This window comes from Dictyobacter formicarum, assembly GCF_016587435.1.
In genome coordinates, this window is sequence record NZ_BNJJ01000007.1 from 57,672 (window position 1) to 173,014 (window position 115,343).

At 52.1% G+C, this 115,343-nt stretch carries 96 protein-coding genes and 3 pseudogenes (2 of these 99 cut by a window edge); 47 read left to right on the forward strand and 52 right to left on the reverse strand.

The genetic code is table 11. The features are described 5' to 3' along the window. Both folE and JMI88_RS13465 read left to right on the forward strand, forming a co-directional pair. Positions 1-236: the 3' portion of a GTP cyclohydrolase I gene (folE, locus tag JMI88_RS13460; RefSeq protein ID WP_201362381.1), read on the forward strand. It extends 478 nt beyond the left edge of the window; the window shows 236 of its 714 coding nt (coding positions 479-714); the start codon falls outside the window, past its left edge; the stop codon is at positions 234-236. A gap of 148 nt (positions 237-384) precedes the next feature. Continuing rightward, a complete protein-coding gene (locus JMI88_RS13465) occupies positions 385-1,605 on the forward strand; it encodes an MFS transporter (protein WP_236022914.1) in 1,221 nt (406 codons plus the stop codon). A 72-nt stretch (positions 1,606-1,677) separates the two neighbouring features. Here the strand turns inward: JMI88_RS13465 and JMI88_RS13470 are convergent. The 4 genes and pseudogenes from JMI88_RS13470 to JMI88_RS13485 form a co-directional block, all read right to left on the reverse strand. Then, positions 1,678-1,944, reverse strand: a pseudogene (locus JMI88_RS13470) (alpha/beta fold hydrolase); the annotation flags it as partial. Positions 1,945-2,041: 97 nt separating this feature from the next. Beyond that, positions 2,042-3,421 carry an MFS transporter gene (locus JMI88_RS13475; protein WP_201362383.1) on the reverse strand — a complete coding sequence of 460 codons (1,380 nt, stop codon included), beginning with the start codon at positions 3,419-3,421 and terminating at the stop codon, positions 2,042-2,044. A gap of 174 nt (positions 3,422-3,595) precedes the next feature. Then, positions 3,596-4,318, reverse strand: a complete 723-nt coding sequence (locus JMI88_RS13480) for an SDR family NAD(P)-dependent oxidoreductase (protein ID WP_201362384.1) — start codon at positions 4,316-4,318, stop codon at positions 3,596-3,598. Positions 4,319-4,589: 271 nt separating this feature from the next. Beyond that, positions 4,590-6,116, reverse strand: coding sequence for an MDR family MFS transporter (locus JMI88_RS13485; protein ID WP_201362385.1), 1,527 nt, complete (start codon positions 6,114-6,116; stop codon positions 4,590-4,592). A 243-nt stretch (positions 6,117-6,359) separates the two neighbouring features. On the opposite strand from JMI88_RS13485, the gene JMI88_RS13490 reads away from it, so the two are divergent. After that, positions 6,360-6,902 carry a CGNR zinc finger domain-containing protein gene (locus JMI88_RS13490; protein WP_201362386.1) on the forward strand — a complete coding sequence of 181 codons (543 nt, stop codon included), beginning with the start codon at positions 6,360-6,362 and terminating at the stop codon, positions 6,900-6,902. Positions 6,903-6,994: 92 nt separating this feature from the next. Beyond that, positions 6,995-7,996, forward strand: coding sequence for a zinc-dependent alcohol dehydrogenase family protein (locus JMI88_RS13495; protein WP_201362387.1), 1,002 nt, complete (start codon positions 6,995-6,997; stop codon positions 7,994-7,996). Between the two features lie 181 nt (positions 7,997-8,177). Here the strand turns inward: JMI88_RS13495 and JMI88_RS13500 are convergent, their stop codons facing one another. Next, positions 8,178-8,759, reverse strand: a complete 582-nt coding sequence (locus tag JMI88_RS13500) for a TetR/AcrR family transcriptional regulator (protein WP_201362388.1) — start codon at positions 8,757-8,759, stop codon at positions 8,178-8,180. A gap of 298 nt (positions 8,760-9,057) precedes the next feature. Further along, positions 9,058-9,696, reverse strand: coding sequence for an acetate uptake transporter family protein (locus JMI88_RS13505; RefSeq protein ID WP_201362389.1), 639 nt, complete (start codon positions 9,694-9,696; stop codon positions 9,058-9,060). Positions 9,697-10,215: 519 nt separating this feature from the next. Between JMI88_RS13505 and JMI88_RS13510 the strand changes: the two genes are divergently transcribed. From JMI88_RS13510 to JMI88_RS13550, 9 genes are all read left to right on the forward strand, one after another. Next, complete coding sequence (locus tag JMI88_RS13510; RefSeq protein WP_201362390.1) at positions 10,216-11,307, forward strand: LacI family DNA-binding transcriptional regulator; 1,092 nt, start codon at positions 10,216-10,218, stop codon at positions 11,305-11,307. 197 nt (positions 11,308-11,504) lie between these two features. Beyond that, the gene (locus JMI88_RS13515) at positions 11,505-12,833 is read left to right on the forward strand and encodes an ABC transporter substrate-binding protein (protein ID WP_201362391.1); all 1,329 of its coding nucleotides are present in this window, start codon (positions 11,505-11,507) and stop codon (positions 12,831-12,833) included. 515 nt (positions 12,834-13,348) lie between these two features. After that, positions 13,349-14,248, forward strand: coding sequence for a carbohydrate ABC transporter permease (locus JMI88_RS13520; protein ID WP_236022922.1), 900 nt, complete (start codon positions 13,349-13,351; stop codon positions 14,246-14,248). Further along, the gene (locus tag JMI88_RS13525; protein ID WP_201362393.1) at positions 14,245-15,165 is read left to right on the forward strand and encodes a carbohydrate ABC transporter permease; all 921 of its coding nucleotides are present in this window, start codon (positions 14,245-14,247) and stop codon (positions 15,163-15,165) included. Before JMI88_RS13520 ends, JMI88_RS13525 begins: the two co-directional genes overlap by 4 nt. Positions 15,166-15,259: 94 nt before the next feature. Then, positions 15,260-17,266: a glycosyl hydrolase 2 galactose-binding domain-containing protein gene (locus tag JMI88_RS13530; RefSeq protein ID WP_201362394.1), complete on the forward strand. Its 2,007-nt coding sequence runs from the start codon at positions 15,260-15,262 to the stop codon at positions 17,264-17,266. A 510-nt stretch (positions 17,267-17,776) separates the two neighbouring features. Next, entirely contained in the window at positions 17,777-18,436 is a 660-nt protein-coding gene (locus JMI88_RS13535) for a hypothetical protein (protein WP_201362395.1), read from the forward strand. Between the two features lie 139 nt (positions 18,437-18,575). Continuing rightward, positions 18,576-20,717, forward strand: coding sequence for a GAF domain-containing sensor histidine kinase (locus tag JMI88_RS13540; RefSeq protein ID WP_201362396.1), 2,142 nt, complete (start codon positions 18,576-18,578; stop codon positions 20,715-20,717). Between the two features lie 14 nt (positions 20,718-20,731). Further along, positions 20,732-21,379 (forward strand): response regulator transcription factor, encoded by a 648-nt coding sequence (locus JMI88_RS13545; protein WP_201362397.1) that lies wholly within the window; start codon positions 20,732-20,734, stop codon positions 21,377-21,379. A 736-nt stretch (positions 21,380-22,115) separates the two neighbouring features. Next, entirely contained in the window at positions 22,116-22,727 is a 612-nt protein-coding gene (locus tag JMI88_RS13550) for a hypothetical protein (RefSeq protein WP_201362398.1), read from the forward strand. A gap of 106 nt (positions 22,728-22,833) precedes the next feature. Here JMI88_RS13550 and JMI88_RS13555 read toward each other — a convergent pair whose 3' ends face one another. The 3 genes from JMI88_RS13555 to JMI88_RS13565 all read right to left on the reverse strand — a co-directional run bounded on the left by JMI88_RS13555 (position 22,834) and on the right by JMI88_RS13565 (position 26,231). Further along, complete coding sequence (locus JMI88_RS13555; protein WP_201362399.1) at positions 22,834-23,979, reverse strand: FAD-dependent oxidoreductase; 1,146 nt, start codon at positions 23,977-23,979, stop codon at positions 22,834-22,836. 19 nt (positions 23,980-23,998) lie between these two features. Continuing rightward, on the reverse strand, positions 23,999-24,604 hold the full coding sequence (locus tag JMI88_RS13560) for a hypothetical protein (protein ID WP_201362400.1): 606 nt from the start codon (positions 24,602-24,604) through the stop codon (positions 23,999-24,001). A 154-nt stretch (positions 24,605-24,758) separates the two neighbouring features. Continuing rightward, the gene (locus JMI88_RS13565; protein WP_201362401.1) at positions 24,759-26,231 is read right to left on the reverse strand and encodes an MFS transporter; all 1,473 of its coding nucleotides are present in this window, start codon (positions 26,229-26,231) and stop codon (positions 24,759-24,761) included. Positions 26,232-26,539: 308 nt separating this feature from the next. On the opposite strand from JMI88_RS13565, the gene JMI88_RS13570 reads away from it, so the two are divergent. The 3 genes from JMI88_RS13570 (at position 26,540) to JMI88_RS13580 (ending at position 29,341) form a co-directional block, all read left to right on the forward strand. Then, positions 26,540-27,727 (forward strand): hypothetical protein, encoded by a 1,188-nt coding sequence (locus JMI88_RS13570; RefSeq protein WP_201362402.1) that lies wholly within the window; start codon positions 26,540-26,542, stop codon positions 27,725-27,727. Positions 27,728-28,311: 584 nt separating this feature from the next. Further along, entirely contained in the window at positions 28,312-28,470 is a 159-nt protein-coding gene (locus JMI88_RS13575; RefSeq protein WP_201362403.1) for a hypothetical protein, read from the forward strand. A 274-nt stretch (positions 28,471-28,744) separates the two neighbouring features. Beyond that, complete coding sequence (locus tag JMI88_RS13580) at positions 28,745-29,341, forward strand: HNH endonuclease (RefSeq protein WP_201362404.1); 597 nt, start codon at positions 28,745-28,747, stop codon at positions 29,339-29,341. Here the strand turns inward: JMI88_RS13580 and JMI88_RS13585 are convergent. Next, positions 29,338-30,135, reverse strand: a complete 798-nt coding sequence (locus tag JMI88_RS13585; RefSeq protein ID WP_201362405.1) for an alpha/beta fold hydrolase — start codon at positions 30,133-30,135, stop codon at positions 29,338-29,340. The two genes, JMI88_RS13580 and JMI88_RS13585, sit on opposite strands and share 4 nt — an antisense overlap. Positions 30,136-30,287: 152 nt before the next feature. On the opposite strand from JMI88_RS13585, the gene JMI88_RS13590 reads away from it, so the two are divergent. Further along, positions 30,288-30,890: a PadR family transcriptional regulator gene (locus tag JMI88_RS13590; protein WP_201362406.1), complete on the forward strand. Its 603-nt coding sequence runs from the start codon at positions 30,288-30,290 to the stop codon at positions 30,888-30,890. Between the two features lie 494 nt (positions 30,891-31,384). Here JMI88_RS13590 and JMI88_RS13595 read toward each other — a convergent pair whose 3' ends face one another. The 4 genes from JMI88_RS13595 to JMI88_RS13610 all read right to left on the reverse strand — a co-directional run bounded on the left by JMI88_RS13595 (position 31,385) and on the right by JMI88_RS13610 (position 35,956). Further along, positions 31,385-31,804 (reverse strand): VOC family protein, encoded by a 420-nt coding sequence (locus JMI88_RS13595; RefSeq protein ID WP_201362407.1) that lies wholly within the window; start codon positions 31,802-31,804, stop codon positions 31,385-31,387. 84 nt (positions 31,805-31,888) lie between these two features. Beyond that, on the reverse strand, positions 31,889-32,731 hold the full coding sequence (locus JMI88_RS13600) for an AlkZ-related protein (RefSeq protein WP_201362408.1): 843 nt from the start codon (positions 32,729-32,731) through the stop codon (positions 31,889-31,891). Positions 32,732-32,822: 91 nt separating this feature from the next. Further along, entirely contained in the window at positions 32,823-33,758 is a 936-nt protein-coding gene (locus JMI88_RS13605; protein WP_201362409.1) for a helix-turn-helix transcriptional regulator, read from the reverse strand. 218 nt (positions 33,759-33,976) lie between these two features. Beyond that, positions 33,977-35,956 carry a YjhG/YagF family D-xylonate dehydratase gene (locus tag JMI88_RS13610; protein WP_201362410.1) on the reverse strand — a complete coding sequence of 660 codons (1,980 nt, stop codon included), beginning with the start codon at positions 35,954-35,956 and terminating at the stop codon, positions 33,977-33,979. A 295-nt stretch (positions 35,957-36,251) separates the two neighbouring features. Here JMI88_RS13610 and JMI88_RS13615 point away from each other — a divergent pair, with 295 nt between their 5' ends. Both JMI88_RS13615 and JMI88_RS13620 read left to right on the forward strand, forming a co-directional pair. Then, entirely contained in the window at positions 36,252-36,500 is a 249-nt protein-coding gene (locus JMI88_RS13615; protein WP_201362411.1) for a heavy-metal-associated domain-containing protein, read from the forward strand. Further along, entirely contained in the window at positions 36,497-37,276 is a 780-nt protein-coding gene (locus JMI88_RS13620; protein ID WP_201362412.1) for a DUF2182 domain-containing protein, read from the forward strand. The genes JMI88_RS13615 and JMI88_RS13620 overlap by 4 nt, the downstream gene beginning before the upstream one ends. Positions 37,277-37,314: 38 nt before the next feature. Here the strand turns inward: JMI88_RS13620 and JMI88_RS13625 are convergent, their stop codons facing one another. From JMI88_RS13625 to JMI88_RS13640, 4 genes are all read right to left on the reverse strand, one after another. Beyond that, entirely contained in the window at positions 37,315-38,001 is a 687-nt protein-coding gene (locus JMI88_RS13625) for a hypothetical protein (protein ID WP_201362413.1), read from the reverse strand. Positions 38,002-38,099: 98 nt separating this feature from the next. Next, complete coding sequence (locus tag JMI88_RS13630) at positions 38,100-38,564, reverse strand: response regulator (RefSeq protein WP_201362414.1); 465 nt, start codon at positions 38,562-38,564, stop codon at positions 38,100-38,102. Positions 38,565-38,603: 39 nt separating this feature from the next. Beyond that, positions 38,604-40,793 (reverse strand): sensor histidine kinase, encoded by a 2,190-nt coding sequence (locus JMI88_RS13635; RefSeq protein ID WP_201362415.1) that lies wholly within the window; start codon positions 40,791-40,793, stop codon positions 38,604-38,606. A 115-nt stretch (positions 40,794-40,908) separates the two neighbouring features. Beyond that, positions 40,909-41,121, reverse strand: a complete 213-nt coding sequence (locus JMI88_RS13640; RefSeq protein WP_201362416.1) for a hypothetical protein — start codon at positions 41,119-41,121, stop codon at positions 40,909-40,911. A 130-nt stretch (positions 41,122-41,251) separates the two neighbouring features. On the opposite strand from JMI88_RS13640, the gene JMI88_RS13645 reads away from it, so the two are divergent. Then, positions 41,252-41,455, forward strand: a complete 204-nt coding sequence (locus JMI88_RS13645; RefSeq protein WP_201362417.1) for a bacteriocin — start codon at positions 41,252-41,254, stop codon at positions 41,453-41,455. A gap of 250 nt (positions 41,456-41,705) precedes the next feature. After that, positions 41,706-42,803, forward strand: a complete 1,098-nt coding sequence (locus JMI88_RS13650) for a serine hydrolase domain-containing protein (protein WP_201362418.1) — start codon at positions 41,706-41,708, stop codon at positions 42,801-42,803. 64 nt (positions 42,804-42,867) lie between these two features. Here the strand turns inward: JMI88_RS13650 and JMI88_RS13655 are convergent, their stop codons facing one another. Next, a complete protein-coding gene (locus tag JMI88_RS13655) occupies positions 42,868-44,127 on the reverse strand; it encodes a glycosyltransferase family 4 protein (protein WP_201362419.1) in 1,260 nt (419 codons plus the stop codon). 763 nt (positions 44,128-44,890) lie between these two features. Here JMI88_RS13655 and JMI88_RS13660 point away from each other — a divergent pair. Then, positions 44,891-45,658 carry an alpha/beta fold hydrolase gene (locus JMI88_RS13660; RefSeq protein ID WP_201362420.1) on the forward strand — a complete coding sequence of 256 codons (768 nt, stop codon included), beginning with the start codon at positions 44,891-44,893 and terminating at the stop codon, positions 45,656-45,658. Between the two features lie 189 nt (positions 45,659-45,847). On the opposite strand, the gene JMI88_RS13665 is transcribed toward JMI88_RS13660, so the two are convergent. Together JMI88_RS13665 and JMI88_RS13670 are read right to left on the reverse strand one after the other, a co-directional pair. Further along, positions 45,848-46,564 carry an N-acyl homoserine lactonase family protein gene (locus tag JMI88_RS13665; RefSeq protein ID WP_201362421.1) on the reverse strand — a complete coding sequence of 239 codons (717 nt, stop codon included), beginning with the start codon at positions 46,562-46,564 and terminating at the stop codon, positions 45,848-45,850. Between the two features lie 341 nt (positions 46,565-46,905). Next, the gene (locus JMI88_RS13670) at positions 46,906-48,621 is read right to left on the reverse strand and encodes an ArnT family glycosyltransferase (protein WP_201362422.1); all 1,716 of its coding nucleotides are present in this window, start codon (positions 48,619-48,621) and stop codon (positions 46,906-46,908) included. A gap of 580 nt (positions 48,622-49,201) precedes the next feature. On the opposite strand from JMI88_RS13670, the gene JMI88_RS13675 reads away from it, so the two are divergent. From JMI88_RS13675 to JMI88_RS13710, 8 genes are all read left to right on the forward strand, one after another. Continuing rightward, positions 49,202-49,588 carry a FixH family protein gene (locus tag JMI88_RS13675; RefSeq protein WP_201362423.1) on the forward strand — a complete coding sequence of 129 codons (387 nt, stop codon included), beginning with the start codon at positions 49,202-49,204 and terminating at the stop codon, positions 49,586-49,588. Positions 49,589-49,790: 202 nt separating this feature from the next. Continuing rightward, positions 49,791-50,879, forward strand: a complete 1,089-nt coding sequence (locus JMI88_RS13680) for a HAMP domain-containing sensor histidine kinase (RefSeq protein ID WP_201362424.1) — start codon at positions 49,791-49,793, stop codon at positions 50,877-50,879. Between the two features lie 7 nt (positions 50,880-50,886). Further along, positions 50,887-51,621, forward strand: a complete 735-nt coding sequence (locus tag JMI88_RS13685) for a response regulator transcription factor (protein ID WP_201362425.1) — start codon at positions 50,887-50,889, stop codon at positions 51,619-51,621. A 29-nt stretch (positions 51,622-51,650) separates the two neighbouring features. After that, a complete protein-coding gene (locus tag JMI88_RS13690; RefSeq protein WP_201362426.1) occupies positions 51,651-53,027 on the forward strand; it encodes a glycoside hydrolase family 32 protein in 1,377 nt (458 codons plus the stop codon). Positions 53,028-53,598: 571 nt separating this feature from the next. Then, positions 53,599-53,862 carry a hypothetical protein gene (locus tag JMI88_RS13695; RefSeq protein WP_201362427.1) on the forward strand — a complete coding sequence of 88 codons (264 nt, stop codon included), beginning with the start codon at positions 53,599-53,601 and terminating at the stop codon, positions 53,860-53,862. A 583-nt stretch (positions 53,863-54,445) separates the two neighbouring features. Next, the gene (locus JMI88_RS13700; RefSeq protein WP_201362428.1) at positions 54,446-54,628 is read left to right on the forward strand and encodes a hypothetical protein; all 183 of its coding nucleotides are present in this window, start codon (positions 54,446-54,448) and stop codon (positions 54,626-54,628) included. Positions 54,629-55,166: 538 nt separating this feature from the next. Beyond that, on the forward strand, positions 55,167-56,510 hold the full coding sequence (locus JMI88_RS13705) for an MFS transporter (protein ID WP_201362429.1): 1,344 nt from the start codon (positions 55,167-55,169) through the stop codon (positions 56,508-56,510). A 132-nt stretch (positions 56,511-56,642) separates the two neighbouring features. Further along, positions 56,643-57,413, forward strand: a complete 771-nt coding sequence (locus JMI88_RS13710; protein ID WP_201362430.1) for an SDR family oxidoreductase — start codon at positions 56,643-56,645, stop codon at positions 57,411-57,413. Between the two features lie 79 nt (positions 57,414-57,492). Here JMI88_RS13710 and JMI88_RS13715 read toward each other — a convergent pair whose 3' ends face one another. Next, positions 57,493-59,742: a glycosyltransferase family 39 protein gene (locus tag JMI88_RS13715; protein WP_201362431.1), complete on the reverse strand. Its 2,250-nt coding sequence runs from the start codon at positions 59,740-59,742 to the stop codon at positions 57,493-57,495. 446 nt (positions 59,743-60,188) lie between these two features. Between JMI88_RS13715 and JMI88_RS13720 the strand changes: the two genes are divergently transcribed. After that, on the forward strand, positions 60,189-60,887 hold the full coding sequence (locus JMI88_RS13720) for a CTP synthase C-terminal region-related (seleno)protein (protein WP_201362432.1): 699 nt from the start codon (positions 60,189-60,191) through the stop codon (positions 60,885-60,887). Between the two features lie 117 nt (positions 60,888-61,004). On the opposite strand, the gene JMI88_RS13725 is transcribed toward JMI88_RS13720, so the two are convergent. The 5 genes from JMI88_RS13725 to JMI88_RS13745 all read right to left on the reverse strand — a co-directional run bounded on the left by JMI88_RS13725 (position 61,005) and on the right by JMI88_RS13745 (position 69,616). Continuing rightward, the gene (locus tag JMI88_RS13725) at positions 61,005-62,168 is read right to left on the reverse strand and encodes a sensor histidine kinase (protein WP_201362433.1); all 1,164 of its coding nucleotides are present in this window, start codon (positions 62,166-62,168) and stop codon (positions 61,005-61,007) included. Positions 62,169-62,419: 251 nt separating this feature from the next. Further along, entirely contained in the window at positions 62,420-65,404 is a 2,985-nt protein-coding gene (locus JMI88_RS13730; RefSeq protein ID WP_201362434.1) for a winged helix-turn-helix domain-containing protein, read from the reverse strand. Between the two features lie 214 nt (positions 65,405-65,618). Next, positions 65,619-66,605 carry an aldo/keto reductase gene (locus tag JMI88_RS13735; RefSeq protein ID WP_201362435.1) on the reverse strand — a complete coding sequence of 329 codons (987 nt, stop codon included), beginning with the start codon at positions 66,603-66,605 and terminating at the stop codon, positions 65,619-65,621. Positions 66,606-66,875: 270 nt separating this feature from the next. After that, entirely contained in the window at positions 66,876-67,871 is a 996-nt protein-coding gene (locus JMI88_RS13740) for a homoserine kinase (protein WP_308438820.1), read from the reverse strand. A 713-nt stretch (positions 67,872-68,584) separates the two neighbouring features. Then, positions 68,585-69,616, reverse strand: coding sequence for an energy-coupling factor transporter transmembrane component T family protein (locus JMI88_RS13745; RefSeq protein ID WP_201362437.1), 1,032 nt, complete (start codon positions 69,614-69,616; stop codon positions 68,585-68,587). A gap of 194 nt (positions 69,617-69,810) precedes the next feature. Here JMI88_RS13745 and JMI88_RS13750 point away from each other — a divergent pair, with 194 nt between their 5' ends. Further along, on the forward strand, positions 69,811-70,140 hold the full coding sequence (locus tag JMI88_RS13750) for a hypothetical protein (protein ID WP_201362438.1): 330 nt from the start codon (positions 69,811-69,813) through the stop codon (positions 70,138-70,140). Positions 70,141-70,186: 46 nt separating this feature from the next. On the opposite strand, the gene JMI88_RS13755 is transcribed toward JMI88_RS13750, so the two are convergent. The 8 genes from JMI88_RS13755 to JMI88_RS13790 form a co-directional block, all read right to left on the reverse strand. Beyond that, entirely contained in the window at positions 70,187-70,966 is a 780-nt protein-coding gene (locus JMI88_RS13755) for a TIGR01458 family HAD-type hydrolase (RefSeq protein WP_201362439.1), read from the reverse strand. Between the two features lie 39 nt (positions 70,967-71,005). Further along, complete coding sequence (gene def, locus JMI88_RS13760) at positions 71,006-71,524, reverse strand: peptide deformylase (RefSeq protein ID WP_201362440.1); 519 nt, start codon at positions 71,522-71,524, stop codon at positions 71,006-71,008. Between the two features lie 24 nt (positions 71,525-71,548). Then, positions 71,549-71,842: a helix-turn-helix domain-containing protein gene (locus JMI88_RS13765; RefSeq protein WP_201362441.1), complete on the reverse strand. Its 294-nt coding sequence runs from the start codon at positions 71,840-71,842 to the stop codon at positions 71,549-71,551. A 382-nt stretch (positions 71,843-72,224) separates the two neighbouring features. After that, positions 72,225-73,133, reverse strand: coding sequence for an energy-coupling factor transporter ATPase (locus tag JMI88_RS13770; RefSeq protein ID WP_201362442.1), 909 nt, complete (start codon positions 73,131-73,133; stop codon positions 72,225-72,227). Further along, positions 73,126-73,992: an energy-coupling factor transporter ATPase gene (locus JMI88_RS13775; protein ID WP_201362443.1), complete on the reverse strand. Its 867-nt coding sequence runs from the start codon at positions 73,990-73,992 to the stop codon at positions 73,126-73,128. Before JMI88_RS13775 ends, JMI88_RS13770 begins: the two co-directional genes overlap by 8 nt. Continuing rightward, positions 73,989-74,741 carry a YybS family protein gene (locus JMI88_RS13780; RefSeq protein ID WP_201362444.1) on the reverse strand — a complete coding sequence of 251 codons (753 nt, stop codon included), beginning with the start codon at positions 74,739-74,741 and terminating at the stop codon, positions 73,989-73,991. Before JMI88_RS13780 ends, JMI88_RS13775 begins: the two co-directional genes overlap by 4 nt. A 260-nt stretch (positions 74,742-75,001) precedes the next feature. After that, the gene (locus JMI88_RS13785; protein WP_201362445.1) at positions 75,002-75,343 is read right to left on the reverse strand and encodes a hypothetical protein; all 342 of its coding nucleotides are present in this window, start codon (positions 75,341-75,343) and stop codon (positions 75,002-75,004) included. Between the two features lie 182 nt (positions 75,344-75,525). Beyond that, positions 75,526-76,581, reverse strand: a complete 1,056-nt coding sequence (locus tag JMI88_RS13790) for a GNAT family N-acetyltransferase (protein WP_201362446.1) — start codon at positions 76,579-76,581, stop codon at positions 75,526-75,528. Positions 76,582-76,957: 376 nt separating this feature from the next. On the opposite strand from JMI88_RS13790, the gene JMI88_RS13795 reads away from it, so the two are divergent. Continuing rightward, positions 76,958-78,193, forward strand: a complete 1,236-nt coding sequence (locus tag JMI88_RS13795) for an ankyrin repeat domain-containing protein (protein WP_201362447.1) — start codon at positions 76,958-76,960, stop codon at positions 78,191-78,193. Positions 78,194-78,338: 145 nt separating this feature from the next. Here JMI88_RS13795 and JMI88_RS40375 read toward each other — a convergent pair whose 3' ends face one another. Both JMI88_RS40375 and JMI88_RS13805 read right to left on the reverse strand, forming a co-directional pair. Beyond that, positions 78,339-78,884 (reverse strand): peroxidase-related enzyme, encoded by a 546-nt coding sequence (locus JMI88_RS40375; RefSeq protein WP_201362448.1) that lies wholly within the window; start codon positions 78,882-78,884, stop codon positions 78,339-78,341. Continuing rightward, positions 78,881-79,222 carry a hypothetical protein gene (locus JMI88_RS13805; RefSeq protein ID WP_201362449.1) on the reverse strand — a complete coding sequence of 114 codons (342 nt, stop codon included), beginning with the start codon at positions 79,220-79,222 and terminating at the stop codon, positions 78,881-78,883. The genes JMI88_RS40375 and JMI88_RS13805 overlap by 4 nt, the downstream gene beginning before the upstream one ends. Positions 79,223-79,555: 333 nt before the next feature. On the opposite strand from JMI88_RS13805, the gene xylB reads away from it, so the two are divergent. Beyond that, positions 79,556-80,998 (forward strand): xylulokinase, encoded by a 1,443-nt coding sequence (gene xylB / locus JMI88_RS13810; protein WP_201362450.1) that lies wholly within the window; start codon positions 79,556-79,558, stop codon positions 80,996-80,998. A gap of 201 nt (positions 80,999-81,199) precedes the next feature. Then, positions 81,200-83,473 carry an ATP-dependent helicase gene (locus JMI88_RS13815; protein ID WP_201362451.1) on the forward strand — a complete coding sequence of 758 codons (2,274 nt, stop codon included), beginning with the start codon at positions 81,200-81,202 and terminating at the stop codon, positions 83,471-83,473. A 184-nt stretch (positions 83,474-83,657) separates the two neighbouring features. Here JMI88_RS13815 and JMI88_RS13820 read toward each other — a convergent pair whose 3' ends face one another. Further along, on the reverse strand, positions 83,658-83,828 hold the full coding sequence (locus tag JMI88_RS13820; RefSeq protein ID WP_201362452.1) for a hypothetical protein: 171 nt from the start codon (positions 83,826-83,828) through the stop codon (positions 83,658-83,660). On the opposite strand from JMI88_RS13820, the gene JMI88_RS13825 reads away from it, so the two are divergent. The 5 genes and pseudogenes from JMI88_RS13825 (at position 83,766) to JMI88_RS13850 (ending at position 88,610) form a co-directional block, all read left to right on the forward strand. After that, positions 83,766-84,395, forward strand: a complete 630-nt coding sequence (locus JMI88_RS13825; RefSeq protein ID WP_373323845.1) for a DNA glycosylase AlkZ-like family protein — start codon at positions 83,766-83,768, stop codon at positions 84,393-84,395. The genes JMI88_RS13820 and JMI88_RS13825 overlap by 63 nt on opposite strands. Continuing rightward, a pseudogene (locus JMI88_RS13830) lies at positions 84,355-85,035 on the forward strand (helix-turn-helix domain-containing protein); the annotation flags it as partial. The gene JMI88_RS13825 and the pseudogene JMI88_RS13830, both read left to right, overlap by 41 nt. 830 nt (positions 85,036-85,865) lie before the next feature. Further along, on the forward strand, positions 85,866-86,942 hold the full coding sequence (locus JMI88_RS13840; protein ID WP_201362455.1) for an ABC transporter substrate-binding protein: 1,077 nt from the start codon (positions 85,866-85,868) through the stop codon (positions 86,940-86,942). Between the two features lie 11 nt (positions 86,943-86,953). Continuing rightward, on the forward strand, positions 86,954-87,820 hold the full coding sequence (locus tag JMI88_RS13845; protein WP_201362456.1) for an ABC transporter ATP-binding protein: 867 nt from the start codon (positions 86,954-86,956) through the stop codon (positions 87,818-87,820). Continuing rightward, complete coding sequence (locus JMI88_RS13850) at positions 87,801-88,610, forward strand: ABC transporter permease (RefSeq protein WP_201362457.1); 810 nt, start codon at positions 87,801-87,803, stop codon at positions 88,608-88,610. Before JMI88_RS13845 ends, JMI88_RS13850 begins: the two co-directional genes overlap by 20 nt. Before the next feature lie 84 nt (positions 88,611-88,694). Here the strand turns inward: JMI88_RS13850 and JMI88_RS13855 are convergent, their stop codons facing one another. From JMI88_RS13855 to JMI88_RS13895, 9 genes are all read right to left on the reverse strand, one after another. Further along, entirely contained in the window at positions 88,695-89,402 is a 708-nt protein-coding gene (locus JMI88_RS13855; protein ID WP_201362458.1) for a DinB family protein, read from the reverse strand. A gap of 100 nt (positions 89,403-89,502) precedes the next feature. Beyond that, positions 89,503-90,402 carry a LysR family transcriptional regulator gene (locus JMI88_RS13860; protein WP_201362459.1) on the reverse strand — a complete coding sequence of 300 codons (900 nt, stop codon included), beginning with the start codon at positions 90,400-90,402 and terminating at the stop codon, positions 89,503-89,505. Positions 90,403-91,195: 793 nt separating this feature from the next. Continuing rightward, positions 91,196-92,023 (reverse strand): M55 family metallopeptidase, encoded by an 828-nt coding sequence (locus JMI88_RS13865; RefSeq protein WP_201362460.1) that lies wholly within the window; start codon positions 92,021-92,023, stop codon positions 91,196-91,198. Between the two features lie 143 nt (positions 92,024-92,166). Next, on the reverse strand, positions 92,167-92,403 hold the full coding sequence (locus tag JMI88_RS13870) for a hypothetical protein (protein ID WP_201362461.1): 237 nt from the start codon (positions 92,401-92,403) through the stop codon (positions 92,167-92,169). A 39-nt stretch (positions 92,404-92,442) separates the two neighbouring features. Further along, complete coding sequence (locus JMI88_RS13875) at positions 92,443-93,207, reverse strand: class I SAM-dependent methyltransferase (protein ID WP_201362462.1); 765 nt, start codon at positions 93,205-93,207, stop codon at positions 92,443-92,445. A 103-nt stretch (positions 93,208-93,310) separates the two neighbouring features. Then, positions 93,311-94,147 (reverse strand): alpha/beta fold hydrolase, encoded by an 837-nt coding sequence (locus tag JMI88_RS13880; protein ID WP_201362463.1) that lies wholly within the window; start codon positions 94,145-94,147, stop codon positions 93,311-93,313. Positions 94,148-94,482: 335 nt separating this feature from the next. Next, complete coding sequence (locus JMI88_RS13885; protein ID WP_201362464.1) at positions 94,483-96,948, reverse strand: valine--tRNA ligase; 2,466 nt, start codon at positions 96,946-96,948, stop codon at positions 94,483-94,485. A 476-nt stretch (positions 96,949-97,424) separates the two neighbouring features. Then, positions 97,425-97,805, reverse strand: coding sequence for a nuclear transport factor 2 family protein (locus JMI88_RS13890; protein ID WP_201362465.1), 381 nt, complete (start codon positions 97,803-97,805; stop codon positions 97,425-97,427). Positions 97,806-98,087: 282 nt separating this feature from the next. Continuing rightward, positions 98,088-98,483, reverse strand: a complete 396-nt coding sequence (locus JMI88_RS13895; RefSeq protein ID WP_236022918.1) for an immunity protein CdiI family protein — start codon at positions 98,481-98,483, stop codon at positions 98,088-98,090. A gap of 344 nt (positions 98,484-98,827) precedes the next feature. Here JMI88_RS13895 and JMI88_RS13900 point away from each other — a divergent pair, with 344 nt between their 5' ends. Then, complete coding sequence (locus JMI88_RS13900) at positions 98,828-99,856, forward strand: phosphotransferase enzyme family protein (RefSeq protein ID WP_201362467.1); 1,029 nt, start codon at positions 98,828-98,830, stop codon at positions 99,854-99,856. On the opposite strand, the gene JMI88_RS13905 is transcribed toward JMI88_RS13900, so the two are convergent. The 5 genes from JMI88_RS13905 to JMI88_RS13925 form a co-directional block, all read right to left on the reverse strand. Further along, positions 99,853-101,076: a glycosyltransferase gene (locus JMI88_RS13905; protein ID WP_201362468.1), complete on the reverse strand. Its 1,224-nt coding sequence runs from the start codon at positions 101,074-101,076 to the stop codon at positions 99,853-99,855. The genes JMI88_RS13900 and JMI88_RS13905 overlap by 4 nt on opposite strands. 49 nt (positions 101,077-101,125) lie before the next feature. Then, complete coding sequence (locus tag JMI88_RS13910; protein ID WP_201362469.1) at positions 101,126-102,862, reverse strand: lipopolysaccharide biosynthesis protein; 1,737 nt, start codon at positions 102,860-102,862, stop codon at positions 101,126-101,128. Beyond that, on the reverse strand, positions 102,849-104,318 hold the full coding sequence (locus JMI88_RS13915) for an O-antigen ligase family protein (protein WP_201362470.1): 1,470 nt from the start codon (positions 104,316-104,318) through the stop codon (positions 102,849-102,851). The genes JMI88_RS13910 and JMI88_RS13915 overlap by 14 nt, the downstream gene beginning before the upstream one ends. Positions 104,319-104,411: 93 nt before the next feature. Continuing rightward, positions 104,412-106,073 (reverse strand): polysaccharide biosynthesis tyrosine autokinase, encoded by a 1,662-nt coding sequence (locus JMI88_RS13920; RefSeq protein WP_201362471.1) that lies wholly within the window; start codon positions 106,071-106,073, stop codon positions 104,412-104,414. A gap of 35 nt (positions 106,074-106,108) precedes the next feature. After that, positions 106,109-107,563, reverse strand: a complete 1,455-nt coding sequence (locus JMI88_RS13925; protein WP_201362472.1) for an exopolysaccharide biosynthesis polyprenyl glycosylphosphotransferase — start codon at positions 107,561-107,563, stop codon at positions 106,109-106,111. A gap of 169 nt (positions 107,564-107,732) precedes the next feature. Here JMI88_RS13925 and JMI88_RS13930 point away from each other — a divergent pair, with 169 nt between their 5' ends. The 6 genes and pseudogenes from JMI88_RS13930 to JMI88_RS13955 form a co-directional block, all read left to right on the forward strand. Further along, positions 107,733-108,068: a DUF2171 domain-containing protein gene (locus tag JMI88_RS13930; RefSeq protein WP_201362473.1), complete on the forward strand. Its 336-nt coding sequence runs from the start codon at positions 107,733-107,735 to the stop codon at positions 108,066-108,068. Between the two features lie 460 nt (positions 108,069-108,528). Continuing rightward, positions 108,529-109,644 carry a sigma-70 family RNA polymerase sigma factor gene (locus tag JMI88_RS13935; protein WP_201362474.1) on the forward strand — a complete coding sequence of 372 codons (1,116 nt, stop codon included), beginning with the start codon at positions 108,529-108,531 and terminating at the stop codon, positions 109,642-109,644. Positions 109,645-110,109: 465 nt separating this feature from the next. After that, a pseudogene (gene iscB / locus JMI88_RS13940) lies at positions 110,110-111,397 on the forward strand (RNA-guided endonuclease IscB); the annotation flags it as partial. Between the two features lie 36 nt (positions 111,398-111,433). Then, a complete protein-coding gene (locus JMI88_RS13945; protein WP_268905996.1) occupies positions 111,434-113,158 on the forward strand; it encodes an ArnT family glycosyltransferase in 1,725 nt (574 codons plus the stop codon). Positions 113,159-113,161: 3 nt separating this feature from the next. Then, entirely contained in the window at positions 113,162-114,313 is a 1,152-nt protein-coding gene (locus JMI88_RS13950; RefSeq protein ID WP_201362477.1) for a mannosyltransferase family protein, read from the forward strand. A 104-nt stretch (positions 114,314-114,417) separates the two neighbouring features. Next, positions 114,418-115,343, forward strand: the 5' portion of a protein-coding gene (locus JMI88_RS13955) for a mannosyltransferase family protein (protein WP_201362478.1). The gene runs 217 nt beyond the window's last position; 926 of the gene's 1,143 nt are visible here — the first part of the coding sequence; its start codon is at positions 114,418-114,420; its stop codon lies beyond the right edge, outside the window.

Sequence of the window (115,343 nt, forward strand, 5' to 3'; positions counted from 1 at the left end):
GCTTCGCGGTGCAGGAGCGCCTGGGTGAGCAGATCGTCAACACCTTCGAGACGATGCTTGCACCACATGGAGTGGCTGTCTATCTTGAGGCTCATCATCTCTGTGTCGCGATGCGTGGTGTGCGCGATACCAGCCCACTCACACATACGATGTTCTGGCGTGGGGAATATGCAAAAAACGATGCGCTGCGGGCTGAGTTTTTGCTCATATGCCAGGGAAAATCGAAGGAGAATTAAAACGCAACAGAAGCGGCAATGAAATTGATGGGTTTGCAGGCGGTATCCTTTTGATGCTACGTTGCAGTTTTGGGGAACGGGCGCGCCCGGGCACGGGGTCTCCTGTCCGCTCCAAGCCGGGGCAAGCCCGGCACCTACGGAAGCGCGCATGCATGTGAAAGGAAACTCATTGATGAAAATTGCCCTGAAAGCACCTGTCGGGCGTCATCCTGGCTTTGTGTTGGTCTCCTATGCCTTCGCAGTAACTATGATGGGTACGACGTTGCCCACGCCGCTCTATCCGATTTACCAGCAAGGGATTGGCTTTTCGAGCTTGTTGGTAACGGTGATCTTCGCGACCTATGCAGTTGGGGTGATAGCGGCGTTGCTCCTGTTTGGTCAGCTTTCAGACGAGATTGGGCGTCGTTGGGTACTTCTGGCTGGCCTGCTGCTATCGGCAGCCAGTGCGCTAGCCTTCCTGTTCGCAGGTGACCTGACCCTTCTGTTCGTGGGTCGTATGCTCTCCGGCTTGTCGGCAGGAATATTTACAGGCACCGCGACGGCCGCGCTCGTGGATCTCGCTCCACAGGAGGAACAACGCAAGGCAACATTGATCGCCGCTGGCGTAAATATGGGCGGCCTGGGTCTTGGACCACTACTCTCCGGAGTGCTCGCGCAGTATGCAGTGCAGCCGTTGCGGCTCGTGTTCATTATCAACCTCATTCTGCTCGTCCTTGCTATCGCAGGTATTTTGATGATACCTGAGCCGGTCGAGGTCAAGACAAATGTTCGGTTACGGCTGCAACGCTTGCGCGTACCCGCCCAAGTGCGAGCTACGTTTATCCACGCGGCGATCCCCGGGTTTGTAGGGTTTGCTGTGCTCGGCCTCTTCACAGCGGTGGCACCTGAGTTCTTGAACCAAACGCTCCACATCCCCAACCACGCGCTCACGGGACTGGTCGTGTTCGCTGTGTTCGCCTCCTCCACCGTTGGCCAGCTTCTCCTTGAGCGTTTCCCCCAGCGCCTCACGCTCCCCGCGGGGTGTATCGGGCTTATTATCGGGTTGGTGCTGGTCGCCAGCGGGCTACAAGCGCACTCGTTGGCACTCCTCGTCACTGGAGCTGTGGTTGCTGGTCTCGGACAGGGCCTGAGTTTCCGTGCCGGGTTAGCTGAGATCAATGCCCGGAGCCCTTCCACGCAACGCGGCGAGATCGCATCGAGCTTCTTCGTCGTCCTCTACGTCGCAATCTCCATCCCGATCATCGGCGTGGGCATGGCTGCACAGATATTTGGATTGCAGGTGGCAGGTATCGCGTTCAGCGCCATCATGGCCATACTGGCGCTTATCGCGCTGATCATCCTGGTCACCCGCCCAGATGCACAAAGCTAACGGATCTATAACGGCTTCTTTATTGCTAACATTCTCATCCATTCAGTCGGTTACATAAACTACCTCGAAACAGTAATGTCCCATCACGGTCGCAATGTTGTCGAAGGTGTAAGCGAATTTCTTACGATCTGGCCAATCGCTATGGCCGAAACCCGGATAATCCGGGGCAATCAGGTGATAGCAGTCGGACAGACGCGACAAAAGCGGCTCATACATCCGCGAAGAGGATGGTAGTCCATGAAGCAAAAGCAGGGTAGGGGCGTCTTTCGGCCCGGCCTCCCGGTAGAAAATGGACAGGCCATCGACCTGCACGGTGCGATAATACACAGGGTTTTTCATAGGTTTCTCCTTTTTATTTTCGTGAGTCAGAACCCGACCCGCAGCCAGCAGTGCAAGGAAAAGCACTGCAGCGATGAGAGGGATTGCTCTTTGTGGACTAAGTGATTGAGGTCAGCACGCTGCCCAGCAGGAACAGCAGCGCGACAAGCAGCAGCGCGATATGCATACCAGCAAGAAACGCGCTCCTCTCACTCAAAGAACCAAGTATTGAGCCTAAGATCGCAACGCCGAGCACACCTCCCAGTTGACGGCTCGCATTCAGCAGTGCTGAAGTGACACCCACCTGGCTCCGGGGAACAGCATTAAGAACAGCCGTTGTCATAGCAGGGACCGTCATACCACAGCCGAGGCCAATGGCGATTTCTCCGGCCGTCAGCAAAAGGATAGCACCGCCAGTTTCACCCAACAGGAGCAAGAGTGTACCAAGATAGCTTGCCGCCAGTCCCCCGATCATTGGTCGGCGCGTGCCCAGGCGTGCAGTGATCCTTCCTGAGATCAAAGCTGTACTTCCTGTTGCAACGGTGATCGGCAGCAGCGCAACACCCGCCAGGGCTGCCGGGTAGTGATAGATATCCTGAAAGAACAAAGAAAGGACAAACAGGATACCATACAGGCCGAAGTTGAGGATGCACCCAACCAGTATTGGCACGCTAAAGGCTGTCGATGAGAAGAAGTGCAGGGGAAGCATAGGCGTGCTGTGTCTCGTTTCGATGAGCAAGAAGCCGCCAGATGCTCCTATGCACAGCAGAAACAGGCCGACGATCTGAGGAGAGATCCATCCCTGGCTTCGCCCCTCGATGAGTGCATAGGTCAGCGTGGCAAGGGCAACGATCACGCATGCCTGTCCCCACAGATCGCGTTTCTGCGCTGTTGTACGTGGCGTCTCGCTGACAAAACGCATGGTGAGAGCAAGAGCGAGAAGACCAAGAGGCACGTTCAGCAGAAATATGCTGCGCCACCCCAGCATTTCAACAAGCGCCCCACCGATAACAGGACCTCCTGCCAATCCGATGCCTGAACTTCCTGCCCAGATACCGACTGCCCTGGCTCGTTTACCAGGGTTTTGAAAACCGTGAGTGATCAAAGCGAGAGAGCTCGGAACCAGCAGAGCGGGTCCCACTCCCTGAAGCACCCGCGCCGCTATCAAGATATTGAGCGAGGGAGCAAGGCTACAGAGGAGCGATGCTCCTGTAAACAGCAGGTAACCCGTAAGAAATGAGCGCTTATGTCCAAGTCGATCCCCGAGCGTGCCCGCGCTGAGCAGCAAGCTCGCAAAGATCAGGGTATAGCCGTTGACCACCCATTGCAATCCCTCAAGCGAGCCATGCAGATCGTGCTGCATAGCCGGGAGCGCCACATTGACGACTGATGTATCGAGAATAACCATGAAGAACCCGAAACAGATGGCAGTCAACCCAAGAGCATGAAGAGCCCCATTCTCTGAAGGGACCGGCGTGGTCTGTCGTTCTGTTAGCATACTTTTGTTGCAACCTTTTGATGTTCTTTATGCGTCTTCCGTTTTGAAGAAGCGCTTCTGCCATTACTCTAGCACGAACGTAGCGGGGCATTCGCCCATATTCTTGCGGGAGAGCCACATATTCTTGCTCAGTGCGCATCTAGCCTCTCACGATACTTTCCCGAACCGTTTCGATCACCATTTGCCTGCATGTGCACCTCCATCAACGTGGATAATTTCTCCGGTTACAAAGGTTGCTGCGTCCAAGTACATAATCGCATCTACGATTTCAGATGCCTGCCCCATACGTGCGATCGGATGCATGTTTCTGAGGAAATCATAATCATCGTTTTTGTGCAGAGGGGTTTCAATGTTGCCTGGCGCAACAGCATTGAAGCGAATACCTTCACTCGCATACTCAATGGCCAGCGCTTTTGTCACCGCGTTTAAGCCACCTTTGGTTATAAGAGGAATGGATGCTGGAACGCCTGCGACAGGATGATCGGCCAGCGTGGTTGTGATATTTACAATATGCCCTTCATGCTGTTTTTGCATCTGATCAACGGCATATTGCGTCACAAAGAAGAAGCCAAGCAGGTTCGTCCTGACCAGGCGCTCAAAATCCTGAATGGTATAGTCCGTAAAGGGTTTCGGGATAAAGATCCCGGCGTTATTCACGAGCAGATCAACCCCGCCAAACCGTTGGACGGCTGTTTTTACCACTTTTTTGGCGGTTTCCTGGTCGGCAATATCACCGTCAACGAGGGCGAGACGATCAGAAGCGGTCAGTGTGCCCGCACTTGTAAGAGTGCGCGAGTTGGCGACGACCTGATATCCCCGGGCAAGTAAGGTATTCGTAAGTTCAAGGCCGATCCCCGATGAAGCTCCGGTCACAATAGCGGTTTTTTGCTCAGGCATTGTTGTTTCCTTCTTTCAAGCTATATAGCGATGGTTGCAGATGGAAAGCAGTGCGTCCCTGTTTCCATCTGCCCCCTACACGTTTCTATTGCTATCAAAGTACCCCAGAGAGAAAATACAATCGCCTATGTTCTTGCGCAATTTGGATAGAATCTTGCGCCGCACACGCAAGATTCGAGCCTTGCGCCCATATAGGCAAAAGCACCAAGGAAAAAAGACACGATGCGTCGGTGCCTGGCGTCGCTTGACCAAAAGAGCAAATTATACGATCCTACTCTACCATCATGGCTGAGCGTAAAGTGAGCTCTTCTTCTTTGCTCAGATCATGGACCCGGCGCGAGCGGATAAAAGCTCCGGCTAGCACGCCAACCAGAGCCACAACGACGCTCAGCCAGAAGGCATCCTGAAGCGCCTGCATCATTGCCTGGTTCTCGATGAGGCGCATAGCGCCACTGCCGCTATGATTGCGTAACGCTTGCTTGATGAGTTCGCTGGCATGTGTCTTCGCCTGCGATTGTATCAATGTAGCCAGAATTGCAATACCCAATGAGGTAGAAACAAAGCGGACGACAGTGTAAAGCGAAGAGGCTTGCGCAAACTGATGAGGACGCATATCCTGCAAGGCCGAGGCGTTTAAGGGTTGAATAATCAGCCCCAATGCCACTCCACGCAGGAGGTAGAGCACGATGAGCCACCAGAATGATGTCGAAAGCTGTAGATTTGCGCACTGCCATAGGGTGAAGGTCATAATGAGTAGTCCTGGGATGACGACTGGCCGTGCCCCAAAGCGATCAACCAGTCGTCCCCCAAGCAGGGCCATGCAGATTGAGGCAAATGCTTGCGGGAGCAGCAGCAAACCGGATTGAAGAGCGCTCAGTCCACGCAGGTTTTGCAAGTAGATCGGGAACAGGAAGAGTCCGCCAAAGAAAACGAAGGTGATCAGTGCGCTGGCAAGGTTGCTGAAGAGAAACGGACCGTTGGCAAAGAGCCGTAGATCGAGCAGGACGGTACGGCTTCGCCTGGCGCGCCAGAGTTCGGTCACCACAAAAGCGCTCAGCAACAGCAGACTGACAACCAGCAAGCCCACGATCTTCTGGGCCCCCCATCCATCTGTGCTGGCATCGGACAGCGCGTAGAGTAATGCTGTCAGACCGGAAGCGGCCAGCAAAAAGCCAGCGAGATCAAAACGTGTCTGTGTCTCCGAACGGATCTCACGCAAGAGCCAGATCCCCAGAATAATACCGATGATACCCAGTGGAACATTGATAAAGAAGATATAAGGCCAGTCTGAATAGGTAACCAGGTAGCCGCCGAGGGTTGGCCCGATGGCCGGGGCCAGCAACGCCGCCACGCCCAGCGCCGCCGAGGCAATACCGCGCTGCTGTGGTGGAAACTCGCGATAGACCAACGTGATCGCGACAGGATAGAGGAATGCCCCTCCCACTCCTTGTAGGATGCGGAAAATGATGAGGGTTGGCAAGCTCCAGGCCAATCCGCAGAGCGCGGAACCGATGGTGAAAATGCCGAGTGCCAGCAGATAGAAGCGCTTGCCACCTATGCGATCAACAAAAAAGGCCGTGGTCGGTGTCATCACTCCTTGCGTTAAGATGTAGGCCGTAATGGACCACTGCACTATGTTCAACGGCGCATGAAAGGCCGTTTGCAGACGTGGTAAGGCAATATTGATAATAGTCTGGTCCAGAATGGTCATAAAGGCCCCAAAGACAACGACCAGAATAACAATCCATTTATAGGGAAGCCCCTGTCGTGATGTTGATGCCTGGGTGGGAAAAGTCATAATCCTCTCACTCTCCGGAATTGCTGGTAGAGCACATTTATTACAATATGGGATACATTCAGATGTCACACCTCAACGTGTATTCATTCAATTGGAACGTAGTATAGCCAACCTATTCTAACCTGTCAAGTTGTTTTGATGGTAAATTATAGATATTTTAGCGCTTTATTTTTCCCTATGAACATGCTATACTGGTGACAAACAATGGTGATAACCATCTTAAAAAAATAAGAGGCAACAACTATGATCCCTGAACCACTCAGGCTCCTGCAAGAATGTATTAACACACGCTTTGGAAGGCGTGCAGATGAATGGAGCAATCCAGAACAACTTCGTGCCTGGTTGCTGCAACGGCACTGGTTGACCGAAGAACAAGTTGTGACCCAGAGTGACTATCACCGCATGATCGAAGTGCGAGAAGCCATACGGGGGCTCTTATATATGAATACCGAGGATGGAGTAGAGGCAATCCATATCGACGCGCTCAATCATCTTAGCCAGCGTGCGCCATTACAGCTCTCATTCCAGCAAGATGGACAGGCTAACCTTACATCCGAACTCGCCGGTGTTGATGGAGTGATTGCGAAATTGTTTGGGATTGTCTTCACCGCCATGGCGAATGGAAGTTGGAGCCGGCTCAAAGTGTGTCACAACGATAGATGTCAACGCGTGTTCTACGATGTATCGAAGAATCGCTCAGGAACATGGTGTTCGATGAAAATATGCGGAAGTCGTGCCAAAGCCCGCGCGTATCAACAACGTCACCAGAAGAAGGAAGTCGTATAGGCTCTCTGTTCATTGATCAACGACTGTTTCACAAGGGAATGCTTATCATCCACACAGTAAACCAGACTATTGAATAGGAGGGAAATTTGAAGATGAAAGCAATTCGATTGAATCAATATGGTGACCCGGCAAAGGTTCTTAGCATGCAAGAGGTTCCGATACCGGAACCTGGCACTGGGGAAGTACGCATACGTATTCTTGCCAGCCCCATCAATCCATCTGACCTCTTGTTTGTACGAGGACACTACGCGGGCGTTCAGCCGAGTTTTCCTTCCCCGGCGGGATTTGAAGGTGTTGGTATTGTTGATGCTCTTGGGCCACAGGTGCAAAACTTTGTCCCTGGACAGCGTGTCATAGCCCTTAATACTAAGACGGGCGGCAATTGGGCCGAGTATGCCGTTCTGCCCAGCGACTTTTTAATTCCGGTTCCAGATGATATATCCGATGAGCAGGCAGCCTCCTTTTTCATTAACCCGGCATCAGCCATTATCATGGTTCGTCGCCTTCTAGCGGTCCCTAGAGGCGAATGGCTGCTCCAATCAGCTGCCGGTTCCGAAATAGGGCGTATGATCATCAAGCTCGCCAGGCGCGATGGCATCCGCACCATCAATGTTGTCCGTCGTCGTGAAGCGGCAGAAGAACTGAAACAATTGGGAGCCGACGCCGTCATCGTGTCCACAGAAGGACCCATTGATGAACAGGTGCGAAAGATCGTTGGGCCTGAGGGTGTCAAATATGCCATTGATCCGGTGGTTGGGGAAACAGGAACACAGATATATCAATCCCTCGGAGATGACGGCAGGATGCTGGTCTATGGCTCCTTGACCGGCGAACCAATCCGCGTTGGTGCTGATCCACGCTTCATTCTGGCAGGTCGCCGCATTTTAGAAGTCTTCTGGCTTGGCTATTGGTTCCCGAGGCTTGACGCTGCAGCGAAACAGGATCTGTTCAATGAAATCGTTGAGCTCATGCGCGAAGGAATCCTGAAGACCTCAGCAGCGTTGAAATTCCCCCTTCATGACGTTGCTGCTGCGGTCAGACAAGCTGAAGAGAAAGGCAAACAGGGGAAGGTATTGCTCGTACCCGGGACATAAATGTTCATCGAGTAACAGAGAAAGAACAATATGCCGCTATTTCCTCCGGTGATCAGCGCCGTCTTGTTCTTCAATTTCATGACAAATCTCCTTTATACCCTTTCTGTTGTCTCTCTCATGAGAGAGGTAATCACTTGCGCGCTGTCGTTGGAATGATCATTCCAACATCAATGCAAAAAAATCAGTGAAACACGGATAATGCCGTCCGCACAATGTCCTGGAGTGTCTCACGACCGGCATTGGTACGTGCAAGTACACGAATGCTCACCAGTGTTCCCAGCAGGAAACGGGCCAGTTGATGAGGGTCACGTTTCCAGTCAAGCTCACCTGTAGTCTGTGCTTTGATAAGAATGGCATAGAACGCCTCCTCAATATCCGCGTAAGCCGCCTGTACTTTTTGAGAAACGTCTGGATCATGGGGAGCCATTTCTAAGGATGCATTCACCAGAAAACATCCACGATGCGCCGGGTCGCTCAGCAAGATGTCAATATACTCCTGGAAAACGCGCTCCAGCACCTCTTGCAGTGTTCCTCCTTGATCCAACAAGGCGCTGCTTTGTACTCTGGCAGAGAGAATATAACGATCGAGGGCAGCAAGATACAACGAGTGTTTGTCGCCAAAGGTATCGTAGAGGCTCCCGCGTCCAATGCCGGTACACTGGACGAGGTCCTCGATCGATATCCCCTCGTATCCTCGCTCCCAAAATGCGTTCATAGCTTTTTCCAGAACCTGCTGTGGATGAAATGCTTTCTTCCCTGCCATAAGACGGTCTTCTGCTCCTCCTTGTGAAGGAATATACACCATGTTGGAATGAAAAGTCAAGGATGGATCTTCACCTGGTTCCCGCGCCGTCAGAATCCGCTCCTCGTGGAACCACTGTTCCGGTTAGCATCCGCATGTTGAGAGTGTCTAATGAGTATGGTCATCACCAACGGTCAGCGTGCGTTTTCACACTTCTGATGCTCCGGGGTCACGTTAGTGTTGATGCAGAAGGTACGCGAATGCGCACCTTCTGCATCAACACTAAAAAGGACGTGGGGACGCCTGCGTTCCCCAGATCTTAGGGCGCGTGCTGAAAACCACCGCGTGGTAATTCAATCTTCGCGGGCCCTGTCTCTAGTAAACGCGACAACATCCCATACCAGGCAACCAATCCCGAGACAATCGCGATCCATCCTCCAATTAATGAGAGCACAGGAACGCTTATCAATGATCCAAGGGTTACACCAAGAGACGCGAGAAACAACAAACCTAAAACGCTTAACCAGACCGGATTTGTTCTTACAGCCGTCACAATATAGAGAGCGTTAAAAACCGTCCATGTGAGGAATAGGAATCCCACCGCAACGTTAAGATTGCCCCCAAGGTAAGCGGCAATACCAAACGTTGGAGCGACCAGCGCGCCTAATGAAATGAGAAACACGCCATAGGATTCAAAGAACGTTCCCATTTCAGGATTCTCCCGGGCCGACTCGTTCATGCCACCCAGAAACAAAGCAAGGCCTCCAAAAAAAGCGACAACTGCGAGTAATCCAATGCCAACAACAAAAGGACGAATCAGAAAACCGGCAAAAACAGCACCCCAAATGATCGTCGTAAATGCAAAAGCTTGCATATTAGGGATGGCCAGTCGCGCGTCGCGTGTGGCAACATCAGTAGCACGGGTTTCCTGATCATGAGGCATTGCATATTGGGACATTTCATCTACTCCTTTCGTTTGTTCCTTCTAGCAAACTTCAGCTTGCATCTACACTAAACACCGCAATAGGGAAATAATTGCTACGATTATTTAGCCTGAATTTAACTCTATCTATAATTATTATACACACCTTAAGTTAAATATTGGTAAAAAAATTTTTCTTTTTCTATATATTATTATCGAAATTCTCGCCGTCAGGCAACCAGGACGATAGAGAAATGTCCCTCATTCTCTGCTTTAGCGTTTGTGGTCAGGTCATGAAAAAGTCAACCAATTTCATGATATCAGGCGTAAATTTCATAACGTATTATGTCTCACACCTGGTAAGTATAACCACAGAACTTCGTGGGAAAAACAATAGAACAGGTAACTATGTTCTAAAAAGAAATCTTCCTTTTTAAGTTTTTTCAATAAAAATTGACTTAATGAAAAATCTGGAAAATTATTGACATATTTCATGAAATACTCTATATTTTAATAAGTGTAGTTGTTTTTCACAGTGTAGTGGAGTCAATGCAGATGGACCAGCGAGTGGCGCATTCTGTAACAATAAAAGATGTGGCGCAAAGTGCCGGGGTGTCGATAGGCACCGTTTCACGCGTGCTTAATCGTTATGAAAATGTAAGTGAAGACCTGAAGCAACGTGTGCTTAAGGCTGCGGCAGAATTGGGATATTCCAAGACAAATGCACCGCATCTTCCTTCGCGTAATGGAGATGGCAAACTTAAAGAAATTGGGTTTCTCCACACATCCATTAATCCAGAAGCGTCACTTCATCCTTTCTGGGCTCATATTTTACATGGAGCCGAAAGCGAGGCTAGTGCCTCTGGATCTCGTGTGACATACCGCAATATTCAACCATTCTGCGGAACACCAAACACATTACAAAGTAAACTCTATGAAATGCACCTGGATGGTATTCTCCTGGTCGGTCCAATTGAACCTGATATCATTCATACCCTTCAGACTGCTCATATCCCCATGGTACTGGTTGATAATTGCCTTTCTGATCAATCTATTGATGCTGTACTCTCCAATAATTTTGAAGGAGCTCAACAAGCTGTTACGTATTTGATCGAACAAGGTCATCAACGTATCGCGTTCATCGGGGGCCCGCTTGTTCCCGGACAACGACTTCGCAACAAGGTCTATACCATCGAGAGGCGCGCTGCTGGCTATCGCAATGCCCTTTATCACGCAGGTCTTCCGCTTGATGATACGCTCCTGGAGGAAAGTAACCTTACGCCAGAAGGAGGTTACGAGGCCTGCAAACGCTTATTCGATCGACAGGTATCCTTCAGCGCTATCTTTTGTGCAAACGATCCCGTTGCAATGGGGGCAATGAAGGCTATTTTTTATGCTGGCAAACGTGCACCCGAAGATATTTCCATCGTTGGCTACGATGACCTTATGGCAGAACATTTAACTCCGGCATTAACCACGGTACGCGTAAATAAAGAGGCTATGGGGGCTGCGGCAATCCGTGCCTTGCTAGCACGCATGAAAGATCCTCAAGCTGAAACAATCACCATTACCGTTCGCACTGAATTGATCAAACGCGATTCGGTACTACCCTACACACGCGAGCAGGTTAATAGCCATTTTATATAGCTTTTGGATCAGAGAATTTTTGCGAAGAAAGGAGGGAATACAAAATAACGAGAGCTGCATCTCTAACCTGTATCTTATTATTTTGTTGCACAGGAGTGGGAATGTGCAAGTCACAATACATTTGACGGACTCAGCTTGAGACATTGCGCTGTTATTCCAACGCAGTTGTTGGCATTATTTACACAATGGAGGATTTTATGTCCCTTCAACGCATGAGCCATTCTAAGCTTCTCCTCGCTAGTTTTTTGTGTTTTCTTTTTATCCTGCCGGGTCTGGCAGCCTGCGGTAAACAGCCAGGACAAACAGGTTCATCCGGTCAGACAACCCTCAAACTTATCATGCATACAAATGCACCAGCAGTCCAGGCTATCAAGGATCTTGATAATGCCTTCCATCAGAAATATCCCGATATTACGGTCAGTGTGACAACCGCTAACAGTAATGATTTTTCTACCCTGCAAACAACGCGACTGAGCGCCAAAGATGTAGATATTGTTGAAGAGCCCATGGCGCTGGTTGGTGCACCAGCCAGTTACATGCCTTCCACAGCTGAAAAACCATCCTGGCAACAGCAAATCGATGCAGGTGATTACGTTGATCTTACAGGGCAACCATTCCTGAAAAACTTTTACCAGAGCGCGCTTCAGAATGCCGACACCTATAAGGGCAAAGTATGGGGCGTTCCCTCCGGAGCCGTTGCCTATACCGGCATTTTCTACAGTAAAGACGTTTTTCAAAAATATCATTTGCAGATTCCCACGACCTGGAATCAGTTGGTAAGCCTTTGCCAGACCCTTCAGTCCCATGGAGTTACACCATTCACGATTGGTCAGAAGGATAGCTGGCCTGCCGGTCTACCAACATCGGCATTGACAATGTCGCTTAATTCGAATCTACAAACACTGGATCAAGGACTCTGGACTGGTAAGATCAAATATACAGATCCCAAAGAGGTTGAAGTGCTGAAACGAGCACAAGTTCTTTGGGGCTATACTGAGAAAGGCTTTGGGGGTATCGACTATTCAACAATCACTGCACGTTTCGCTGCAGGCAAAGCCGCGATGCTACCTGATGGAACATGGCAAGCGCCATCTATCCAGCAAGCTGATCCTAATTTCCAGTTCGGTTACTTCCCTCTTCCAGGCAGTGATAACGCCAGTGATAACGATTTCCTGGGTGGTAAATACGACCTCTCCTGGGGAATTGCCTCCAGCTCATCCCATAAGGATGCTGCTATGAAGTGGTTAGCATTTTATTCTGACCCGGCAAATTACAGCAAATTCATTAATGCGGTTGGCTTTATCCCGACGCAACCAAACGTCACAACAACTCCTTTCTTGCAGTCAATTTCTCAATGGACAACAGATAAATTTCGCCTGGCCAACGATCAGGTGATGCATCCAAAAGCGCAGGCTGGTAAATACGCGACCTTCGCCACCATGTACCTGTCACCACTTGGATCATTCCACGATCCGGTTGCACTGGCTCAACAAGAGCAAAAAGACTGGGATGCGGCTAAGCAATAGGTGAGATAGATCTCACAGAGTGTCTTGATGCCCAGGATCCTGGGCATCACGTTATGCGCCAGCCTGGGGGCGCTGACGCCTTACAGGTGTAGGTTTTTCAGGGGCGTAGCCCCTGAGACCCCTGATGCCGCCCTGCGGGCGGCACGGAGAGGGAGGAGGAGTTGGGGGCACAGCCCCCAATCCCCCAGTCAAGGGGCTCGCCGCCCCTTGCATCCCCGCTTTTCCGGCGCGAATCCAAAAAACCTATACCTGTAAGGGCGCAGGCGTCCCCAATCTCTTTTTACACCAATATAAAAAACCTCTTTTGAGCACCGCAGGAGTCATTTCAGTGTTGGTGCAACAGGTGCGCGGATGCGCACCTGTTGCACCAACACTGAAAAAGAGGGTGGGGACGCCTGCGTTCCCCAGACCCCGGGACACACATCTGTGAATGATGAGTTATAGGTAGGGCCAGATGGTCAGGTTATCTGGCCCTTCTTGCGAAACTACAGGATGGAGTTATTACCTTGAAAGAAGTGACTGCATACAATCCATTTGGCGGAAAACGTGCCTGGTGGGTCCCCTATCCTGGGATGATACCTGGTCTTGTGCTTTTCGTACTGTTCGCCCTGGCACCTTCTATCGCCACAGTGTTTTTGTCATTTACCGACATTTCTGGCGTAGCGAACGGTTCCTGGCACTTTATTGGCTTTCAAAATTATATAGAATACTTCACATCGGGTGCTCTACGTGACAACATTGATGCACTCCAGCGAACGATCATCTTCTGTCTGTCGGTGACTTTTATCCAGAATGCTATTTCTCTTGGTCTGGCCATTCTGCTCAACATGAAACTTCGTGGCCGTAATTTTTATCGGTCCATTATTTTCATGCCGGTTATTCTGGGTGTTACCGTCATTGGCTTGATCTGGTCATTAATTTTTGATCCTGCAAACGGGCCGGTTGCTGCGCTCCTGGCCCATTTTGGACAGAGTTCAGCCTTCTTCGGTTCTAATAGTGTTGCCTTCCCTCTGGTAATTGGTGTACAAATCTGGTCCGCTATGGGTTATTCGATGGTGATTTTCCTGGCGGGACTACAAGCAATTCCATTAGAACTGCATGAAGCAGCCACTGTTGATGGAGCGACATCCTGGCAGAATTTTCGTCACATAACCTATCCTCTGCTGGCTTCCAGTGTCACTGTAAATATGCTGTTAGGGATTATCGGTTCGTTACAAACCTACCAGATTATGTATGTTTTGACACATGGAAACTTTAATACGTCCGTTCTGAGCTATCAGATTTTCGTGATTGGCTTTAGTGGATCCATGCGGCAAGGATATGCTTCGGCGCTGGCAATGTTGCAGTTCATCCTGGTGGCAATTGTCGCACTCGCAGCGTTGGTATACTTACGACGGAAAGAGGTGCAAATATGAAAAAATTTGATGAGGCTGCTCAGGCACCGGCCCTGGTCGCGACACCAAATGAAATGGCGCAATCACCCCTATCTACCCAACATCGTCCATCGCGAGGGCCTTCCAAATTTCGCCCCAGCGTGATAATAAGCTACGTCCTGGTTCTGCTGACAGTTGTTCTTTATCTGTTCCCAATTCTCTACCTGGTCAATATCTCATTAAAAACACCAATTGGCTTTATTCAGGACCCGATTGGCATCACGAAAACGTTTCACTGGCAGAATTTTGTCGATGCGTGGCAAAAAGGAGACTTCGGCACCGGTCTCTATAATAGTTTGCTCTATACGATCGTATCGAGTATCATCTCAACGGTGCTCTCATTGTTCCTGGCCTTTCCCATTGCTCGTGCATACATTAAATATAGCAATTTCTGGTATGTGCTCTTCGTCATTTCACTCTTTTTGCCTTCGGCATTGATTCCCCAGTTCCAATTAATTGTGAACATGGGTTTGTATGACACTCAGATTGGCTACATCTTGTTGCAATCAGGAGCCGTCGGGCTGGGCCCATTTCTTATCATTGGCTACTTACGCTCTATACCCAAAGAGCTTGATGAGGCAGCCGCGGTTGATGGTTGTGGCTACTATCGTTACCTCTGGTCAGTTATCACACCGCTGGTCATGCCTGTACTGGTGACAACATTCTTACTCCATGCGATTGCAGTTTGGAATGACATCATTGGCCCCACTATCTACCTCGCCGATGAACAGCTCCACCCGATTACACTGGGATTGTTTGCCTTTTATGGGCAATATGGGAATGAATGGGCTGAACTCTCCGCAGCGACCTTAATCGTTGCGTTCCCGCTCATTTTGCTCTACTTCTCGTTGCAACGGTACTTCATTGAAGGGGCTCTTGGCGGTGCATTTAAGAGTTAAGTGAGGGATTACACGTCATCACAAAAATGCTTTATCAGATCGTGAATACCCACTCGCAAACTATACGACTACGTGAAAGGAACTTTTTCTAAACATGCGTACCTACAATTTACAGCAACTGCCCTGGACCCTCACCGGTTGGAGTCCCTTTGAATGGCGTTTGCCGCGTTCGGGAGATATTGCCACCGGGCATGATGCGCAGATTCCTCCTATCAGAGCCAGTGTGCCAGGATCAGTCCAGAAGGCATTGTTAGAGGCCAGCATAATTCCAGATTGGAACGTTGGCCTCCAGGCACGCGAATGCGAGTGGATGGAAAATCGACATTGGGTCTTTACGACACACATTCCATCTCAATGGCTGACTGGTAAACACGTGCGCTTACGTGCTCTTGGATTGGACCATGCTGGTTGGGTTATCGTTAATGGACAGGAAGTCGCAACTTTCTCCAATGCCTTTGTTCCACATATATTTGATCTGAGCGAGCACATTACTGCTTGCGCGGCTGCCGGAGATGATGTCACCCTGCACATTGTCTTTGACTGCCCTGCACGTTGGCTGGGCCAATTTGGTTATACTTCGCAAATGACCAGCTGGGAGCCGCGTTTCAACTATACCTGGGATTGGACATCCAGAATGGTCCAGATCGCCGTCTGGGACGACTTACTGCTTGAAGTGGTCGATGATTATGAGATTATTTCTTTTCAATGCCAGACTCAGGTAAACAGTGCGCATGCATTCGAAAAGCTCAGCGGAGAAGGATTGCTCCAGATACAGGGGGAGGCCCGGGGGAGCGAAGAAGCTCATATAGAGATATTCCTTACTCAACTGCTAGAGGAGGGCAAGGAGGCTGACAACGCACTTGTGCGGCAGGGGCGTTATAGTCTGCGCGAATTTGCTACCGGAATTACGTGGTCCGATCTGAATGTCGAGTACTGGTGGCCCAACGGATCTGGCAAACAACCTCTCTATGAGATGAAAGTTGAACTTCGTGATGCAGATGGTGATTTGCAGGCGCAGACGACCAGGCGTATTGGCTTTAAAGCGGTAACCTGGCAAGCCTGTGAGGGTGCGCCGCAAGAGGCTGATCCATGGATTTGTGTTGTCAACGGCAATCCCATCTTCCTACAGGGAGTCAACTGGACCCCTATCCGCACAAATTTCGCTGATGTTGCAGTTGATGAATATCAACTACGGCTTGAACGATATTGTGACATGGGGTGTAATCTCTTGCGCGTCTGGGGGGGAGCATACCTGGAAAAGACGTGCTTCTATGATCTCTGTGATGAGCTTGGACTGCTCGTCTGGCAGGAATTACCGCTCTCATCCTCTGGAGTTGAGAATCGTCCGCCAGAGGACCCGGCCAGCGTACAAATATTGAGTACAATTGCTCGATCCTATATTGAACGTCGCCGGCATCACGTATCATTGTTACTCTGGTCTGGCGGCAACGAAATACAGGAATATCCTGGTAGCGGGCGTCCCATTAGCACGACAACTTCGGCCCTGATGGCCACATTACAACAGATCGTCGCGACATCAGATCCTGGAAGGCGCTTTCTGCCCTCGTCTCCGAGCGGCCCACGGTTTGACGCCAGAGAGGATGAGATGGGGCAAGGCCTGCACTGGGATATTCATGGTCCCTGGACCGCTAGTGGCGATCTGTTGCAAGAGTGGACTCGCTACTGGCAAAAGGACGACGCACTGCTCCGTTCAGAGGTTGGAGCCCCGGGAGCCAGTTCAACTGGCATGATTATGACGTACGCAGGTAAAGAGGAAGTAATGCCCGCAAACTGGGATAATGCACTCTGGCGGCGCACTGGATGGTGGATTGAGTGGCCACGTTTCCTTGAAGAGCATGACCGCGAACCCTATGACCTGGATGAATATGTCCAGTGGAGCCAGCAACGCCAGGCCGAGGCGCTCTCGATCGTGGCTCGTGCTTGTAAAAGTCGTTTCCCACGCTGTGGCGGATTGCTCATATGGATGGGGCATGATGCCTTTCCCTGTACCGCGAATACGTCGCTGTTTGACTTCCATGGCGAGCCAAAACTAGCGGCCAGGGCACTGCGCGAGATTTTTCATGCTGATGCGCCCCTCTGAGGTGTACCCGTAGGCGGACAATACATTTCATGTATCTGGCTTTTCGCCTCGAAGATCGCATTCGGTAGGGAACGTGACGTGCGAGGAGGTATAAATCGGACGCAAGGTCCGAACCTATGGGTTTCGTGTGCGTTGGTGGATTCGCGGTTCCATTATCACATTGGGCCGAACGAGACATGGGCCATCGAAACGCATCAAGAAAAGGGATGTCCATAGGTTCGGACCTCGCGTCCGATTTTCCCACCGCCATATGAAAACGGGGGTGATTCAAGGTCACGTTTCACATCACGAACCATCAGCTCAGGAGTCATTTCAGTGTTGGTGTGTCGGAACAAGGAGTATGTCCTAAAAAATGTCCCAAATGCTTCAGGACACTTTTAAGGACATGCTCAGAAGACGGTGGGACACGTGAGCTGGTACAGTTGAGAATAAGCAATGGGGGTAAACGTCATTCCCCCGATCTTGCGTACATGTTATTCTCGACGAGCCTTTTAAAGGAGGGACTGTCTCATGTCGTCAACTACTTCGTACCGCCTGAGTGGAGTAGCTCTGCTCGTTGGCAGCCTGCTCTCGATTGCCTACTACCTCTCTGAAGCTTTCGTCCCTGGCAATGATCTGGCATCACTTACCAGCCCACTGGTCTTTATTGGCAGTATCATTGGATTTATCGGGGCGGTGCTCACGCTACTTGGCTTACCGGGGATTTATCTCCGTCAAAGGCAGCAAGCAGGCATTATAGGCTTGCTTGGCTTCCTGTTCCTCTGGTATGTCACGCTATTCCAGGGAGTGATCATTCCATTCACGAATATAACTTTTATTCCACTACTTACCTCCCATCTTGTAGGGCCTGCAGTAGTACTGACTCCCCCCTCAACATGGATTCCATTCAATATCTTGAGCATGGTCAGCGAAGTGCTGGGCATTCTCTTGCTGGCCATTGCCACGCTACGCGCCAGGGTTTTCCCGCGCTGGACTGCCTGGTTGTTGATTGCGACACTGGTCATAGGCATTGTCAGTTTCGTCCCGTTCATCCCTCAAGCCCTATCCAATCTTGTTGCCATCATCGCAAGTATAGCGATTGCTGGTTTTGGCTATGCTCTGCTTCAGCCAGAGCGCCAGGAAGGCACACAGTTCATGTTAGGAAACATAAAAAAAGAAGCCCATGCCTGAAGCAACCGGGGCTACCTATCTATACAGGTAGCCCCTTTTTCAGCTAGAATAGAAGAGTATAAACATAGACTAAAGGTTCTTTACGTAGAACGCAGCTTCGAATAAGAAAAGGAAGCTTTTCATCGAAAGGGAAAGCTCCATGAGTCGAGCGAAGGCGCAGCAACAGAGCATTAGCATCACAATTATCCGCATTATCTGGTTGGCGCTGGTGCTTCCCAGCGTAAGCCTCTTTATCGCAGCGCTCCCGATCTACTTTGTGCGACTACAACAACCATGTGTTGACAGCACTACATGTAACATCCCCTTTGCTTTGACTGCCAAAGGGATGAAAGCGATGAGCATGCTTGGTTTCTCCGAGTACGGGTATGCTGCTTTTGTTACCATTTTCTGGGCGATCATTTTCATGATATGGAGTGGTATGGGCCTGCTCATCTTCCTACGCAAATCCGACGATAGGATGGCCCTGCTGACCGCCTTTTTGCTCGTGATGTTTAATATGGGCACATCCACCCTGGTGCTGCCACTCGTTTACCCCGCGCTCACGTTTCCAATCATGCTCATAAGTCTGCCTGGGCAAATCGCCCTTGGTTTATTCTTTCTACTCTTTCCCAATGGACGACTGATACCGCGCTGGATTGGATTGCTTGTGCCACTTACCGTCTTCCAGGCAATCGCATTTGTTGCGCCTCCCTCCTCACCATTCAACGTAAATAGTTTACCGGAATGGTTCAATGGCCTGATTGCACTTAGCGTCTATGGCGGTATTATCATTGCGCAAATCTATCGCTACCGAAAGGCGTCCAATGCTATCGAACGTCAGCAGACGAAGTGGGTAGCCTTTGGTATCATCATTGTAGCAGCAGGTTTTGTGCTCTTTGGCCTCCTTTTCGGCGTCTTGTTCCCAGAGGTCAATCGGCCTGATAGCCCATATTCCCTGCTGCAAATTGCTTATCCACTCCTGTTACTTGTGCTTCCTATCACCATTGGCTTCGCCGTTCTGCGCTATCGGTTGTGGGACATCGACCTCATCATCAATCGCACACTGGTCTATGGGCTGCTGACCGCGTTTGTGATCGGCATGTATGTCCTCGTGGTTGGCTACCTGGGGGCGTTGCTGCGCACAAATGGAAACCTGGGAATCTCGCTCATAGCCACGGGCATCGTAGCTGTACTTTTCCAGCCCCTGCGTAACCTCCTGCAGCGTAGCATCAACCGGCTGCTGTACGGATTGAGAGACGAACCATATGTGGTCCTGGCTGGTCTTGGTCAGCGCTTAAAGGCAACGCTCGATCCTGATGCTGTGCTAGCTACGATTGTGGAGACAGTCAGGGAAGCACTCAAGCTTTCATATGCAGCCATTGAAGTCAAAGAAGGTGCAGCGTTTGTGCTAGCTGCCTCTTCCGGTCCCCCTCTCGTCAAAGAGATGCCGCAACTGCCATTGATTCATCAAGGGGAAGTGGTGGGGACATTGATAATCGCGCCACGTAGGCGCGATGAGACGCTTACACCCGCCGACCTGCGCCTATTAGATGATTTGACGCACCAGATCGGCAGTGCCGTCCACACAATACGCTTAACTAGCGAATTACAGGCTCTCACTCAGGATTTAAAGCGCTCACGCGAACATTTGATCACGGCACGGGAAGAGGAGCGGCGTCGATTGCGGCGTGATCTGCACGATGGATTGGGACCGATGTTGAGTGCCATCATGCTTAAGGTTGGTCTGGTGCGTACCCTCTATCAACGTGATGCGAAGGTAACCGATAAATTACTGAAGCAGATAGAAACGGAGATCGAGTCGGTAATTGATGATATTCGTCGCCTCGTTTACAACCTGCGCCCCCCGAAGCTAGATGAACTGGGCCTCATCGATGCAGTGCGTGAATATGTAGATCTGCTCGGTGCGGAAGAGTACGCAGACAGTGTCGCGCTCAAGATCACGGTAGAGGCTCCCGAAGCGCTGCCAGCTCTTCCAGCGGCAGTGGAGGTCGCAGCCTATCGTATTGTACAAGAGGCCATGACGAATGTGATCCGCCACGCCCATGCTCAAACATGCTGTGTGCATTTTCTGGCGCAGGAAACGCTACAGATCGAGATATGTGATGATGGCAAAGGCATTGAAGAAGTCGAGCGCATCAGAGGGCTTGGCCTGACCTCAATGCGTGAGCGAGCCGAGGAACTTGGTGGCACATTGTCAATCAAGAAAATCAGGTCAGGAGGAACTCAGGTCACGGCGTGTCTGCCGCTGCCTGCTGTGGTAGAAGTCGACGCACGGGAGTAAAGGAGGAATGCGACATGGAGCCTGTTACAGTACTCATAGCTGATGATCACCAATTCTTTCGCGATGGGGTGCATGCTTTGCTGGACGCACAGCTGGATATGGAATGCGTGGGAGAGGCCGCTAACGGCAAAGAGGCTGTGCGCATGACCATTGAGACGCAGCCAGATGTGGTTCTGATGGACGTGCAAATGCCGGACATGAGCGGGGTGGAGGCCACGCGCCAGATCATGAACAACAGTCCGCATATTCGCGTGCTTATGGTGACGATGTTCGAGGATGATTCGCTGGTATTCGCGGCCATGCGAGCAGGTGCGCGCGGCTACCTACTCAAAGGAGCCAGGCATGAAGACATGGTGCGCGCTATTCGCGCTGTCAGCAGCGGTGATGCTATTTTTAGCCCGGCGATTGCCGCCAAACTGGTTAACTATTTTGCGGCCCTACAGCCGAGTCGCCCCACTACAGTCTTTCCCGAACTCAGCAGCCGCGAGCGCGAGATCCTCGCGCTTCTAGCCCAGGGCCTCAAAAATATGGAAATTGCTGAACGCCTGGTTATCAGCCCGAAATCCGTGCGCAATTATGTTTCCAACATTATCAGCAAGCTCCAGGTTGCTGATCGTACACAGGCCATTCTGCGGGCGAAGGAAGCCGGCTGGGGAAGATAAGATCTGCCCCAAACGAGCATGGCCCACCGCTGATACGCCCTTTGAGCAAGCGTGTTCGTAGGTGCGTCCGCAAGGGGCAATACTTTTCACAGAAGCGGGAAACAAAGCGATCGAGAGGGTGTTATGCTGATGGTTCATGATGTGAAACGTGACCTTGAATCGCCCCCGTTTTCATATGTCGGTGGGAAAATCGGACGCAAGGTCCGAACCTATGGTCATCCTTTTTCGTGAAGCGTTTCGATGGCCCATGTCTCGTTCGACACCATGTGATTCACGAGATCCATAGGTTCGGACCTTGCGTCCGATTTCACCCTCCTCGCACGTAATGTTCCCTACCGGATGCGATCTTCGAGGCGAAAAGCCGGACACATGAGATGTATTGCCCCTTGCGGGCCTCCCTGCATGAAAAAGCGACAATAATGATATTATTCATCGCATAAATCTACTCCAAATTGCTTTTTTTATGCATTTTCGAGCGGCGTGGACAAGTAAGCGCTCACAAGGGACGCATCGACAGCGAACTCACACGGCCCAATTTTCCACACGATCGGCTCCTTATATCGTTTTATCTCGTTACATCAATAATCCCTGTAGAACAAATTTGTGATATTTGATACGCGAATGATACGAAGTTGCTATCTTATTCTCAGGAAAAAACCACTAAACTAGAACAAGAGCAAAACAGTAAAGCATGGTTTTCTTCATTCAGTCTCATATGCGAATAAGGAGCAACAAAATGGCGCAGACGCAATCTTCAACAGTGGCCCCACAAAAAGTTTATAAGCCGACCAGCACATCGCAGATGATGAGCCTGCTTATTCCGGTACTCGGTCTTGGCATGGGAGTGATGCTCCTTATATCGGCTTTGAGCACACCTCATCTCGATACAGCGACGCGCGCAGTGCTGCTTGTTGGGGCAGGCATCATAGCACTGCTCGGTATACTGGTCTTCCTTGGCTTTCGGCGCGTGCATCTGGTAACCTCTTCACAGGGCGTGGTGCTGTATGGCCTTGGTTATAAGGTGTACACTCCCTGGAGCAACATCAAAGAGCTAGGCACTGACTGGTATGGTGGCAACAATTTGTATGGTACTCGTTTTTATCGGTCAGGAAAATCATCTGAAGGCTTCCTTTTTTATAAGCCTGCTGTTTTCGGGATTTCGATTGAGGAAGGTATGCGGCGAAACGTCGCTGTTATTCAAGGGTGGGCCTTGCTGGCTGTCCAGTTGAGCCGCTATGCCAATATGCTTCCGTTGACAGGGTTTCTGAACGATGACACACGTCAGGAATTGATCGACGACGCAAAAAAGTATGCACTTAAAACATTTCAGGCAACAAAACAAAAGTAAGATGAGCGCTTGTCTGCGCATAAAGACGCTTCATACAAAAAAATTTCGATATGATGATGTGCAGTGAACCACAACTGAGCACGGCCCATCGCACATCATCTTGCCGTTATATGGTGCTTTGCAAGAGCCATTTTAGTTCTTTAGAAAGTGCCCGGGTATATAACGCTTTGACGAGGATATTGCGCACAGGATACAACTGAGGATTGTTGACCTGTGAAAGTTGACCGATGCGTCGAGATTGCCTGGCTACGCGCGAGGTGCGCGGCTTGCGTCGTGCTTCATAGGCGTGCAAGGCCGTTGGAATATCGGCGCTGGCCTGTATGCATTGCGCAAGAACGGGTGCATCCTCAATAGCCTGGCAGCCGCCCTGTCCCATATTAGGAGACATGGCGTGTGCCGCATCACCAACCAGGACTACTCGACCCTGACTCCAGTGCGCAAGTGGAGCGATATCATAGACATCGTTACGAAGGATGCGGGACCTATCTGTTGCCTCCAGGATGGGCTCAATGGGATCATGCCATCCCCGGAAAAGTTCCTGCACCTCCTGCTTGCGTTCCGCCGATGACTGATCCTTGCCCTGTCCTTCAGGTGTGGTGTATGCCGCAAACCAATACATGCGCCCATTTCTGAGTGGAATGAGGCCGATCCTGCGTCCCACTCCCCATGTCTCGCTTGAGATCCCCAATGGGATATAGCGTGCGTCCACCTCGGCAATGCCACGCCATGACGTATAGCCTGTATAATGAATGTTCGGAATCCCAAAGAGCTGTCCCCGAACAACCGAGCGGATACCATCCGCGCCAACGAGCAGGTCGCCATCAGCCGTACGTCCATCGGCAAACTGCGCATGTACGCCGTTTTCATCTTGTGAAAAACCGGTGCAACGCGCCCCAAGCTCCACTGGTATAGAGGCATCGCGCAGGGCATTAAATAACGCACCCTGCAGATCTGCCCGATGCATCAGCCGCATAGGACTACCCGCAATAGCATCTACCTCGATCTGTGAGAGTAACGCTCCCCGCCAGGTGCGAATCGTGCGATAATGCGCCGGCATACCAATTTCGGGAATGACATTGGTCAGTCCGAGTTCCTGGAGAACGCGGATGGCATTGGGCCAGATTGTCAATCCGGCACCTACCTCCTGTATCGCCTGGGATCGCTCAAAGACAGTTACTTGTTGACCAGTACGATGCAGAGCGAGCGCAACCGCAAGGCCACTAATACCGCCGCCAATAATCAGTATTTTCATGAGAATATCTCTCCAGCATTTAGAAGCTAATGATATTGGAAGTGTACAGTTCTTTCAGGATCTGCGCGATATCGTCACGCGACAAATGAGGCAAAAGCTCGTAGATACGTTCTACTGTATTGACACCGTTGACGAGTGCATAGACTATCCTATGTTGGCGAGGCATTGTCGCCAGTGTGTCTGCGGTTAGATTCTGCTTGCGATAGGGAATTTGCGCTCGACCCCGAGGACCAGACGGGGACATACCTTCACGTGACCCGGGATAAGACTGCCCAGACGATTGATATGAGGGAGAAGCAGGAGAATATGGAGCAGGTGCATTTGATAAGGTTGACTGCTCAAGTGGTTGCTGTACAAATGTCCATTTAATTCTTTGCTGGGCGTAAAAGCGCAACAGTGTATTAATATTACGCTCGTTACCAGCCAGGATTTGTTGTCTATTCGCCCCTACTAAGGTCCATGCATAAATATGGCCAGCTTTCACCCCTATGGTCAGGTGGCCCGCGGGCAGATTTTCCTTACCCCTGATCGAGGCAGCTGGCAAGTCACCCTCAATTTGTCCTGTTTGTCCTAGTGATTGAAGAACTCCCATCATTGTCGCTAGATCTAGATAATACTCAGCCACTTTCGTCTTCTCTCTTATCTCACCTTATTTTTTGTGTATCTCATTGCCTCTTTTCCTTCGGCAAATTGCCAACGGTACAGATTACGTGTACATCAACCATACAACATATGGCGCAATGGAAACGCAATCTATACCGAATTATCAGATCATGATTTTAACGAACACGTTGTATGGGTAGGATTAAGCCCGCCGCAATCACACTGGAGAACGCAGCAATCAGGAACAACAACGAAAAGTTGTTGTGGGAAAGATTGAGAATGAATGCTCCAATAATCGGGCTGACAATGAGCGGCAAGAAAATTGCCGTATTGATAATCGCCAGGTCTTTGCCATTGTCCGTTGTGGTTGGCAGGACACGGATAGCCAGAGCCATGTCAACAGCAAGGTAGATACCAAAGCCACAGCCAAAGAACACAGCGGTAAACAGCATCACAGTCCACACATGTACCAGCGCGATGATAACAAGGCTGACTGCCATGAGCAACGCCCCAAAGATCACAAATGGTTTGATGCGCCCAGAAGCTTTCCCTGAAATACTGCCCACAAGAAGTGATGCGACCAGCAGGCTAGCGGTCGAAATCAATTGGAAATTGGCGACCCCGGTGGCTGCCAGGGGAGCGGTAAAATGCAAGACACCGCGCAAATAGAAAAGGGTGTATGCACCGAGGATCTGGAAACTTAAAAATACCAGGCAGCGCGAAATAAGTGTATAGACGAAGTCGCCTGATTTGAGCGGCCGCACAAAACCGGCGAGAAAGGGTCCCAGCTGAAACGCAGGTGCGCCTGCCTGGCGGACACGAGGCCGGTCGCGAAATACGAGCAGGAACAAGGCAATAAAAAGAACCGAAAGAATGATCAGAACTGTATAGCCTTGAGCTGGCACATGCGTGTTGGTGAGTCGGGAGACTGCAAGCAACCCGAGTACACCACCCACGATAGGAGCCATGCCATTCAAAGCACTGAAAAAGGCTCGCTTTTGGGATGGAACCTGATCAGGAATGATGGCCGCAACCGTCGAGAGCACAGTATCGACGCCAATCTGGGCAATAATCTCACCCAGGAGCAAAACTGGAATGCTCGCGGCAAAGGCCATGATGGATAAACCTGCAACGCCAGCAAGAAGACCAAACACGATCCACACGCGGCGTGGTCCCCATTTTGCCACACTACGATCACTGAGCGCACCTGTAAAAGGAGAAACAATCAGGCCAGCAAACGCGCCAATCGAGGCAACCACAGCAAAGGATGTATTGGTCGTGGTGGGTGCCAGCATACTGACTTGCAGTGGTAGGAGAAGCTGTTTAATCGCAATACTGGAAAGTCCACCAACAGTGCTTGCCAGAGCAAAGACAACACGAAACATCCATCCCAGGTTTGTGTATGTTACAGCGGTATCGGTAGTGCTTACAGCTTCGGCGACCAGCGCATCCCGAACATTCTGGGTGCTCTGGGCCTCCGGCTCATCCTGTGATGCTGTAGCGCTTTCAGGTGCTCCATCATCGACATCGGATGTCGGGTTGAGTGCACTAGATATGGTATCAGAATTGTGGAGATGTGATCCGTCATCTTTCGAGGTTGTACTGATGCTCGAAAGAGCCTCGGTAGCCTTGCCTTCATTAGGCGTCATACTTTTCCCTGCCTCCAAAAAATACATTATGAGATCGACTACTCTACGCGCAGGAACAAACGAGAATGAAGATACACCCTTTTCTATACAGCACTCTTCGCAAATAAACACATCAAATAAATTGTAACTCTATTTACGGAGAAGAAAACTAGTATATCTCCAAAGAAACCTTCTAATCTCCCAGATAGTATAACATCAAATATTATAATCGTACTATACCGTTGTATATACCTTTCCTAAAAAGTATAATTCCTGTTAACATAGGAGAGTTATGTACGTGTTTCGTTCTCAAAGGAGTCACATCCAATATGATGAGTCCAAATTATTCATTTACTGAGCCCGCATATATACAGGCGGGGGAGGAAAAGCCGCGAGGATTCAATAAATTGCTCGCTCCCTGGTATCGCTATACTGCACCACCTGCAGTCAGCTCGGGGGCGAGCTTCGAACAGCGCGAACTCGTACGACGGGGGCGCCTGGCCAGTACTATCCTGCTTGTTCTTTGCTTTATTCTTATCTTCCTGGTTGGTCCAATCGGTTTTCTGGGTCCTAATCACCAGATCTTGTTTGTTGCCCTTGGTATTCTAGTACTTATAGTTGTTTGCGCTCCCCTTAATCGAAAGGGGTATGTAAATGCTGTTGGTTTGATCATTTCGCTATCAGTAAATCTAGGTATTTTTTCTAGTATTCTGCGCAGCCCAGGCGGACTGGCTCCTGACACAATCGCGATATTTGATATGCTTGTTTTCTCTGAAGTATTTGTCGTATCGCTTCTTCCTGTAAACTGGGTGATACCAGATGCACTGATGAATATCATTTTTTCGTACGTTGTGTTGACGTATTGGCCTCGTACCCCATTGCTGGCAGAAGCCATGAAAGGTGGGGGATATTTTATCATTGTCTCACGACCCATTCAGATCCATCTCATTGTGACCGTGGTCCTCTATCTATGGGTGGTGAGCGCAACCCGTGCGATTCAACGCGCGGATCGTGCAGAAGAGATCGCCAAACTGCAACATGACATTGCAGCGCAAGAGCATATCATCGCTGATGAAAAGAGGGCGCTTGACGCAAGCATTCAGGAAATTATGATGGTCCATTCTGCCGCGAGTAATGGTAGTCTATCGGCACGCGTTTCCTTACAAGAAGGGGCTCCTTTATGGCCAGTCGCTGTTTCATTGAACAACTTGCTATCCCGTTTACAACGACTGCAGCATAATGAGGAAGAGTTGCAGAAATTGGCTCCACGTCTGCGACAGGCGACACAGATTGATCATGAATATAAACATTTGCAAGCAGCCGTTATGCAGCTTGCGGATGCCATACATGAGTCAAACGTGGGGCTCAAACCAGTGCAGGTCACAAACAATGGGACCGCGGCCGATGCTATTGTGATGGAATTACTGGGTAAATATGTGCTTTCTCTGCCTCCCAGGCTGAGAGAACCTATCGTTTCTACTATCCAGCGTGAACGAATGCAGGCACCATGGGAATAATCTCCACCCGCAGGGGATATATGTTTACCTCCTTGCGGTTATCGCTGCCTGCGGCAGCAAACATGTTAGAGCATGTCTGAAAGTCATAGGGGGTCGCGCCTTCGGCCCCTGACGCTACGCGCCTACGGCGCTCAATAGATCTTTTATGTGTTGGTGCAACCTGTGCGCAAAGCGCACAGGTTGCACCAACACATAAAAATGGCAGAAATCCCTGCCCTCCTCCTTCATACCCCTGCTTCTCGTCCGAACACCATTATTACTGTAGTGCTTATATGCTTGCAAAAAGTCACATTACATAACCTGTGGTATAGATCACCTTACATATGTGATATGTATCATGGCAGCTCATCTTTGTTCAGGGTAGACTAAGCACATAAGAGAAAGAGGTCGAGACCTCCACAGAGTGAAGGATCGACGCAAGAGAAACAAACAAACAGCGAAACAGCAAAGACACAAACGAGAACACACAGAAAGGGAAACAATCATGAAATTCTTCCGCTCCTCCAACAACCGTGACGACGTTCGGACCCGTGAAGTTGAGCTCAACGAGCAAGAGTTAAGCGCCGTTTCCGGTGGCTGCGGCTATGACTACGACGACTGCGACCATGATGATGACGACTGCTACGATTATGATTGCCATCATCACCATCATCACCATCATCATCACCACCACCATTGCTACTAATTTATTCAGAGACCAATCAATAGAATACGAACCAACCTGGGCATGGTCTGACGGGTAGCTGAGAGGAATCGAGGCTATAAAAAGGAAGTTCTCCGTCAGGCCATGTCATTTATATATATACTTCGCAATCCTTGATTAGCGGAAAGTAATCTCGTATGATTTTTTGTCTCCCAGCATCCAATTCATATTCTCTCTTCTTGACACATTTCCCTTTGGGCAAAAAAATGAGCGGCGGTTTGGAGTCACCAGAGAGATTGCTTTTCTGGCACAAACGGCGGATACTACAATGCAAAGAACATTCGATAACAAATGCATGGTAACGAGGAAGATTGATGAAAATTTTGCGTCCATCAGTGATGGCGGCACGCGAGTGGTTCAAGGAGCGCGATCCCGAGGAGTGGCGGCGCATTCGGAAACAAGCCCTGGAGCGCGATCACTATACATGTGTCTACTGCGCCTTGAGCTGCCGCCGCTTTATGCAGGTCAACCATATCGGGGCCGAGGACGACCATCGCCTGGAGAATCTGGAAACGGTCTGTCCAGCCTGCCATAGTGTGATGCACCTGGGAATCAATGCAATGCAGGGCGTGATCACGCTCTTTGAATGCAAACCAAAGGTGACAAATATGGCTGAAATCGTGCGAGCGACACGCTCGATGGTCAATGAAGGATATGACTGGGACGAGATCGAGATCCACACTTATGGCCGCTTTCGAAGAACGGCTGGACGAATATATGAAAAGGAAGGCTCGTTGGAGATAGCCAACCAGCTGGTCAGCTCCATCCAGGCGCCCGTCTTTCGAGCTTACTTGCCTGAGGGGCTGGCCATAGTTTTTCATGAACAGGGCGCCTGGAATAACTTTCCAGAGCGCACCTGGAAGTGGCAGTGTATCGCCGGCAGTCGCTATCGCAAAGAGCCGCAGGCTTAAGCAAAGAAGCGCTCCAGGCGCTGAGCTACAATCTCAGGAGCCTCAAGGGGCAACCAGTGTCCATTCTCGGGAAAGTGCTCAACGTTGCTGGTACCAAAGCTCTCCGCGTAGTCCGGCGTGATAAAAGGATCTTTGTCGCCCCATAGAACCAGCGTCGGCACGCGCGCGGTCAGCTCATGCAGGCGCTCTTCCCAGCCAATAAAATCTTTGGGATCAATCGAGCGGTAGAGCTTGAGCATCATGCGGCGCGTCCGTGGCTTGCTCAGCGAGAGCTCATATGAGGAGCGCACATAGTCGGGACTGACCAGCGGCGCGTTCTGCCGCATCATCTTCTCCTGCGACGCCAGACTTACCGCAGCCATACCGAGATCACCCAGCACAGGAGTACGCAGCAGGCGAGCAGCACCATGCCACTGGTAGCGCGAAGAAAAGTTCGAGCCACCCACAATTGCCAGGTGCGCAACTTTCTGCGGATGGGCCGCCGCCCAGGCCAGTCCATAGGTGGCACCAAAATCCATCACCACCAGGTTAAGCGGCGTGGCAATCGCGTACCGCTCAATCAGCTGATCCACAAAACGGGACATATAGTCCAGCGAAGCCTGGAAATCAGCCGGCACAGCTGAACGACCAAATCCGGGCAGATCCGGCGCATAGCAATGATAGTGATCCTGCAGGCGCTCAATAATTCCATTCCACATCTCACCCGTGTCGGGGGCACCATGCAAAAACAACGTGGGCGCGCCCTGCCCCCGTTCGCTCATATGGATAGCAACATCCTGTGTTTGTAGTGCCATCGCAATGCTCCTTTATGTTTTGCACTCATATGACTTCCAGTCATATACCTACAAAGAGTATAATGTGGAAGGAGCAAGTTTGTCAAGAAAGAATATGACATGATATCATGATGCTCAATCATTTTTAACAGGGCAGGAAAGAGTGAAAATATATGGATCGACCGGAAGCCTATCCAATCACGTATGGAGTACTAGGGCTGCTTGCTTACTGGGGACCTCTATCTGGCTATGACCTGAAACACCTGTTTGATCATGTGCTCTCAGCCATGTGGTCAGCGGCTCACAGCCAGATCTATAATGAGCTAAAGCGCATGAAGGCACTGGGATGGGTAGAGATGGAGCGCGAGGAGCAAGAGGCGCGCCCCGATCGCAAGGTATATTCTATTACGCCAGCCGGGCAGGCGGCGCTGGAGGCCTGGCAGCAGCAGCCACCAGCAGTCTTGCAGTTGCGCGACGAGCTCTTGCTTAAGATGATCTTCGGATCGTTCGCGCCGCCCGCCGCCATCGCCGATAATATTCGCGCAGGCATTGCCATGCATGAGCAACGCCTGCTTCAATACAGGCAAAGTACCCAGTATCTACCGGTGCGCGACCAGCCACGCCAGGCCAGCGGCCGGCCCAATCCTTACGCCAGCCAGGAAGAAGAGGACATCTATTTCCGCCTGGTTTCACGCTTCGCCATTGATTTTGAGCAGACCTATCTGAAATGGCTCTATGAGGCCCTGGAGGTTATAGAAGAGCATAGGGAGCGCTGAGGCTTATCAAATAGGGAGAACATGACATCGCCTCTTGAACATTTTTCATGCGTGAGCGAAAAATCGGGCGCAAGGCCCGAACCTATGGGCGTCATCATCCTTTGTGCGTTTCGATGGCCCATGCGATGGAACCTTCACAAAACATGATCCCAATAGGTTCGGGCCTTGCGCCCGATTTGCCCCACCGTTTGTGGGGCCCTGTGTCCTTGCCGCATAGTCCCTCGTGACATCACACCTCTGCCCACGCGGTGCCCAAAAGGAAGGTCCGCGTTTGGGCACCGCGTGCGGCGACGTGATGGTGAAAAGCAGAGTCGCGTCGTAGGGACACAGGGCCCCACAAACGGTGGGGCAATCGAGGGCAAGCCTCGAACCTATGGGGTTCCGCTTTTCTTGTTGCGTTTGGTTCTTCGATGTTCTCATAAATGAGATGTATTGGCCCGTGCGGGGCGCCTGTCTTCCCGTAGGAATGAGCTTCAGATGCTTTCTTGGACCTTTTATTCCAGTAAGAGATAGGGATTCCAGACGACTTCCCATAAATGATCATCGGGATCTTGAAAATAGCCGGAATAGCCGCCCCAAAACGTGTCCTGGGCAGGCTTGACAATCTTTGCGCCCGCCCTTTTTACCTGTTCCATCACCACATCAACTTCTTCTTTACTGCTGACGTTATGTCCAATGGTAAACTCGGTAGGACTGTGGGCCATTTTGGAAAGGTTCGTGTCGTGAGCGATGTCGGTTCGAGCCCAGATAGCAAGCCTCAAGCCAGGTTGCAGATCAAAAAAGGCAACAGCTCCATGTTCAAATTCTGTCCCGATGATGCCTTGTGTTGGGAAGCCCAGGCCGTCTCGATAGAAGGTGAGCGACTTTTCCAGATCATCTACGCCTAATGTCAGGACTGTAATACGTGGTTTCATAGAGGTAGTATTCCTTTCTACGTGATGATCGCCAGGTCAGCCTACTGGCCTGGTCACCATCGCCTGAGTGAGAATTTCCTGATTTTATCGAGTGATAATCGCTGCATCGCGCCAGAGGTAGCCTGTATGCTTACCATCCAGGGGCAGCGGGACCACCTGCTGCTCGTTCAGCAGATCCTCAAAGGCCGCGTTCAGGGTGGCTAGCGGCAGCTTGAGATCCTTCGCTAGCTGAGCTGGATTGACGTAGACGGCCTGCGGCACATAGCTATGCAGGAAGGCGCGCAGGGCGTCCTGCTGAGTCAGGCGCTCGGCGCTGGCAACGTGCTCCGCGTAACGCTGGCTCACCAGGGTGTGGTACATGGTATGGTCATCGCCCAGGAAAACCTTGGCCAGCAGCATCTGCGACTCCAGTTCTTCGACTGCCTTGAGATAGAGGTTGCGCGAGGCGGTTCCTCGTGGGAAGCCCGCTTGTTCGCGCAGTTCACTGGTGGGCATCGGTGCCGCGACCGCCTCCAGCGTCTCGACGATGCGATACGCATGCGCAGAGAGCTGACCCGCATGGTAAAGCTCGTGAGGACTCCGCAGCTCACCACACAGGCGCAACATGGTGGGAAACAACGACCAGGAGATCCAGGTTGGCCGCCGCCGAATCAAGACAGAGTAGTAGGCGACCGCCTGGCGGCCCAGCGTCCAACGCCAGGTATATATCTCGCCGCTGGGCGTATCCCAGGCCGAATCCGTTTTGGCGTCGGGGTCCCCCACATAGGCTGAAAAGAGATTAGGGAACTCCGGAGAGGCGGGATAAAGCGTGACGATACCCATGCGCTCAATAAAGTCTGGTGCCTGCTCGCTTCCTGATAAATGGCCTGCGGACGTCTGGCGCCAGTTGTGCAGACGCTGCTGTACATAGGAGGATTCAACCATCATAACAACTCCCTTCAACTCAACGATGACGGGCAGTTCACTGCTGCCGATAAATAGAGTTTACAGGAGTGATGGTGACAACCTTATGTCACTATTATGAATAGCGTTGAGCAATAGCCAGCGCTGCCTGGCACAACTGGCTTTTCAGCGCATCAGGAGCCAGCACTTCGGCATCGGGACCCAGGCTAAGCAGGGTACGCAGCAACCAGGGATATTCAGCAGGTGGGCAGCGAAAGCGTAACATAGCACCATCGTCCTCCGCAGGCTGAATGGCATCGCCTAGATGGGGATCGCGCTCCATGATCATCACACCATAGGCAGTCAGGCGAATGCACACTTCTGGGAGCGATGGATGCCCATAGGGGAGCGACTGAGGGACTGGCGCATCATGCGCCTCGGTCGGAGCAGGCGCGCTGGTAGGACTCACGCTGATAAAACGGTCCACGCGATAGGTACGTTCCTCCTGCCGCTCGTGCGAATACGCCCGGCAATACCAGAAGCCGCCAGACGAATAGAGGCGCTGCGGCCTCAACGTCTGCCGGGAAAGACGTTGTCCTGAACGATACTCAACCGCCAGCCACTCTCCCTCGCGAGCACTGGCGATCAGCTGCTCGATAAATGGCGTAGCATAGTGGCGCGTCGGCACCTCAAGCTGAATAGTTTGCAGCAGATGCTCGGCCTCGACCGAATGCTGAGCAGGTATCACAGCCGCCATCTTGGCCAGCAAAGACTCACGCTCCTGCTTGAAAGGGGTATCAGCCAGTTGCACAACGCTACTGAGGGCCAGGCGCAGCAGAAAAGTCTCACTGGCCGTCAGTTGCAGCGGAGACAGCGAGTAGTCGGGCATCAAAGTATAGCCGCCCAGCGGCCCGCTAGTAGTTATGATAGGAATCCCCATCTCGCACAACGACTCGATATCGCGAAACACGGTGCGCCTGGAAACCTCAAAACGCTGCGCCAGCTCGCGGGCAGTCCGTCGGCCGCCCTGCAACAACAGAACAATAGCAGTCAGACGATCAATGCGATTCATATGCCCGCTCCCCTCCTTCTCTCCCCCAAAATAGGTTCGGGGCTTGCCCCCGATTGCCGCCCGCCGCAGCGTGGCGGCCCTGTGCCCAAAAGCGAAGGTTCGCTTTTGGGCACCGCGTGGGCCGAGGCGTGATGTCACGAGGTACCGAGCGGTGAGGACACAGGGCCCCACAAACGGTGGGGCAAATCGGAGGCAAGCTCCGAACCTATGGGGTTTCATTATATGCCGAGGGCTTTCTTGCCGGCTTCGATGACTTCGATGATGCGATCCACGTCGTAGATGGCGCCTCGCCAGACGCCGCCGCTGGCTGCCTGCAGCGCGGCCCACAGCCGGGTGTCGTCCGGCAATTGGGGATCAGGGGCCAGATCGGGATGGGGCTGGCGCTCCTTGAGCAGGATCGCCCCCTCCTCAGGGGTGAAGGTGCGGACGCCATCACCAATCACGTTGAGCTCACCATGCAGGTTCTCGCGGTCCAGCGTAATCTGGATGATGTCGCCATCGCGCACTTTGCCGATGGGTCCCCCGGTCAAGGCTTCTGGTCCAACCAGGCCGATGCAGGCCCCCGTTGAGACACCCGAGAAGCGAGCATCAGTCACCAGAGCCACATGCTTGCCAAAGGGCAGATGCTTGAGCGCAGCGGTCAATTGATAGGTCTCTTCCATACCAGTCCCGGCGGGTCCACGCCCCATCAATACTACAATGTCGCCGGACTGAATAGCGCCGTCTTTAATGGCAGCCATGGCTTTACGCTCGCTGGTAAAGACACGGGCGGGCCCGGTATGGCGGTAGACGCCATCCTCATCCACGACACTGGAATCGATCGCCGTGGCTTTGATGACAGAGCCCTCAGGGGCGATATTGCCCACCGGAAACATGACGGTCGAGGTCACACCGCGCTCCCGGGCAACCTCTGGTGTCATAATGACATCGTCTGGCTGTATGGCATCAGCCTCCAGCAGGCGCGCACGCACTTTCTGGCGGCGCTCCGACTGCTCCCACCAGTTGAGCACATGGTCCAGTGTGTGGCCGGTGCAGGTTTTGACGCTGGTATCGAGCAGGCCGTGGCGCCTCAAATGGAGCATGACTTCAGGCACGCCGCCGGCCAGGAAGACGCGCACCGTCGGATGGTCCACAGGTCCATTGGGCAGCACGCTAACCAGGCGTGGCACCAGACGATTGATTTCCTGCCAATCAGAGATGGTCGGGATGCGCAGTCCAGCGGAATATGCGATAGCGGGAATGTGCAGCAAGAGGTTGGTAGAACCCCCAAAGGCGGCATGCACCACCATCGCGTTACGTATAGAGGCGTCGGTCAGGATGTCTTGCATGCCCATGCCCAGTTGCACCTGGTGCAGCAATGCGCGGGCGGATTGGGTGGCCAGGGCCTCCCAGATTGGCTCGCCGGATGGCGCCAGAGCGGAGTGAGGAATGGCCATGCCGAGCGCTTCGGCCACCACCTGGGCCGTCGCGGCCGTACCCAGGAACTGGCAGCCACCGCCGGGTGTGGCGCAGGCCCGACAGCCAAGCTGCGCCGCGTCCTCGAGCGAGATCTCGCCATGCACATAGCGCACCCCAATCGTTTGAATCTTCCCGGCATCCTCTCCATGCTCTGGCGGCAAGGTTACGCCTCCAGGAACCAGGATGCCCGGCAGCCGACGCAACGAGGCCAGGGCCATCATAGTCGCGGGCAGCCCCTTGTCACAGGTCGCCACACCCAGCACAGCCTTACGCGTAGGCAGTGAGCGAATCAGACGCCGCATCACCATGGAAGCATCGTTACGATACGGCAGCGAATCAAACATACCCGGCGTCCCCTGGCTCCGGCCATCGCACGGATCGCTCACATACGCAGCATAGGGGACCGCTCCCGCGTGCTTAAACTCGCTCGCGGCGGCCCGCATCAAGCGTCCAACTTCCCAGTGCCCGGTGTGATATCCCAGGGCAATCGGGCTACCATCCTCGGCCCGAATGCCACCCTGAGTGCTCAGCATCAAAATATGTTTATTTGCTACTTTCGCAGGCTCCCAGCCCATTCCAACATTCTGTGTCAACCCAAATAAATCGCCACTGGCCCACTCGCGCAACATTTTGGGTGTAAGAGGAAGTTCGCCCTGCGGACCCCGCGCATGCGTTGGGATTGTATATAGCTCTGGCTCCTGTGCCTGCAACAGCGTTGACAATACATCAAATTCTTCCATCGTCTCTCGCCTTCTTCAAACCATACACGACATCATCGAATACAAAAAGTATACCTGTCAAATAAGTCGTTATCAATGTTTACAGTATTGCAAACATTGATAACGACTTATTTGACTATTCCAATCACTTGTTATACAGGAAAAATAGGTATATATACTAATAGACATGTATAACTCCTGTCGTTTATACTTTGTTCGTTACATGTTCTTCAACAGAAGCAGCTCGTAGAATATTTTTCGTAGCGTAGTCGGGGATGTAAAGTTGAGTTCTGGACAAAGCGAAAGGAAGATTGCTATGTCTTACCAGCAACGTTTTCTGGTTGAGGATGTGACGTGCGAGAAATGCGATGCGCGAGTGCGCAGTGCGCTACTATCGCTACCGGGAGCTGAACAGGTGGAGTTGACACGCGTCCCGCGCGATAGGGCTGCGGTGGTGTTGACCAGCAGCGAGGTCATTCCTGCCGCGCAGATAGAGAGCGCGATCGTCCAACAATCCGCTGGTACAGATCATCATTATCAGGTCGTTTGGAACGAACAGACATGATGGGCCTGATACCAATGCGAGACATCCATCCAGCAGGTCAGGCCGGGCAAGATACGAGTAGACAGGCATCGTGGCGTGCATTTATATTGCCCTGGCTGCTGCTGGCCGGAAGCTGGGGATTACTCGGGTTGGCATTCTTGACGGGTAGGAATAGCTGGCTGGATCACGATTATCTCATCAGATCCAGCCACTGGCCCTGGCTGCTATCCTTGCTCGTTTTTCTGACTGGCTGGCAAGTAATGCTGTTAGCGATGATGCTCCCCGCCTTGTTCCGTCAGTTGCTCTCGCTGGCCCATCATCTTTCACGCTACTGGTCCACGCAGGCTCTTTTTATCGCTGGTTATGCAGCTAGCTGGACCATGTTTGCCTGCGCAGCTTTTGTAGGCGACACGCTGCTGCATAACCTCGTAAATCAGTGGCGATGGCTCTATCTACATCCACTATGGATCACGGCGCTTCTCTTCTTATTGGCTGGTATCTTCCAGTGGAGTCCGATCAAATGGCACTGCCTGCTGCACACGCGCTGCTATGAACAGAACACCACGGTTCCCCCCTGGCGACGGGGATATCGCTATGGCTTGTGGTGTGTGAGCAGCAACTGGGCACTAATGCTGCTCATGGTTGGCGTCGGGATGCGTAATCTGCTGGCACTGGCAATACTAGCGCTAGTCATGTGGCTGGAACGCGAATTACCGCAGGGTAAAATGCTCAGTTGCTGCGCCGGCAGCGCTTGTCTGCTGTACGCATTGCTCATTTTATCGCTGCCGTTATTTTAATGCGCTCCCATTTTAATGCGCTCCCATAGGGAAGGGGATCATTCGTCGAGGAGAAAATCGGGCGCAAGGCCCGAACCTATTATTATCATGTTTTTTGAAGGTTCCATCATATGACCATCGAAACGCATCAAAAATAATGATGTCGGTTGGAGGACAAAGTTATCCACCACAAGAGATTCATTGGCTACGGTTTGAAGCGTAACCGTAAGCGTATGCTTTCCGCTGGATAAAGAGAGAGGGCTTCCGAGCTGGATAAGAGTCAGATAATCACTATCCGGTGATTGAGGAACCTGTACTGCGCTGACAGAATGGCCATCTACACCTATCTGCAGCGTAATCACACCTGATACCGTGTGTTTCTTGACCAACGCAGCGGAGAGAATGTATTCACCCTGGTGTGCAACATCGATCTCTTGTTTAAGCTGATCATTATTGGACATCTGCACGATCTGTCCACTGTATAAGGCATCACCAGTCCAGCTGCTTGCAGGCGTAATAACCTGTGGATGACCCGCAGCCACCGTGAACGATTCTGCTTCATAGATGCTGGCTGTGTGCCGCTCTACGGCTTTAGCATTCACCATATTCAGGGCGGCGGCGTTTTGATGGATCGCTTGCAAAGCCATTAAGGCTTCAATGGTCGATTCGGCACCCGAATTCAGATTGACTTTTCCGGTTGTACCGTCTAAACCGTCATAGCCGCGACCGTTTGCGGGGTCATACATCGCAAAATGGGCGTCATTGTTCCCTGTAAACCAGGAGGCGGCGAGACCGGCATACTGCGCATATTTTTGCTCGTGGTCAGAAAGCCTTGATAAAACATCTATTTTTCACTGAGCAGATCTGTAGCGGGAGAAACAGAGACGCCGAACCAGTATTTATTAAGCGTCTCAACGACCTCCAGCAGTTGCTTCATATTCATAGGCTTTAATATATAACTGTTGGCGCCCAGTTGAAAGCTCACATCGATATCTTTGGGGTCCTCAGAGGAAGTCCAGATAATTACCGGAATCCTGCGCAGGTCAGGATCGCTCTTTACTGCCTGCAAGACATCGCGGCCATCCACAGAGATCAAATTCAGGTCCAACAGGATCAAGGCCGGGCGTGGAGACGTCTCGGGGCGGGCAAACTCTTGCCGATGATAGAGATAATCTAACGCCTCATCCCCATCGATACAACGTGTAATAGGAATTGACAACGACAGCTTTTTCATTGCCCAAAGCACAACTTCAAAGTCATCATCATTATCTTCAATAAACAAAAGCGGGCTTTCGACATCTGTCATCATTGTTATCCTTTTATACACATCCCTCCACCAAGAAATGTGCTACTCGCGTGCAAGAGGAAGCGTAAACCAGAAAGTTGACCCCTGGCCAGGCTCACTCTCAATCCCCACCTGTCCAGCATGTTGCTGAATAATATTCTGGCAAATATAGAGCCCCAGGCCCAGACCCCCTGATCCACTGTGTACCTGTCGATCAGTCGTCTGGTAAAAACGCTCCCAGATACGGCGCTGATCCTCAGGCGTCAATCCAGGCCCTTGATCCTTCACAGCTACACGGACCTGGTGATCTTGCACAACCAGGCGAACCTCAATCGGCTTATCTTCAGCAGAATATTTGATGGCATTTGTTAGATAATTAGTTAACACCTGCCCCACCCGATCAATATCCACTACCACTGGCACCATATCCTCTTGCGGCAAGCGTATATTTATAATACGGGACTGGGCAAGAGAAAGTTGATCGGCAACCACCCTTTGTACTAGATCGATCAGATTACAGAATTGCACCTTGAGTTCTAGCTTTTGTTCTAAAATACGCGAAACATCCAGTAAATCATTTACCAGTCGAGTTTCAACAGATACCTGGCGTTCAGCCCGCTCAACCAACTCCTGAATGCGTGCCGCTACATCGGACACAGCTATTGTATCGTTATCCAGAAGTTTCAACTGGCGTCGGATAAGCTGCAGGCTCGCCTTCATGGTAGCCAGTGGATTACGCAGTTCATGATTGGTCATGCCCAGGAAGGCATCCATCTGCTGCCGCGCCTGCTCGCTGGCGACTTCAGCCTTCCGAGCTGCAGAGCGCTGATCGATCAATTTTTCCCTCTCAAACACTAATGAGGCCAGCTTCCCGATGGCCGTAATCAAACTAAACTCTTCCGGTTGCGAGAAGTGATGCTCAGCGGTACCATAGTCGAGCGAGAGAAATCCTACTAATTGGCCACACAAACGGATAGGCGCGCCCAGCACTTGCTCTACGCCAAAGGTGGGTACATCGCTGGAGGGCGCATTGGCCAGGGTGAACAATACAGGCTCGCCGCGCTGCAAACGAACCAGATCGGGAGCATGAATATAAGTGGATAAAGAAATAGATGGTGTCGTTTCCCAGAATTTCTGGCGCAGTTCGGGAGACATGCCTACACTTGCAATCGGCCGAATTAAGTTGGTTTCAGGATCAAGATCTATCATTGTAGCCATCTGACAACCCAGCAGATTACAGGTCAGATGAAGCAGCTCTTCGGCGGTCTCACGCCTGGAGGCATGGGCGGAATATTCATCGGATATCGGCAGGCGAACCAGCACCTCGGACATAGACAGCAGGGTCTCCAGCGCTTTGCTGGTACGCCATTGCTGATTGCGGCGCGCTGTTACATCGCGGCAGACCAGCACGGCCCCCATCAATTTATTCAGCGTATCATAGATAGGAGCGCCACTCACGCTGAGGACGATCCGACGACCGGTCAGTGTCGTAATCCATATATCCTCAACCGTTGTTCCTCGCAATATCTCTCCTCGCAAAATGCGACACGGGGGCAGCTCATCCAAAGTCAGCAAACGGCCCTGGGCATTCATGACCTGCATCGTCCGAAAACGCTCGGACAGCTGCTGCACGGTGTACTCAGGATGTTGATCAAAACCCAATAAAGCCCCGGCCGCCTCATTATACTGAATCAAGCGACCTTCGTGATCATACATGATAACCGCATCAGCAATCGAATCAAAAGTAGCAGAGAGACGCCGCTCTATCTGCAATTTCTGTAATTCCACCTGCTTGCGTTGAGTAATATCGCGCACGATACCATAGACACGAAGCACAGGCACATCACCATGCTGGCAATCCACAATCGGATGACAGGTATCCTGCAGCCAGCGCACCTCGCCGCTGCGCGTAATCACGCGCCACTCGCGTGTATCCTGCCGCCCCTGGCGCATCGCCTCGATGCGGAGCTCAAACATCCACCGATCATCGGGATGCTGCAAATACTCCCACCCACGCTGATCAAATTCTTCAGGAGCAAAGCCTGTAACATATGTAAAAGCATCAGTCGTCCACTCACGTTGAATTGAGCCGTCCGGCAGCAAGCGATACATATATGCATAATCTGATGTGAGATGTAAAAGAACGCGGCCGCGCTCCTCCCGCTCATGTGCATGCTGCAACTCAGCCTCAAGCTGCTGCACACGCTCTTTCAGATATTTCTTCTCTTGATCCTGATCTGTCACTTGATCCATCCCGCAAGTCTATCCTCACTGGCTTAACAAAATCTACTGCTAATCCGCTATCCCAGGCGACACAACCAACCCGATCAATTACACCCGGGCCCCGGCATCTATCAACACATCCCTATTATAGCAGATGCTGAGATTGCCCATGCTTCTCAGGGCCAATAGTTCTAATCAGGCCGGCAAAAAAAACAGTGGATCTCGTGGTGTCGCCGCCGTTACCGCCGCGATCGCTGCAGGTAAAGTTTAAGCGCGTCCCTGTATCGTTGGTGATCAGGCAACCATACAAAGTACCCGTTATGATAATAGTGACGCTGGTGATGGCAATAATCGTCACCAGCGCTACTGCTACATCCAGATGGCTTCACTCTTCATGAGTAACTTTCGCCTCACAGAAACGTGCCATTGTATGGAAGGACATTTGCAATACTTGAACCGTTCACGCTGAACCAGAAAGGAAGACTGAAATGAAACAGCTTCATTGTAGCACTGCTGATCAGCCAGATGAGTATGTTGAATTGAACGAGCAGGAACTGGCAAATGTATCTGGTGGCCGCAGCATCGGCCAGTGGCTAGAGGATGATAAGCCAAAGAGCCGCTGCTATTATGACAAAAAAACCCACCGCCGTTATTGTTATGACCGTCATGGTCGCAGATATGAGAGTAAGTGAACATGATAGTCACAATTAAATCCAGATGTTCATTCTAAATGTACAGCTTCATTACGTTCTTTTGAGTGCTTCTCACAGACATCAGGCCTGGAGAAGCACTCATTCTTGTATAGGTACAAGCAAATAGAGAACATTGAGTGATCTTGATTTCATTCGAATAAATAGATACTATTTATGTTATAAATAAAATAAGCTTATTAGTATCTGCTTTTGAGATAAATCCAGCTAGATACAATAAAAGAGGGCAAGCATGGACAAGCAGCAGGCAACAGGCTCCTGGCCGGCCCTGGCATGGAAGACGGCCGCTCCACACATCTTGAGTGCTGACATTGAACGTTTAAAACAACTAGACGAATACGCTCAGCAGACACCGGCATTGCTTAGCATTATAATTGTACGTTCGGGCATCATTATTTTTGAGGAATACTATCACGGCTGGGGGCCGCATCATTACCATAATGTCAACTCCGTGACGAAAAGCGTAACTTCAGCATTGGTTGGAATCGCACTACAACAGGGATTTTTACATAGTATCGATCAACCCCTGCTCACATTCTTCCCCGAATATCATGCCAGCCAGCCAGATCCCAGCAAAGAGGAGATCACGCTCCGCCACCTTTTGAGCATGACCAGCGGCTTTGCGCTGGCGCCAGGTGGCATTGAGACGTTCCTGGAAGATACCTCATCCGTGGAAAAGATGCTGGATCGCCCGCTAGAATATGAGCCGGGCACACACTATAACTATGATGATATCGGGGCACACCTGGTAGCCCTGGTACTGACACGCTGCACAGGTATGCCCTTGCACGAGTTTGCCAGGCACTACCTGTTTGATCCTCTGGGAATCTGGCAAGATGACGAGCACGAACGTGATCCCTGGAAAAGTGGCCAGGCAAAAGTTGAAACGCCTCATCCCTATGGTAAATGGTCAGCCCAACAAGCGGGATTATGGAGTAATGATGTCCGAGGCAATCAAATCGGCAGCTTCGGCCTGCAGCTCACCACACGCGAAATGGCCAGGTTAGGCTACCTCTATCTCAACCAGGGCATCTGGAATGAGCAACGTATCTTATCCATAGACTATATCCAGGAATCCTGGCGAGCACATAGCATGACCAGGCGTGGCGAAAAGTATGGCTTATGCTGGTTTCTGCCTGAATATCATGGAAAGCAAACCAACTGCGCAGTTGGTTATGGAGGCCAGCTCATCGGAGTTATTCCTGAAATCGACATCGTCGTTGCCTCCACCTGTGCTCCTGCACCAGAGCCTGTAGCCAGCAGATTGATCCTCGACGACTTTGTGATCCCGGCCATACAAATCAAGCCAAACATTGATCCAATCTTGTGAGCACAACCGACCTCTTCCCTCGCCGCCGCTGGCGGCGAGTGGAACAGTCAGGTAGATGAATGGTCTAATGCCACATCTCCGGATCAACCTCACGACTTTGTTGGGGTAGTAGAGATAGGGGATAATTGGTTGTTGCCCTGGGTTCTACAGGAGGCAACAGCGGAGGAGCAGACATAACCTGAGGCATTCTGGTCGCCAGTGTATCCACGACCGAACGCTTGATAGAGGCGCTCTTCATCAAATGGATGGTACGGATCTGCTGATAAATACGTACATATTTCTCTACCATGACGCGAGCAGAAAAATTCTGTTCCACGTGGTCACGTACCAGCTCCCGGTCAAGCTTATCAATCTGGCCCAGGGCACGCTTCATCTCTTTAAGGTCATTCACCAGGTAACCGCTTTTATCATGCGCTACCACCTCTGGGGCCGCACCGCGCGCGAAAGAAATGACCGGGCAGCCGACAGCCATAGCTTCAATCATGACCATCCCAAAGGGCTCTTCCCACTCAATAGGATTCAGGAAGACACGGGCACGACTGAGTAGATCGATTTTTTCTCTGGTATTGACCGGACCGATATATTTGATGTCATAACCGTTCAACTGCGGCTTAATAACCTTCTCATAATAATGAACCGAGGTTTGAATGTGCCGATCGATCGTGCCGGCCAGAATCAGCGGCATATTGATAGCTTTCGCCAGCTTGATCGCGTGGTGAGCTCCCTTTTCTGGCACAAAACGTCCCAGCCAGACCAGGTAATTCTCTGGCTGCTTGACCGTTGGCTTAAATTGCTGCATTGGCAAACCATGATGAACCACACCAGCAAAGTTCAGCGGCAATTTGACCTCCGCACGTGCATTCTCACTGATCGCGATCAATGGCACTTGCCTCATCCACTCCAAAAAATATACATCAGCATCGCCAGTCCAGTTCTGGACACGGTCAAATGGGAAACGGCTATGCAGTGTCGACACATGTGGGGCACCCAATTGCTGGGTCAATGGAAAGGCATACATATCGGCGCTAGAGGAGAGATGGGTGTGCACTATATCGAAATGGTGCTCTTTAATATATTCAATGGCCTTATATGTGTGATAGAAAGCTTTGAGATGAGCCTGCCAGGGAACCCCGGCATCGATTAATGAATGAGGAAAAAATGAGATCAGTTTTGCGGATGTACGGGCATCACCCGGGGCAAACAAAGTGACGTCGTGCCCTTGAGCTACCTGCTCCTCGACTATATTATATATAACATTCTCGGTACCACCATAATTCTTTGGTGGAATAGAAATCCAGGGCGGTGCTATATGTGCTATTTTCATGCTAAACCCTTCACTCTAACTTTTTACCCCGCATCGCACTTCGATTGACAAACTATGTGGACCATTCCACATAGGTACACGATTTGCGAGGAAAAAAAGTTACATACTATTAAACCAGAGACTACGCAAAAAAAATATGTCGTACTTGCTATAAACTATAGCGATGCTATAATAATTGCTGAGTGTAGACATACATTTTACCCACATACGATACTGTTATACAAATAATCACCTAAGATGACAAAAAACACTATAAGCAAATAAAGCTGCTTATAGCTGTTAAATCACAGCACAATACAGCCAAAACTCATCAATTAAAGCGAGGTCCGCAAGTTACTACACTAGCAATGCATCAGGGCATCTGCCTTCAAAGACAAGAAGCGGCAGACGTATGAAAGAGGGCAAAAATGGTGCTTCCCACAACGTTATAGATTCAATCTGGGTCTATCATACCGTTCATCGCTATATACAGTATACACTATAAATACCATTTTTGTCCAAAAAACGCGAAAAGCATAAAAGATAAAACGCAAATAAACATAAGAAATGTACTTGATCGCCGCGGTAGTACAGGATTGGTCTTCAATTCGCGTGCTTCATGAGCATAAGCATCAAGCGAACCTGCAGCAATACATGGGGCGTGAGGGGACAATATATTATCTTCGGCAAGCAGGTAGAATTTATGTAGTTGGATACCGCACATGATATACTACAAAGGTATGTGCTTACAAACCTTTACATACAAAAAATGGAGCAAGAATAGATGTTTCTTACTGCGACTGATGGCACAAAGATTGCCTATGATATACAGGGTGAGGGACCACTCCTCATCCTGCTACAGGGATTTGACGAGGCGAGGCAGATCTGGCACGAACTCGGCTATGTCGAGCGTCTGCGCCAGCATTTCCGCGTGGTTACGATGGATCGCCGAGGCATTGGCGAGAGTGATAAGCCAACCCAATCCAGCGCTTATCGTTTGGAGCAGATGTTCGCAGATATTTTTGCAGTAGCCGACACCTGTGAGGCCGAAAAGTTTCTGGTCTGGGGCCACTCTTTTGGCGCGTCGCTCGCCCTGCTACTTGCCTCACGCTCATCGCGCGTTAGCCGCGCCATCGCAGCGGGCAGCTTCTTTGGTCGCATCTATTTTGAAGAGCGTATCAACCAGATCATTTCGGAGCTGAACATACTCTACAAAGCCCAGCGAGAAGGAACCCTCAAGCAGTTGGGGATGGACAATGAAGACATACGCTGGGTAGAGGAACGTTCGCTACCCGCGCTGATGGCTTGCTGGCAAGCTACGGTCTCCTGGCCGGTAGTCCAGCCACGCGAGATTCGTTGTCCACTTTATGTCTATGCTGGTTCAGATGATCGGCGCATCACCCAACCACTGCTGGCGCGGCAGGAAGAGATCGATGCCGAAGGCATTATCCTACGCATTTTTGACCATCTCGACCACCCCCAGGAAATCAGCGAAATTGAGGTCGTCTACCCGGCCGCCGAAGCCTTCTTACGCAAAACAACGGAGGAATAACAGTTCTGCAGGAAGCGCGCATTGCGCGCTTCCTGCAACAACACCGTTGTATGTGATTGTGAAAAAGTGCGCCAGGCGCACTTTTTCACAATCACATACAACATTTTGAGCTCCGAAGGAGCGTAGTGTGAGGGGCCGAAGGCGCGTACCGTCTGGCATTCAGACACTATCTAACACGCTCTAAGCGTATTAGCCATAGTATTCAGGCGCTTTGGTGAGTTTGGGCCATTGCTGATCATCGTGACCAAAGATAACCAGAGCCACATGCTCGCGCTGCACCACGTCAAGCAGCTTGCGCGTACTGGCTATGGCCTGCTCGCCATCCAGATCCAGCGGTCCAATCTGGCGGTCTGATCGAAAGGCATCCTGCCTGGCAACAGCATCAATAGTCAGCAACACCGGACCCGTTTCAGGTAGACGCACAAGGACCGACTGATGGCCGGGCACGTGTCCACCGGTAGCGATCAACTCAAGACCTGGCAAGAGTGTGGTATCGCCATCAACGAGACGATAGCGCTCGGCTGGCAGGTCCCAGTGAGCACGATGGGATGCAAAACGCGGATGCCCCCCGCGAGCTACTTCGTAGTGCTCGCGCTGCACTACCAGCTGCGCGTTGGGAAAATCTTCATGATGTCCACAATGGTCCAGGTCAAAATGGGTGCAAACAAGAATATCTATATCGCCTGGCTGTAAACCAAGTAGCGCCAGTTGCTCAACAACATTCTTCCCCATCACCGGCTCAGGTCGACCCGGAGTGGTCTGAAAATGAGCCGGCAGGCCGCTATCGATCAATATATTCTTCTCGCTGGTCTGTACCAGATAGCAAGGGATTGGCACATTCATAGGAGCAAGGGCCGCAACCTGCATCAAGTAAAGTCGCAGTGGAGTAGTTTCGTCGGCTGTCATCAACAATCCTTTCTTGCTAAATCAACACATGCTTCCAATTTTATACGTTGGTGCAGCATTCGCGCAAAAGCGCGAATGCTGCACCAACGTATAGAAGACTTTTGAGCGCTGTAAGCGCGTAGCGTCAGGAGCCGAAGGCGCGAAACGTCTGGTTTTCAGACACTCGCTAAGAAAAATTGTATAACGAAATCGTGCTCAACGCTAGCAAGGTATCGGTAAAAAATATAGGTATATACATAAAAACATATAAAACGAGCCCCTGGCTGTGGTGCCCCTGCCGGCACCACAACTTCTGCATACAAAAAAGAGTGGGGTGTCAATGGCCCCACTCTTTCTGTTCATCATTTTGGCATATAGCGGTAGAGAACGTAGTTGTCTATTTCGTAGCGCTTGTATTTACCAGGTGGCTGTTTCGCCATTCTTTTATCCAGCCAGTCAAGACAATCATATTCTGTCGTAGTCAGATTGGGATCTTTGGGACACATCCAGGACGCCTCTTTATCTTGATGGACGATAGTATAGAATGGTGGATAACGGTTGTGCGAGGGGTTGAGATGGTGATTGATAACACCACAAATGATGTTTTCCTTGCTCGCAAAGACCAGGCTATAACAGCTCCAGTAATCCGTGTACAGGTGTTTCACCCCGAGATGTTCCAGTTGCGCAACCAGATCGGTGCGTTGCGCATCGGAGACCTGCGCCTTTGGAACCTCGCTAAAAGCGATCACGGTGCCTGTGACCAGGATAACTGCCACAGCAGCCAGGATGACGCGGCTACTGTAGGAGCGGACGCGCTGCCAGAATGCTTGCGAATGCAGTTTGCTGGCGGCACTCCATAAAGGATCAATCAAAGCAGGCAGGATGATCAGCAGACCGATGAGGTAGCGAGCATGATAACCTGGCTGGTTAAAGGGTCCGGTACTACGGATAAAGACTGCAATGACGCCAATCGCGGCGCCGACCATCAGTAATTGCGAGATCCGGCTCACCAACAATCGATGGCGCTCCTCCTCAGTGAACGTTTGCTTGTCTCGAATAAAACGCTGTAAGAGCAGGAGGGTAAAAATCAGAGCCGTCAAGATCAGCAAGAGATAGCCGCCCCCCCAGGCCGTCTGAACAATACCACATTGCAAGGTGCGGGGAGTATTATCTCCCAGGAAGGGATATTCGATCACCGGACAAAATGGGAAGCCGGTTGCCGTCGGGATGGTCACCTGCACGGTCTCTACTATATTATGCCAGAGCCCCACCGTAGCCAGCGGGTCTTCGCCCGAGCCATGCGCCAGATTGAAGAGAGTCACAAAAGGATTCAAGCCTCGGCCCATGCTAAACCAGAGCGATGGGAAGAGGCCAATGAGGACGCCAACACCAGCCAGTAGCCAGCCGCCCCAGATAAGCAATTCGCGCCAGCAAAAAACGAGTATCAGCATGCCGGCCATGGCCAGAAACGGCAACACAATCATATCGCTCCACATACCCAGACCGGCGACCACGCCAAACGCGCCATACATTGGAAGACGCAGGAGCCGCACACGGGCCGAAACGCGGCGTCGATAGGTCAGCGCCAGCCACACCGCGATCAGGAAAGCAAGAGAGCCAAAGAGCAGAGTTTGTGAGGAACCACCAGTAGCAATAGTCTGGCGCGTCAAATAAGGGATCGATCCTACGCTCAACAGACCCAGCGTGACCAGGGCCAGCTTCTTGGAAAAGAGCAGGCTGGTCAACCAGTACATACAGACAAAAAAGAGGCCGACCATCAGTACGACCCCCAGGCGCAGCGCCATCAGCGAAGGGCCACCAAAAAGATGGAAAAACAGGGCACCCAGGTATGCCTCAATGTCCCCCATATAATCTTGCCCATAAAAAATCGTGGGGTGCTCGCCATGATAAGCGATGTTATAGGCCATGGTAGCCATAACGCCTTCATCGCCATTCGTGGGCGGCCAGTGCAAAGCCAACAAAATAACCCGCAAGCCGACCGCGAACGCAATAATCGCGGCGGCTGCCATCCCATAGGTATTCTTTTTTATATACTTCAAAATATGCACACCAGGCAAGGGTGCCTCCTCAATTGAAATAAAGTAAAGGCATACGTCGCTGCTTATTCTGACATGTAAACAAACAACAAATTATAAGTATCAGGCGTTCTCATTTTACTCATCTACAAAATGAGCGTCAATAAATTAGTATATTTCGTAGTGAAATATACCATAGCACAAGAAAAAGCATGCCTATCCCCATTACTATACCAGATTGAAAATTGTCATTGTTATTTTTATCCGGACCTTAGGGGACAGAACTAGGGTCTTGTCCGTATGGACGGCTCTCCACCTTTGGCAGTATGCTGTGCCGAGATCATACATATATTTTAGGTGTTCTAATGGCACGTATTAGGTGTTCTAATGGCACGTATTTTTGCTATTTATGTGATGGTGGAAAAAGTGCGCCTGGCGCACTTTTTCCACCATCACATAAAAGGGGCTCGGGCGTGCATGCACCCGCCCGTACGGGGGTGCTTTGCTTCCCATTAGTGATGGGGTTCAGACACATTGTCAGCAATACGGCGTATTGTCAGGAGCTCAAATCCGACTTACAATGTCAGTAGCTCAAATTCAGTTCAAGCTATAGCGGGGTAATATGCGCATCAGACCTTTTTTCTGGCTCATTCTGGGGATTGCCTGTGTATGCGTGACAATACTGGCTTTTCTCTATCAACCATATGTCCCGGTGTCGTTACAGGTTCAGATGGAGCAGAAACAATTTATGGCCAGCGGCCCATCCACGCTGAAATTGCAGCTGACCGATCCAGATGGGCTGCCAATTGATGAGGCCCTGGTCATTCCCAGCGCACGCATGACGAATATGGATATGACCGCCCTCCATAATCGTGTCGTGCCGCGCGGCCATGGCGTCTACGAGGTCAACCTGGACCTGTATATGGCTGGTCCCTGGTCGATCACGATTCAAACACAGGCCCGAGGCTTTAAGCCACAACAGCAAACTTTGCAGGTCAACGTGATTTGATGCCACCGCCACGAATTCAGATCGCACACGCATGCTCGACAAACCAGGCAGAAACATGACAGCTAAACATAGCCGCCTTTGACCTGGTCGTCGTTCTGATTTATAGTAACAACGGGTTCAGCATATTAAGCGCAACAACAAGCATACAGGTAAGATGCACTCTTGTAGAGTGGATGGATACATTGGAAGGGATGTGTTTCAGGTGAGCAAAGTTGTCCATAATTTGACTGGCTGGCTGAAAAACTGGCATCTCTCACTATTCGAGAAGGTTATTCTCGTGAACAGTTTGATGCTGTTAGTAGAGGCGCTGGCCGCTCTCTGGGTTACCAGCCATCAGCTAGAGGTGCATCACTACCTGATCGATACGATTTTTATCGTGCTGGCCACCCTCTTTACATTGTTCGCCAATATCATGCTGTTGCGCGCCAGTTTTCGACCTCTCTTTGCGCTCATCAATACTATCAGGGCCGTGGGCGCGGGTCAGACGCAAGAGCGGGCCAGGGTTTCGGCCTCTACCTGGGAGATTAACGAGCTGGCACAGTCATTTAATAGTATGATGGATCGCCTGGAGGCGGCCAGGCGTGAACGCACACAGGTCATTTTGCAGGCACAGGAGCATGAGCGGCGGCGCATCGGCATGGAGCTGCACGATGAAACCGGCCAGAACCTGACCGCCTTACTGATCCACGCCGAGGTCTTGCACCAGCATTTCCAGGATCTCTCAGCCGCCGGCCTGACGGAGAAGACGCGCGACCAATTGGATAGCGAACTGCAACAGCTCAATCACCTGACTCAATTATCGCTCGAAAATGTGCGTGTGCTGGCCCAGCAACTGCGACCAAGCGTGCTGGATGATCTGGGCTTGCTGGCAGCTTTTCGCTGGCTAGGCGAAGACAGCGCTCAACGGCTGCGCCTTCAGGTCGAGCTGGATCTACAACAGATCGAACCTATTATCAAAGACCTTCCTGCCAGCTACGAGACCGCCCTCTTCCGTATCGCCCAGGAAAGCCTGACCAACGTAGCACGCCATGCCCATGCCCAGAATGTGCTGATCTCCCTACTACTGAAGCAGCAGCATATCTACTTAACCATCCAGGATGACGGCACCGGCTATCAAGCAGGTCTAAAGAAGGCGGGCACAGGCATTCTGGGCATGAGGGAACGAGCCACCTCGCTGGGGGGCACATTGAATATTATCAGTCATAGTCAGCAGGGAACAACCGTGCAGGCAGTGCTGCCGTGGCCAGCGCCGCGACACACGATAGCCAGCATAGAAGAGGATAAAGGATAACAGCGCTATGTCAGAAGAGAACGCAGCCCGGGAGAAGATTCGCATCCTCCTGGCCGATGACCACGATCTGCTACGACACGGCCTCAAGCTGCTCTTCGAGGCCCAACCAGACATGCTGGTCGTCGGCGAAGCCCGCAACGGAAGGGAGGCCATCGAGCAGGTAAGCGAGCAAAAGCCTGATGTCGTGGTGATGGATATCAGCATGGCCGAAATGGACGGACTGGAGGCCTGCCAGCGTATCCGCAAGCTCCACCCTGACATCCAGGTGCTCATCCTCACCATGCACGAGAGTGAAGAATATTTCTTGCAGGCGCTCCGCATTGGAGCCGCCGGCTACCTGGTCAAGAAGGCCGCCCCGACAGAGTTGAGCACAGCTGTGCGCACACTGGCGCAGGGGGGAGCCTACCTCTATCCCGGTCTGGCCAAAGCTTTGATTCGAGCCTATGTTTCTACCCATGACTATCCCCAGACCAGACTAAGTAGCCTGAAAACGGCCACGAAAGAGAAAAATGCCTCACTGGGCCACGCGCTCGACGTGTTAACGCCGCGCGAGGTCGAGGTATTAACATATGTGGCTGAAGGCAAGACCAACCAGGAGATCGCCGATATGCTGGTACTCAGCATCAAGACGGTTCAGGCCCACCGCGCCAATGTCATGGATAAGCTGGGGTTGCACGACATCACGCAGCTGGTGCGCTTCGCGATCCATCATGGCTTGATTCCAGCCGAACCCTATCTTTGAAAGTATTTTGCAGTCAAGGATGATTTTATATGCAGATCAAACATCACAACGACCATCATCGTACCGCCTATCATTTCCAGGCGCCTTCCAACTGGATGAACGATCCCAATGGGTTAGTGCAATGGAAGGGCAATTATCACCTCTTCTACCAGTATCACCCACATGGTCCCCTGCCTGGCAAGATCCATTGGGGACACGCCATGAGCTCGGACCTGCTGCACTGGACCCATCTGCCCATAGCCCTGTCGCCCACCGATGGTGGACCCGATGAGGATGGCTGCTGGTCTGGCTGTATGGTAAACGACCATGGCACCCCTACCATCATTTACAGTGGCAATGCGCATGGTCGCCAGCTCCCATGTATCGCCACCAGCGCGGATGATGATCTACTTACCTGGCAAAAATATACGGGAAACCCCGTACTGCCTGACTGGCCGGCTGAATTGGATATCGTTGAGTTTCGCGACCACTGCGTCTGGCAGGAAAGTGAGATGTGGTACCAGGTTATTGGCTCAGGCATCAAAGGGGTTGGAGGGACCGCCCTGCTCTATCGCTCACCGGATCTGCTGCAATGGGAATACCTGCAGCCTTTGTGCGTCGGCAACAAAGCCGAAAGCGGCACCATGTGGGAATGTCCCGATTTCTTCCCGCTCGGGGATAAACACGTCCTGACCGTCTCATCGATTCCCGATGGCCTGGTCTACTATTTTATTGGCACCTATCAAAACTTTACTTTCACGCCAGAAAGCCAGGGAGTCCTGGATGGTAGCCGGCACTTCTATGCCCCGCAGTCTATCCGCGATGACCAGGGGCGCCGCTTAATGTTTGGCTGGCTACGGGAGGGACGTGACGATACAGACTTGCAGCTAGCCGGTTGGGCCGGCGCCATGTCCCTGCCGCGCATCCTCTCACTACAGCCAGGTGCCACACTCGGCATCGAGCCAGCCCCCGAGATCGCACAGCTACGTCGCGATCATCACGCGGTCGAGCCCCGAACGATTACAGGCCACCAGACCGTGATCGAGCAGTTGTTCACCAACGCCCTGGAAATCATGCTGGATATTGACAGCCAGGCGGCAACCAGTTGTGGGCTAGCCCTTCAGGATAGCGCATATCCCGAGGAGAGTATCTACATCAGCCTGCAAGGGTCCGGGCTGAGCATCGAGGCGAAAAACGGCAGCGCGAAGCTGGAGCGTGAGCAATATCCTCTCACACCCGGCCGCCATACGCTACACATCTTCCTCGACGGCTCGGTCCTGGAAATATTCATCGATGCCAGCGCCTGCCTGACCGAGCGCTTCTATCATTCGGCCCCTCGACAACTCAACCTGAGCCTCTTCGCCAATGGCGGAGAAGCCACACTCCACCAGTTGGACGTCTGGGAGATGGCTTCGATCTGGCGATAGATACCATACCGTTCGCAAAAACACCATTCTTTTAGAATATGTCTGAAGCCCATAGGGATGGGTTTCAGACCCATTCTAATACTCGCGACTACTCGCGACGCTGATGGAGACAGAATCACATTGACTTACTTTTATTTATATGCCATTGTGTATAGTATGTTACACTATATATGCCATGAGTTTACAAATAAGTCATCCTTGTTTCCATTCTTCCAAACTCCTGTGTCTATATTTCTTATGTAGTTTATTGTGTAGATGTCCACTTCCAACCAACACGCGATGAGAAGCAGGCCAGGGATGGTGACAAACTGCGTCACACCTGAATCCACAAGGAACACAACAGAGGAAGGGGCACCAATCATGAATGATGACAGCCAGGCAAAAGCTCTAAAGCTTTCTGAAAAATTTGTCGATTTCATCGATCTGACCGACGAAAACCTGGAAGAGGTCGCTATTCTGGAGTTTGGCATTCAAGGCGGTGTGGACTGCGCTAACTGCGGTGGGGGTGGGGGCTGCGCTAACTGCAGTGGGGGTGGGGGCTGCGCTAACTGCGGTGGGGGTTGCCGTCGAGGTGGGGGTTGCGGTTGCGGTTGCGGTTGCGCTTGCAGTGGTGGGAGCTGCAGTGGTTGCGGTTGCGGTTGCGGTTGCATTGATTATGGTGGGGGTTGCGGTGGTGGTGGGAATTGCGGGCGTTGCAGTGGTTGCGCGTGCGGCTGCCCTAGTGCCTGCCCTAGCTGCGGTAGGAGTAGGTGATGGAGTAGGTTTGGCGGTGATGCCTGTAGTAGCGTTTATAGCCCGGGTCAGGGCAGTGACGGATGACCGACTACTCTTTTAAGAGAGAGTCTTACTCCCATCATGATGGGAGTAAGACTCTCTCTTAAAAACTCGGGCGCGTATGCGCCCGCCCGTACGGGGGTGCTGTGTTTCCCATAGGGATGGGCTTCAGACCCATTCTAATACGCGCGACGCTGATGGAGGCAGAATCACATTGACTTACTTTTATTTATATGCCATTGTGTATAGTATAATATTACACTATATATGCCATGAATTTACAAATAAGTCATCATTGTTTTCATTCTTCCAAACTCCTGTGTCTATATTTCTTATGTAGTTTATTGTGTAGATGTCCACTTCCAACCAACACGCGATGAGAAGCATGCCAGGGATGGTGACAAACTACGTCATACCCGAATCCACAAGGAACACAACAGAGGAAGGGGCGCCAGTCATGAATGATGACAACCAAACAAAAGCTGTAAAGCTTTCTGAAAAATTTGTCGATTTCATCGATCTGACCGACAAAAACCTGGAAGAAGTCGCTATTCTGGAGTTTGGCATTCAAGGCGGTGCCATTAGCAAACAGAACTTTGACTGCGCTTGTGTCTGCGGTGCTTACTGCGAGGGGAACCGCTGCGGTGCTTACTGCACGGGAAGCTGCGCTGCTTACTGCGGTGATTACTGCAGTGCTTACTGCACGGGAAGCTGCGGTGCTTACTGCGGTGAGCCCTGCAGTAGGGGCTGCGGTGGGGGCTGCGGTTGCGGTGGGTGTGGCAGGAGGAGGCGTAGGTGATGTAATAGGTTTTGCGCGGTTCCTGTAGTAGCGTTTATAGCCCGGCTCATGACAGTGACGGATGACCGACTACTCTTTTCAGAGAGTGTCTTACTCCCTTCGAGAAGGGAGTAAGACACTATTTTATTTGTTGGTGCAACACGGTCGTTGTGCGACCCCGTGTTGCACCAACAAATAAAACACCTTCTCCTCCTTGCCTCAGCTTGAAGGCGCGAACCCGATGGCTTTCGGGTATGCTCTTAGCATACTTATTTGCAAATAAGCAAGATTCGAGAAATTTTTGGCTGCGCAGCGTGTTATCATACACAAACGGACATGCATGGATTCTCTTCATGTCCGCGAAAAGGAGCAAGCGCGCTGACTGGCAAAGACGCGTTGAGCACGGCATGCCTCCGCTAGTTCTGATGAAGAAAGGAAGTAGCTCAATATTCAAAGATATAAAGGCGTAAGCATGCCCTGTGTGCAGAGAACATAGCCTGTACGGCTTATTGCTTTTTATACTAAATCTCCTAAACAGTTACGTTGTGCTGGTAGATATATAAATACGCAGAATGGAATATATATAGATGGCATCGTCAGATCCAACAAAAATATCTGAAATACGAGAAGAGTTGCTAGGAGATGCAATAGCAATTAGTTCTCCACCCATCAAGAAAAGACGCGTCTCGAAGGCCCTGGCCTTTCTCCCGGCCAGCCTGGCTTTGATTATGACTGGCTTTGGTATCATCGTGCCAGTGTTTCCACAGCGTCTGGAGGCGCTAGGACTGGGAGCTGAAACACTGGCCTTAATGGAGGGAGCCTTCGGGCTAGGAACGTTCCTTTTCAGCACACCGCTTGGAGTACTGGCCAATCGTTTTGGTCGTAAGCCAATGGTCTTGTTTGCGCTGATCGGTTTCGTAGTTACCAACCTGCTACTGGCCTATGTTAATACGGCGCCGCTGTTCATTATTATCCGCTTCATGGAAGGCACCTTTGTAGCAGGCTTCATGCCGGCCTCCATGGCCATGGTCGGCGATGCGATTCCGCTGGATAGGCAGGGACGCTGGATAGGCTTTATGACTACGGCTCAGGCCGGTGGTCTGGCACTGGGACCCGCGATTGGCGGCGTGCTCTATCAATCCTGGGGCTTTAGAAGTCCTTTCTTGCTCTCGGCAGGCTGTGCCCTGATCGCGTCGCTGCTAGCCCTGACCTTGCTGCCAGAAACGCTACCGGAACAGGTACGTCTGGAGGCGCAAGCGAACAGGGACAATAAACGGAAAGGCATCAAGCGGCAGGATGCGAACACGCCGAGACTTACGAGCCTGGCATTGCTCTTTGCGCCATTGCTGCTGCTGGACCTGGGGTCAATGTTTGTCTATCCCTTTTCGCTGCCCCAATATCCCTTCTTTTTCAAAGATACGCTTCACTATAGTCCAGCCCAGTATGGCTTGATTATCAGCGCTTACGGCCTGGCCGTGGCCCTGTTCCCGCTGGTTCTAGGACGCCTCAGCGATAAGGGGTCGAAAAGATTGCTCGTGACACTTGGCTGTCTGCTGAGCGCGGCACTCAATCTAGGTATGCTCTTTTTGCATCAATATGCACTCCTGATCGTAACGGCCGCCATCACAGGTATCGGCAGTGCGCTCTTAATGCCGGCGCTAGGAACCGTCTACCTGCATGCGACCAGTGATCAGAATCGCGCCCAGGTCATGGGCATACGCAGCACAGCCATCTCGCTGGCGCTGCTCATCGCGCCCCTGGCCCAGGCCGCTGCCGCGCCCTGGATCACCCCGCAGATCACCTTCGCGATTGCCGCTGGACTATCGATCGTCATGGGCTTCTTCGCCATTTACGCGGTCCAGGTTGCGCGCCACCAGGCGCCGCTGGATGAAGACAATCACGTGCCAGACACCATCGCTCAACAGTCGTAGTCTGGCAACTTCTTCAACTCTTGCAACTGCTCGCGCTGGCCACGCGCGAGCAGTTTGCGCATACGGGCATGCGCCTCTTTAGTCACTTTGACAGAGCTCCTCTTATCATATTAGTCGCAGGAGAAATTACTTATGGTTGTCTGGAACAAAGAAAAGAAGTCTGGAACCCTCATCGTAACCGGGGCAAGCCGTGGTATTGGAGCTGCTGTGGCCAAACTAGCCGGTGCACATGGGGTCCCAGTTGCAGTAAACTTTACCAGCGGAGAAGACGCTGCCCGGGAAGTCGTTTCTCAGATCGTTGCCGCTGGCGGTCAGGCCATCGCCATTCAAGGAGATGTCGCTCGAGAAGAGGATGTTATGCGCCTCTTTGAAACGGCCGAGCAAGAGTTGGGACCAATTCAAGGGCTCGTAAACAATGCGGGAATCACAGGTGGCTTTGCTCGTGTCGAGCAGGTACAAGCAGAGGCCATCACACGAATGCTTGCAGTCAACGTCGTCGGGACGATTTTATGCGCACGAGAAGCCGTGCGGAGAATGTCCCTGCGCCATGGTGGAACGGGTGGAGCGATTGTCAATATTTCCTCGCTTGCGGCGCGCACTGGTGGCGCGGGTGAATGGGTTCATTACGCGGCTTCCAAAGGTGCGATTGATAGCTTCACCATCGGCCTGGCGCGCGAGGTTGCCCATGAAGGCATTCGTGTCAATGCCGTCGCACCCGGACTTATTGAAACCGACCTACATGCCACAAATGGCGCGCCTGATCGTCCGGCAAGGATGGCGCCGTCCATTCCTATGCAGCGAGCGGGCACAGCGAACGAAGTGGCAGAGGGAGTGATATGGCTGCTGTCTCCGGCAGCTTCCTACACCACAGGGACCATCCTGGAGATCGGCGGAGGGCGATAACAATAGAAGCGAAAGGGCGGCAGGGCCACTCTGACCTGCCGCTCCTTTCGCTTCTGTAGAATCGGGACGCTTACATCAATTACGATTGCGGGGTGGCGCAATCATAAAGCTGGTTGCCTCCCTGGTTATTAGAGCTGCTCGATTGCCATGAGCTAGCGGCTACGACGCTACAATGGCTGGTCACCCAGGTGGTAGCCTGATTCTGACGACCAAAGCCACCCGCTCCATTAAAGAACTGGCGGAACTGCTCCGGCAGCTGATTGATATTAAACTGACCACCACGCGTCGATCCAAGCCAGAAGTAGCGCACGGTCCCGTTGTGGATCAAGTTCTGTAGATCGCTGGTGGTCAGGATAGGATCGCCGCCACTGAAACCGCCAAGAGCCATCACCGGCTTGTTGGTGGACAGAATAATCGAGTCGGCAGTATTAGAGCTCGAAGTGGCGACCAGGAACTTTGTGTTGCCCTGGTGAGCCTCAAGGTATGAGATCAAGGCCGGATCCGCGTTACCACCCCCTCCAAAACCACCCTGAAACGCATTGGCCAGATTATTGCGGGCCGTGCGTGCGGCAGCATTGTTACCGGCCGCACCCAGGAAGGCAAGATCAACCTGGGCATTGGGTCCAGCAATCGGGAAAGATGACTCGGTGTTGCGCAATACCGAGTAGCCAGACCAGATGGTGGGTGCAATCAATAGAGCGAGCAGGCCAATAGCAACCGCGCTGCCCGCGATGCGCGGAACCGATAGGCCGAGGTTCAGACGAGGCTGCAGACGCACCAGGACCAGGATGCCTATGCCTAGAACGGCCAGTACACCGATGATAGGGCTTAACCACCGGGCCCAGGAGGGGTAGCTGGCCAGCATATACAGCTGCACCACCGCCGTCAGTCCCAGCGCGATCGGTAACAGCCAGCCGCTCCAACTGCGGCCACGATAAGCATGCCACATTACAACCACCCCGATACCAACCATGGCGCTCAATCCAGGCGACATCTCGGTCATATAATATTGATGGAAAGAGCCATCCACCGAAAAGAAGATCGCCATCGCCAGCAGCCACATTCCCCAGAGCACCAGGGCCAGCTGCTGATGATCAACCTGGAAGCGCCAGCGACGCTGTACAGCCAGGGCCACCATCGCCACCAGAGCGAGCGGCAGCAACCAGCCAATCTGCCCACCTAGTGTGGTCCCAAAGAGGCGGAAAGGACCGGCCGCGCCCGTTTGAAACCCACCTGCCCCACCTCTCTGGAACTGGCGAGCGGCATTACCGTTGCCACCACCGGCGCCATTTCCGCCAAAGCCATTACCACCACCAGCACCATTATTACCAGAACCGGTACCACCATTGTTGTTACCGCCGCCCGGAAAAGGAGTCTGCTGAGCGGTCGTACTATTCTGGCCGCTTCCGGTCGTATTGCGGCGTTGCGTATTGGGATTAAAGTCGCCATTGCGATTACGGCCACCGAAACTGTTATTGCCACCAATACGCAAGCGGTTCAGACCATTGTAGCCAAATGCCAGGCTCAGCTCCGAATTATTCTGAGTCGAGCCAACATAGGGACGCTGCGCAGCCGGCGTCAGGTCCACCGCAAGGGCCCAGGAGAGCGAGAGTAACAGCACCACCAGCAAAGCCAGCGCCAGGTGCCAGATGCGCGTCCAGAGTGGACGCGGCGCACACAGCAGATAGGTCAGTCCCAGTGCCGGCACCACCAGGTACGCCTCGGCCATCTTGACATTGAAGCCAATACCAACAAAAACAGCGCTCAACACCAGCCAGCGCAGCTTACCGCTTTCAGCGGCATGGATCAGCGCCCAGGCCGCCAGCAACAGAGCCAGAGCCAGCGTGCCATCGATCGTATTATTGCGATTGGTCACCACGCTGATTGGCGTTACGGCCAGAGCCAGTCCGGCCAGCAGGCCCGCGACCGCCCCAAAGTGGCGCTTCACCAATGCATAGAGCAGCCAGACCGCCAGCACACCGCACAATGCCTGCGGCAAGAAAATGCTGAACGGCGTAAAGCCAAAGATCTTAGCACTGAGCGTCTGTAGCCAGAAACCCAGCGGCGGCTTATCGATCGTCACAAAGCCAGCTGGATCGAAGGAAACAAAAAAGAAATTATGCCAGCTATCCGCCATACTGCGCACGCCCGCGGCATAATAAGTGTTACCATAGCCATTCTGGCCGAGTTGAAAAAAATCCATAAACACAGAGAGCAATAAAACCGCCGCCAGCGCGATACGGTTCCAGAGATGTGGCATCCCTGTTTTGCTCTGAGGCGACATCATATCTATTGGCGATACTGTTGAAGCATCAGCGATATCTGCCATGGCCTATCTATCTCCTTAAATTGGGGAATCCCTTCGCGTTTTTTCCTTTTAGGATGTGGGTTATCCAGTGTAATGCAGCATATATATGGAAGACAGCATACATGGAAGGAGGAGCGAATTCCTTTTATGAGCCAAGTATAGAGGAAAAATCTCAATAAAGGTACAGGCAATTGTAAATAAAATTTAAAATCTGCGCCCTTCCAATGAAAATCCCATCTATCACTATATAAAATCCATAACAATTTTTCGCAGTCTTTCATTGAAGCAGCTGCTACTGGCATATATCATTCATCTATTATTTTTGCTGCCGGGTCTTCCAGTATAACAGAAAATGAGCACAGGCACATCGTTCGAATGAACGGTGTATCCCGTTAGCCGGAATGATACAATCGGTACTTATGGATGATAGTATGTTCAAATTATTGCGAAAGGGCTGAACAAAAACGATGATACATATCGGGCTGATCGGTGAATTTAAACCAGAGGTGGAGTCTCACATTGCAATTCCCCAGGCGCTTGAGCTCGCTTCGCGTGATCTGGACGCTCCGTTCGAGGCAACGTGGATCGCAACCACGCAACTAGAACAGGAAGCCGCGCAAACGCTGGCTCGCTATAACGCGCTCTGGTTTGTTCCTAACACTCCCTACGCCAGTATGGATGGAGCGCTCCAGGCGATCAGATATGCGCGAGAGCAGCATATTCCTACCCTGGGAACGTGTGGTGGCTGCCAATATATGATCATTGAATATGCCAGGAACGTTCTGGGGCTGCTTGAGGCAGATAATGCTGAAGTGAATCCAGATGCTCCCATGCAACTGATTATCCCGCTGGCCTGCTCGCGTACCGCGCTGATCACGACCAGTGTGCTAACGCCAGGCTCGCACGTTGCGACTATTTACGGAACGAATGAAGTTACGGAACAATATGGTACCTGTAATTATGGTCCTAACGCACAATTCTGGCCAGCACTTGAGCAAGGTGGAATGCATGTAACCGGAGTGGATCACGATGGGGACGCGCGCATCGTCGAGATCGAGCAGCATCCCTTCTTTATTGGGACGCTCTTTCAACCGGAGCGCTCTGCGTTTCGCCAGCTAGTTCACCCGCTGCTCAAAGCATTCCTTCAGGCAGCCAGGACAGAATAAAGGCGCCAGCCACTCCGAAACCGCCAACATTGGGATATGGCTTGCGGGCGGCCTGGACGGGGCAGGAAGAAGGTTTTAGTGCGATTCTTATTCAGGCCAGAGCTGCTCCTCTTTGGGCTATTCCCTTTCCGAACCCGTTGGAAGAGGCAAGGCGACAAAGAAGATCGTACCTTTTTCCTCCGAAGACTCTACCCAGATGTGCCCACTATGCTGCATAACAATTTCTTTACAAATGGCAAGTCCCAGCCCCCATCCGGGTACCGCAGAGGATCGCGCTTCAGGGCTGCGATAGAATGGTTCAAAAAGCGTCTTCTGCTGTTCTTTGGAAAGCACAGGACTCTCATTGTAAACCGCAAGGATGACCTCTCCTGGTCTCTGGCTTATCTCCACGCGTATAGGCGTATTCGCAGGGGAATATTTGAGGGCATTGGTGACCAGATTGCTCACGACCTGAGAGAACCGTCCATGGTCAACTTGCACGACCACAGGATCAGCAGGCAGCCGCAGATCAATCGAACGATCTATTTGCGGTTGTTGTTCTTCGATAACTTGCTGACACAGACAAGGCAGATCGCAGGGAGCCAGACGTACTGGTATCTTCCCTGAACGCAACGTATTGATATCAAGCAAATCATTTATCAGGTTCGTGAGCTGCTGGATTTGTCTATCCACCTCGTCCAGAGAGCCACGCATAGGAAGCCGTACGCTTTGCCTCTTCAAGCGGCGCTGGAGCAATTGTATAGACCCCTGAATACGGGTGACTGGCGTCCTCAGTTCGTGGGAGGCCATCGAAAGAAACTGATCCTTGACTCGATCTGCTTGTTGGAGTCGGGCATTGCTCTCAGCCAATTCCTCAGCATGTTGAGACGCTGCCTGACTGGCATGGAGAAGCCGTTGCCGGTAGTTTTTCTGGACAATGACCAGAGTCATGACGATAAGTTGGATGAAAATAAACGGCGCAAATGAAACAATATCGGGCCAGAGGAAAAAATCAATAACTCCTAAAGGAGGGACAATCCAGTAATCTACAGCAAGTACCTCAAGAAGCAAAGCCAGGAGTGCCGGGCCGATGCCCCAGAACCACCCAATCAGAAGCGTTGCAATGACAAACGGCGGCTCAACAAAAAAATCGTGAATACCCAAAGATCGCTCAGAGATTGGAATCAAAAATGCAGCAGCGGCAAAGAGAATAGCAAAAGGATAGCCAAGCAAAGGAGAATGCCACCACAGGTAATGGTGGTCTGTTTGGAGATGCTTTTGTTGTTTCTCATTGACCTTCATTGCCTACCTCAGAAAGGATAGGCTTCTTGCCAACTTGTTTCATTGCCTCATCCGTGTTGAAAGAACCCTCTTAACTACACGAATGAAAAGAAGCGGATGTTTCCATGAAGAGAATAGACAAATATCATCTGTCTGGTCAACATGCCCTTTTATTACTAGTTCTTACACAATCCCGGTAAATGATGAGCTACTATTTCTCACTTCTCGCATTTTTCGAGCTCAGATCTAGATGGTCTGTTCCTCTCAGACCTTCATAGCAGTCCTCGCGTGCGCGCCTGTGCCACGGCTTGTAGCCGATTACGTACATTCAGCTTTTGACATACATGCCGGACATGCGCTTTCACGGTGCTCACTGCTACCACCAGCGCATCCGCAATCTCTTGATTCGAGAGGCCAGCCGCCAGCAGGTGCAACACCTCAACTTCCCGCTCACTTAATCCCGCCTTATTCTTTTCCACAGGATCGCTTTTTTCAAAGGCTTCTAGCAATCTTCGCGCATATCCCCGGCCACTACCAGCGATCTCTATCTGCTCCAGCATGTTCTGTAGTGGCGTTCCGATATCAAGAAACATACGCAACCATCCCTGCTGTTGCGCTATCGACAACGTCTCGCTCATGATCTGAGCGGCCTGCTGTTGCATTCGCATCCCATAGAGGGCTATGGCCTGCAATGTCTGCGCGGCGAGCAGAATGTTGATATGTTTCCACGCACGCACGTCGTCGATCAGCGGAACCAGTAGTGTGGCAGCGGCATGGTGTTGTTTTTCTGCCAACCAGAAACGTGCCAGCAGCAAGCGTTCAATGGCCTGCTCTAGTGGCGGGACCTGTTCGGTTCCTGCCGTAACATCGATACCAATAGCGCACAGTGCTCGTTGTGCCGCGACATTGTCTCCCTGTTGCAAGGCCAGGTGGATGGTGCTGGCAGCGATATATTCCCGCAACCAGGGAACTCTGCCCATCGTCGCAATCTGATTAGCCTTATGCACTTCCTGCCACCCTCGCTCGATCTCCCCCTTAACGGCGAAGATATGAGCCAGGATACAGGAACCCGATAGGATGACTTTAATTTCTCCGCTATGCTCCCCCAACTGCACTCCCAACAGGGCATGGCGCAAAGCTGTATCCACTTCGTTGCGTTCGTAGTAAAGCTCCGCCAATCCAATATGAATGACGCCCGTAGCTGGCACGCGCGCCCACTCACCATGCGCTCCTGAGTTGTGTAGAGCCTGACGCAGGATAGCTTCGGCCTCACTCAGCCTCCCCTGCTTGATACATATCTGAGCCAGGTAGCGGCTGGCAAACATAGCGGTACGCAGGTTTCCCAGAGCCAGACTGATGTGTAGCGCCTCCGAGAGCTGGCGGTAGCATTCATCCAGATTCTTATGCAGTCCTCCCACCGAAAAGGAGACGTCCGCGCGCAGCAGGGCCCGCTCCTGGGGCAATTCCTGCAACGCTGCCTGTCCTAAGAGGATAACCTGTGAAACGTCATTGTGAAAGGCGGCGATGCGGGCGCGCAAGGCGGCGATATCGCCGCGTGAGATCCGCGTATCAGGCGCTGCCAGTCGGCTTTCGATGGTTGTTACTAACGCTTCTACTCGCTTGATGTTTTCTTGTCCACTCAAGAGGAGCGCCCAGGCGTAGAGCAATTGCAGGTAGGAGTTCTCCACGCAGATGGCTTCCGGTAACTGCCGCATCCACGCCAGCAATCGTCCTACCTCTCCCCTCTTCCATATAATCTCTTCTCCAATCCGCTCAATGAGGTAGCCGGCTTCCTGAACATCGCGGGCAGCCAGTGCATACTCGATGGCTTCCTCATACATTCCCTGCTGCTCATACCATGTAGCCGCCCGCCGCTGGATGGCTGCGCTTACTTCTGGACTGCTCTGAGTGAGCTTTTCTTGCAGATATTCCGCAAAGAGAGCATGATAGCGATAGCTGCCCTGCCGTTCGTCTAGAGAGATGAGAAAGACGTTCTCACGCTCCAACGCCATGAGAATCTTTCTGACTTCGCACTCGTCTTTCTGCAAGACAGCCGCGCAGAGTTCCATGGTCCAGACCGCAAGCGGCGCCGTGGAAAGTAAAAAGTGCTGTATCTCTTGCGGTTGCCGGACAAAAACCTCTTCAGCAAAATAATTGAAGAGGGTACGCTGGTTCCCACCAAACTGCGTCAGCACAGCCTTCGTTTCCTGCTGGTCTTGCAACGCTCGCCCGACAAGATACAGACCCGCGATCCAACCTTCGGTGCGCTGTTCCAGCAATTCTTGCTCATCACCAGAGAGGGTGATGCCGACCATGTTTGCCAGAAAGCGCTCAATCTCCGCGCCTGTCAGCCTGAGATCGCTGGCGCGCACTTCGCACAGCTCGCCATACATCCTCTCTCTTGCCAGTGCCCAGGGGGGTTCGCTCCGGCTGGAAACGATAAGATGCAGGTCAGGAGGCAAATGTGCCAGCAGATATGCCATGCCTTCGTGAATGTGGGAATCGGAGATCAAGTGATAGTCATCAATAATGAGTATGTTGCGGTGTCGCCCAGTCAGAACAACAGTCAGCAAGTTTTCGATGGACATATGTGGCGTCGAAGAGATAGGGGCAGCCGCGTTGTCGCTGCCATTATTTTTCCGTAGGGCACGCCAGAGCACGCTCCAATAACGGACCGGATCATTGTCCCGTTCGTCGAGCGAAACCCAGCCAATGGATTGCGCTTTGCCTCGTTGACGTTGGCACCGTTCGTACCACATGCTTAGCAGGACGGTTTTTCCAAAACCCGCCGGGGCAGTTACCAGAGTGAGTTTGACGCGCAGGCTCTCATCCAGTCGATCCAGTAAGTCTACACGTTCAAGCAATTTGGAGCCACGCTGGGACAGTGATGGCGGTGCCAATCTGGCTGTCTTGAGCAAGCTGGTGTGGAAAGCATGCTTATCCATGCCCGCTTTCTGTTGCGTCAGGCGTGAGGCCACATCACGCAGTCGCTCAGCGGTCAGGTTTTCGCTGCGACCGAGGTATGTCTTGCTCAGTTTGCCTTCTCTGCTCCGATACGCGATCCAGTAAAGTCCACCGCGTTTCTTCTGTTCTTTGCGTGCGGTAAACGAGCCAGCTTCGTGGGTAAAGAAAAACGAGGTATTTTCTTCTGCGGACAGCCAGGAATACCATTGTCGCGATCCTATACGCACGGGCGCCCGATTATCCGTGGGTACAATCAGGAATTCCGACTCTACTCGTGGTGTCTTACCTGCCATCGTTCCTACCATCCATAACGAAATTTTGTTCTACCAGAGTAGGATAGCCGTTCTTCATCATTTTTGTCAATGGGCATTATTCCCAATGTTCGTCAGTTCTGCTACAAATGATCGAAACTACTGTTTCGCATCTCAGACACACGTTTGTGATATGGGACACGGAACAGTAATCTCGACTCAGGTTGCATTGAAGATAGATGCAGGTCGGTATTGATTAGAAAGTCGACTTGAGCAAAGTATCTATCTGCTGCATCTGTTGTTGGCTCAATGCACCCAGGCGCAGCGCGGCGGCATTCTCTTCTACCTGGGCGACCGTTTTAAAGCCGGGGATGGGAAGCGCCTGGTTGCTACGTGCCCAGATCCAGCCAAGCGCACCCTGCGTCAGCGTGCGTCCATCTGAACTCAGAATGTCTCGCAATACCTCGACCCTGGCGACCCACTCCTGCATCCTGCCAGCTTTAAAGTACTCCCACCAGGGTGTGTGCCGCCGCACATCATTGGCTGCCAGCGCATTCTCATCTTGATACTTGCCAGTCAGCATGCCCATCGCCAGTGGCGTACGGCATATCACAGCCAGGTTTTCAGCTTCGCAGTACGCGATCAGCTCATCGTTGCCGCCAAAAACGTTGAGCTGCTGCTGCACAGCAGTATAATGCGGCGCCCGGGCGAAGGATCGTGCTACCTCTACATCATCGGTGCTCGGGCCATAATAGCGGATCTTACCTGCACTGACCAGTTCTTCCAGCGTAGCAAGTACATCCTCAGTCTCTGTCATCGTCTCGGGTGTACTATGCATTTCATACAGGTCGATATAGTCGGTGTTCAGGCGCTTCAGGCTGGCCTCACAGGCGCTACGAATGTACTCTGGAGTAAGATTACGACCTGCGCCCTGCCGCGTCTGCTCGTCAAACACATTACCAAACTTGGTCGCGATGACCACCGCGTTTCTTCTGCCCGCCAGCGCTTGTCCCAGGATACGTTCACTATGGCCGCACCCATAGACATCAGCGGTATCAAAAAAGGTGATGCCTAGTTCAAGCGCACGTTGAATAGCATGCATCGACTCCGCATCATCCACATTACCCCAGCCCGCCGGCCTCCCATCAATCGTAAACTCACCTCCGATGGCCCAACATCCCAGACCCAGTGCACTGACTGATAATTTACTTTTGCCCAATGTACGTTTTAGTGTCTGCGTCATTCTCTTCTTCCTTTTTTAGCTTGCCTGCTCTCGCTTCTCTTCAGGCGTGCTCTTATCTTACCTGCCTTTCTGTCCGCGCACATCCTGCTAAAGTAGAATATCCTGGTCGTATTGCTCGCACAGCACAGAGGAGGGGCTACCACGCGATTGCGGTAGCCTCTCCTCTGTGTTTTTCGTGTCAAACTTACCCAACAACATGCCCTATCGTTAATCTTTAGAATCGGATTAATTCGAGAGATGACCCAGCAGCATACTTATGGGTCAGCGTAGCTAGCCAAAAATTTCTTGATAAAAGGCATCTCTGCCTAGATTATTCAGGGCGTCGATTTTTCTTTTCTCGAAAAAATCGCTGACGTTGCCGCGCTCAAAATACCAGACGCAATCGAACATGATACTCAATTTGAAGACATCGAACAGGTACTGTTTTTCGTCGGGACTCAACGGTCGATAGCTGTTATATTCCAGGACGGTTTCCCTGGCCGCGCTGAAATCAAAAATATTGTCACCCGGCTTGAAATCAGACCAGCTATCCCAATCAAAGGCAGGGATAAAAGGATTGATCAACGTGGCAAGGTCATAGGTAAGAAAAGTGTAGTTGGCATCGTCAAAGTCGATCAGGGCGGCAAAGTTGCCGTCCTTGAAGAGAATGTTCGAGAAGTGGAAATCACAGTGGCAGATGCCCCTGGGCAGCGATGCCGGCAACTGAAGTTGCGACAATGTATGCTCAAACCACGCCAGTTTCTCTCGCGCATTGGTGGTGTCAATCCTTTGCGCCGCCTGTCGGGCTAATTTGCGGCCACAATCAATATCATAGTTCCAGCGATCATCTTTGTTGACAGGCTGGTAATCCCTGGTGATATTCTGTAATTGAGCAACCTCTTGAATGAATTGCCTTTTCTGCATCTCATCTGGATATTCGAGATGCTGCCCCTCAATAAATTCAAAGATAATATATGGCTTCTCGCGATAGATACCGACCGCTTCCCCCTGCCTATTCAGCAATAAAGCGGGACAGGGATATTGTTGGCCCTTCAAGTATTGAATGAGATGGCTCTCGAATAAAACGGAGCCGATGGAACGATTTTCATAATACCTGAACACAAACCTACCTTGCGTTGTCTGCAGAAAGAAATTTGTTTGTACGCTTCCATGCGAGATAGGTGTGAAGCCCTGATATTCTCCTAAATTATAATATGAGAGTATTTCTCTAAATTCTTGTGCTGAAAAAGTTGTTTTTACTGCCATAGCAGCCATTTTACCAGACATAGGAGAGAGCGCAAGAGATTTTTCGTTATTTCATCTCATCTATAAATTATTCAATGCGGAAGTAGTATCGATGATATGGCAAAAGAAGTAGATGCACAAATAACATAAAGGAGGGTCGCACCGACCCCCCTTTATTGTTTCCCCAGAGTGAAGGATCCCTAAAGAACGAAAGGATCCGCCGGACTCCGTGTTTACGGATGCCATCAATAAAACGTTCCCCCCGAAACGTTTCACCGAGCATACAGGCTGTTCGCTAGAATGCCCTCACAGCAAGACTGCCGGCCAGCAGACTTGACTGCAGATGCTCTATGGCTGAGAAGACAAGATCTGTGCCTATGCACCAAACAAGCAGATCTGTCCACATGCCCTGGTTCTAAGCGAAACAAGCACGGTACCATGCCCACGCTACACGCGAACTATGAGCCCCTCCAGACCGCATTCCCGGTAGCGCTTTTCCCCATACATGATGGTACAAGAGATCAAATAAGATGTAGTTGACAATATGTTGAGATGCTGTAGAGATTTTTTTATTCCAATGATTATGAGGTTGAGAAAAACACATGCTGCTAATTCAGGGATGAAAACGGTAGTCCCGGTGATAGCTATATATCGCCGCCAGACCTATCTCAGCCGCGCGGTCCGCCTCCTGGTGGAGATGTTGACCTATCAGGGGAGAGAACGATAAATATTAACGATGCTCTCCCCCTTTATTGCTAGAGGAAAAGAGGAATGGTGGTGACGAGGATGACAAGGCTGAGCGCCAGGTAATCCAGGCGGCTGAGAGGCTGTTCGTACAGCAGGGTGCGTGGTCCATCGCTCTGATAGCCCCGGGCATCCAGGGCGGTGGCCAGTTCAGAGGCGCGGCGCAAAACACCCTGCACCAGCGGCACAAAGAACATGGCGAGGCTCTGAAAGCGTTCGCGCGCAGTTCCATGGGTGATATCAGCTCCCCGCGCGACCTGGGCCTTCATGAGCTGATCAGCTTCTTCGAGCAAGGTGGGAATGAAACGCAAGGATAGCAGGAGCATGAGAGCGAAATCATCAACGGGTAATTTCAGGCGACGTAGTGGAGAGAGCAGCAGGGTCAGGCCCTCAATTAACGCCACGGGACGTGTCGTCATGGTCAGCAGGGTAGATGAGATAAAGAGCACGCAGAAGGCTACAAAGGTGACGATCGTTAGCCAGGCTCCCTGTTGGGTAATAATAAGCGGTCCAACCGACATGGGACGGCTGGCGGCAAAACCATTGGTCAGCCAGAAAAACAGCAAGGAACCGAGCACGGCCAGTAGCGCCAGCCTACGGATGAAGCGCAGCCAGAAATGGCGCTGACACCAGCCACGCAATGGTGGCAGCAAGGTCAGCACAAAGAACGCCAGCACAACAGTACCCAGCCACAGTACGTCCTGACTCAGGCTAGCATAGCTGGGCCGCCATGGTCCCAGGCTCCAGATCACCGGACTATCGCTAGACGCGCCAAAAATCGAGATGAACAGGCTCGAAAAAACGATCAGCACCAGAAACCAGAGGCGTTTCCCGAAGTCCCGCAGCGCAATGCCAGAGGCAAGCAAACCAACAAACATCAGCCCAAGCGCCACAATATAAGAAATAAAATGCCATTGTCGATGGTTCGCAATCAGCAACGTCCCAATCAACCAGAAAATCATCAGCAGCTTGGTACGTGCTTGCAATCGATGGATGACACTAGTGCCAGGATAAAAGATACCCAGAGAAATTTTTTCCAACATAGCTGTATCGCGTATCCTTGTATATGTTCATTATCAGCCAGTATATCATTTCAAGCCAGCACACAAAACCAAAATGATCGGTGCTGTGTGCAAACTTGCCGCTTTTGATGTTTATCACTATCGATTTTTGCTTTTAGAACGTATACTGTATAGAGGTGCGCTAGATATCTTGAGATAGAGGAGGAGCTTTTGCTATGGCAGAAACACAGTCGCAACGGGTAAAGCGCATTAGTCAACATCTGGATGAAGCCAGAACAAGCCTGGAACAAGATCTGGCTGCGAGCAACGATGTTACGTTGAAGCGAATCGAGGTTGACGCGGCAACCGTCGTTACACTGTCGCTGGTCTCCGAACTGCTACCAGAACAGATACAAAAACAAGTGACAGAATTTATCTCGCTACATGAACAGGTCTGGAACACGGACGCGCCAGTGGTAGTCGGCCATACGCCACGCAAACCACTGGGCGAGCGTCTCTTTCATCGCTTCGCTTTTTTTTCGGCACACGCCGCTAAACAAGGATGATGCAATCGCGTCCTGCGCAGTCATCACAGCAAAGGCGGCGGCATTGTCAGGCTTGGTGTTGAAGCCATGATGGAAGATCCGCCAGCGATGGCAGGATCGCCTCTGGCTGAACATGTGCCAGCAAGGGGGAATCAGCCCGGTGCTTGCCGGTACAGACCAGCACCCCACGTAGACCTGCCTTCTGAGCCCCTCCAACGTCGTTCTCAATATCATCACCGACCATAACGGTCTCGTCGGCCTCGCAACCAATGGCACGCAATGCCTGCTCAAAAAAGTCCGCCGTGGGCTTGCCAAGCACAACCGCCTCTTTCCCACTGGCAATCTCCAGCGCTCTCACAAACGGCCCACTATCCAATTGCAGGCCATGCTGTGTTTTCCAGTACATATTCTTATGCAAGGCCAGCAAGGGGGCCCCAGCCATCAAGCAACGAAAGGCCTCATTCATCGCCTCGTACGTCAAAAGCTCTTCCGCGCCACCAATTACCACCACCTCAGCGTCGTGCTCCACCAGTTCAATGCCCGTGAAGTCCACCGCTGTATCTCCCTTGGTTAACAACCAGCAACGCTTACCCGGAAAATGCTGCCGAATATACTGAGCCGCCGCCACCGGAGCCGTAACCATCCGCTGCTCAGACACCGGCAGGCCAATCTGTTGCAGACGGCGAGCCAGGGCGGCCCGCGCCATCGTCGTCGTATTGCTAACAAAACAGGTCGCATAGCCCTGCTGCTCCAACCAGGTCAGGGCCTCGGCAGCCCCTGGCAACGGCTGCATGCTCACATGCAACACACCATCGATATCCAGCAAAACACCACGTATCGGCCGCATACATCGTCCTTTCGATTGAAGCTTGCCAAACATTAGCTATCAGCGCGTACCAGCCGCTTCTTCAGCCTCATCAGAGCTCACCTGGCGCAGATCCTCCGGTCGCTCCAGCAGATCCAGATACAGAATACCATCTAGATGATCAATCTCATGCTGCAAAGCCCAGGCGAAGTAGCCCTGAGCGTCAATACGCATGGGCTTGCCTCGCACATCCTGACCCTTGACCACCACGCGAGCCGCGCGCCGCACATTGACGCCATAGTAGCCAGGGATGCTCAAACAGCCATCCAGGCCGACTTGCTCACCTTCAGCTTTAATAATCTCAGGATTTGCCATGGCCACTTTATAGTGCTTATCGGTATCGGGATCGTTCAACTCGACCACAAAGAAGCGGATCGATAGAGCAATCTGCGGAGCAGCCAATCCCGCACCATTGTTCGCATGCATCGTCTCAAACATATCCTGGGCCAGCTTTGGCAACGAAGCATCAAAACGATGGATCTTTTTGGCCTTCTGCCGCAGCAAAGGATTACCATAAAAAATCAGATCACGTACCGCCATAGTGCACTACTCCTCCACAAAAACTCACATAAGCAAGGCCGCCGGGGCAGTATCCGCCCGGCTCGCCTCGACTTCTGGCTCCCAGGTCAATAAATCATCAATAGTTACGGGTAAAAAACGACTAAAATAGGAGAGAAGCCGATCAATTGTCGCGTAATCAATACGCTGGCTACGCCCGGTATGAAGCGCGACCAGCACACTTTGCGAGACGCCGCTTTCCTGGGCCAGGCGCCGCAGGCTAAGAGCAGCTTGCCCATGCTGCGCTCGTTCCAGATTTAGTTGAGCAAGCAAGATACGAAGACGGCATGAGACGGTCATGAACTCTTTTTCTCCTTATTTAGGCCACACCATCGGTTGTGGCTTGCTTATTTTATAATTACTGCACTGGCATGTCAATGCAATTCTATCACTTTCCACAACATTGCAATGGTATGCAACTCCATACATAGCCAGAACAATCGTTCATGGCCTGGTCTATATTAAGAGTACTTAGCGCCTGATTATATACAGATATGTGTCATAATGTTGTATAATACAAATGTTCGAATAATCGAACGATGCTATTGCATGCTCACTAGCTGCAACCTCCGGTCGTTGGCTGACGTAGCCGGTGCGTTCCAGTTCGTTCGCACTGCTATGTGGCCTGCCACCGCAGGAAAGAACAGTGTACGAGCAGCAATCATTTTCAGGTCGACTGACTCTAGCGACGAGGTTGATCTGCCTCAGCTTCCGGGCAAACAACCTGGAAGCTGCTTTTCTGTCTGTGCGTCTGCAAAAAGTCGAAGGCCTCATCAACAGTGGATATTTCGACAGGCAGCGCAATCCCCTGGCGGCGCAAATGGGCCAGCAGCTCATGGAGAGGAGGCACAGCCAGATCCCAGTCCCGTAGCTGCTCGCTGCGGGCAAACACCTGGCGCGGAGCTCCCTGCATGACCAGCCGACCATGATGGAGGACATACAGCCAGTTGGCCATGCTCGCTACCTCGGACATGTCGTGCGAAACCAGGACAATTGTCACTCCCTGCTCTATACGCACCTTCTGCAGATAGGAATAGAATTCCGCGCGTCCCTCGCCGTCGAGGCCCACCGTTGGCTCATCCAGAATTAAGATACGCGGAGACATCGCCAGCACGCCTGCCAGGGCGACGCGTCGCCGCTGCCCACCACTCAGGGCAAACGGTGAACGGTGGCCATATTCTTCATGCGGCAAGCCCACGCTCTGCAAAGCCCCTTTCACGCGAGCGCGGATCTCGTGCCGTCCCAGCTTCATCCGCTGCGGGCCAAAAGCGACATCAGCATAGACCGTTTGTCCAAACAGCTGAGATTCGGGAAACTGAAATAGCATCCCCACGCGCTGCCGGAGCGCCCGCAGGTTTGTATGGCGATCTCCGACATCGACGCCATCTACGCGTACAGAGCCAGAGGAGGGACGTAACAGGCCATTAAAGTGTTGCACCAGCGTCGATTTCCCCGAGCCATTAAAGCCTATCAGCGCCACACAATCCCCACGCATAATCTCCAGGCTGACATCGTCCAGCGCCCTCTTCTCAACAGGGGCAGCCTTGTAGATATGGGTGAGGTGTTCAACCTGGATAATGGCATCACGCATTGGCAATCTCCCGTGCAATTTCTTCGTTCGTCACCGCCTCAGGTGCAAGGCAGAAGCCAGCCTGGCGCAAGCGCGCGACCAGCGACAGAGGATCAGGTATAATCAACTTAAGGGCACGCAACCGTTCCAGGTCCGCAAAGATCTGCCCCGGAGTTCCTTCATCAAGCACACGGCCCTGTTCCATCACCACAATCCGCTGGGCGTATACGGCCTCCTCCAAAAGGTGAGTCACCTGAACAATCGTCAGGCCCAGATCGCGATGAAGCGTGGCAAACAACCTGGCCAGTTCCTGCCGCGAAAAAGGATCCAGCATCGAAGTAGCTTCGTCGGCAATGATGCAATGCGGCTGTAGAGCCAGGATGCCAGCAATCGCCAGGCGCTGACGTTGTCCCCCGGACAGTTGATGGGGAGGCAACTGCCGCAGATGAGCAATACCAACCGCTTCCAGGGCGGTAGATACCCGCGCGCGAATCTCGGAGGCGGAATATCCACGCACAGTCAGTCCCCAGGCCACATCATCCTCCACCACCGTCGCGATCAACTGATTGTCTGGATGCTGAAAAATCATACCCACCCATTCACGAATCGTGCGTTGCTTGGACGTATCGCGAGTATCCATACCCGCAACCAGCACACGGCCATGATCCGGCACCAGGAGCGCGTTACAATGGCGCGCCAGCGTCGACTTGCCACTGCCATTGTGTCCCAGAATAACCACATACTCGCCCGCCTGGATCTGCAAATTGATCCCCTGTAAGGCGGGCTCGTGTTGCAACGCCTGCTCACCGCTCCCCTTGGGCCGCTGGACAGGATAGGTATATGTCACCTGCTGGACATCAATCAAAGGGGAAGTGCTCATGCTTTGCTCCATCGTCGTCCCCGTGCCTTTCTTTTTAAGATAAATGTTATCACGCGGCGGCGCGAACGATGAACCCAGCGACCAACCTTGCCCTCCAGCAAAGGACGTATATCATAACCAAGCAGGCGCACAAACGAATTAGCCACGGCATAGATGATCAAGAGCGCCGGAATAAAGAAGCAGAACAAAACAACATAGAAAGTTATCATCCAATGAGCAAAACCCCATTGGGCGACCGCCACCACCAGAGGATAGAGATGCTGCTGCCAGAACGCACCCAGCCATAAGCGTTGAGCTACCAGCGCCATAATGGGCAGGATTGTCTGATAGGCGCGGTGCATACTGCGCACATACGTATCGAACGGCACGCCTGTCAGCCAGGCCACGCCAATAATAAGCACGAATAAGTAGAGCGACCCACACAGCGCCCCCAGCAACACAATCAGTAGATGTGGCAAGCGATACTTCATCGTCAGGCCCAGGAAAAGGCCCGCCAATCCTTCAGTTACCAACGAGGTAGCACCATGAGGACCAATCAGGATACAGAGTAAACAAATGGCCACCATAATCCCCATTACCGCGACATACAGACCCCGTCGCAGCACGAGCACCGTGAAAACCACAAAATTCAGAAACACAAAAAAGCCCGCACCAACTGGTAAAAAGGCCACCATAAATTGAAAAGCCACAGCAATATCAGCGAGCAGCGCGCCTTCTGCGATCTCGATCGCACGTAAATTCCTAAACATTCAACCTCTTCGCTGCACCTACATTTACACAATTAACATTAATATTATTCTATACGGCCCGACGATAATAAAAACAACCGGGAAAGCTAATCAGCACATTCTTCACTATCCAATACCTTATTTTACAGCGTGGAGTCCATTCAGGCACGCACTCACGTACCACCCCAGGCGCACTCATAACCACAGCCAGTGGCAACCGTACCCAAAGGCCGCTCATCAACACCAATACAAAGATCTCATAGCTGCATACAGGCCGCCACCTACTCCTTCCTGGTAGAATAATGATACTTATTTTCTTCTACATGCAAAACATATGTATAAGAAGTATAGCGATAACGGCAGGCCTTGTCTAAAATAGCATGGAAACCCACATCACTTAAATGGGGTTGACCTTCCAGGCGCTCAAACAGCACGCGCATCCGTCGATCGACATAAAATTCCCACACATTGTCCAGCGCCATATAACGATGTATTTTAAGAGACTTGCTATAGGGATTCGCGACAAAAAGGCGAATCTTCCTGACCACAATGGAACGTTCGGTATAGTTAAGCCCATCCAGAGCGTGCACAAAGCGTTCGGTACATGGGATTATCAAAGGCACCTGCAACCTCCTTCAAAACCCGTTCTACTCCCATACCTCTACGATACCTTTATGCCACCCAAAAACGGAAGTTGCAAATGCCGAATATACAACCAAAATAGAGTATTATTTCGAAATGGAAAGAAAAATTTGTAGGGAGCGCAATCAATAAAAGAAAGGGAGCATAACAACCAGACAGTCGGTCAGAGAAGTAGCCCCGAGCGCTCAGAATAATGGCGTTGATAGGTCCGCCAGAGTGGACTAAAGCCCATACGGGGCCAGAACTGGCTGGATAGCGGGTTGGCTGGATTAAACCACAAAATATAGCCATCTAGCTGCAGATGGGCAAAACATTCAAAGCTAGCCTGGAGCAACAGGCGGCCAATACCCTGACCACGAAAGGCTTGCCGTACACCCACATTGTTAATGTGTCCATAGCGACCACGGGGCATAAAATGAGGCTCACTTTCATCTTCAGCTTCAATCGTGTACAGATCATTTTCTGACATTGCCACTATTTGTGCATCCCACTCAATCACCACCACAATCGGCGCCCCCTTCTCAACACTCTTTCCCGACCAGAATAACTCCAGGCGATCCCGGAAAGCGCACTCCACCGAAGAGTTCATGCGCACAAAAGGTGTATAAGGCTCATGGAAAAGAAGTTCCTCGGTAAACAAAGCGAGCAGCGCCTCCTCATCCTCTGGACGGGCAAGGCGCGCATGAACAGAGGATGGAAAAGAACGAGGAGCAAGCGTAGCCGGAACCGGTTGATAGGCCAGTTCGCTGTCAAGCAGGAAGCCTTGCTTGCGCAATAGCAAGGCCATCCAGGGATCGCAGCAGGGCCAACGCATCATCTCGCCGTATACCTGTTGCTCGCTCCACAAGCGTGTCAAAGCAGAAAAAAGAGCAGTCGCCACACGAAAAGCATTGGGGTCAGCCGGATCAGGCAGAGCCAGCGACTTCACCAGGCCATTGCGCGCAGCAAAAAAAGCCCGCAACCCATCTTTAGGGTGTAGCTGCCAGACCTTTGGATGAACATAACCACAGACACGCTCCTGCGCATCCAACGCCACTACAGGCGGTAACTGCATCTTACGATGTCTCTGCAGCATCTCTGTCACCTGCTCAACCGAGCGCACAGCACGCAAGCGGGGATCGAGTCTGTACCAGCGACACTCCTGTGCGCGCACCAGTTCTACAATCGCAGGTATGTGCTCATCAGTTACAGGCGTTACTGATATATGCTGACCATCCATACGAATTTCTCCTACCAACAAATATCACCTAAGTAAATGAATGCACTACTTCTTTGTATTATTGTACACATTTTGCACGGTATATAAAATAGTGCAATAGGAGATACGGGTAGTCAAAGTAATTTTTCCTACTATCCTTCAATAGGAGCAACAAAAAAAGCTATAGATTGCTTTCCTGGTTGTATATAGTATCAGACTGAACGTGAAGACTGTGATAAGCAAGCGTAATCGGTATATCAGTCGTGAAAGCTTCCTGATATGATATCCTCCCTTTGCTGGTATAATAAGATTTACTCGCAAGATTGGAAGGATACCGAGCGCATCGAGAGAGTAAGAATTCTGCTTGATGCTTTTTATGAAAGGATGAGGAACCGACATGGATTTTGAGCCGCTGTCTCCCGCTACAACAACCGATGGACCAGATATCGATCTGTATCACATGCTTGGGGGAAGGGATGCGTGCCAGGGACTTGCTGTTGCCTTTTATGCTCAAGTGAAAGGTGATCCAATCCTCCGTTCGATCTACTCTTCCAGCCTCAAATCCAACTTCAAATGCCCTACTGAGATGCTTGCTGCCTTTCTCACTCAGTTTTTTGGTGGACCATGCGAATATACCCCACGCCGTTGGTCGTTGAGTTTGCGAGAAACCCACCTGCGGTTCCACATCGGATACCAGGAGAGAGAGGCCTGGCTGAACGCGATGGATCGAGCAGTTGAGGAAGTGCAGATCGAGGAGCCTGCCCGCAGCGCCTTACGTTGGTTCTTCGCAGAATCATCCGCCTTTCTCATCAACCAGCCCTTTGAGGCAGCAAATGAGACCTCTCCATCTTTGGAACCGTTCATCAGCGACCAGAAGCACCTGGAGATCTCCAGAGTGCACCTGGAGATCGCACAACGATGGCAGGAACAACGAGCGCTTGAAGATTTGATCGCCGCCGTTCGCCGCGAAGATGCCGATGCTGTTCTGACAGGATTGGAAACCCCGGCCGTTCAAACCTGCTTCACGAGAGACCGGGCTGCATTTCTGAGCTTCCTGGCGATACTGAGCAGCAGCAGCCAGCCTGCTTTGCTGGATTATATGCGCCAGGTGCTGGTCAGGGCTCCTGAACTGGTGAAGGAGCGTTACGCCACTGATCGCACGCTTTTACACGAGGTGGTCAGTCAGGGAAGCCCCATCATAGTGGAACTCTTGCTCCAACTGGGAGCTGATCCAAACGCAAGAGACCAGTTGGGACGCACTCCGTTGTATTTCGTTGGCAATGCGCTTCATGGAGCCCATGGCGCAGATGTCGTACGAGCTCTCGTCCGAGGGGGAGCGCACGTCAACGCTCAGGAAAAACTGAAGCATTGCACTGCGCTACATATGGCAGCGCGACGGGGAAATGTTAGGGTTGCGGAAGCGCTACTGGATGGTGGGGCAGGAAGCGAGGTGCAAGATAAGCTGGGCGATACTCCTTTGCATCGTGCGGTCAAATGTGGGAAAACCGAGATGGTGGTCTTTCTCCTCTCACGGGGAGCTGACGCTCATGCCAAAGGAAAAGGAGGATTAGCTCCGTGGCAGGTTGCACGAGGAAGCCGCATGAAACATCTCCTCTCTTCTCATTCGGATTAAAGCAAACCAGGAGGATCGGCCACATAAAAAAGGAGCCAGCATGGATGTGGAGTACATCTCATCTACAGAGCAGCGGACTCTATCTACCAGGTATCTGACAGGTAGAGCGCTGCTCCAGCTCGCTTTTCCTCCTTGTAACTATGGTTCAGGCACGATAATAGCCATGCTCAAGTCTTTCCGCGGCGCCCTGTGCGAAAACTTCGGGAGGCGGAACGGCCACATCAAAGGAGTCAGACAGCCGATTCATAATCTGGAAGATGGCGCTACTATACAAAGCATCCCGGATCGCCTGCTCGCTAATACCAGCCGCCAGCAAACTTTGCATATCCGCCGCTACAATCTCGGCCGGTCGCAAGGTATATTTTTCCAGAAAACCCAGCATTGCCCGCAATTTCTCATCAATCGGAGCGGTCCGCCAATCCGCAATCACCGCGCTCACAAGCCCGGCATCTAAAGCCGTAGACGCAACTGCGCCATGGGAACCCAGTCAGAAGGGACAGCGATTCAGCGACGAGGTAAAGGCAGCAAAGAGCTCACGCTCACCCACAGACCAATAGGAGGGTCCGCGTAGTACAGCCTGGGTCAGGATAGACATGGGGGTGCCGAAAAACTCTGATCGGTAGGTAAGTACACGCCGAATATCAGAAACGCTCTCACCCTGTAAACATTCCTCAAGACAATGTAATCTCATTCAACTGCCTCCTGCAAAGCATTCAAACCACGTTCAAGGCGCGCCCGAGCGGTCCCCATAGTCACGCTAAGCGTAATTTCAAACAGCGCATCGTCAGAATAACCGGCCTTTTGCAAGGACAAGATATCCTCATCCAGCACTTTGTAGGCATGAAAGGTGACATTGCGCACATACGCGACTAATTCCGGTGGCACATTCAGTGGATCAGCCGAGGCATCCAGGCTCAAGCGTTGAGCATAGTCTCTAACTTGCTCACGCAACGCCGTGGAAGTCACGCCCGGTCGCGTAGCCACCGCATCAAGCATCGCTTCCATTTTTAGAGCATGCCGATCATCCATTCCGCTTCTTCCTTTCGTGAATGTATATGTTATATAGAATAATTTCACTTTACCAGGCATTTCAACGGGTAGAGCGTAAAGAGCACATATAGACAATGGAGTTACAAAATTAGCATTTATGCACAATCAATGCTTTTATCTCCAGATGCGCATGTATATATTATAATGAATTGATGAGAGAAACACTAGAAAAAATCATCGAGAGGACTGCTACATCGGTCAACGAAAGTAAGCTGAGAAGAAGGCAATATAATATAGAATTATTCCGTTTTGCGGGATCACTATTTAGCAGGGGACCAGGTAGAGCGTTCTTCCCTGAAGAGGAGGTAATTTATGGCATTCTTAGGCATCGACCTGGGAACAAGCTCGGTAAAGGCGATCATTCTGGATGAGCAAGGTCAGACGCTGGGTACCAGTAAGGTAGACTATGCGGTGCGATCTCCTCAAAGTAGATGGGCCGAGAGTGATCCAGCTGACTGGTGGCGGGCAACGGTTGAGGTGGTGCGAGAAGTGCGCACGAAGGTGCCGCAGGCCAGGATTCAGGCGCTGGGCCTGTCGGGTCAGATGCACGGCGTGGTTCCAACCGATCAGCAAGGGCAACCTGTACGGGCCGCTATGCTGTGGGCGGATAGCCGGGCCGAGGGCGAATTATACCACTACTTCGAGCTTGGTGGTGATATAAATAGGCGCCTGGCCAATCCACTGTTGCCGGGCATGGCGGGACCGCTGCTATGCTGGCTGGCCCGGCACGAAAACGCAAACTACCAGGCGATGCGCTGGGCCTTGCAACCAAAGGATTGGCTACGCTGGCAATTAACCGGTCAGGCGGCCGCCGATCCCAGTGATGCTTCTGGAACCCTGTTGTATGATCTATCTCAAAATCGCTGGGACGAAGAGGTCATCGCAGGACTCGGTTTGAACCGAGCGCTCTTCCCCTCTATTATTCCTGCTGGCGCTCAGGCAGGCACACTGACGCAGAAAGCCGCCACAGAGCTTGAGCTGCCGGCCGGGCTGCCAATCGCCACTGGCGCTGCCGATACGGCCGCAGCGGCCCTGGGGACCGGCCTGCTATCACCCGGCGTCACCCAACTTACGCTTGGCACTGGAGCCCAGATCATCCAACTGCGCTCCGACTTCCGACCAGACGACAGCTTACGCACCCATTTCTACCGGGCGGCCGATGGAAGCAACTGGTATAGCATGGCGGCCGTGCAGAACGCGGGATTGGTATTGGATTGGGTCAGACAGACGCTTAATGCCAGCTGGGAAGAGATGTATGCCAGCGCCGCAACCGTAGCACCGGGAGCAGAAGGACTGATCTTTCTGCCTGACCTGACCAGGGAACGAGCTCATCAGCCAGCGAACCATCACGGCGGGGCCTTCCTGCGCCTGCGCCTGCACCACCAGCGAGCGCATATGTTGCACGCCGCCCTCGAAGGCGTGGCCTTTGGTGTCCGCCTGGCGCTTGAGGCACTACCAGGCGCGCAAGAGAGCAGCAGTTTACGCCTGGCCGGTGGCGGCAGCGTCCATCCCGCCTGGCGCCAGATGCTAGCAGACATCCTCAACCGCGAACTATTACTGGTCGACACCAGTTCAGCCTCAGCGCGTGGAGCCGCCTTGCTGGCAGGCATAGCCAGTGGCCACTGGTCCGATGCCCGGGCCACCGCCGCAGTCGCCCCCGGCATCCATAGCAACGGCGTCCCTCAACCCGAGCGGGCCAGAGCCTACCAGGAAAGCTACCAGCAATTTCTCAAACATGCCCTGACCAACCTGTGAATATCAAAGCAAAAAGGAAATGTTGTAGAAATTTCCTGATCGGAATAAAAAGCTGGAATAATAAAGATAGCGGAGAAAATAAGAACAAATGTACATCCAAAAAGGGCATTAACTTGTTCTCTGCGATTGAACCTGCTATAGTACAGATCGAAACTTTTCGGCAAAACTGTAAAAAAAATACTTAGAGAAGCGAGTTGTTGAATGTCCTCTCAGGCAACAAGACCAAAGACAAAAACACGAATAAGCGCCACACCGTCGTTCAGCGCCAACCCCCAGCAAGCGGACGCGATTGCCCATACCGACGGGCCCGCAGCCTTTATTGCGGCGGCAGGTACCGGCAAAACGTCGATTCTTGTACAGCGTCTGGTCCGGTTGGTGGCAGATGAGGGGGTCACACCTGAGTCTATTCTCTGTGTCACATTCACGCGTGCCGCCGCCGACGAGATGGAGAAGCGCGCCTCCAAAGCGCTGCGCGCTCGCGGCATGACCGTGAAGGAGATCAAGCCACTGCGCGTAGTGACCTTCCACGGCCTGGGACACCAGATGTTACGCGAGAAGCTTGAACTCACACCGCAACAATTAAACCAGAAACTGATCAGTGGCGATCCGCGCCAGTGGTTAGCTGAAGATATTATCCGGCCCTGGCGCAGCAATCGCAGCCGTGGCATGAACTGGGATGTCGAGATTACCGATGCGTTAGCCGCCATCGATCGCGCCAAAGAAGCCATGGTCCAGCCTGAGAGCTCCGTTGACTTCTTCCGCACAGATATGAGCATCGGTGTGGAACTGGCCGCCCGCTATCAAGATTTTTTCATCAATTATGAGCAGACCAAAAAGAAAGAAAAGCTTTACGATCTCTCGGACCTGATTTATATACCACTCAACTTGCTGGAAGGCAGTCCCAAATACCGTAAATCCTGGCAGGGTCGCTACCAGTACCTGCAGGTAGATGAGACGCAGGACACCAATCCATCGCAATATAAGCTGATCCAGTACCTGGCAGCCCCTAAGCAGAACGTGGTGGTGGTGGGAGATCCCGACCAGGCCATTTACCAGTTTCGCGGCGCCAGTCCAGAGGCCTCGATCCTTTCGTTCAAGACCATGTACCCGAAAGGAAAAATCTATCGCATCGAGCATAACTATCGCTCGACGCCCCAGATCCTTGAAGCGGCCAACAAGCTGATCAGCCATAACGACATCACGCCGGGCTTCGAGAAAATGTTGCGCTCGACTCAGCCCGATGGCGCACCCGTCTGGGTGACAGCCTATGAGGATCAAGAGATGGAGGCCGAGGGGATCGCTGAGCGCATCGATCGTCTGCAGCGCACGTGGAAAGAGCACCAGGAGGGGCTGTCGTATAAAGATATCTTTGTGCTCTCACGTACGAACCACCACCTGGCCTCGCTGGAAATCGCCCTGGCACGCAAGCGTATTCCCTATCGAGCAGCCGGCGGCTCGTCCTTCTTCAAACGCAAAACCACGCGCGACATCCTGGCATACCTCGCATTGATCGATGGCGTACGTGTTCACCAGGACTTTCTAGCCTCGCGCAACAGTCCCGAGCCGCAAAGATGGGATGACGTCTTTACTCCGGTACACTGCGGCGAACAGAATACGGCCTTCCGCATCGTGGCCAATATTCCATCGCGAGAATTCTTTGCCAGCACCGGCAAGACCTCGCACCGCTTTAATGCCAGCTTCTATGGAACCCTGACCGCTCATGCCAGCGGACGCCCGCTGCTCCAGTACTGCGAAGAACATGCCTACACCATCCCTAAAGAGCACCAGTTGGGCGTCAAAGATCTGGTCGCCCTGATCAAGCGTCTGTGGTCAAAATCCAATAATAATCCGGCCGAAGCCATCAAACACATTCGCCAGTTCGCCTACGATGTCCATCTGCGCCACTATGATAGCAAGCATAGAGAGAATACAGAAGAAGAGGCCGAGGCACCAACACATCACGAAGAAGTGAAGCTCGAAGCCCGCTACGACGAGCTCGAAGAGCTGATTCAGATTGCCCAGAAGCATCATACAATCCGCCACTTCCTCCAGGCCATGACCCGGCTCAAAGAACAGGCTGAAGACAACAATAAGAATAAGCGCGACTGCGTCAGCCTGATGACCATCCACAAATCCAAGGGGCTGGAGAGCCCGGTGGTCTTTGTCATGGGCATGACCGAGGGCATCTTCCCACACCGCCGCTCGTACACCCTGGCAGAGGATGGGCCGATCTCCATAACCGGCATGGCCGAAGAGCGGCGCCTGGCCTATGTAGCTTTTACGCGCGCACAAAAGCAACTCTTCCTGAGTTCGCTACTGCGCTATCGCGGCACCGACGCCGTCGCCTCCCGCTTTATCGACGAAGCCGGACTAACTCCCACCAACGAAGACGGAGAACTCAATCCCTATCTCTTCAAACACGATGGCACGCCGCGCAAGCTGAGTCCACTGGTAGAAACGCCAACGCTCTTCTAGCCACGCCTGCTAGCAACCAGCCATACAATCGAATATACGCGCATAGCCGCCCGAGAAGAGTGCGGTGTGCTGCAGGCGGATCAAAACAGCGTAGAAGTCACGGAGGCTTCCTGTCCGACCCAAGTGCAGCAATTAAAACTGTGGTGAATACGTTTTACTACGTTTTGAAAGGCAGGTCATCATGCTAACCATCAACATCGATATAGCCCGTCGCTTCATCCTCGGCAAGCAGGGCTTGTGGCCCGGGCGGCGCTGGCGAGGCATCGAGGGAACCGAGCAGACCATGCGCGCGATGGAGTACTTGCAACTCGACCCGCTGAACATCATCGCTCGCAGCCACGACATCAAGCTGCACAGCCGCGTGCTCGATTACACGCCTGGCATGTGGGAGGACGTGACATATCAGCAGCGCAAATTCTTCGATTGGGGTAACTGGCTAGCCGTCCGAGCGATGGACGAACTGCCGTATTGGCGCGTGGTCATGCGCCGCGAGCGCGATAGTGGCTCGCGGCTCCGCGCCATAGCCCGCGACCACGCTGATGCCATCGTCGAAATGCGAGCCGTCTTGCACGAACGTGGCATCGTGGGCAACCGCGACTTTGCCATGGCAACACGCACACGAACGCAAAATTATCGCGGCCGCAAGGACAGCGCGCTCGCCTTGTATTATCTGTGGTGCACTGGTGAAGTGATGACACACCATCGCGACCGTTTTGAGCGCGCATATGCACTGACCGAAACGGTCGCGCCCGCGCATCTTATTCGCGAGAGCGACGAAGACGAGACTGATCGCTTCTTACTCAAAAAGGACATCAGCTTTAGCGGCCTGTCATTGTATGGACTACGCACCTATCGCAACGTATTAGAGAAGGCCCTCACAGATGAAAACCGCGCACCGGATCAGAATGAACCCCGCGCCTGAACACGTGGCGTATCTCAAACGCGCTTGTGGCACCAGACGTTTCATTTACAACTGGGGACGCGAACAGTGGGAGAAGCAGTATCAGGCGTATAAACAGGAGCAGGAAGCGGTTCCCGAAGCGCAGCGCGTGCTCAAAACGCCCAATGCCTTCGCCCTCAAGAAGCAGTTCAATGCGATGCGGCATGAAGCCTATCCCTGGACCGGTGAGGTCACCAAGTGCGTGGTGGAAGGGGCCTTCGATGATCTGGGCAAAGCCTATGCGAACTTCTTTGCTGGCCGGGCGGAGTATCCCCGATTCAAGAAAAAGGGAACATCGCACGAATCCTTTTATCTCTCCAACGACAAATTCACCGTTGGCAGTCACTGGATCTCGATCCCAGGGTTGGGGCGTTTCATTCTGGACCAACGCCAAACCAAGAAGGATCGAGGCAAGCTCCTGCGCCCACTCGGGACGGTCAATCTGGCAGAAAAGCTGCGCTTTGTCGAAGAGAGGAAAGCAACCAAGCCTACGAAAAAGCGAAACCAACGCCAACACGTCCTCTGTGAATCCCTGAAGATCCTGGGGGCAACCGTCTCGTGTGAAGCAGGTCATCGGCTATTACACGTTGCCGATTTTGTGGGGCGACCGGCTCGTCGCGCGGTTCGACAGCAAACTCGACCGGACGACCAACACATGTGTCATCCTGGGCTTGTGGCTGGAGGATGAGGCTCTCGGCAACAATGAGGCATTTGCGGAGGCATTGGCTTGTGGGTTTGCGCGATTCGTTCGGTTTCTCGGCGCGAGCAAGCTGGATGCAACGGCAATTCGCGAGCCGCTGCTACGCCGACGCGCATACTCTTCATAAGGAAACGAATTCAAGCTAGAGCAATGCATATAAATGCTGAGCGATTTCCCCCACCTCAGAAGCAGGATACCCATTTTGGGCTGCTCTGTCCGGAAGATCTGGGCTCACTACTGATTGTAGAAGAAACGAACAGATTAATCAGGCTGTCTGCTACTATCTATAACCACTACATATCTAAACAATAACAATTTTTTATGAGTAAAAGATACATTGAAAAGGTGGCGTTCATAGTTAAAATTTCTATTGATGACAAACTTCATCAAGAAAATCAACAAAAAACATTGACTTCTAATTCGAACTCATGTAAGCTCTAAACAATATCGTAACAGTGGTTTCATATTTACGGGCTTTTGTGGCAAATAGCAACCATGAATGTAAACATAGTTACATTTATCAAGCGCAACTATGGCAGTTCAAAAGTGAGAACATCCGATCTCGTGAGTGTATAGAATATTTCCTGCTATGAGAATGGGCTCATATATCGAAGCTGGATGGGAAGGTATTCTGTTTGCGACCGGCAACCTCTGGCAATGCTAGAGAGAGGACTTATCAAGGCGGGCTTGAGCCATGATATCCGGGCATTCATACACCTACTCTGAATTAGGGACGAAGGAGCAGTATTTTTATGAAGGCATCATCGCATCGCTTCCCACGCATGCTGGCATGTATATTACTCTTGTCGCTGGCCCTGGCAGCCTGTGGCGGTGACAGCAATGCCTCTGGCTCAACAAATGGCGGGAGTAGCTCACCAGTGACTGTTCATCTGGGTTATTTTCCCAATATCACCCACGCCGTCGCCCTGGTCGGGGTAGCTCGCGGGACATTTGCGACGGCGCTCGGCAACAATACCCTGGACGCATCTAAAACATTCAATGCTGGTCCCGCATTGATGGAGGCTCTGAGCGCTGGCGATATCGACATCGGCTACGTGGGACCCAATCCCGCGATCAATACGTATGTCAAGAGCCATGGCGATGCCTTGCGCATCATCGCTGGCGCGTCGAGCGGCGGCGCATCATTCATCGTACGTCCAGGCGCTAACATTAAGACCGCCAACGACCTCAAAGGCAAGAAGCTGGCCACGCCACAGAAAGGTGGCACGCAGGACATCGCGCTGCGCCACTATCTGCAGATACACAACCTGAAGAGCACGGATGACGGCGGAGACATCCAGATACTGCCCACCGATAACGCCAACATCCTCAACGAGTTCAAACAGGGACAGATCGATGGCGCCTGGGTACCAGAACCATGGGCATCACGCCTGGTCAACGAAGCACAGGGCACCATCTTTGTGGATGAGCGCAGCACCTGGCCCAACAACAAGTTCATCACAACCCTGGTAGTCGTGCGCAAAGACTTCCTGGACCAGCATCCCGACATCGTGCAGAAGTTTCTACAGGCCCATGTGGAGACAGTACAATACATCAACAATAACCTGCCTGCGGCCGAGAAAATCGCCAATGAGCAGTTGAAAAAGCTGACCGGAAAAGCGCTGTCAAACTCAGCGGTTGATGGGTCGTTCAAGCGGCTAGACATCACATATGATCCACTGGCCTCAACCCTGTTTAAATCGGCGGACAACGCCTATGCTCTGGGCTTCCTGGGCACAACCAAACCCGATCTCTCAGGGATCTTCTCCCTCGATCAATTGAACAGCGTACTCAGCAGCAAGGGACTACAGAAAGTTACAGCCTCATAAGGAGAGACCGCATGAGCCAATCAACAGTCCATATACGAAGTTCTATTGGATCAGGCAGTGGGGACGGCTTGTCCCCGCTCGCTGGTGGCAACTCATTACGGATCGAAGGTGTGAGCAAGACGTTCGTGGATGGCGAACGGGTAGTGGAAGCATTACACCCTGTTGATCTTGCCATCCAACCAGGCGAGTTCGTCTGCTTTCTGGGGCCCAGCGGCTGCGGCAAATCCACCTTATTGAGCATCATTGCTGGTCTGGAGCAAGCAAGTAGTGGCGCCATTTTCGCCAACCATAAAGAGGTTCAGGGACCCGGCACCGACCGTATCCTGCTCTTCCAGGAGGCGGCGCTCTTTCCCTGGCTGGATGTGCAGCAGAATGTCGAATTTGGACTGCGCCAGGCGCGTATTCCCCGCAAGCAACGCGCAGAGATCGCCCGGCACTATCTCAACATGGTCAACCTCAACGGCTTTGAGCATAGCTATCCGCACCAGCTCTCAGGCGGCATGCGCCAGCGCGCCGCCATCGCCCGGGCGCTGGCCATCGATCCAGAAATCCTGTTGATGGATGAGCCCTTTGGCGCTCTGGATGCCTTTACGCGCGACAAGCTACACGCCCAGGTTGAAGCCATCTGGCGCGAGACCCGTAAAACGGTCCTTTTTGTCACGCACAATGTACGCGAAGCGGTCGCACTGGGAGATCGCGTGATTGTCTTTGCGCCACGCCCCGGACGCATTGTCCGCGACTTTCCAATACACCTGCCACGGCCACGCAGCCTGGAAGATCACCAACTGGTAGACAAAGCCGCAGAGATCCTGGAGGTACTGCGCAACGAGATGCAGAAACAAGAACAGGAGGAAGAATTTGGCAGCCTCATCCATTAATATCAGCAAGAAACGCAGCGTCAACATAAGATGGGTCGGCAAACTGCTACGGCAACTGATCTTCTTCGCCCTTCTACTCCTGCTCTGGCAAGGATTGGCCACCGCCCATATCTGGAAAGACTATTTATTCCCGGGACCACTGACCGTCCTGGATAGCTTGAAGGGGCTGGCTCAGGACGGCTCTCTATTAACCGCCATCCTGGTCAGCCTGCGCCGCCTGGCTATGGGCTACGGCCTCTCGCTGGTGCTAGGATTGCTCTTAGGCTTGCTGATCAGCAGCAACCGCTACATCGAAGAGACGCTGGGCTCGCTGGTGTTGGGATTACAGGCACTACCAAGCGTGTGCTGGATTCCGCTGGCCTTGCTCTGGTTTGGTCTGCATGAGCAGGCGATGATCTTTGTCGTCGTGATGGGCGCGCTCTTCTCGATTACACTGGGTGTGGACGCGGGCATCAAAAATACACCACCGGTCTACATTAAAGCGGCCCGCAACATGGGCTCGCGCGGCATCGCCCTCTCAACACAGGTTATCTTGCCCGCCGCCCTGCCATCAATTCTGACCGGACTCAAACAAGGCTGGACCTTCGCCTGGCGCTCGCTGATGGCAGCCGAGCTGCTCTACACCACCGTCAGCCTGGGCGCCCTGCTCGAAAGCGGGCGTGACCTCGGCGATGTCGGCCAGCTCTTCGCCATCATGCTCGTCATCGTCATCATTGGCGTAGCCATCGATAGCCTGATATTTGGGCCCCTTGAAAAGATGGTGCGTAAACGCTGGGGATTCGCTCGCTAGCCGGGGAGCATGGACGCCCCCAGGCTCGCGAGCCATCGCATCCCGGTGGGAATAGGAATGAGACGCACTCATAAGACTTTGAAGTCAGGAACCGAACTTAGTTGACGAACGAGTGGCAAGCTGGCGTGCCAGCGCCTGCATATCAGGATAGTGCTCACGCAGGTGCAATGTCATGCGACGTAGAACCTTGGCCGCGGTCCACTCCTCTGCGCCATGAACATAGATATGGGCACGCTGCTCGGGCGTCAAATCACGCAACAGCATCTCATAATCCATCGCATTCTCAACAAAGGTCCTGAGCAGATCAGCTTCAGCAATAGTAGAGGCGGCTGGCTGCGGCTGCTCGCTCAAACAGGCGATATAATACGCCTCAAGCTTCAGTACATGCTGAAGCTGTTGTGTCAGCGACCGCGCGCCGGGTGTGGGCGAAACACTCCTGAGCTCAAGGGGTATCGCATCATAGATATCGATCAGCTGCGCCCGCGCGGTAGCCGCCACATTCAGAGCATTATCAATCTCTTGATCGGTAGGAGCGGGCCGATCGGCCTCAAAACGCGGCCCTGCCTTCACCCCACGCAGATACTCTTTGGGCACCGCATTAAATGATGTGATTTCCTCCTCAAAAAAGAAGATATCATTCTTCTTTAACCAGCGTAGATAATCAGAGACCGCCTGTGGGGACTGCTGCACAGCTTGTTGGGGAGTCGATGCCTTCGAAAAACAACCCGGCAAAGCACGAAAAGAAACGATACTCTCACCGGACCACTCTTCAATCAATGCATGAAATTCCATATTCGTGCGCTCCTATCGTAAAACTATAGCTACCAGATAGCCATGTACATACACTTACAATCAAAGGAAAAAGCCACCAGAATACTCTTGATAAGTATCCTCAAGATGGACTAGTGCTCAAAGGAAACAGGAATGAGAAAAAGGCCTGGGCCGCCCGGGATAATTGCTTCTCTGGCCGCTGGATAAAACTAAGTTCAGGCTGCAACTCCATATCGGATAGAGGCACCTGTACCAGGTCGCCACTGGCCAGTTCGCGCTGGACGGTTAAAAATGAGACCACCGCTGCCCCGACACCATTCATAACCATTTGCTTGATCGCTTCGTTGTCAGTCAGGGTCAATAGCGGATTGAGAGTGATATCACGACAGTTCAATTCGCGCTCCAGCATATCGCGCACCCCGCTGCCAGACTCGCGTACCACCAGAGCATTATTTCCCAGGTCAGTCGCGCTCACTTTATCGACATTGCACCAGGGATGCTGGGGAGAAACCACCAGTATCAAGGTGTCGCGCGTAAAGAAGCGTACATTCAAACTTTCGGGCAGTTGCTCCACCTCGCCCTCAACGATACCGAAATCCAGCGACCAGTCCAGGATATGTTCAATGATCTCCTGTGAATTTAAAATAGAAATATTGAGAGCGATCTGTGGATACAACGCACGGAAACGTGCCACGATCGCTGGCAGCAAATAGACGCCAGCCGTTGTATTGGCTGCCAGCTTGATCTCGCCACGATGAATATCGCGCAAAGCAGCCAGCGCATCGTCCATCTCGCGCTCAAGAGAAAACATCCGGCGAGCGTAGGTCTGCAGTACGCGGCCAGCGTGAGTCAGCACAATCCGACGCCCCTGGCGCTCCACCAGCTCCAGATGAGCCTCCTGCTCCAGACTCTGAATGATCTTGGTCACCGCCGGTTGCGTCAGGTGCAGCTCCTCAGAAGCCCGCGTAATATGCTCAAGCTCCGCAACTTTCAAGAAAACACGTAAATTCTGCAGATTCATATTGTTATCCCATCGCACAGAACGACACTGGTGCCTGCGACAACACACAGCGCTCTCTTAGTCTCTGCATCATACCAGAAAGTGTCCATCTTCTCCTAGTGTTAACGCAACTAGAGATTAAATTTTCAGATCCACCTATTGCATTTAGATCTGAAAAAAATATGATAAATACATCATATTTTATAAACAGTTTGCCTTTTTATAGAACCGATCAAGAATAGAGCAAAAGTACCATTCAACATCATTCTACACAATGTATCAGGAGAAAACGATACGATCCAAATATGCAGTAGACGTTTCCGCTCCTGAAATGCTATCATTTTAATAAAATACGTTTTAGTTTCCCGTATGACTCACGCTTTGCAAGCATTTTTCTGCCCCTTACCTCTTTGCTTGCAAGAAATGTCACTCTAAGCAAGAATGCTGAACAACTAAATATTACAGGCACTCTCAGAACAAATTTTTTGAACGTCTTTTCGTGGTTTAAAGAGACACTGGATGAACTGCTGCAACTGGACCTGGAAAACGTGAAGGCTCTGGCTGCGAGGGCAGAATTGCTGGTTCTTTTGCAGAACCAACAAACATAAAACCACAGATTGTCCTATTAGAAGATCACAACATCTGGCGCATCCGAACCGTCCTATACGCAGTTACCCCCGCGTTGCCATGGATAAGACTGGCTATCATGGCAACCGCTTCAGGCTTGATCACGCACGGCTTGAGCGGCAAATTGCCGCTCAAGCCTGAAGTTCGGCCCAGGCATTTCTGAAAATGGTGCTCTCTTGCATACACACTAGCGATCGACCAGAGAACGAGTCAGGGTGACAATGGTGACGAAGGTGCGATAGAGGTCGAGCAAGTTGGTGCCAACCACGTTCACGGTCCGGGGAGCTACACGCTCGACACCGCGAATCCAGCAAGCCATTTCGGCCATATCAGCGACCAGAAAGGTGATTTCCAGCGTGACGGGCAGGGTAAAGCCGGGCAGTTGCATAGCTGATAGTTGTTCAACCGCGCGCCGGGCACCTGCTTGCAGCAGCTCGCAGGCAACCTCGGGATGCAAGTGCGAAGCGGCAAAACGGCCCAGCGACTGCTTGACAACGATCTTTTCCGCCTGCGGGGCGATCGTGGCAGCCTCGCGAGCCGTAGCCTCATCACCGCTGACAAAAATAATCGGCACCTTGTAATGAGCAGCCACCAGCGCATTGATGCCCGACTCGCCAACGATCTCCCCATTAATACGCACCTCCCAGATCGCGCCGGGATTGTACGTATGCGAAAGAATGGCGTGCTCAGCACCAATCGAGCCGTGATAACTGACAAAACAGATGCCATCAAAGCTAGCGTCCAGGCCCTCCATCATATACATCGGCTTATGCTTGCCAGTAATCAGCGTGGCGCGTCCCAGCAAGTCCTGTGGATGCAGATTACGCATGGCATGGTGAGCATCATTAACCACAAAGTTAGACGCGCCGGCCTCCAGTGCGCCCCTGATCACCGCGTTCACCTCATTGGTCAGCAGGCGTCGCCCCTGTTCGTATTCAGCATTACCCTCGATAATCTGCTCCCAGGCGACAATCCCACTGGTACCTTCAAAATCGGTAGAAAGAAAGAGCTTCATAGTGCCATATACCCTCATAAAAATATGTGCAATACCTGTAAACTATATCCTCAATTGTAGCATCTAGCTAAAAATCACGATGATACATGTTGAATCCAAGCAAGAAGAACTCCATCCTGGTACGTAATTATTTCTACACAGGGCTACTCTTCCACCAACTTCTTCAAGCCCGCCAATATGCTATTTTCGTCCTCTTCAGCTGATCTCTGTGACTCAACCTGTTCTTGCGACACCTGCTCGCGTGGATCGTCTTGAATAATAGTCAGCGTCGTCTGGCCATTGACCTCATCTAATATGTAGGTCATGGTGAAATAGTTCTCCGGCTTATCCTCCATACCTGGATGAGGAAATTTTCGGTCCTCAAATTTCTCCCTTGTCATTTCATAGAATCTCAATGATCGGGAAAGAATTTAGCTTATTTATTTGAGAAGTATGTTCTGCCCTTCCATCAACTTTCTGCAGCTTGCAACCAGGACGGAAGGGACCTCAGCCCACACCGGTCTGTCGATGCGCGAGAGGGATGGCGAATCGGGCACAGCTGAAGTTGGACCCGGTTCGCTCAGGCGCACAAGCTGTAGACCGGCATCAGTGAGCGCGTTAACATAGGTTGAGAGCGTGCGATGGTAGGCGCCAACTTTACCAGGAGGTCCTGGCCGGGCATCTGAGCGCCAATAACCCTCCGAAAAATACCTGCCAATGATCCGTATGGTTCCCTCCGGTGTCTCCATCTCTCCTGACTGTGAGGTGTGGAAGCAGGGATGGAGGATGGAGAAGGCGAACCATCCTCCAGGCCGAAGAATACGCGCGACACTGTGCAGTGTTGGGGCAAGATCTGGAATATCCATCAAGGCCATCGAACACACAACGCCATCGAACATGCCAAGCATCTTGTCATCGAGACTCCGAGCGTCAGCTTGCACATAATCGATTCCACGTGGCTCGGTCTTCTCATGGTGACGCGCGATAGCAAGTAACTTGCTCGAGAGATCAACCCCAACGACGCGTGCACCAAGGTCCACCAGGTAGCGTGCCACTCGACCCTGCCCACAGGCGAGATCACAGATACGTTGTCCCGAGACCTCGCCTATAAGCGCTTCTATGGCTGAAAAGAAGCGATCCTCGCGCATCGAGTGAGCGCCAATCCATTGATCATACCATTCGGCAATGTCATCATACGTCTTCATGGGCATTCTCCACCTTCTGATCCTGTTTTGCTCGCATTCACAACAGATTCTAGAATATCACAAAAGGGATCATCATTGGCAGAAATGCACTCAAGGTCAGGATTTATCGGAGCGAGGAAGTCGCAAGAGATTCTTGTACCCGATCCAGCCATTCGCTCATAAGGGCGTCGAACAATTGGTTCTGCTCAATCTGAGCGTTATGACCGGCGCGATCAAGCACGGCGAAGCTCGCATGCGGATAGCTCTCCAGCAAGCGCCAGGCATCCTGATAGCCCACAGAATCGTCCTGACGACCTGTAAAGATAAGGGCTGGTCTGGTAAAAGGCTGAGGGAGCTGATCGACATTAAAGGTATAACTATAATTTTGTCGAATCTTCTGCAAAAAGGCGCTATCAGCAATTTTGAGGCCAGGAAGAATCTCGTCACGAAAACGTTCCCAGTTATACTTATTCTGCACAACCGCCATTGCGCTAAATTCTTCCGCCTCGGTGGGATCAAGCGAGGCCAGTAATTGTGGATCTTCAACCAGAACGGTGTGTGGTGGCAACTCGCGCCGGGCCGGATCAGCAATAACAGCAGGGCAGATCAAGGCCAGGCCGTCTACTTGCTCAGATTTACGCAACACAACACCCCGGCTCAGATAACCACCATAAGATTCGCCAACCAGCAGGAAACGCTGGCCCGGAATCACCTGGTCAATGAAATCGAGTACTAAATCGAGCATATCATCGGTGCTATTAATCCGCTCCACGCCAGGCGTGCGCCCCATTCCAGGCAGATCGAGGTAAATACGCTGCCAGCCTGATCGATTGGCAAATAGCGGCTCCATGCAACCTGTCATCAAGCGATGATCAGGTGTATAACCATGAATTAAAATAACAGGGAATCCCTCGCCATAAACTTCATAATAGACCGGGACATCTCGAACCATACATTCCATGTGTTAGAAATACTTTCTTACGAAAATAAACAATATACTACAGATAGAACAATTGCTAATCGCGACTTTCTGCAAGCATAAAGTAAAAAACATATCAACCTGAATTTATAACAGCAAAGGATGAGTTTTTTATTCCACTTGCAGTACCATCGAAAATGCTTGCGCTTGGAACACACAAGAAATATATATAAGAGGATATTTATTACTATCGAATCATAAATCTTGCTACGCCTTTTATCTGATGCCAGCGGGATTTGCTACATATCAGTTGACGAGTCAAAGTAGTAGCAAATCCTGCTGGCAATGTGCACCTCACCCTGAGCTAGCTGTTGCGATCAGGCACTCTGAGGCAGGGCCAACTCAATGCGCAGCTGTGATAATAGCTCTGCATCTGAATCAGGCGCAGTTATAAACTGGATGGTCCGGGCACGGGTAACGTTCTGAAGGTCGCTGCAAGCGGCCTGCAGGATGGGCAAACCGGCGGCACCGGTCGTGATACGGAGCGACTCCAAAGTCCCACCAACAGAGATGCCCAGTTCAGCCTTCTGGCGACGAACTGAACGCAGAATCTCAAGCAAGAGCTTCCCGGTCTGCTCCGCCTCCGGATTGACCCAATCAGCGGGCGCAGTAGGCCAGGCAGCGGTATGGATCGAGGCGGCCCCGTCCCACTGCTGGAAAAGTCCCAGATAGAGCTCTTCTGTGATAAAAGGCAGGTAGGGAGCCAATAACTTGAGAACGCCCAGCAGGGCATGATAGAGCGTCCATTGCGCAGCCCGGCGCTCATCCCCTTCCTCTTTATACAGGCGCGACTTGACCAGTTCCAGGTAGTTATCACAGAGATCCGACCAGAAGAAGCGCTCGACTTCCATACGTGCAGCCGCGTAATCGCCCTGCTCAAACTCTCTGGTAGCAAATGTGATCGTCTGCGCCAGACGAGAGAGCAGCCAGCGATCGGTCGGCAGCATCCCCGACGGTAAGGTTGTCAGCGCAGAAGCATCCAGGTCCTGCAGGCGGCTTTCAGCGAAACGGCAAGCATTCCATAGCTTGGTAACCAGGCGGCGACCGGTCGCGATCGACTCGGGACTAAACGGCGTATCCTGCCCCGGCTTGACCGAGGTCGCCCAGTAGCGCAGGGCATCGGCCGATTCCTGCTCGATGACCGCCTGGGGGTCGAGCGACCCATTGCCTTTGGACTTTGAGACTTTGGTGCGCTCGCTCGACAGGCCATGACCGGAGAGCATAATCTCCTGCCAGGGGGCCGCATCGCAGTGATAGAGCGCCTTGACGATGGTATAGAAAGCCCAGGTGCGAATAATATCGTGCCCCTGTGGGCGCAGGCTAGCCGGAAAATGCTGCCGGAACCAGGCTGGATCATCCAGCCAGCGCCCAATAATCAAAGGCGAACACGACGAGGTAGCCCAGGTATCCATGACATCCATCTCGGGCTCAAAATCCGTAGCACCGCAGCGACAGGCGCGGCCGGGACTGGTCTGGCGAGGATCGATCGGCAGATCCTCCTGTCGGGCCAGCAACAACTCTCCACAGGCCCGGCAGGTCCAGGCCGGGAAGGGGACGCCCAGAAAGCGCTGGCGCGAGATGCACCAGTCCCACTGCAGGTTCTCAACCCAATGCTCGTAGCGAATGCGCATGTACTCAGGGTTCCAGCGGATCTGGCGACCGATCTCGATCAGGCGCTCCTTCTGATCCAGGACGCGAATGAACCACTGCCGCGTCTGCAGGTACTCGACCGGGGTACCGCAGCGCTCGTGAACACCAATCGTATGCTCGATCGTTTCTTGCCGCAAGATCAGGCCCTGCTCGGCCAGGTTCTGCAGAACGAGCTTACGAGCAGCCGCCGTGGGCAGGCCGGCCAGCGGACCGGCCAGAGCCGTCATGCGCCCGGCACGATCGATGGCCGCCCGCAGCGGCAACTGATGGGTACGCCACCAGCGAACATCGGTCGAGTCACCGAAGGTGCAGCACATGACCGCGCCGCTCCCCTTCGATGGATCAACCAGCTCATCGGCCAGAATAGGAACCTCGATCAGCACCTGCTGCGAAAAAGCTGCGCTGGCGATGCGCGCCGATGATCCCAGCAGGTGCGCATAGCGTTGATCCTGGGGATGAACGAAGATGGCGACGCAGGCGGGCAACAGCTCAGGTCGCGTCGTAGCAATCGGTAACGTCTGGCCGTCTGGCAGTTGGAACGCGAACGTCGTAAACAGCGTCGGCAGCGTCTTATCATCCTGTTCGGCCTGCGCGATCGCCGTCTGACAATCGGGACACCAGAGCGTTGGCGCAACCTGATCATAGGCGCGACCAGCCTGATAGAGCTGGATAAACGAGGCCTGCGAGGTGCGCTGCGCCTCAGGAGACAGGGTCGAGTAGCGATAATTCCAATCGACGCTCAAGCTCAAACGACGCAACAGAGACTCAAAGTGATCTTCGGTCTCCTGTGTCAGTCGCCAGCACTGCGCCAGGAACTCGGCACGATCCATCTCGGTCGCCTTGCGCTTGATCGTCTTCTCAACGAAACGCTCGGTTGGCAGACCATTATCATCAAAACCCATGGGATACAGGACGCGGCGGCCGCGCATGCGCTGGAAGCGCGCAATGACATCGGTCTGGGTATAGGAGAAGCAGTGTCCGATGTGGAGGTCTCCCGAAACGGTAGGGGGAGGCGTATCGATGGTATAGATCGGACCTGATCCAGTTGGATCAAAGGCATAGGTATCGGCATCCGCCCACAGGCGGGCCAGGCGAGGTTCAGCATCACGAAACTGATAACGGTTGGGCAGCATATGGTAGTACTCCTTTATTGTACTAACAAAAAACGTTGCCACATCTCAAGGACGAGGGCAACGCAGCTCGTGGTACCACCTTGTTTTGACAACCGACTCGCCCAACCCGGCCATAGTCAGTTATCCTCAAACAGCGCTAACGGGCATTCCCGGAATATCTTAACGCTGACCATCCCTGCAGAACAGCAAGCATAATCAGTTCAGATACTCGACTTCCGAGCCACGTTCAAGAGACGTAATCGAAGGAGGCTCGCACCCGGTGACCTCCACTCTCTGGCGAATCGTTTCTCTCTACTCCGCTCGTTCAGTGTCTTTACATTTTTATTGTTAATGTTAATGATAACAAGTTAGAACCTTTGTTGTCAACCTATTTATTTGATCTGCACCATTCAGCCACGTTTGCACTCTATCTCACCAGGCGCTTATGACACATCCCAATATCCTACAAGCGGAAGCCATATAATGTGCTGGAAAAGTTACCCATCCCACTCGTAGCGTGAGGCAGCAGCCATTGCATATTCTCGGAGATAGATGATTTTGTCATTGCTAAACCGTGCAATCGATGCGCCCTCAAAGCCACCACGATTTCCAGCATAAGTGCATTCAAAGACCCATTCGAAGAAACAAGACTCATCCCCGGCAAAAAAAGATGTGACATCCCAGTGATCGACGATGTTGCCCGGAGCGCACCAGGAGTCAATCCATCGACCAACCATTTCTTTTCCTCTATAAGTGGGCCCATAAGATTCTATAATCACACATGCCGGATCAAGCGTGCTCAGAATCTGCTCGCGATCTTTTAATTTCCAACCTTCAATGTAAGTCAGAATTAGCTGATTAAGAGATAAATCATTCATAGAATCCCCTCAAAATAGATGTTCTTGAAAGAAAGTGCCAGGTTTTCCACAGCATTCTATGCTGGCAGACAGAACGCCTTCGATAAGCCATAACAATTCCTTATGCTCATCCTAACGAGGCTGTCAACTAGCAGCAGAGAATTTTGGTCAGGATCCTGAATAGTCATGAAGATGCCCCACGGCTGCTGCTCAGGCTCAGAAGTGGTCACCACTCCCTTGGCTTTAAGATCGGCATGCAAATAGTCCATATCCTCATATCATAGGTAAAATTTCTTATCAATGTCAATCAATCTGCTTTTGTCTAACAAAGCCTTTGGGATCTTGCGAATAGGCATCCAGTTCTGGATCTTCCTTCTCCTCTACGAAATCATCAATCACCTCGAAATTCGACCCTAACTCCTGGCGAACGGCATTCAGGAGCTCTCTAGCAGCGTAGTTAAAGCGCTCGCACTCTTCTTGTCGCCAGGGACCAGGATCAGGGGGATAATCCCAATTGAGGGCTTGATCATGCCATGCCATGAGTTCGTTAGTCCGCTCGATGGTTTGCTCTGAGAGAGGCAACATCTCTGGAAAAATAGCATATCCGAAACGTCCTCGTGCCTCATCATTGGCGCTCCAAAAGCACTCTCCAAGCCATTCGAACCGGTAGCGGATAACATATTGTGGTCCAGAATTCATCAATTTTCCTTTTTCTTGGCATAAAAAAAATCTCTTTTAATGGAATATTTTCTATTAATCCTATAGATCTTCCTCTTCTATCTCAAAAATTATAACATTCGCTCTATAGAAGAATTGAGATGTTGGGAAACAGCTTTTCTCGACATTACGTGGATTTGCTTGTAACGCATAAGCAAAGTGCTATACAATGAACGAATAATAAATGGGATAGATAAAAGAAGGATTATATTTTGTTGAATGGTTTGTGATATTTAAGGCTGCTCCCTATGGATCTCGCCCTCGACAAAGAGATCAGGGCAGGTCATTGTGATGCAACCTCCTTTGTTATTAGAGGCGATAGAGTTATGACGAAACAGCGAGAAAGCCCCCGCCCAACTCCGTCACCGGAGTTATTCGACTTTGTCCAGGCCAGCTATGGCGTGGAGTTCACTGAATCACCCATGGATCTAGGCGGCTCTCGCAACCTGAACCTGTTGGTCAGTGCGAAAGAGAAACGGTACGTTGTCCGCGTCTATCGTTCCTGGGTCACAGCCCACAGGGTGGCCGATATTCAGCGCGTTCACCGCCTGCTCTCTTCTGGAGGTATCCCTTCCCCCGTGGTGGTCCCCACCCTGGCTGGCACCTCCTGGACGTTTCACAAAGGCTGTCTTCTCGAGATGGAAGAGTATGTCGAAAGCGACGCCTACATGGACTCGTGGGAACGTCTTGCTGTTGGTCTTCCCCTGCTCGGGCGAACGCATAGCTTCCTCAAAAAAGCAGAGGTGAGCTGGGCAGGCAAGCGCCCTCCGATCGCCAATCATATCTCGTCCGAAGAAGCCCTGGCCTGGACTATGAGAGCCGTCCGTCGTATTGAGCACTGGGGGCCAACAGCACAAGAAGCACGCTTCGCTTCCGCAGCCCAGGATTTAGCCCATCGTTTGCGTGTCCTTGAGAAGGGTCTGGTGACCCATCTGCCCCACCAACTGGTTCATGGAGACTTCTGGGATAATAACGTCTTCTTCCACAACGGCAAGGTCGTGCTCATTACGGATCTGGATTTTATGGGCGAACGAGCACGGATTGATGACATCGCTCTGACGCTGTACTATACTAATTCCACCTTTTCGGAAGACCCCCTCTCAGATGAGCGGATCCAACGCCTTCGTGACCTGCTCGAGGCGTACGCTTCTGGCCTGGATGAACCCCTGACAGCCGTGGAACGTCTGGCGCTCCCGCTTGCCATTGCACGCACCCCCTTGTTTATGATGCGCTATCTAGCCCTCATGGAAGCAAAGGAAGCCGCGGCCAAACCGATTGCTGAGACGCTGCCTGATCTTGAGTGGGCACTCCAGATCCTGACTGATCTTAATCATTGGCAGCAAAGGTTGACCTAAGGAGGCGGGGGCAGATTGAAATAGACACCAGTATATTTGAAGCCAATCGCTTGATATAAATTGATCAGTTTCGTGGCTTCTTCTTCCCAGGTGAGGCCATGCGCAATGGCTGCCAGCGCGTTGGCGTGCATGGTCTGCCAGAGATCGCGATCGGCCAGCAGCGTGTTAATAGCCTGCCCGACACTGGCAGGCGTGAGCTCATCGAGAACGTGGCCGACATGGTAGCGATGAATCATATCGGAGATAGCATCCAGGCGCGCCGAGAGAATCGGCAGGCCCGCCATCAGATATTCAAAGAATTTGTTGGGCAGGCAATAACGAATGCTCAATGAATGGGTGGGCGGCAACAGCAGCAGCCCCAGATCAGCTGACGAGGTCCAATCCAGTAGTTCAGCATAGGGTACCGCTGGAAGCAATTTGATGCGCTCGCCAAGCTGCTCACGCTGAATAAGCGCCGCCAACTCAAGCGCAGTCGCATCATAGCCATCCCCAAGCAAGACAATGGTGATATCAGGTGCCAGATATGGAACGGCCCGCACCAGCAGGTCCAATCCACGATCAGCCTGGAGATTGCCCTGATATAAAGCAATGCGCATGTGCGCGGGCAGGCCCAGCTTTTGCTGTAAGCGTGTATTCCTGATGGATTCGTGGTGAGGAGGAATATGGCGCAGGAGCAACACCCGGGCTGTCCCATAGAGCCTGCTCAGCACCGGCACATAGCGTGGCGATCCGGTGATATAGCTATCGCATGAGCGCGACAGCCAGCGGATACAGTGTATAGCCAGCCAGCGCAGGCGCGGCCAGCGCTGAATAGCCGGACCAAACATAGTCAGCTCAGGCGTATCAAAGATAAGCCCTTTCTTACGTAGTCGCGCCACCAGGTACGTAGCGAGAAAAGCGTGCTCCACATGGGCATGATAGATATCCGCCCGCACACCGAGCAAGCGTACAAAACAGCGGATCATCAGGACGCAGAATTTCACCAGAAACCACGGCTTAAAGTGCGCAGGAACAAACCATCCGGGCGCACAGACATGCTGGATATAAATGCCATCCACCCATTCAGCAGTCAGTTGCTGATCGCAGCGAGCAATCACATCCACGATGGTTACCTGATAACCCGCCGCCCGCAAGGCTCGAGCATCATTCATCACCCGATAATTAGAGCGAGCAGGTCCCAGCAGATGCATACAGACCCTCCCCCAGGAACGAAGCGCCATACCTTATCCTTTCTTCCTCACACAGAGGATGCGTCTCAGTAGAGACGTATCAGTGCTTATCCTTCCTGGCACTCACCAGGCTCAACAGCCACAGCGAGAGCGCATAGCAGCCAATCAAGCCGCAGGTGAATAGCCAGTGGAAGAACGGCTGCTGCAGAGGAAGCAACCATTGATACAGGGCATAATAGAATCCGCCCACCAGCAATCCAAGGGCGCATACATCGAGGTCAAGTGGGGTGGGATAGAGGCGCTGATTGACCAGGTAAGCCAGCAATGCCAGGATAACGTATGCCAGCAGGGTTGAACCAGCTGCCCCCATGACCCCAAAAACCGGAATAAAGAGACAATTGCCACCCAGATTGACGAGTGCAGCCAGCGGAAGCAATATCACATTAAAGCGCAACCTGCCTCGCAAAGTGATACCCAGGTTGAAGAATTCAAAAAGCCCGAAGAACAGGTTGGAAAGCGCAATCAAAGGGACTATCGGCGCGGCCAGTGTATATGGCGATGGAAAAAACAGGTGCAAGATATCGTTAGCCAGCAAGGAAACCCCAAAGACCATCAATAGCAGGACGAGGCAATACCAGCGAAAAATCAGGCGAAACAGCTCCGGAGCACGCGACTTGCGAGCAACAACGTGAAGCGCAGAATACCAGGCCAGCGAGAAGGGCGCGATCACCAGCGGACCAATAATATTGCCCAGTGTATAGGCGATTGAGTAGCTAGCCGCCTGGGGAAGCGTCCCAAATGCCAGCAGGAAATAGCGATCCGAAAGCTGGAGCACCCAGACGGAGAACAATCCGGGCAGCGTTGATAACCCATAGGCCAGCAATTGAGAGGCAAACGACCAACTGACGTGCCACTGCATACGGTAGTTAAGCAGAGGCAACGAACAAAGCAGCACGCCAGCATACCCCCCACAGGCCGCTACCAGGACACCGGAATTACCCCATTGCCAGGCGCCAACTAGCAGAAGCGTAAGTCCCAGATTGAGCAGCAAGTTAAGAAGTGAGAGCGCAACGAATGCCAGCGCCCGCCCCTGCGCACGCAGCCAGGTAAAAGCAGGAAACGTCATATTCTGTAGTAACAGAAGCAGCGCAGCCAGGCGAAATAGCATTTCTCCGTCAACACTGTGTAACAGCAGGCGAGAAAGCCAGGGAGCCAGAATGGCCAGTAGAGCGGCAACACACAGGGAAAAGGATACCAACAGCATGATCAGGGTCGTAAACAAGGCATGGCGCTCACGCGAACCTGAAACGTTTTGATGATACAGGCGCACAAAGGATGATCCCAGGCCCAGTTGTGCCAGAGGTCCCACCAAAGCCAGCGTAGTGTTCAGCAGCGTCAGGACACCATAGTCCAGCGCCGAAAGGTTGCGTGTCAGAAAAGGCGTTAGCAGTAGTGAGAAGAGAGGCGACAAACACGAGGCGATAGCATAGATACCCGAGTCGCGCAAGAACATACGCAGAAGAAACGGGCGCGCCTCGCTGGCATCCAATGGCGCAGGCATATGCTTCAGCTGCTCAAGGTCTTTAACAGCAGGGATCAGCCAGGTCGGCTGCTGCTCAATGATAAAGCCAGCGGCCGACAGGTCAGGGATAACCAGATCTATAGTCGCGGGTATATCATGAGCCTGAGACACAGTAAACTCTGGTGCGGCCTCAGCGAATAAGGCAGTCGGATCTTTCAAAAGCATAGCACGCCGTCGCAGGCCATCACGTCGCGACCGCTGTGGTTCTAGATATGCCCTATTCTCTTGAGGCAATAGTGAATTATGCATCGACATGTCTCGCCTCCCGCTCCACTGGCTGGTCAATATTTCGTGCAGGTAGCGCACCCAACAGAGGTGAAGCCACCGCGCCCAGCACTAACCAGCCCATTGGAGCCAGCGCAAAATGGGTCCAGCCATTAATACTGATACTATTGATGCTCAACGTCATACTGGCAGCAATGCCCGCCCCAAGCAGTGGCCGCTCGTCTAAAGCTGCCCGACGCCAATTATTCCAGGACTGCCCGAACGCGTTCAGAAGCAACAACATAAACACAGCCAGAACCGGCAATCCGGCCATGGAAGCCCATTCCAGGTAGGAATCATGCGGGTGAGAGAGCAAGACAAACTGCTCAGGAACGCGATAGGCATTGGAAGTAATCAGGTAGGCTTGATGACCAAGGCCCACCCCAAGCCAGGGATAGGCCTGGATTACGCGTAACGCGGTATGCCAGGCCGCCACACGGAGCGAGAGCTCATTGTCAGCACCGGCATGTCGCAGTTGTAGGGCAAGCTGGCCAGGAAAGAACCAGGCTAACGAAACAAGCGAGCAAGCAGCAATCAACAAGATGCTCAGACGATAGCGCGTATGACCAACCAGGTAGAGGAACACTCCCAGGCCAAACAGAAAAGCCAGCCAGGACCCGGTACTGTATGTACACATCAGAGCTAGCACAAGCAAGGACAGCGCCAATGCCCAGCACAACTTCTGCCACCACCGTCGGCTGGTCACCAATAGTCCCAGAGGGAGGAAGGCAAGCATAGCAAAGAAAGCTCCATTCCAATTTGGGTCGATAAAAAAAGAGCCAGCCCGGTGCGTATCACTATCTAAGAGTTGGTAGTAGGCCACATCTGTACGCGACAGGAAATCATCCACCCGTGACGACGCGAACAGAATCGTACCAGTCATACTCTGGAAGAGGGTGTGCAAGGCCAGCAAAACGGCCAGCAAAGTGAAAAGCTGGAAGAAGCGCCGCAAGCTGGCCACATCATGGCCTACCAGCAATCCCAGCCAGTACATTAGCAACGCACCCAGAATATCACTGGGATAAAAAGAGGCGGCATCATAGAGCATCAGTGAACCGCCGCGAAACGCCGGATAGAGCGTCAACACCAGAAAGATGCTCCAGAGTCCAACTCCGCGCGGTCGCGTCCAGGGATGCTGCGCGGACCGCAACAGATAGCACAGCAGCAAGAAGACAATGGCGAGTATAGGGACAACGAGATGAAAACCCAGATACCAATCCAGGTAGAGGTGGAGCGCAACCAGCAAGACAACCATGAGCGCATCCAGGCGCAACGCTCCCACGATCCCCAGCAAAAGAGCGCCCATAACGGCAGCAAAAGCCAGGGGACCCAGCCAGACCAATAATCCTCCAATGATTGGCATTCCCCCCACTAAACCGAGCAACAACTTCGCTGAACCACACTGATAGACAGCGACAACATAGAACCGCCCCACACGACTACTCATCCAACCTCCAATAAACCATCCATGAATATACACAGCCAGAAACAAACAGCACCACCAGCCACATACTTGAGCAATCACGCAGCCAGGCACAGACTAACGCATCGGCATTGGATGGTGCTGGTGGACCGCAGTAGAAACGGCCGAGGCTTCCCGCATCTGTCCAGTAGGACGATAGCGAGCGTGGAGCGAATAAGGGAACTGGCTGCCACGGCTAGGATATTTATTCACCACGCAGCCAACGACGCGCGAGCCCGCCTGCAAAAAACGTGACCGCATCTGGCGTAATTGTGGCTTACGAACATGATTAAGATCGGCAACCACAATGGTTCCATCTACTTTTGTCGACAACACAATCGACTCCGAGAGGCCCAGCAGAGGAGAAGTATCAAAAATAATTACCTCTGCGTCACAGCTATGGAGAGCCTGCAAAAAACGGTTCATTGCCCGGGATTCCAGTAATTCCGCTGGATTTGGTGGCAAAGGACCAGAAGACATCACGCGCAGGTTGGGCGTACTGGTGGGGTGAATATAGGCATCCAATGAAATCGAACGGGGATCGACAACAGAGTGGAATATACGCTGCGGGTGAGCCTGAAAATCAGGCATACTGCAGGCGAGAATGGCATTGCTCAATCCAGGCTTATCAGCAGGAAGATCAAATTTTTCATGCAGGGTAGGGCATAACAGATCAGCATCGATCAACAAGGTATTCTTACCGGCCAGAGCCATGAAAATAGCCAGGTTGGCCGCAACCGTACTCTTCCCCTCTCGAGGAAGGGCGCTGGTAACCATCAGATAGCGTAAAGGCTTATCCACGCCAGCAAAGCCAATGCTCGAACGTAAAATCCGATAGGCCTCCCCGTTCGCAGTATGGTCCCCAGGATAGATCGATGCTCCCTTGGTGTTATGTTCCAACCAGGTGAGTGCCAGAACAGGCCAGGACAGAAACTGCTGCAACTCTTCGCTAGAATGCACATGTTGATCCACATGGGCCAGCAGCAAGATCAAAGAGAAGCCCAACAAGAGGCCAACGATCGAGCCAGCGGCGGTATTCAACGCGATATCTGGTTGAATCGGTGCAGACGCGGCCTGCGCAGGCTGCACAATCAGCAGAAAACCACTGCGCTGAGCCTCAGATAACTTCTGTTGAACCAGGGCTGACTGCCACTGGTTATAATGCTGCTCCAGGGTTGTCAATTGTTCGGAAAAATTGTCAGCCTGGCCTTTAGCGGCAGCAGAGGCACGCTGACTCTTCACCACATTGATCTGCCGCAGCGTAGTAGTAATCTCTTGCTGCAATTGCTGCTGGGATGCCTGATTCTCCTGTTGCCGTGCACGCTCCTGGTGACGAATAAAAGTCCGGGCCAGATCATTAGCCAGGCGAGCAGCGCGGCGCGCATCAGTATCCAGAACCGTAAGCTCAAACAGTTGCGTATTGAGCTTGACACTGGAAGAAACCATCTTGCTCAGCTGAGCAGCCGTCAAACCAGCATAGTGGCTGGCAACCTCCTGCACAACTGGATCGCTAACCGCCAGTTGCGATTCGGTCTGCACTAATTGATTGCTCGCCAGTAGATCATTGATATCACTTTGATTATTGCCTGAATGGATAGCAACCTGCAGCAACACGCTAGAGCGATACACCGGTGTCATAAACAGACTGACCACTAACGCCCCGGAACTCACCAACAGCAGACAGAGCAACAGCAACGGCCAGCGACGCACGAAAATGATCCAATATTGTCCAAACGTCATCACACCCCCCTCTTGTAGTAAGCTCCAGCCATGAGCTAGCGACCGGAGCACCACAGCACCTCGACAACAGTTTGCAGCAGAATAGACACATCCAACGTAAACGATTGATGCTGAATATAATAGAGATCATATTGTAGCTTCACAGCTGCATCCTCATATGAACTGGCATAGGGCATCTTGACCTGAGCCCAACCAGTCAGGCCTGGCTTGGCCGTCAAGCGACAATGAAACACAGGAAGCGCCTGTTCCAATTGAGACACGAACATGGGGCGCTCGGGGCGAGGTCCAATCAAACTCATCTCCCCACGCAGAATATTCAGCACCTGCGGTAACTCATCCAGATGGGTGGCACGCAAGATGCGACCAACGCGCGTCACACGGCTATCGTGCAGGCTGGCCCAGGCCTCTCCATAAAGTTCAGCATTCACGCGCATCGAGCGAAATTTCAACATACGAAAACAGCGCCCATAATGTCCCATTCGTTCCTGGCAATAAAAAACCGGGCCTGGCGAATCCAAACAGATAAAAAGGGCAAACAGTGGTAGCAAACACAGCAACAAAGTCAACCCAACCACACCAAAGCAGAGATCCAGGGCACGACGCCAGCACTGATAAGCCAGAGGCATCCGATAACGATAGACCTGCTTCACCAGCTTCCATACGTCAGAGTCCTGCAGCAGAAAACACTTTCCGGCCATGCACTCGTAGAAATCCGCCAGAGAAAAAATCTGCACTCCTTGAGCCTGCGCCTCCATTAAAACTGGATAGAAAACCAGATCCCCATAGCACTCGGGCGACACCACCAGCAGATCCACCAGACCAGACGCGATCAGATCGCGCAGGATGACGCTACCACCCAGTACTGGCCAGGAAAACCGATCATGATCGGCACATATATACTCATCAACGTAGCCGAGGATAGTTAACCCGCATTTCTCCGACCGGCAAAGCTCATTTAGCACCGCATCAGACACAGTACTGGCACCCACAACTACTGTCAGTGGTTGAAACAGAAAAAGTTTCAGCAGTGAAGCATAGCAGGCGCGCCAGAGACCAAAGATGGGCAAAAGGATAAAAGCGAAGGGCAGCAAAATCGACAGGCTGGCGAAGACATCACCTTGAAAAAAGAGGCTTAAAAACAGCAACCAGCATGCCAGCATCGCACCCAACACGCAAAAGATAGCCAGTGCCCCTCGACGATACGAGAGCATATAAAGCTGAGCATAAGGACGTACGTGGTGCAGGGCAACCAACCAGGCCAGGCATCCCTGCGCCTCCCAGAAAAACGGATTCCAGGCAAACGATGCCGGATTATGAACTATAGGAAATTGAGGGCGATCAATGGAAACCAGAAACAATGCATACGACAATGTAAACAAGAAGATCAACGTGTCGCCCCCGACCAGAAGCCAGCGCCAATACCTGGCGGTCCAGCGTCGTTTACGTGGCAGCAGAAGATCATACAAAGGCTTAAAAAGAGAAACAGCCATTCACAACCTCCCGAAAAAACTGTGTTTTACGCGCTCACCTAAACGATACTTTTAAGCATACCAAAAACGGAAATCTGGCTTGTGAGTTTTTCGTGAGGTTTACGTGAAACTTTCCAACAAAGCAAGACGTGAAAATAGATAAATCATAGAGCAGAGAAAGAGGAGACATATGGCAGAGTTTACTCAACAAAATGTGCATAAACATATGACGGTCTATTCGTCAGACAACAAGAAACTAGGTCATGTAGGCGAAGCTTATGAAGACTCGTTTGTAGTACATAAAGGTTTTATCTTTACAAAAGACCGCTATATTCCCTACAGCGCGATTCAGCAGATAGAAGGCGATACAATCCACCTCCAATTAACCGCTGATGAAGCACAGGAAAAAGAATGGACCAAACGGCCGGATTATGAGGATCATCTAGGAGATCCAACCCAGCTATTTTATGATCGTGGACACGGAGTGCATGATCCATTTGACGAAGAAAAACCCGATCGTCCCTAAGCATAGTCCTCTATCGCACCCTACGGCGGCGGCATCTGTTCCCACTCAATCAGTAAAATTCTCTACCCATCGCAAGGCCAACCGATGTCGCTCCAGGGCCTTTGCTTCCATTCTGTGAGTAGATTGAAGCATAGCAATACACAAAGCATGTTTAGAAATAAAGCTATGTTAACTCAACTTTCTATCAATAAATCACTCGATACGCGAAAAGACACATGTAGGCAAACAGAATATACAGTCAGAACCTGAGACTATTTAAGGTGATCACCTGATGTTACTTAAACATGGGATTCTCTAAAATAAAGCTAAAGATAGTACAGAATGATGGACACGTACGCGCGACACAGAAACATGCAACAAACCATGTGTACAGCGCTGCCTGTGAGTATAAACCACGAGGCCATACGGAGTCCGACGCTGATTTTGTCGGTAAGTTTCCTCCTGAAGGGAGCGTGGAATTATGGCGATTGAAAACCCTGTCAGAGAAGACCAGAGGAACATGCGTACCACAACAGTAGAACAAATCACCCGGTCTCCCCGACCCAGACGCAAGGCTGGTAAAAGCCCGTCTCAGCCAGTGACCGAGCGCAATACAGAGCCTCTTGGCGAGATAGATCTGGTATTGGATGAGGAAGAGACCGTGAATGAACTACTCGAAGATGATGAGATAGAGGGTAGGGAAGCAGGTGTTCTAGAAGAGATCTCTCCTCGCCGTAGAGAAGGTGGGATCACCGGGACAAAGAGTGCCTCCGGGTCTGAAGATGCTTTTCAGAGCTACCTACGCGATATCCGTCGTCACGGTCTGATTACGCATGAAGAAGAGATAGAGCTAGCACGCCGTGCCGCGGCCGGCGATACGGATGCGCGCCGCACTTTGATTGAATCCAACCTGCGCCTGGTTATCGCGATCGCCCGGCGCTACACCAGTACTGGAGTGCCCCTGGTTGACTTAATCCAGGAAGGCAACATGGGGCTGATGCGTGCCGCGGAAAAATTTGATTACGAACGTGGCTGCCACTTTGGCACATATGCGACCTGGTGGATTCGCCAGGCAGTAAGCCGTGCCGCTGGCGAGCAATCCCGCATGATTCACCTGCCAGAGCATGTCGCAACCCGATTACGCAAAGTACGTCGTGTGGCTGCCCAGCTCTCGCAAGAAAATGGTCTGGACCCGCTGCCAGAAGATATCGCGGCAGCCTGTAATATAGATGTCAATGAAGTCGCGGACCTGCTTGGTGTCATCGAGCAGCCTGTCTCGCTGGATGCTCCTGTGGATGAAGAGGCCCGCTATTCCCTGGCTGATACGCTGGAAGATTGCACTACGCCAGCACCGGCGGATACCGCATCACAGCATCTACTGGGTGAAGAACTCCATCGAGCACTCGCTTTTCTCACACCTCGCGAACGTGCCGTAATCACATTACGCTACGGTATTGGAGATGGGAGAAGTCGCACACTACTAGAGGTAGGCAAAGAGCTCGGCATATCGCGCGAGCGCGTGCGCCAGCTAGAGGTGGTCGCTCTGATGAAACTGCGGGGCATGAGCGCCAGCATTTCTCTGCGCGAATGCGTCTGACATACTCACCTTATGGGAACCTATTGTAAGGTTCCCTTTTTGTCGCCTGACATCATTCCTCACAATTTCCTCACAACGTGCGCAGTACTAGATTGCTCGACGCTCAGCGCCGCGTTATGATATACTAGCCCGCGATCACAAGAAGTATTCCAGCATCTTGTATACTCTCGTACAAACCTGCTCACTACACTCACGGGGGAATTGTCAGGAACCCCACGCGCATAAATGCGAGGGCTTGTGAAAGCAAGCCCGTACCTGACCAGACTCAGTTATGTATGTAACTACGTTACGAGCGAAATAGGTACGTTGGGGTGCTTTCCAGCCTCAACCTCTACGGCACAGCATTAAACAGGTGTATAGGGTTAAGCCAGTGTGTTGTGCGATAAACCGCTTGATAACATTGTCGAGGAACACATCACCCTAGCGATAGGAGGCTCTGAAAAGAGCAAGGAGGTATCTTTATCTTTGTCCAAAGTATTCATTGTTGATACCAATCGCAAACCATTAAACCCGGTGCATCCTGGTTACGCACGTCTCTTGTTAAAACAAGGAAAGGCAGCAGTCTACAGAAGGTATCCGTTTACATTGATTTTAAAACGGGAGGTAGAACAGCCGCATGTGCAACCGCTCAGAATCAAGCTTGATCCGGGCTCAAAAACGACTGGTATTGCGATTGTCAATGATGCTAGTAGAGAAGTGGTATTCGCGGCGGAGCTCACCCATCGCGGACAGGTGATCAAGGCCAGCCTGGACGATCGACGCTCCGTTCGCCGGAGCCGGAGGCAGCGCAAGACCCGCTATCGAAAGGCCCGCTGGCAGAATCGCCGCATCAAGAAGGGGTGGCTCCCACCATCGCTTCGCAGTCGTATTGAGAACATCCTCACCTGGGTTCGTCGCCTTGCCCTGCTCTGTTCCGTGACCGCTCTCAGCATGGAGCTGGTCCGTTTCGACATGCAGCTCATGGAGAACCCGAACATTTCTGGCGTGGAATATCAGCAGGGCACGTTGATGGGCTATGAAGTCCGCGAGTACCTGCTAGAGAAATGGGAACGGCGGTGCGCCTATTGTGGGGCAACAGATGTTCCCCTGCAAATCGAACACATTCATCCACGTACGAAGGGAGGAACGAATCGGATAAGCAATCTCACCCTCGCCTGTGAACGCTGTAATCAGGAGAAAGGGGCACAAGACATCACCGATTTTCTCAAGAAGAAACCCGATGTGCTGGCACGTATCCTCAAGCAGGCACGGCAACCTCTCAAGGATGCCGCAGCCGTGAACACCACGCGTTGGGCGCTCTTGGATCGACTGAAAGCAACGGGGTTGCCCGTTGAAACCGGCTCGGGTGGACTCACCAAGTTCAATCGGTCACAGCGCAAGATTCCCAAAACCCATTGGAGTGACGCCGCATGTGTTGGAAAAAGCACACCGGAGGTGCTCAAGATGAAAGGCATGATTCCCCTGCTCATCAAAGCCACCGGACATGGGAGACGACAGATGTGTGTCACAGATGCCTACGGTTTTCCCAAGCAACACAAACAACGACAGGGCTCATTCCAGGGCTATCGAACCGGAGATATGGTAAAGGCGATCACCCCGAAAGGGACGTTTCAAGGGCGTATTGCCATCCGTTATCGCCCGTCTTTCCGGCTGGGAAAAGGAGACATTCATCCTAAATATATGCGCCGTCTCCACCGAGTTGACGGCTATGAGTATGCTCAAGAAAGGAGTGCGTGATGCTCCTCCCCATGGGGAAACCGAGAGGTACCCGCATCACGCGAATTTTATGATGGGTACCAGGCTAGATCTCACAACTGGAGACAACACACCTCAAGCATCGGGTCCAACGCCAGCGTCAACCTCAACGCGCCGTACTCCTACGTTCGATATACTTTTCCTCATTGGGCTGGTTATTGTAGCGTTTATACCGCGCCTGATCCTGGCACGCCAATTGGATGTCGTAACCGATGAGGTTGTTTATATTTTAGGTGGCAAGGTCTATTTGCCACTCATTACGCATGCGAACATCACCTCAAGCCAATGGGTAACTTTCAACTATGAGCATCCACCATTGGTCAAAATGTTGATGGGTTTCTCACTGGCTTTCAATAACATTCTGGGACATCCATTGAGCGAGTTGCTGGCTGGACGACTGCCCAGCATAGTGATGGGAACATTGCTGGTGGCTGCGGTTTACTGGCTCGGGCGCGCGCCCTTTGGCCGCACCATCGCGCTGATCGCGGCGCTAAGCCTGGCCGTCAGCCCATGGCTGGTATATTTCAGCGCACTCGCCTACCTGGATATGACCATGACAACGTTTGTGACGATCGCCTTCTTAACTCTCTGGCATGCGATTCGTCGTCCCTGGCTCTTCCCGATCCTTGCCCTTCTTGTCGGACTGGGAGCAGCCAGTAAATATACTGCAGTCCTGGTCATACCTGGCATTGTTTTATTTACCGCCTATTACTATTTCCTGTTACGTCCAACCATGCCAGCCGAACAGCGGCCCGTCCTGCCCTGGAAATGGTGGTTGATAGCGATCCTGATCGCACCGGCCGCCTTCTTGATTGCCGACCCGGCCATCTGGCTCAATCCAATTGGACGCCTTGTCCATAGCTTTACTTTTGAGTGGAACCACTCTGCCAATGGACACCCAACCTTCATTGCCGGACAATACTACACTCATGTACCCCACTGGTCCATCATCTACATCATTTTCACCAAAATGAGCGCGTTTCTCACTATACCGGCCGCACTCTTCGTCATAGTGGCACTCGTGCAGCTGGTACGTTTTCATCTGCGCAACATTCAGATGGAGACCACTAAAGCCGCCAGCGATGCCTACCTGGTCATCTGGCTGCTCAGTGTCCTGGGTATGTTCAGTGTGCTCAACATTGTAGTCGGTACCCATTACCACCTGCCGCTGGCTCCATCGGTGGCCATTGCAGGTGTCAGCGGGCTGGCAATGATTATTGGTGCCATTGTCCGGTTAGTAAGCAGAAAACAGACCACACAGGCAGAAACCGCCGCTGGCCGCCCAGCCATCAGCAAACCTGCCATCATTATTCCGGCAATCATCCTGGCGCTCCTTGCCATTGGACCCCACCTGCTCGGATTAACTACAGTCTACGGGACCGAGGGTTATACAAATGAGTTTTTCCAGAACGATGAAAACGCGACCATGCAGGTAGCATATCCTGGCTATCGCGAGGCGCTGCAATGGCTAGAAGATAATCATCACAGTAACACTAGCGTCGGGCTCATCTCAATTCCAGGCACACTCAATGGCTATAGCCCTGCCGCCAACTGGTTCCACTATAATACGGATATAGCCCAGCACTTTCAATTGAAAGAGGCCCACCCGCAAGATAGTAGTTATGCCAGTTATCAATACCTGGTCTGGCCCAAGCACCTGGTGCAGCGCGGCTATCCCTTACCAGCCGGAGCCAGTGTGATTCATACCATCACAGGAGGCAATACGATCTATTGCTATATCCTGGAGGTCAAGCAATAACTTATGGAACAGCGCCCAACACGAGATATACTCTGGCTCTTCGCAGGCACCCGGCTCCTTTTGGTGGCTATTACCTATATCGCCTACATCTTGCTGACGGCTGAAAAGTATTCAGATACGCCAGTCAATGTGGCGGCCCTATTCAGTACATGGAACCACTGGGATGCGGCCAACTATGCACACATTGCACAGTATGGCTATCAGACGATCGATAATCTGGCCTTCTTTCCTTTGCTGCCATTATTGATCGCTGGCGGCGCCCGCCTGCTGGGTGGAGGAGACTGGAGCTATATCTTTGTGGGTATGTTCATCAGCAATCTTGCGCTGCTAGGCACCCTCTTTATCATCTACTCCCTGGCAGTTGATCTAGTCGGTCACGAGCTTTCGCAGCGCACCTTGCTCTACCTATGCATCTTTCCCACCGCCTTTTTCTTTTTCGCCGCCTACAACGAATCACTCTACCTGCTCTTTGCGGCAGGAACATTCCTGGCGCTGAAGCGACAAAAGTGGTGGCTGGCCGGCCTACTCGGCATGCTGGCAGCGCTCACGCGCTCGGTCGGGATCTTATTGGTCGTGCCGTATCTCTATGAACTGTGGGAGCAACGATCCTATATCCTGACAAGGCGCAGCACATTGGTTATAAGTCTGGCAGCACTCATGTTGATCCCACTAGGGACACTCCTCTATGCTGGCTATAACTGGTATGCCTTTGGCAATCCGCTAGCCTTTGTCAGCGTGCAAGCCATCTGGTCGCGCCACACCACCTGGCCCTGGATGGGCCTCTTCCAGGCCTTCTGGGCGCTCTTCTTCTATCACCAGCAAGGATTTGGCTCCTCGAACCAGGCACACTTGCTACTGGATCTCAGCGCCACCCTGGGCTTTATCGCCCTGGTTGTGATCGGCTGGCGCAAGCTACCAAAAAGCTATAGCCTCTGGATGGCCGTTTTCTTGCTATATATCCTGCTTAATCCAGCCCAGAAGCCGGATATACTACTGTCAAATCAACGTTTTGTGCTGGAAATGTTTCCAGCTTTTATCACATTAGCAATCCTGAGCAAGCGCTCGCCTCGCTTGCATTATGCCCTACTGCTACTCTTTCCTACCCTGCAGGCGGTGCTTGGAATTGCCTTTATCATGAACCGATGGGTAGTTTAAACACTGACATGCAAGGCAGCAAGTCAGTTTGACATTGTAGGGGTAGCTTTTTAAAATAGCGAGAAATACTGAATGCTCATACTGGAAAAAGGCTTTAATTAAAGATGAAACGTGCTCCAACCCGCGATATACTCTGGCTCTTTCTGGGCAGCCGCCTGCTGCTGGTCCTTGTCACTTACTTTGGCTACATTTTGCTCACGCAGGAAAAGTATTCGGGGGCACCGGTCGCTTTTAGCACGTTCTTAAACAACTGGAACCAGTGGGATGCGACGCGCTATATCCACATTGCCCAGGTGGGATATCAATCCCCATATGACCTGGCCTTCTTCCCGCTGTTCCCGCTACTGATTGCCATTCCCGGCCACCTCCTGGGGGACTGGAGCTATCTCGCTCTGGGCATGCTGATCAGTAATGTTGCCTTGCTAGGCGCGCTCTTCATCCTCTACCAGATTGCCACGGATGCTGGTGGGGAGCAGGTTGCACGTCGCACGATACTCTATCTGTGCATCTTTCCCACCGCCTTTTTCTTTTTCGCCGCCTATAACGAGTCCCTCTTTTTGCTGCTCAGCAGCGCGACATTACTCGCACTGCGACGTCAGCGCTGGTGGTTGGCTGGCGTTCTCGGCCTGCTGGCGGCCTTGACGCGTAGCGCTGGTGTCATGTTAGCCGCGCCATACCTTTACGAGCTCTGGCAGGCCCGAGAAAGCGTTTTAAGCAGCAAAGGCAAATTACTTGCCAGCGCGCTACCGATCGTACTGATTCCCCTGGGCCTGGCGCTCTATTGCCTCTATTGCTGGAAACTGACCGGGAATTTCCTGGCCTTTGCCGCGGTCCAGTCGCACTGGGGACGCCAGACGAGCTGGCCCTGGCAAGGCTTCATTCAGACCATCTTCGAGCTCTTCTGGCATCAGCCCTTTGGCTCATTCAACCAGGTACATATCCTCATCGATGCCGCCGCAACTGTGACATTCATCATCCTGGCTATCATCGGGCGCAAAAAGCTGCGCCCAACATATACGCTCTGGATTGC

Bases quoted from the DNA above. Each gene is read 5' to 3' on its own strand.
- JMI88_RS13720 (WP_201362432.1), top strand. From the start codon at position 60,189: ATGATACATATCGGGCTGATCGGTGAATTTAAACCAGAGGTGGAGTCT.
- JMI88_RS13575 (WP_201362403.1), top strand. From the start codon at position 28,312: ATGACTACGACGACTGCGACCATGATGATGACGACTGCTACGATTATG.
- JMI88_RS13770 (WP_201362442.1), bottom strand. From the start codon at position 73,133: ATGCGTGATGCCATTATCCAGGTTGAACACCTCACCCATATCTACAAG.
- JMI88_RS13920 (WP_201362471.1), bottom strand. From the start codon at position 106,073: ATGACGTTTGGACAATATTGGATCATTTTCGTGCGTCGCTGGCCGTTG.
- JMI88_RS13865 (WP_201362460.1), bottom strand. From the start codon at position 92,023: ATGAAGCTCTTTCTTTCTACCGATTTTGAAGGTACCAGTGGGATTGTC.
- JMI88_RS13525 (WP_201362393.1), top strand. From the start codon at position 14,245: ATGAAAAAATTTGATGAGGCTGCTCAGGCACCGGCCCTGGTCGCGACA.
- JMI88_RS13625 (WP_201362413.1), bottom strand. From the start codon at position 38,001: ATGTATGACCCCGCAAACGGTCGCGGCTATGACGGTTTAGACGGTACA.
- JMI88_RS13905 (WP_201362468.1), bottom strand. From the start codon at position 101,076: ATGGCGCTTCGTTCCTGGGGGAGGGTCTGTATGCATCTGCTGGGACCT.
- JMI88_RS13665 (WP_201362421.1), bottom strand. From the start codon at position 46,564: ATGACAGCCGACGAAACTACTCCACTGCGACTTTACTTGATGCAGGTT.
- JMI88_RS13615 (WP_201362411.1), top strand. From the start codon at position 36,252: ATGTCTTACCAGCAACGTTTTCTGGTTGAGGATGTGACGTGCGAGAAA.
- JMI88_RS13875 (WP_201362462.1), bottom strand. From the start codon at position 93,207: ATGAAGACGTATGATGACATTGCCGAATGGTATGATCAATGGATTGGC.
- JMI88_RS13780 (WP_201362444.1), bottom strand. From the start codon at position 74,741: ATGTTTAGGAATTTACGTGCGATCGAGATCGCAGAAGGCGCGCTGCTC.
- JMI88_RS13825 (WP_373323845.1), top strand. From the start codon at position 83,766: ATGGAGTACTTGCAACTCGACCCGCTGAACATCATCGCTCGCAGCCAC.
- JMI88_RS13545 (WP_201362397.1), top strand. From the start codon at position 20,732: ATGGAGCCTGTTACAGTACTCATAGCTGATGATCACCAATTCTTTCGC.
- JMI88_RS13620 (WP_201362412.1), top strand. From the start codon at position 36,497: ATGATGGGCCTGATACCAATGCGAGACATCCATCCAGCAGGTCAGGCC.
- JMI88_RS13650 (WP_201362418.1), top strand. From the start codon at position 41,706: ATGGACAAGCAGCAGGCAACAGGCTCCTGGCCGGCCCTGGCATGGAAG.
- JMI88_RS13900 (WP_201362467.1), top strand. From the start codon at position 98,828: ATGACGAAACAGCGAGAAAGCCCCCGCCCAACTCCGTCACCGGAGTTA.
- JMI88_RS13765 (WP_201362441.1), bottom strand. From the start codon at position 71,842: ATGACCGTCTCATGCCGTCTTCGTATCTTGCTTGCTCAACTAAATCTG.
- JMI88_RS13895 (WP_236022918.1), bottom strand. From the start codon at position 98,483: ATGAATTCTGGACCACAATATGTTATCCGCTACCGGTTCGAATGGCTT.
- JMI88_RS13475 (WP_201362383.1), bottom strand. From the start codon at position 3,421: ATGCTAACAGAACGACAGACCACGCCGGTCCCTTCAGAGAATGGGGCT.
- JMI88_RS13550 (WP_201362398.1), top strand. From the start codon at position 22,116: ATGGCGCAGACGCAATCTTCAACAGTGGCCCCACAAAAAGTTTATAAG.
- JMI88_RS13750 (WP_201362438.1), top strand. From the start codon at position 69,811: ATGGCAGAAACACAGTCGCAACGGGTAAAGCGCATTAGTCAACATCTG.
- JMI88_RS13725 (WP_201362433.1), bottom strand. From the start codon at position 62,168: ATGAAGGTCAATGAGAAACAACAAAAGCATCTCCAAACAGACCACCAT.
- JMI88_RS13580 (WP_201362404.1), top strand. From the start codon at position 28,745: ATGAAAATTTTGCGTCCATCAGTGATGGCGGCACGCGAGTGGTTCAAG.
- JMI88_RS13630 (WP_201362414.1), bottom strand. From the start codon at position 38,564: ATGATGACAGATGTCGAAAGCCCGCTTTTGTTTATTGAAGATAATGAT.
- JMI88_RS13555 (WP_201362399.1), bottom strand. From the start codon at position 23,979: ATGAAAATACTGATTATTGGCGGCGGTATTAGTGGCCTTGCGGTTGCG.
- JMI88_RS13715 (WP_201362431.1), bottom strand. From the start codon at position 59,742: ATGGCAGATATCGCTGATGCTTCAACAGTATCGCCAATAGATATGATG.
- JMI88_RS13795 (WP_201362447.1), top strand. From the start codon at position 76,958: ATGGATTTTGAGCCGCTGTCTCCCGCTACAACAACCGATGGACCAGAT.
- JMI88_RS13645 (WP_201362417.1), top strand. From the start codon at position 41,252: ATGAAACAGCTTCATTGTAGCACTGCTGATCAGCCAGATGAGTATGTT.
- JMI88_RS13600 (WP_201362408.1), bottom strand. From the start codon at position 32,731: ATGATGGTTGAATCCTCCTATGTACAGCAGCGTCTGCACAACTGGCGC.
- JMI88_RS13585 (WP_201362405.1), bottom strand. From the start codon at position 30,135: ATGGCACTACAAACACAGGATGTTGCTATCCATATGAGCGAACGGGGG.
- xylB (WP_201362450.1), top strand. From the start codon at position 79,556: ATGGCATTCTTAGGCATCGACCTGGGAACAAGCTCGGTAAAGGCGATC.
- JMI88_RS13855 (WP_201362458.1), bottom strand. From the start codon at position 89,402: ATGGAATTTCATGCATTGATTGAAGAGTGGTCCGGTGAGAGTATCGTT.
- JMI88_RS13690 (WP_201362426.1), top strand. From the start codon at position 51,651: ATGCAGATCAAACATCACAACGACCATCATCGTACCGCCTATCATTTC.
- JMI88_RS13510 (WP_201362390.1), top strand. From the start codon at position 10,216: ATGGACCAGCGAGTGGCGCATTCTGTAACAATAAAAGATGTGGCGCAA.
- JMI88_RS13605 (WP_201362409.1), bottom strand. From the start codon at position 33,758: ATGAATCGCATTGATCGTCTGACTGCTATTGTTCTGTTGTTGCAGGGC.
- JMI88_RS13500 (WP_201362388.1), bottom strand. From the start codon at position 8,759: ATGGCAGGGAAGAAAGCATTTCATCCACAGCAGGTTCTGGAAAAAGCT.
- JMI88_RS13565 (WP_201362401.1), bottom strand. From the start codon at position 26,231: ATGACGCCTAATGAAGGCAAGGCTACCGAGGCTCTTTCGAGCATCAGT.
- def (WP_201362440.1), bottom strand. From the start codon at position 71,524: ATGGCGGTACGTGATCTGATTTTTTATGGTAATCCTTTGCTGCGGCAG.
- JMI88_RS13495 (WP_201362387.1), top strand. From the start codon at position 6,995: ATGAAAGCAATTCGATTGAATCAATATGGTGACCCGGCAAAGGTTCTT.
- JMI88_RS13655 (WP_201362419.1), bottom strand. From the start codon at position 44,127: ATGAAAATAGCACATATAGCACCGCCCTGGATTTCTATTCCACCAAAG.
- JMI88_RS13755 (WP_201362439.1), bottom strand. From the start codon at position 70,966: ATGCGGCCGATACGTGGTGTTTTGCTGGATATCGATGGTGTGTTGCAT.
- JMI88_RS13635 (WP_201362415.1), bottom strand. From the start codon at position 40,793: ATGGATCAAGTGACAGATCAGGATCAAGAGAAGAAATATCTGAAAGAG.
- JMI88_RS13730 (WP_201362434.1), bottom strand. From the start codon at position 65,404: ATGGCAGGTAAGACACCACGAGTAGAGTCGGAATTCCTGATTGTACCC.
- JMI88_RS13925 (WP_201362472.1), bottom strand. From the start codon at position 107,563: ATGGCTGTTTCTCTTTTTAAGCCTTTGTATGATCTTCTGCTGCCACGT.
- JMI88_RS13570 (WP_201362402.1), top strand. From the start codon at position 26,540: ATGATGAGTCCAAATTATTCATTTACTGAGCCCGCATATATACAGGCG.
- JMI88_RS13465 (WP_236022914.1), top strand. From the start codon at position 385: ATGCATGTGAAAGGAAACTCATTGATGAAAATTGCCCTGAAAGCACCT.
- JMI88_RS13530 (WP_201362394.1), top strand. From the start codon at position 15,260: ATGCGTACCTACAATTTACAGCAACTGCCCTGGACCCTCACCGGTTGG.
- JMI88_RS13815 (WP_201362451.1), top strand. From the start codon at position 81,200: ATGTCCTCTCAGGCAACAAGACCAAAGACAAAAACACGAATAAGCGCC.
- JMI88_RS13595 (WP_201362407.1), bottom strand. From the start codon at position 31,804: ATGAAACCACGTATTACAGTCCTGACATTAGGCGTAGATGATCTGGAA.
- JMI88_RS13485 (WP_201362385.1), bottom strand. From the start codon at position 6,116: ATGACTTTTCCCACCCAGGCATCAACATCACGACAGGGGCTTCCCTAT.
- JMI88_RS13590 (WP_201362406.1), top strand. From the start codon at position 30,288: ATGGATCGACCGGAAGCCTATCCAATCACGTATGGAGTACTAGGGCTG.
- JMI88_RS13915 (WP_201362470.1), bottom strand. From the start codon at position 104,318: ATGAGTAGTCGTGTGGGGCGGTTCTATGTTGTCGCTGTCTATCAGTGT.
- JMI88_RS13880 (WP_201362463.1), bottom strand. From the start codon at position 94,147: ATGGAATGTATGGTTCGAGATGTCCCGGTCTATTATGAAGTTTATGGC.
- JMI88_RS13805 (WP_201362449.1), bottom strand. From the start codon at position 79,222: ATGGATGATCGGCATGCTCTAAAAATGGAAGCGATGCTTGATGCGGTG.
- JMI88_RS13945 (WP_268905996.1), top strand. From the start codon at position 111,434: ATGGGTACCAGGCTAGATCTCACAACTGGAGACAACACACCTCAAGCA.
- JMI88_RS13775 (WP_201362443.1), bottom strand. From the start codon at position 73,992: ATGAGCACTTCCCCTTTGATTGATGTCCAGCAGGTGACATATACCTAT.
- JMI88_RS13480 (WP_201362384.1), bottom strand. From the start codon at position 4,318: ATGCCTGAGCAAAAAACCGCTATTGTGACCGGAGCTTCATCGGGGATC.
- JMI88_RS13890 (WP_201362465.1), bottom strand. From the start codon at position 97,805: ATGAATGATTTATCTCTTAATCAGCTAATTCTGACTTACATTGAAGGT.
- JMI88_RS13745 (WP_201362437.1), bottom strand. From the start codon at position 69,616: ATGTTGGAAAAAATTTCTCTGGGTATCTTTTATCCTGGCACTAGTGTC.
- JMI88_RS13935 (WP_201362474.1), top strand. From the start codon at position 108,529: ATGGCGATTGAAAACCCTGTCAGAGAAGACCAGAGGAACATGCGTACC.
- JMI88_RS13870 (WP_201362461.1), bottom strand. From the start codon at position 92,403: ATGACAAGGGAGAAATTTGAGGACCGAAAATTTCCTCATCCAGGTATG.
- JMI88_RS13735 (WP_201362435.1), bottom strand. From the start codon at position 66,605: ATGACGCAGACACTAAAACGTACATTGGGCAAAAGTAAATTATCAGTC.
- JMI88_RS13705 (WP_201362429.1), top strand. From the start codon at position 55,167: ATGGCATCGTCAGATCCAACAAAAATATCTGAAATACGAGAAGAGTTG.
- JMI88_RS13540 (WP_201362396.1), top strand. From the start codon at position 18,576: ATGAGTCGAGCGAAGGCGCAGCAACAGAGCATTAGCATCACAATTATC.
- JMI88_RS13950 (WP_201362477.1), top strand. From the start codon at position 113,162: ATGGAACAGCGCCCAACACGAGATATACTCTGGCTCTTCGCAGGCACC.
- JMI88_RS13505 (WP_201362389.1), bottom strand. From the start codon at position 9,696: ATGTCCCAATATGCAATGCCTCATGATCAGGAAACCCGTGCTACTGAT.
- JMI88_RS13535 (WP_201362395.1), top strand. From the start codon at position 17,777: ATGTCGTCAACTACTTCGTACCGCCTGAGTGGAGTAGCTCTGCTCGTT.
- JMI88_RS13910 (WP_201362469.1), bottom strand. From the start codon at position 102,862: ATGTCGATGCATAATTCACTATTGCCTCAAGAGAATAGGGCATATCTA.
- JMI88_RS13930 (WP_201362473.1), top strand. From the start codon at position 107,733: ATGGCAGAGTTTACTCAACAAAATGTGCATAAACATATGACGGTCTAT.
- JMI88_RS13710 (WP_201362430.1), top strand. From the start codon at position 56,643: ATGGTTGTCTGGAACAAAGAAAAGAAGTCTGGAACCCTCATCGTAACC.
- JMI88_RS13610 (WP_201362410.1), bottom strand. From the start codon at position 35,956: ATGGAAGAATTTGATGTATTGTCAACGCTGTTGCAGGCACAGGAGCCA.
- JMI88_RS13740 (WP_308438820.1), bottom strand. From the start codon at position 67,871: ATGTCTGGTAAAATGGCTGCTATGGCAGTAAAAACAACTTTTTCAGCA.
- JMI88_RS13790 (WP_201362446.1), bottom strand. From the start codon at position 76,581: ATGGATGGTCAGCATATATCAGTAACGCCTGTAACTGATGAGCACATA.
- JMI88_RS13675 (WP_201362423.1), top strand. From the start codon at position 49,202: ATGCGCATCAGACCTTTTTTCTGGCTCATTCTGGGGATTGCCTGTGTA.
- JMI88_RS13885 (WP_201362464.1), bottom strand. From the start codon at position 96,948: ATGCTGCCCAACCGTTATCAGTTTCGTGATGCTGAACCTCGCCTGGCC.
- JMI88_RS13845 (WP_201362456.1), top strand. From the start codon at position 86,954: ATGAGCCAATCAACAGTCCATATACGAAGTTCTATTGGATCAGGCAGT.
- JMI88_RS13660 (WP_201362420.1), top strand. From the start codon at position 44,891: ATGTTTCTTACTGCGACTGATGGCACAAAGATTGCCTATGATATACAG.
- JMI88_RS13490 (WP_201362386.1), top strand. From the start codon at position 6,360: ATGATCCCTGAACCACTCAGGCTCCTGCAAGAATGTATTAACACACGC.
- JMI88_RS13840 (WP_201362455.1), top strand. From the start codon at position 85,866: ATGAAGGCATCATCGCATCGCTTCCCACGCATGCTGGCATGTATATTA.
- JMI88_RS13860 (WP_201362459.1), bottom strand. From the start codon at position 90,402: ATGAATCTGCAGAATTTACGTGTTTTCTTGAAAGTTGCGGAGCTTGAG.
- JMI88_RS13685 (WP_201362425.1), top strand. From the start codon at position 50,887: ATGTCAGAAGAGAACGCAGCCCGGGAGAAGATTCGCATCCTCCTGGCC.
- JMI88_RS13515 (WP_201362391.1), top strand. From the start codon at position 11,505: ATGTCCCTTCAACGCATGAGCCATTCTAAGCTTCTCCTCGCTAGTTTT.